The sequence below is a fragment of the Sphingopyxis fribergensis genome (assembly GCF_000803645.1).
GTDB lineage: Bacteria > Pseudomonadota > Alphaproteobacteria > Sphingomonadales > Sphingomonadaceae > Sphingopyxis > Sphingopyxis fribergensis.
On sequence record NZ_CP009122.1, the window covers coordinates 832,968 to 948,310 of the forward strand.

94 protein-coding genes and 1 tRNA gene (1 of these 95 only partly in view) are annotated in these 115,343 nt (G+C 65.0%); 57 read left to right on the forward strand and 38 right to left on the reverse strand.

Annotation, left to right across the window (positions count from 1 at the left end):
• The first annotated feature begins 170 nt into the window (after nucleotides 1-170).
• Nucleotides 171-1,895 (forward strand): arylsulfatase, encoded by a 1,725-nt coding sequence (locus SKP52_RS03960; protein ID WP_267128038.1) that lies wholly within the window; start codon nucleotides 171-173, stop codon nucleotides 1,893-1,895.
• Here the strand turns inward: SKP52_RS03960 and SKP52_RS03965 are convergent.
• Together SKP52_RS03965 and SKP52_RS03970 are read right to left on the reverse strand one after the other, a co-directional pair.
• Nucleotides 1,815-2,753, reverse strand: coding sequence for a formylglycine-generating enzyme family protein (locus SKP52_RS03965; RefSeq protein WP_039571990.1), 939 nt, complete (start codon nucleotides 2,751-2,753; stop codon nucleotides 1,815-1,817). The two genes, SKP52_RS03960 and SKP52_RS03965, sit on opposite strands and share 81 nt — an antisense overlap.
• On the reverse strand, nucleotides 2,753-3,379 hold the full coding sequence (locus SKP52_RS03970; protein ID WP_052207780.1) for a TetR/AcrR family transcriptional regulator: 627 nt from the start codon (nucleotides 3,377-3,379) through the stop codon (nucleotides 2,753-2,755). The genes SKP52_RS03965 and SKP52_RS03970 overlap by 1 nt, the downstream gene beginning before the upstream one ends.
• A 121-nt stretch (nucleotides 3,380-3,500) precedes the next feature.
• Here SKP52_RS03970 and SKP52_RS03975 point away from each other — a divergent pair, with 121 nt between their 5' ends.
• Together SKP52_RS03975 and SKP52_RS03980 are read left to right on the forward strand one after the other, a co-directional pair.
• Complete coding sequence (locus SKP52_RS03975) at nucleotides 3,501-5,147, forward strand: sulfatase-like hydrolase/transferase (protein WP_039571993.1); 1,647 nt, start codon at nucleotides 3,501-3,503, stop codon at nucleotides 5,145-5,147.
• Between the two features lie 107 nt (nucleotides 5,148-5,254).
• A complete protein-coding gene (locus SKP52_RS03980) occupies nucleotides 5,255-6,097 on the forward strand; it encodes an amidohydrolase family protein (protein WP_039571996.1) in 843 nt (280 codons plus the stop codon).
• On the opposite strand, the gene SKP52_RS03985 is transcribed toward SKP52_RS03980, so the two are convergent.
• Nucleotides 6,094-7,161 (reverse strand): YeiH family protein, encoded by a 1,068-nt coding sequence (locus tag SKP52_RS03985; protein ID WP_039579710.1) that lies wholly within the window; start codon nucleotides 7,159-7,161, stop codon nucleotides 6,094-6,096. The two genes, SKP52_RS03980 and SKP52_RS03985, sit on opposite strands and share 4 nt — an antisense overlap.
• 193 nt (nucleotides 7,162-7,354) lie before the next feature.
• Here SKP52_RS03985 and SKP52_RS03990 point away from each other — a divergent pair, with 193 nt between their 5' ends.
• From SKP52_RS03990 to SKP52_RS04005, 4 genes are all read left to right on the forward strand, one after another.
• Nucleotides 7,355-8,359 (forward strand): LacI family DNA-binding transcriptional regulator, encoded by a 1,005-nt coding sequence (locus tag SKP52_RS03990; protein WP_039571999.1) that lies wholly within the window; start codon nucleotides 7,355-7,357, stop codon nucleotides 8,357-8,359.
• Nucleotides 8,360-8,522: 163 nt separating this feature from the next.
• Nucleotides 8,523-9,773 (forward strand): MFS transporter, encoded by a 1,251-nt coding sequence (locus SKP52_RS03995; RefSeq protein WP_039572003.1) that lies wholly within the window; start codon nucleotides 8,523-8,525, stop codon nucleotides 9,771-9,773.
• Between the two features lie 175 nt (nucleotides 9,774-9,948).
• Complete coding sequence (locus SKP52_RS04000; RefSeq protein WP_228383816.1) at nucleotides 9,949-10,851, forward strand: aldo/keto reductase; 903 nt, start codon at nucleotides 9,949-9,951, stop codon at nucleotides 10,849-10,851.
• Nucleotides 10,848-11,915: an LLM class flavin-dependent oxidoreductase gene (locus SKP52_RS04005; protein ID WP_039572006.1), complete on the forward strand. Its 1,068-nt coding sequence runs from the start codon at nucleotides 10,848-10,850 to the stop codon at nucleotides 11,913-11,915. The genes SKP52_RS04000 and SKP52_RS04005 overlap by 4 nt, the downstream gene beginning before the upstream one ends.
• 195 nt (nucleotides 11,916-12,110) lie before the next feature.
• Here SKP52_RS04005 and SKP52_RS04010 read toward each other — a convergent pair whose 3' ends face one another.
• Nucleotides 12,111-13,277 (reverse strand): iron-containing alcohol dehydrogenase, encoded by a 1,167-nt coding sequence (locus SKP52_RS04010; RefSeq protein ID WP_081997195.1) that lies wholly within the window; start codon nucleotides 13,275-13,277, stop codon nucleotides 12,111-12,113.
• Nucleotides 13,274-14,608, reverse strand: coding sequence for a spinster family MFS transporter (locus tag SKP52_RS04015; protein WP_039572008.1), 1,335 nt, complete (start codon nucleotides 14,606-14,608; stop codon nucleotides 13,274-13,276). The genes SKP52_RS04010 and SKP52_RS04015 overlap by 4 nt, the downstream gene beginning before the upstream one ends.
• Nucleotides 14,609-14,772: 164 nt before the next feature.
• Between SKP52_RS04015 and SKP52_RS04020 the strand changes: the two genes are divergently transcribed.
• Nucleotides 14,773-15,609: a sugar phosphate isomerase/epimerase gene (locus SKP52_RS04020; RefSeq protein WP_039572011.1), complete on the forward strand. Its 837-nt coding sequence runs from the start codon at nucleotides 14,773-14,775 to the stop codon at nucleotides 15,607-15,609.
• Nucleotides 15,610-15,734: 125 nt separating this feature from the next.
• On the opposite strand, the gene SKP52_RS04025 is transcribed toward SKP52_RS04020, so the two are convergent.
• The 6 genes from SKP52_RS04025 to SKP52_RS04050 form a co-directional block, all read right to left on the reverse strand.
• Nucleotides 15,735-17,153, reverse strand: coding sequence for an FGGY family carbohydrate kinase (locus tag SKP52_RS04025; protein ID WP_039572014.1), 1,419 nt, complete (start codon nucleotides 17,151-17,153; stop codon nucleotides 15,735-15,737).
• Complete coding sequence (locus tag SKP52_RS04030; protein ID WP_052207782.1) at nucleotides 17,146-18,546, reverse strand: FAD-binding oxidoreductase; 1,401 nt, start codon at nucleotides 18,544-18,546, stop codon at nucleotides 17,146-17,148. Before SKP52_RS04030 ends, SKP52_RS04025 begins: the two co-directional genes overlap by 8 nt.
• Nucleotide 18,547: 1 nt before the next feature.
• A complete protein-coding gene (locus SKP52_RS04035; protein WP_039572017.1) occupies nucleotides 18,548-20,101 on the reverse strand; it encodes a glycerol-3-phosphate dehydrogenase/oxidase in 1,554 nt (517 codons plus the stop codon).
• Nucleotides 20,098-22,107 (reverse strand): alpha-glucosidase, encoded by a 2,010-nt coding sequence (locus SKP52_RS04040; protein ID WP_039572021.1) that lies wholly within the window; start codon nucleotides 22,105-22,107, stop codon nucleotides 20,098-20,100. Before SKP52_RS04040 ends, SKP52_RS04035 begins: the two co-directional genes overlap by 4 nt.
• A 172-nt stretch (nucleotides 22,108-22,279) precedes the next feature.
• Complete coding sequence (locus tag SKP52_RS04045; RefSeq protein ID WP_052207784.1) at nucleotides 22,280-24,598, reverse strand: TonB-dependent receptor; 2,319 nt, start codon at nucleotides 24,596-24,598, stop codon at nucleotides 22,280-22,282.
• Between the two features lie 399 nt (nucleotides 24,599-24,997).
• A complete protein-coding gene (locus SKP52_RS04050) occupies nucleotides 24,998-25,918 on the reverse strand; it encodes a LysR substrate-binding domain-containing protein (protein ID WP_081997200.1) in 921 nt (306 codons plus the stop codon).
• A 102-nt stretch (nucleotides 25,919-26,020) separates the two neighbouring features.
• On the opposite strand from SKP52_RS04050, the gene SKP52_RS04055 reads away from it, so the two are divergent.
• Together SKP52_RS04055 and SKP52_RS04060 are read left to right on the forward strand one after the other, a co-directional pair.
• A complete protein-coding gene (locus SKP52_RS04055; RefSeq protein ID WP_039572024.1) occupies nucleotides 26,021-26,785 on the forward strand; it encodes a phytanoyl-CoA dioxygenase family protein in 765 nt (254 codons plus the stop codon).
• An 11-nt stretch (nucleotides 26,786-26,796) separates the two neighbouring features.
• Nucleotides 26,797-27,393, forward strand: a complete 597-nt coding sequence (locus SKP52_RS04060) for an NADPH-dependent FMN reductase (protein WP_052207788.1) — start codon at nucleotides 26,797-26,799, stop codon at nucleotides 27,391-27,393.
• 53 nt (nucleotides 27,394-27,446) lie between these two features.
• Here the strand turns inward: SKP52_RS04060 and SKP52_RS04065 are convergent, their stop codons facing one another.
• Nucleotides 27,447-30,485, reverse strand: a complete 3,039-nt coding sequence (locus tag SKP52_RS04065; protein WP_228383817.1) for a TonB-dependent receptor — start codon at nucleotides 30,483-30,485, stop codon at nucleotides 27,447-27,449.
• Between the two features lie 144 nt (nucleotides 30,486-30,629).
• On the opposite strand from SKP52_RS04065, the gene SKP52_RS27540 reads away from it, so the two are divergent.
• From SKP52_RS27540 to SKP52_RS04115, 10 genes are all read left to right on the forward strand, one after another.
• Nucleotides 30,630-32,846, forward strand: coding sequence for a polysaccharide lyase 6 family protein (locus SKP52_RS27540; protein ID WP_039572027.1), 2,217 nt, complete (start codon nucleotides 30,630-30,632; stop codon nucleotides 32,844-32,846).
• Nucleotides 32,843-35,005 (forward strand): heparinase II/III domain-containing protein, encoded by a 2,163-nt coding sequence (locus tag SKP52_RS04075; protein ID WP_039572030.1) that lies wholly within the window; start codon nucleotides 32,843-32,845, stop codon nucleotides 35,003-35,005. Before SKP52_RS27540 ends, SKP52_RS04075 begins: the two co-directional genes overlap by 4 nt.
• The gene (locus tag SKP52_RS04080) at nucleotides 35,002-36,285 is read left to right on the forward strand and encodes an MFS transporter (RefSeq protein ID WP_039572033.1); all 1,284 of its coding nucleotides are present in this window, start codon (nucleotides 35,002-35,004) and stop codon (nucleotides 36,283-36,285) included. Before SKP52_RS04075 ends, SKP52_RS04080 begins: the two co-directional genes overlap by 4 nt.
• A gap of 12 nt (nucleotides 36,286-36,297) precedes the next feature.
• Nucleotides 36,298-37,050 carry an SDR family NAD(P)-dependent oxidoreductase gene (locus tag SKP52_RS04085; protein WP_039572036.1) on the forward strand — a complete coding sequence of 251 codons (753 nt, stop codon included), beginning with the start codon at nucleotides 36,298-36,300 and terminating at the stop codon, nucleotides 37,048-37,050.
• On the forward strand, nucleotides 37,050-37,889 hold the full coding sequence (locus SKP52_RS04090; protein ID WP_039572038.1) for a rhamnogalacturonan acetylesterase: 840 nt from the start codon (nucleotides 37,050-37,052) through the stop codon (nucleotides 37,887-37,889). Before SKP52_RS04085 ends, SKP52_RS04090 begins: the two co-directional genes overlap by 1 nt.
• A 112-nt stretch (nucleotides 37,890-38,001) precedes the next feature.
• Nucleotides 38,002-40,857, forward strand: coding sequence for a TonB-dependent receptor (locus SKP52_RS04095; RefSeq protein WP_052207791.1), 2,856 nt, complete (start codon nucleotides 38,002-38,004; stop codon nucleotides 40,855-40,857).
• 8 nt (nucleotides 40,858-40,865) lie between these two features.
• Nucleotides 40,866-41,753, forward strand: coding sequence for an alpha/beta hydrolase (locus SKP52_RS04100; protein WP_052207793.1), 888 nt, complete (start codon nucleotides 40,866-40,868; stop codon nucleotides 41,751-41,753).
• An 82-nt stretch (nucleotides 41,754-41,835) separates the two neighbouring features.
• Complete coding sequence (locus tag SKP52_RS04105; RefSeq protein ID WP_039572042.1) at nucleotides 41,836-42,582, forward strand: FadR/GntR family transcriptional regulator; 747 nt, start codon at nucleotides 41,836-41,838, stop codon at nucleotides 42,580-42,582.
• Between the two features lie 128 nt (nucleotides 42,583-42,710).
• Nucleotides 42,711-43,382: a hypothetical protein gene (locus SKP52_RS04110; RefSeq protein WP_052207795.1), complete on the forward strand. Its 672-nt coding sequence runs from the start codon at nucleotides 42,711-42,713 to the stop codon at nucleotides 43,380-43,382.
• A complete protein-coding gene (locus SKP52_RS04115) occupies nucleotides 43,379-44,398 on the forward strand; it encodes a sugar kinase (RefSeq protein ID WP_039572046.1) in 1,020 nt (339 codons plus the stop codon). Before SKP52_RS04110 ends, SKP52_RS04115 begins: the two co-directional genes overlap by 4 nt.
• 28 nt (nucleotides 44,399-44,426) lie before the next feature.
• Here SKP52_RS04115 and msrA read toward each other — a convergent pair whose 3' ends face one another.
• The 3 genes from msrA to SKP52_RS04130 form a co-directional block, all read right to left on the reverse strand.
• Nucleotides 44,427-44,948, reverse strand: a complete 522-nt coding sequence (gene msrA / locus SKP52_RS04120; RefSeq protein WP_039572049.1) for a peptide-methionine (S)-S-oxide reductase MsrA — start codon at nucleotides 44,946-44,948, stop codon at nucleotides 44,427-44,429.
• The gene (gene msrB / locus SKP52_RS04125; RefSeq protein ID WP_039572052.1) at nucleotides 44,945-45,394 is read right to left on the reverse strand and encodes a peptide-methionine (R)-S-oxide reductase MsrB; all 450 of its coding nucleotides are present in this window, start codon (nucleotides 45,392-45,394) and stop codon (nucleotides 44,945-44,947) included. Before msrB ends, msrA begins: the two co-directional genes overlap by 4 nt.
• A gap of 76 nt (nucleotides 45,395-45,470) precedes the next feature.
• Nucleotides 45,471-45,905, reverse strand: coding sequence for a cupin domain-containing protein (locus SKP52_RS04130; protein ID WP_052207797.1), 435 nt, complete (start codon nucleotides 45,903-45,905; stop codon nucleotides 45,471-45,473).
• 356 nt (nucleotides 45,906-46,261) lie between these two features.
• Between SKP52_RS04130 and SKP52_RS26725 the strand changes: the two genes are divergently transcribed.
• A complete protein-coding gene (locus SKP52_RS26725; protein WP_228383818.1) occupies nucleotides 46,262-46,420 on the forward strand; it encodes a hypothetical protein in 159 nt (52 codons plus the stop codon).
• A gap of 125 nt (nucleotides 46,421-46,545) precedes the next feature.
• Here SKP52_RS26725 and SKP52_RS04135 read toward each other — a convergent pair.
• Nucleotides 46,546-46,632 (reverse strand) — tRNA-Leu (locus SKP52_RS04135).
• A 309-nt stretch (nucleotides 46,633-46,941) separates the two neighbouring features.
• Between SKP52_RS04135 and SKP52_RS04140 the strand changes: the two genes are divergently transcribed.
• The 15 genes from SKP52_RS04140 to SKP52_RS04210 all read left to right on the forward strand — a co-directional run bounded on the left by SKP52_RS04140 (nucleotide 46,942) and on the right by SKP52_RS04210 (nucleotide 63,393).
• A complete protein-coding gene (locus SKP52_RS04140; RefSeq protein WP_039572055.1) occupies nucleotides 46,942-48,519 on the forward strand; it encodes a hypothetical protein in 1,578 nt (525 codons plus the stop codon).
• 84 nt (nucleotides 48,520-48,603) lie between these two features.
• A complete protein-coding gene (locus SKP52_RS04145) occupies nucleotides 48,604-51,297 on the forward strand; it encodes a TonB-dependent receptor domain-containing protein (RefSeq protein WP_039572059.1) in 2,694 nt (897 codons plus the stop codon).
• 270 nt (nucleotides 51,298-51,567) lie between these two features.
• On the forward strand, nucleotides 51,568-52,449 hold the full coding sequence (locus SKP52_RS04150) for a type II secretion system protein N (protein ID WP_039572062.1): 882 nt from the start codon (nucleotides 51,568-51,570) through the stop codon (nucleotides 52,447-52,449).
• 6 nt (nucleotides 52,450-52,455) lie between these two features.
• Entirely contained in the window at nucleotides 52,456-54,660 is a 2,205-nt protein-coding gene (gspD, locus tag SKP52_RS04155) for a type II secretion system secretin GspD (RefSeq protein ID WP_039572064.1), read from the forward strand.
• The gene (gene gspE, locus SKP52_RS04160; RefSeq protein WP_039572068.1) at nucleotides 54,657-56,150 is read left to right on the forward strand and encodes a type II secretion system ATPase GspE; all 1,494 of its coding nucleotides are present in this window, start codon (nucleotides 54,657-54,659) and stop codon (nucleotides 56,148-56,150) included. The genes gspD and gspE overlap by 4 nt, the downstream gene beginning before the upstream one ends.
• Nucleotides 56,143-57,357, forward strand: a complete 1,215-nt coding sequence (gspF, locus tag SKP52_RS04165; protein WP_039572071.1) for a type II secretion system inner membrane protein GspF — start codon at nucleotides 56,143-56,145, stop codon at nucleotides 57,355-57,357. The genes gspE and gspF overlap by 8 nt, the downstream gene beginning before the upstream one ends.
• Before the next feature lie 3 nt (nucleotides 57,358-57,360).
• A complete protein-coding gene (gene gspG / locus SKP52_RS04170) occupies nucleotides 57,361-57,840 on the forward strand; it encodes a type II secretion system major pseudopilin GspG (RefSeq protein ID WP_039572073.1) in 480 nt (159 codons plus the stop codon).
• Nucleotides 57,815-58,297, forward strand: coding sequence for a GspH/FimT family pseudopilin (locus SKP52_RS04175; RefSeq protein ID WP_039572076.1), 483 nt, complete (start codon nucleotides 57,815-57,817; stop codon nucleotides 58,295-58,297). Before gspG ends, SKP52_RS04175 begins: the two co-directional genes overlap by 26 nt.
• Nucleotides 58,287-58,673 (forward strand): type II secretion system minor pseudopilin GspI, encoded by a 387-nt coding sequence (gene gspI, locus SKP52_RS04180; protein ID WP_039572080.1) that lies wholly within the window; start codon nucleotides 58,287-58,289, stop codon nucleotides 58,671-58,673. The genes SKP52_RS04175 and gspI overlap by 11 nt, the downstream gene beginning before the upstream one ends.
• Nucleotides 58,670-59,281 (forward strand): type II secretion system minor pseudopilin GspJ, encoded by a 612-nt coding sequence (gene gspJ / locus SKP52_RS04185; protein WP_039572084.1) that lies wholly within the window; start codon nucleotides 58,670-58,672, stop codon nucleotides 59,279-59,281. The genes gspI and gspJ overlap by 4 nt, the downstream gene beginning before the upstream one ends.
• Nucleotides 59,278-60,285, forward strand: coding sequence for a type II secretion system minor pseudopilin GspK (gene gspK / locus SKP52_RS04190; protein WP_039572087.1), 1,008 nt, complete (start codon nucleotides 59,278-59,280; stop codon nucleotides 60,283-60,285). The genes gspJ and gspK overlap by 4 nt, the downstream gene beginning before the upstream one ends.
• A gap of 1 nt (nucleotide 60,286) precedes the next feature.
• On the forward strand, nucleotides 60,287-61,432 hold the full coding sequence (gene gspL, locus SKP52_RS04195) for a type II secretion system protein GspL (protein WP_039572090.1): 1,146 nt from the start codon (nucleotides 60,287-60,289) through the stop codon (nucleotides 61,430-61,432).
• Nucleotides 61,429-61,911 carry a type II secretion system protein GspM gene (gene gspM / locus SKP52_RS04200; RefSeq protein WP_039572093.1) on the forward strand — a complete coding sequence of 161 codons (483 nt, stop codon included), beginning with the start codon at nucleotides 61,429-61,431 and terminating at the stop codon, nucleotides 61,909-61,911. The genes gspL and gspM overlap by 4 nt, the downstream gene beginning before the upstream one ends.
• Nucleotides 61,908-62,624: a type II secretion system protein N gene (gspN, locus tag SKP52_RS04205; protein ID WP_039572095.1), complete on the forward strand. Its 717-nt coding sequence runs from the start codon at nucleotides 61,908-61,910 to the stop codon at nucleotides 62,622-62,624. The genes gspM and gspN overlap by 4 nt, the downstream gene beginning before the upstream one ends.
• A 1-nt stretch (nucleotide 62,625) precedes the next feature.
• Nucleotides 62,626-63,393, forward strand: coding sequence for a prepilin peptidase (locus SKP52_RS04210; protein WP_228383819.1), 768 nt, complete (start codon nucleotides 62,626-62,628; stop codon nucleotides 63,391-63,393).
• Here the strand turns inward: SKP52_RS04210 and pal are convergent.
• From pal to SKP52_RS04280, 15 genes are all read right to left on the reverse strand, one after another.
• Nucleotides 63,380-63,898: a peptidoglycan-associated lipoprotein Pal gene (pal, locus tag SKP52_RS04215; protein ID WP_187337280.1), complete on the reverse strand. Its 519-nt coding sequence runs from the start codon at nucleotides 63,896-63,898 to the stop codon at nucleotides 63,380-63,382. The genes SKP52_RS04210 and pal overlap by 14 nt on opposite strands.
• Nucleotides 63,899-63,998: 100 nt before the next feature.
• Nucleotides 63,999-65,363 (reverse strand): Tol-Pal system beta propeller repeat protein TolB, encoded by a 1,365-nt coding sequence (tolB, locus tag SKP52_RS04220; protein ID WP_052207798.1) that lies wholly within the window; start codon nucleotides 65,361-65,363, stop codon nucleotides 63,999-64,001.
• 5 nt (nucleotides 65,364-65,368) lie between these two features.
• Nucleotides 65,369-66,193: a hypothetical protein gene (locus SKP52_RS04225; protein ID WP_228383820.1), complete on the reverse strand. Its 825-nt coding sequence runs from the start codon at nucleotides 66,191-66,193 to the stop codon at nucleotides 65,369-65,371.
• Between the two features lie 6 nt (nucleotides 66,194-66,199).
• The gene (gene tolR / locus SKP52_RS04230) at nucleotides 66,200-66,709 is read right to left on the reverse strand and encodes a protein TolR (protein WP_039572100.1); all 510 of its coding nucleotides are present in this window, start codon (nucleotides 66,707-66,709) and stop codon (nucleotides 66,200-66,202) included.
• Nucleotides 66,709-67,407, reverse strand: coding sequence for a protein TolQ (gene tolQ, locus SKP52_RS04235; protein WP_039572102.1), 699 nt, complete (start codon nucleotides 67,405-67,407; stop codon nucleotides 66,709-66,711). Before tolQ ends, tolR begins: the two co-directional genes overlap by 1 nt.
• Nucleotides 67,401-67,895: a YbgC/FadM family acyl-CoA thioesterase gene (locus SKP52_RS04240; RefSeq protein WP_039572103.1), complete on the reverse strand. Its 495-nt coding sequence runs from the start codon at nucleotides 67,893-67,895 to the stop codon at nucleotides 67,401-67,403. Before SKP52_RS04240 ends, tolQ begins: the two co-directional genes overlap by 7 nt.
• 225 nt (nucleotides 67,896-68,120) lie before the next feature.
• The gene (gene ruvB / locus SKP52_RS04245) at nucleotides 68,121-69,143 is read right to left on the reverse strand and encodes a Holliday junction branch migration DNA helicase RuvB (RefSeq protein ID WP_039579751.1); all 1,023 of its coding nucleotides are present in this window, start codon (nucleotides 69,141-69,143) and stop codon (nucleotides 68,121-68,123) included.
• 25 nt (nucleotides 69,144-69,168) lie between these two features.
• The gene (locus tag SKP52_RS25945; RefSeq protein WP_148309025.1) at nucleotides 69,169-69,660 is read right to left on the reverse strand and encodes a hypothetical protein; all 492 of its coding nucleotides are present in this window, start codon (nucleotides 69,658-69,660) and stop codon (nucleotides 69,169-69,171) included.
• A gap of 137 nt (nucleotides 69,661-69,797) precedes the next feature.
• Nucleotides 69,798-70,202, reverse strand: coding sequence for a GFA family protein (locus SKP52_RS04250; RefSeq protein WP_039572106.1), 405 nt, complete (start codon nucleotides 70,200-70,202; stop codon nucleotides 69,798-69,800).
• Entirely contained in the window at nucleotides 70,199-70,801 is a 603-nt protein-coding gene (gene ruvA, locus SKP52_RS04255; protein ID WP_039572110.1) for a Holliday junction branch migration protein RuvA, read from the reverse strand. Before ruvA ends, SKP52_RS04250 begins: the two co-directional genes overlap by 4 nt.
• A gap of 139 nt (nucleotides 70,802-70,940) precedes the next feature.
• A complete protein-coding gene (gene ruvC / locus SKP52_RS04260) occupies nucleotides 70,941-71,414 on the reverse strand; it encodes a crossover junction endodeoxyribonuclease RuvC (RefSeq protein ID WP_039572114.1) in 474 nt (157 codons plus the stop codon).
• A gap of 166 nt (nucleotides 71,415-71,580) precedes the next feature.
• A complete protein-coding gene (locus tag SKP52_RS04265; RefSeq protein ID WP_039572117.1) occupies nucleotides 71,581-72,327 on the reverse strand; it encodes a YebC/PmpR family DNA-binding transcriptional regulator in 747 nt (248 codons plus the stop codon).
• Between the two features lie 94 nt (nucleotides 72,328-72,421).
• Entirely contained in the window at nucleotides 72,422-72,739 is a 318-nt protein-coding gene (locus SKP52_RS04270) for a heavy metal-binding domain-containing protein (protein WP_039572119.1), read from the reverse strand.
• A 35-nt stretch (nucleotides 72,740-72,774) separates the two neighbouring features.
• Nucleotides 72,775-73,017 (reverse strand): DUF2312 domain-containing protein, encoded by a 243-nt coding sequence (locus SKP52_RS04275; RefSeq protein ID WP_037514655.1) that lies wholly within the window; start codon nucleotides 73,015-73,017, stop codon nucleotides 72,775-72,777.
• A gap of 54 nt (nucleotides 73,018-73,071) precedes the next feature.
• Nucleotides 73,072-73,401, reverse strand: coding sequence for a DUF1244 domain-containing protein (locus SKP52_RS04280; protein ID WP_039572125.1), 330 nt, complete (start codon nucleotides 73,399-73,401; stop codon nucleotides 73,072-73,074).
• A gap of 110 nt (nucleotides 73,402-73,511) precedes the next feature.
• On the opposite strand from SKP52_RS04280, the gene pyk reads away from it, so the two are divergent.
• The 6 genes from pyk to SKP52_RS04310 all read left to right on the forward strand — a co-directional run bounded on the left by pyk (nucleotide 73,512) and on the right by SKP52_RS04310 (nucleotide 82,866).
• Complete coding sequence (pyk, locus tag SKP52_RS04285) at nucleotides 73,512-74,966, forward strand: pyruvate kinase (RefSeq protein ID WP_039572128.1); 1,455 nt, start codon at nucleotides 73,512-73,514, stop codon at nucleotides 74,964-74,966.
• A gap of 341 nt (nucleotides 74,967-75,307) precedes the next feature.
• Nucleotides 75,308-76,081: an arginyltransferase gene (locus SKP52_RS04290; RefSeq protein WP_039572131.1), complete on the forward strand. Its 774-nt coding sequence runs from the start codon at nucleotides 75,308-75,310 to the stop codon at nucleotides 76,079-76,081.
• Between the two features lie 607 nt (nucleotides 76,082-76,688).
• Nucleotides 76,689-79,139, forward strand: a complete 2,451-nt coding sequence (locus SKP52_RS04295) for an NAD(P)-binding domain-containing protein (protein WP_039572133.1) — start codon at nucleotides 76,689-76,691, stop codon at nucleotides 79,137-79,139.
• Nucleotides 79,139-80,020: a hypothetical protein gene (locus tag SKP52_RS04300; protein ID WP_039572135.1), complete on the forward strand. Its 882-nt coding sequence runs from the start codon at nucleotides 79,139-79,141 to the stop codon at nucleotides 80,018-80,020. Before SKP52_RS04295 ends, SKP52_RS04300 begins: the two co-directional genes overlap by 1 nt.
• A gap of 16 nt (nucleotides 80,021-80,036) precedes the next feature.
• Nucleotides 80,037-81,971 carry a cytochrome c3 family protein gene (locus SKP52_RS04305; RefSeq protein WP_039572138.1) on the forward strand — a complete coding sequence of 645 codons (1,935 nt, stop codon included), beginning with the start codon at nucleotides 80,037-80,039 and terminating at the stop codon, nucleotides 81,969-81,971.
• Between the two features lie 43 nt (nucleotides 81,972-82,014).
• Nucleotides 82,015-82,866 (forward strand): metallophosphoesterase, encoded by an 852-nt coding sequence (locus SKP52_RS04310; RefSeq protein ID WP_039572141.1) that lies wholly within the window; start codon nucleotides 82,015-82,017, stop codon nucleotides 82,864-82,866.
• Here the strand turns inward: SKP52_RS04310 and SKP52_RS04315 are convergent.
• The 7 genes from SKP52_RS04315 to SKP52_RS04345 form a co-directional block, all read right to left on the reverse strand.
• A complete protein-coding gene (locus tag SKP52_RS04315) occupies nucleotides 82,860-83,804 on the reverse strand; it encodes a D-2-hydroxyacid dehydrogenase (RefSeq protein WP_039572143.1) in 945 nt (314 codons plus the stop codon). The genes SKP52_RS04310 and SKP52_RS04315 overlap by 7 nt on opposite strands.
• 112 nt (nucleotides 83,805-83,916) lie before the next feature.
• On the reverse strand, nucleotides 83,917-85,458 hold the full coding sequence (locus tag SKP52_RS04320; RefSeq protein WP_039572146.1) for a cysteine--tRNA ligase: 1,542 nt from the start codon (nucleotides 85,456-85,458) through the stop codon (nucleotides 83,917-83,919).
• 49 nt (nucleotides 85,459-85,507) lie between these two features.
• On the reverse strand, nucleotides 85,508-91,801 hold the full coding sequence (locus SKP52_RS27195) for a hypothetical protein (protein ID WP_039572149.1): 6,294 nt from the start codon (nucleotides 91,799-91,801) through the stop codon (nucleotides 85,508-85,510).
• Nucleotides 91,802-91,829: 28 nt separating this feature from the next.
• Nucleotides 91,830-93,650, reverse strand: coding sequence for a ShlB/FhaC/HecB family hemolysin secretion/activation protein (locus SKP52_RS04330; RefSeq protein ID WP_052207800.1), 1,821 nt, complete (start codon nucleotides 93,648-93,650; stop codon nucleotides 91,830-91,832).
• A gap of 182 nt (nucleotides 93,651-93,832) precedes the next feature.
• A complete protein-coding gene (locus tag SKP52_RS04335) occupies nucleotides 93,833-94,591 on the reverse strand; it encodes a hypothetical protein (RefSeq protein ID WP_039572153.1) in 759 nt (252 codons plus the stop codon).
• Nucleotides 94,578-96,668 carry an adenylate/guanylate cyclase domain-containing protein gene (locus SKP52_RS04340; protein WP_039579759.1) on the reverse strand — a complete coding sequence of 697 codons (2,091 nt, stop codon included), beginning with the start codon at nucleotides 96,666-96,668 and terminating at the stop codon, nucleotides 94,578-94,580. Before SKP52_RS04340 ends, SKP52_RS04335 begins: the two co-directional genes overlap by 14 nt.
• A gap of 4 nt (nucleotides 96,669-96,672) precedes the next feature.
• On the reverse strand, nucleotides 96,673-99,762 hold the full coding sequence (locus SKP52_RS04345; protein WP_052207802.1) for a CHAT domain-containing protein: 3,090 nt from the start codon (nucleotides 99,760-99,762) through the stop codon (nucleotides 96,673-96,675).
• A gap of 207 nt (nucleotides 99,763-99,969) precedes the next feature.
• On the opposite strand from SKP52_RS04345, the gene SKP52_RS04350 reads away from it, so the two are divergent.
• The 15 genes from SKP52_RS04350 to SKP52_RS04420 form a co-directional block, all read left to right on the forward strand.
• Nucleotides 99,970-100,296 carry a DUF1476 domain-containing protein gene (locus tag SKP52_RS04350; RefSeq protein ID WP_039572156.1) on the forward strand — a complete coding sequence of 109 codons (327 nt, stop codon included), beginning with the start codon at nucleotides 99,970-99,972 and terminating at the stop codon, nucleotides 100,294-100,296.
• Between the two features lie 4 nt (nucleotides 100,297-100,300).
• Entirely contained in the window at nucleotides 100,301-100,534 is a 234-nt protein-coding gene (locus tag SKP52_RS04355) for a BolA/IbaG family iron-sulfur metabolism protein (protein WP_039572159.1), read from the forward strand.
• A 47-nt stretch (nucleotides 100,535-100,581) separates the two neighbouring features.
• Nucleotides 100,582-100,914, forward strand: coding sequence for a Grx4 family monothiol glutaredoxin (grxD, locus tag SKP52_RS04360; RefSeq protein ID WP_039572162.1), 333 nt, complete (start codon nucleotides 100,582-100,584; stop codon nucleotides 100,912-100,914).
• Between the two features lie 661 nt (nucleotides 100,915-101,575).
• A complete protein-coding gene (locus SKP52_RS04365; RefSeq protein WP_039572165.1) occupies nucleotides 101,576-101,944 on the forward strand; it encodes a BlaI/MecI/CopY family transcriptional regulator in 369 nt (122 codons plus the stop codon).
• Nucleotides 101,941-103,596: a M56 family metallopeptidase gene (locus SKP52_RS04370; protein WP_039572168.1), complete on the forward strand. Its 1,656-nt coding sequence runs from the start codon at nucleotides 101,941-101,943 to the stop codon at nucleotides 103,594-103,596. Before SKP52_RS04365 ends, SKP52_RS04370 begins: the two co-directional genes overlap by 4 nt.
• 167 nt (nucleotides 103,597-103,763) lie before the next feature.
• On the forward strand, nucleotides 103,764-104,684 hold the full coding sequence (locus SKP52_RS04375) for an MBL fold metallo-hydrolase (protein ID WP_052207804.1): 921 nt from the start codon (nucleotides 103,764-103,766) through the stop codon (nucleotides 104,682-104,684).
• Nucleotides 104,681-105,295, forward strand: a complete 615-nt coding sequence (locus tag SKP52_RS04380; RefSeq protein WP_039572174.1) for a DUF4230 domain-containing protein — start codon at nucleotides 104,681-104,683, stop codon at nucleotides 105,293-105,295. The genes SKP52_RS04375 and SKP52_RS04380 overlap by 4 nt, the downstream gene beginning before the upstream one ends.
• A gap of 65 nt (nucleotides 105,296-105,360) precedes the next feature.
• Entirely contained in the window at nucleotides 105,361-106,074 is a 714-nt protein-coding gene (locus tag SKP52_RS04385; protein ID WP_039572176.1) for an adenylate cyclase, read from the forward strand.
• Nucleotides 106,075-106,142: 68 nt separating this feature from the next.
• Nucleotides 106,143-107,132, forward strand: coding sequence for a quinolinate synthase NadA (nadA, locus tag SKP52_RS04390; protein WP_039572179.1), 990 nt, complete (start codon nucleotides 106,143-106,145; stop codon nucleotides 107,130-107,132).
• Nucleotides 107,133-107,261: 129 nt separating this feature from the next.
• On the forward strand, nucleotides 107,262-108,347 hold the full coding sequence (locus SKP52_RS26885; protein WP_081997206.1) for a DUF2853 family protein: 1,086 nt from the start codon (nucleotides 107,262-107,264) through the stop codon (nucleotides 108,345-108,347).
• Between the two features lie 1,012 nt (nucleotides 108,348-109,359).
• Nucleotides 109,360-109,623, forward strand: a complete 264-nt coding sequence (locus tag SKP52_RS04400) for a GlsB/YeaQ/YmgE family stress response membrane protein (RefSeq protein ID WP_039572182.1) — start codon at nucleotides 109,360-109,362, stop codon at nucleotides 109,621-109,623.
• Between the two features lie 119 nt (nucleotides 109,624-109,742).
• The gene (locus tag SKP52_RS04405) at nucleotides 109,743-110,012 is read left to right on the forward strand and encodes a GlsB/YeaQ/YmgE family stress response membrane protein (RefSeq protein WP_039572184.1); all 270 of its coding nucleotides are present in this window, start codon (nucleotides 109,743-109,745) and stop codon (nucleotides 110,010-110,012) included.
• Between the two features lie 315 nt (nucleotides 110,013-110,327).
• Entirely contained in the window at nucleotides 110,328-111,494 is a 1,167-nt protein-coding gene (locus SKP52_RS04410) for an efflux RND transporter periplasmic adaptor subunit (protein WP_081997207.1), read from the forward strand.
• Between the two features lie 48 nt (nucleotides 111,495-111,542).
• Nucleotides 111,543-114,959 (forward strand): efflux RND transporter permease subunit, encoded by a 3,417-nt coding sequence (locus SKP52_RS04415; RefSeq protein WP_039572186.1) that lies wholly within the window; start codon nucleotides 111,543-111,545, stop codon nucleotides 114,957-114,959.
• Between the two features lie 70 nt (nucleotides 114,960-115,029).
• Nucleotides 115,030-115,343, forward strand: partial view of a DUF445 domain-containing protein gene (locus SKP52_RS04420; protein WP_039572188.1) — the 5' end (the start) only. It continues 952 nt past the right edge of the window; the window shows 314 of its 1,266 coding nt (coding positions 1-314); the start codon lies at nucleotides 115,030-115,032; its stop codon lies beyond the right edge, outside the window.

The following is a 115,343-nucleotide window of genomic DNA, read 5'->3' on the forward strand; positions in this document are numbered from 1 at the left end:
GTGTCACATCCCGAGGGGGTGGGAGTGATGGCAGTGCGCAGGAGGACCACTAAATGCCGGGTCGCTTAGGCGGGTCCCGGCGTACTGCCATCATCCTAATCGGCGCCCTGATCGCGATGGGTCCTGTGCAGGCGCAACCTGCAAAAACGGCGCCAAAACAACCGAATATCGTGATCTTGCTCGCCGACGACTGGGGCTTTTCGGATGTCGGGTCCTTCGGTTCGGAGATTGCGACCCCGAATATCGACGCGCTCGCGCAGTCGGGCATGCGCTTCTCGAACTTCCATGTCGCGGGTTCTTGCTCGCCGACGCGCGCGATGCTGCAAACGGGGGTGATGAACCATCGCAACGGGCTCGGCAACATGCCCGAGACGATCCCCGACCAGCATCGCGGCAAGCCCGGATATGACACGGTGATGAACCTGCGCGTCGTGACGATCGCGCAGCTTCTGAAGGCCGCAGGCTATCGCACCTATCTCACCGGTAAATGGCACCTTGGTAGCGATGCCAAGCGACTGCCCCACGCTCGCGGATATGACCGCGCTTACAGCCTAGCCGATGCCGGCGCCGATAATTTCGAGCAGCGCCCGATCGAGGGCATGTACGACACTGCCGCGTGGACCGAGAATGGCAGGCCCGCGACCCTGCCCAAGGATTATTACTCCTCGCATTTCGTCGTCCGGCGGATGATCGATTATATCGAGGAGGGGCGCCAAAGCGGCAAACCCTTCCTCGCCTCGATCAACTTCCTCGCCAACCACATCCCGATACAGGCGCCCGACAGCGACATCGCGCGCTATTCGGCGATGTACAAGGATGGCTGGACCGCGCTCCGCGAAGCGCGGGCAAAGCGCGCCGCGATGCTGGGCATCATGCCCGCTGGCATACCGATCGTCACGATGGCGACGACGCCCGACTGGAAGAAACTCGACGCCGAAGAGCGCGCCGCCGCGATCCGCGTGATGCAGGCTTATGGCGGCATGGCGACCGCGATGGACCGCGAGGTCGGCCGCCTCGTCGCGCACCTCAAGGCTAAGGGCGATTATGAGAACACGATCTTCGTCTTCCTGTCGGACAATGGCTCCGAGCCGACCAATCCGTTTCACAGCCTGCGCAACCGGCTGTTTCTCGGCATGCAATATGATCTTGCGACGGCAAATATCGGCCGGCGCGGCAGTTTCGCCGCGATCGGTCCCGGCTGGGCGAGCGCCGCGGCATCGCCCTTGTCGGGGTATAAGTTCACCGCCGCCGAGGGCGGACTGCGCGTGCCGCTCATCATCGCCTGGCCGGGCAATGGGAATATCCGTGCGGGCGGTATCAGCAATGGCCTCGCGCATGTGACCGACATTCTGCCGACGCTGACCGACCTTGTCGGCGTGCAAGGCCACGGCGGGTCATGGCAAGGCAAGGCGGTCGAGCCCGTCACCGGGCGCAGCCTTGTCCCGATGCTGAAAGGCGGGGCGGGCAGCGTCCATGGCGATACGCCGCTCGGTTACGAACTGTCGGGCAATGCGGCGCTGTTCCGCGGCGATTACAAGCTGGTGCGCAACCTCGCGCCGACCGGCGACGGCAAATGGCGGCTCTATAATCTGAAAACCGACCCCGGCGAAACGCGCGACCTTGCTGGGGCGCAGCCCGACCGCTTCGCCGCGATGATCGCGGATTATCGCGCCTATGCCAAGGCGAATGGCGTGCTCGACATGCCCGCGGGCTACACCGCCGACGAACAGATCAACGCCTATGCCTTCGAACATCAGGGCAAGCCGCGCCTCATCCGCGTCGGCCTGTGGGTCGGCGGGATTGCCGTGCTGCTGTCAGTCCTCGCTTGGGACTGGCGCCGCCGGCGCCGGGCGCGCCGTATCGATCAGGCGAAACCCGATATGATCGGTGCCTAGGCCGCGTTCCTGGAACTGGCGCGCTGCGGGGCGGTAACGCGCACAATAATTGGCCGCGCACAAAAAGCTGCCGCCCTTGATCACATTGTTCTCGCCGCCCGCCTGGCTCGTCGTCCATTCCCACACATTGCCGATCAGGTCGTAAACGCCATGCCGGTCGGCGGGGAAGCAGGCGACCGGCGCGCGGCTGGTGAAGCCATCGGTGCCAAGGTCGCGCGCCGGAAAGGCGCCCTGATAATAATTGGCCTGCGGCTTGCCCGCCTTGTCGACCGGCACGTTACGGTCGGCGCCGCCGGTCGCCGCGGCGAGTTCCCACTGTTCCTCGCTCGGCAGCGTCTTGCCCTTCCATTTGGCATAGGCGAGCGCATCGTCATACCCGACCTGCACCACCGGATCGCGGCCGCGCCCGTCGATATTCGTTTGGGGCCCCGCCGGGTGCTGCCACTCGGCGCCGACCACCCAGCGCCACCAGTTCGGGTTGCCGTCGGTTGGCACCGTGAACACCGCGCCGCCGGGGATCAGCATCTCGGGCGGCGCGCCGGGCAGCTTCGGCGGGTCCAGTTCGGCGAGCGTCTTATACCCCGTCGCTTTCACGAATTCGGCGAACTCGGCGTTGGTGACCTCGTGCGTCGACATCCAGAAGCCAGCGACAGTCGCGTCGCGCGCTGGACCTTCCTCGGGCAAATGCGCATCGGCACCCATCGCAAAGGTCGCACCGGGGATCCACACATATTCCTCTGCCGGGATCGCCGCGCATTCGGGCGGTTTCGCTTCGGCAAGCGGCGCATGTTTCGCCTTGCCGCACGCCACGAGCGCGCCGAGCAGGGCCAGCGACAACAGGACGGAAGCCTCGCGCATCAATCCTGTTCGACGATCGTCGCCAGCACCGCCTCGACCATCTGCCCCATCACCGTCCCGGCCTCTTCGGCGGACAGGCTCTGGTCGTGGCGCAGCGTCCGCCAGGTGTGGAACGACAGCGTGGCGCACAACGCCTCGACACCAATCTGGTCGGCGCGGACCTGACCGGGAAGCAGGCAAAGGATCAACTCGCGCTCGAACATCACAACGCGGCTATATTGTGCCATCAGGAAGGGGGATTGGTAGCGCTTGATATTGGCGGCGAGGCGAAACGGCAAAGTCGTCTCGAACAGGCGAACGCGCCGGCGGACGAGTTCTCGGATATTCGCGCGCCACGGCTGGTCGGGATAGGGCGCCATGACGATCGGCGCGACGCGGTCGGTGATCGTTGCCGTGATCTCGGCATAGAGCGCGTCCATATCGTCGAAATGACGGAACACAGTGCGCAGACCGATGCCGGCCTCCTCAGCGACGCGCGCCGCGCTCGGCGACAAGTCGCCCGCAATGATCAACTCCATCATCGCCTGAACAATGCGCTTGTGACTCGACCGCCCGCGTTCGCGGCGACCATCGACCCGCTCGGGCTCGGTCCGTGGCGCGCTCAGTTTCTTCACCCCTGTCGTCATCGCCTCCCTGCTGGCCCGACTTGGCGCCGGGGTCAAACAATCTTGCGTATCGGCCGATATAATGACACATATAGTGTCAATAGTTTCAGAACAAGCCGGGAGCTTGGGATAGGGGCCGAAAATGAAGAAAATATGGGTGGCTCTATGCGTATTGGCCCTTGTGGGCGCGGGCGGATATTGGGCGTTCGAGGCGAACAAATATAAGCTTCCGGGCATCGTTCAGGACTGGAAGGATCCCGTGCAACCGAACCGCGCCGTCGCCTGGAAGCAGGGGCCGGCGGAGGCGCCCGCCAGCCCGCTTGAGGGCAACCGTCCGCCCAACATCATCCTGATCGTCGCCGACGATCTCGGCTATAACGACATCAGCCTAAATGGCGGCGGGGTTGCGGGCGGGCTGGTCAAGACGCCGAACATCGACGCGATCGCGCGCGAAGGGGTCAATTTCACCACCGCCTATGCCGCCAACGCAACCTGCTCGCCGTCGCGCGCGGCGATGATGACGGGGCGCTACCCGACGCGCTTCGGCTTCGAATTTACCGCGGTTCCGACCGCGTTTGCCGAAAGCGTGTCGCATGGGGCGGGGGTTGGGCCGCACAAGGCGATCTTCCACAAGGATCTGATCACGCCCGACATCCCCGACTATCCCGACATGGGCGTTCCCGCAAAGGAAGTGACGATCGCCGAGACGGTGAAGGCCGCGGGCTATCACACGCTCCACATCGGCAAATGGCACCTGGGCGAGGCGCCCGCGCTTCAGCCGCACGCGCAGGGTTTCGACGAAAGCCTTGCCGTGCTCGGCGGCGCGGCGATGTTCCTGCCCGAGGATGATCCCGATGCGGTGAATGCGAAGCTGCCGTGGGACCGCATCGACCATTTCATCTGGGCCAATCTGCGCCATGCGGTGAGCTTCAACGGCAGCAAGCGCTTTCATCCCAAGGGTCATATGACCGACTATTTCGCCGATGAAGCGATCTCGGCGATCGAGGCGAACCGCAATCGGCCCTTCTTCCTCTATCTCGCCTTTAACGCCCCGCACACACCGCTGCAGGCGACAACGGCCGATTATGCCCAGCTGCCGCAGATCAAGGATCACAAGACGCGCGTTTATGGCGCGATGATCGCGCAGCTCGACCGGCGTATCGGCGATGTGATGGCAAAGCTGAAAGAATTGGGGATCGACAACAATACGCTCGTCATCTTCACCAGCGACAATGGCGGTGCCTGGTACACCGGAATCGACCATCTCAACGCGCCCTATCGCGGGTGGAAAGCCACTTTCTTCGAAGGCGGCATCCGAACTCCCTTCTTCATGCGCTGGCCGGGGCATCTCGCGCCCGGATCGACGCGCGCCGACATCACGGGGCATATCGACCTGTTCTCGACCATCGCCGCCGCGGCGGGGGCAAAGATACCGGCCGACCGGATCGTCGACAGCGAGGATATATTGGCCGGCCCCGCAAAGCGCGCGGCGCTTTATTGGCGCTCGGGCGATTATCGCGCCGTGCGCGCGGGCGACTGGAAGCTGCAGGTAACGAAGCGTCCTGAAAAGGCGCGCCTCTATAATCTCGCGGTCGATCCGACCGAACAGCGCGATATATCAGCAAGCGAGCCGCAGCGCGTTACCGAACTTCGCGCGATGCTCGACGCGCAGAACCCGGGCATGGCAAAGCCGATCTGGCCGGGGCTGATCGAGGCGCCGGTGCGGATCGACGTGCCCCAGAATGCCCCGTGGAAAGACGGGCAAGACTATATCTACTGGACGAACTGACGCCGTCGTCCTGTCTCCGGCTTCTGTTTTGCGCGGGCTGGGGCGAACCGCTTGGTAAGGCGGCGATTTTGTGGCAGGCTGGGCATCCGACCCGCTTTGGAGCCGTCATGCGAAGCCTGCTGCTTTCCCTCGCCCTGCTGATCCCGCTCGCGCCCGCGTTCGGGCAAGACCAGCTCTTCGATACCCACGTCCACCTCTGGAATGGCGAGGCGTCGATCAAGGACTATCAGGCGCAGCTCAAGGCCGCGAACCGTTCGGTCGACGCCTTCGGCGCCATGTGGTTCGGCGGCCCCAATCAGGCGCTCGCCGGCAACCCCGCCGACATCCGCAAACGTAATGATCGGCTGATCGCGCTCGCCGCGAAGCACAAAGACATGATCCCCATCGCCACCGTCCACCCCTATGATGGCGACGCCGCGCTCGCCGAGGTCGACCGTGTCGCCGCGCGCGGGGTGAAACTGCTCAAGATCCACCCGCATACGCAGAAATTCGACGCCGCCGACCCGCGCGTGCTGACGCTGGTCAAGCGCGCGGGCGCGGCGGGGCTGATCGTCGTGATGGATAATGCGAACATCCTCCCCGGCGACAGTGAGAAGCTGTTCAACCTCGCGCTCGCGGCGCCGAAGACGAAATTCATCTTCGCGCATATGGGCGGGATGAACTTTCGCTTCTGGAACATCCTCGCGCTCGCGCGCACCGCCGAAAATCTGTTCGCCGAGAATATTTATTTCGACATTTCGGCGAGCGTCATCCTCGCCGCGAACTCGCCGATCGAGGCCGAATATGTCTGGACGATCCGCAACGTCGGCGTCGACCATGTGCTGCTCGCGTCGGACTTCCCGCAAATCTCGCTGCCCAAGACGCTCGAGGCCTTCGCCAAGCTCGACCTGACCGACGAAGAGCGCGCCAAGATCCGCTCGGGCAACGCGCGAAAGCTGCTGGGGCTTTAGACGATCGCGAGCGCGAACAGCAGCGACACGGCAAAGCTCGTCAGCGAGGCGAGCAACACCGGAACGCCCGCGCGCCACCCCATGTCGAGCAGCAGGTCCATCCGCGTCCGCATCGCGGTCGCGGTGACCGCGAGCAGCAGCAGCGCCTTCGACGCGGTCAGCGCGCCGCCGCGCACGGCTTCGGGGATCGGCGCAAAACTGTTCAGCGTGACCATCGCAAAGAAAGCGACGATGAACCAGGGCAGGGCGATGCGCCGCCAGATGCGCTGCTCGCTGCCGTCCTCGGGCTTGAGGAGCAGCCCGACGAGTGCGACCACCGGCGCGAGCAGCGCGACGCGTGCGAGCTTGACGATCGTCGCGCTCGCCCCCGCGGCATCGGAAAAGGCATAGCCGCCGCCGATCGCCTGCGCGACGTCGTGGATCGACGCACCGATCAGGAACCCCGCCTGCGCATCGCTCAGCCCGAAGCGCGCGGCGAGCAGGGGATAAATTGTCATCGCGAGCGCGCTCGCAAGCGAGACGCCGACCAGGGTCAATGCGAACTGCGCTTGCGGTAATCGTTGCCGTCCGATCACCCCGTAAAGCGCGAGCGCCGCGCTTGCGCCGCAGATCGCGGTCGCGCCGCCGGCGAGCAGCCCGGCATAGGGCGTCTGCCCCGACAATCGCGCGCCCAGAAATCCGGCGCCCATCGTCAATGTCATGATGACGATCAGCGCCGCGAACGGTACCGGGCCGAGAACCGCGATCTGCAGGAACGTGACCTGCAGGCCCAGCACGACGATGCCGATGCGCAGGAAGGTCCGCGAGGCGAAATCGAGCCCGCGGTGCGTCGCCACGTTCGCCGAGATGAAATTGAGCGCCAGCCCGACGAGGAGGCCGAGCAGGATGATCGGAAAACCATAATGGTCGGACAGCCATGCCGCCGCCGCCGCCGCCACCGCACAGGCGGCCAAGCCGGGGAACAGGCTGCCCTTGGGCGCCGTCCCGGCCATGGTCTGGGCAAGGTGCAATTCGCCGAACAGGTCGCCGCGGCTCTGCAGACCGTTCCAATGCGCGTGGCGCATCGATGTCAGGTCGTTTCTGTCCAGCGCTGTCATGGGAACGCGCCATATCGTGAAGCGAGCGAAGGGCGCAAGCCCTCTCTTGCCGAAGCGCCGATGAAGCGCCTAAGCAGACAACGATGGTCAGCAGAGGCCAGCAGGGGAGACGCCGAACCGTGAACGTCATTCGCATCGCCGCCGCGGAACGCAAGCGCGCATGACCCGTGCGACAATCAAGGATGTGTCGCGCGTTGCGGGCGTGTCGATCAAGACCGTGTCGCGCGTGCTCAACAAGGAACGCTATGTCAGCGACGACATGCGGCAAAAGGTCGAGGAAGCGGTCGCGCGCCTCAATTATCACCCCAGCCAGGCGGCGCGTACGCTCGCTGGAAAACGCTCGTTTCAGATCGGGCTGATCCACGACAATCCCAGCCCCTATTATATCTTCAACATGCAAGCCGGCGTCGGGCAGCGGTGCCGCGAGGCCGACTTTCGAATGATCGTCCAGCCGTGCGACATCAACTCGCCCGGCCTTGTCGACGACATCGGCGCGCTGATCGATCAGGCGCAGCTCGACGGCATCATCATGACCCCGCCGGTAACCGATGTCGGCACCGCGCTTGCCGAATTGTTCCGCCGCAAGATTCCCGTCGTGCGCGTCCAACCGGGCACCGATTTGACCGCAACCTCGGCGGTTTACATCGACAATGTGCAGGCGGCCGACGACATGACGGCCTATCTGATCTCGCTCGGACACCGCCGCATCGGCTTCGTCACCGGGCACGGCAATTATTTCGCCAGCGGCCAGCGATTGACCGGATACCGGCAGGCGCTTCAGCGTGCGGGCATCGGCTTCGACGCCGCGCTGGTCTTTCCGGGGCAGTTTGATTTCCAGTCGGGGACCGCTGCGGCCGAGGCGCTGCTGGCGCTCGACCAGCCGCCGACCGCGATTTTCGCGAGCAGCGACGATATGGCCGCGGGCGTGCTCGCCGCAGCGCACCGCATGGGCATTTCGGTGCCCGGACAACTCTCGGTCGCGGGCTTCGACGATACCGACCTTGCGCAGGTCGTGTGGCCCGCGCTCACCACGATCCACCAGCCGATCCGCGACCTCGGCTACGCCGCCGCCGACCTGCTGCTCGAATTTGGCGAGACGATCGAGCGACGCCAGCTGCCGCACAAGCTGGTCGTGCGCGGTTCGACGGCAGCGCCGTCCAATTAAACCGCCGTGTCTCCGCGAAGGCGGAGACCCATCGCCGGGTCGTTCAAACTTTCGCCGACCGGAGACAGGCCCCGGCCTACGCAGGGGCGCAGAAGAAAACTCTGTCCATTCACATATGACAACGCTATCTTATCCGCAGACATAAGGATTCGGGGAGAGACATGTGGCGCAAATTGCCGATAAACGCCGCTGGCTCGTCGTGGGACTCGTCTTCGTCGCGATCGTGCTCAACTATGTCGATCGCCAGATCCTCGCGCTGCTGAAACCGACGCTCCAGCTCGAATTCGACTGGACCGACCGCGATTACAGCCACATGGCGTCGGCCTTCCAGTTCGCCGCCGCGCTCGCTTTCCTCGGCACCGGCTGGTTCATCGATCGCGTCGGGCTCCGCTGGGGTTTCGCGATCGGGGTCGGCGTGTGGAGCCTTGCGGGCATGGCGCATGCCTTCGCGACCACGGTGTCGGGTTTCGTTGCCTCGCGCGCGGTGCTCGGCGCTGCCGAGTCGATCGGCACCCCTGCCGCGGTGAAGACCGCAGCGACCTATTTCAACGCAAAGGAGCGCAGTTTCGTCCTCGGCCTTGGCGGCATCGCGCCGAACGTCGGCGCCATCCTGACGCCTTTGCTCATCCCGCTGATGGCGCTGATGTGGGGCTGGCAGGCGACCTTCCTGATCGCGGGCGGCCTCGGTCTCGTCTGGGTCGTCGTCTGGCTGATGGTGCGTATCCCCGAACAGCCGAACGCCGAGCGCGATGCCGCGGCGCCAAAGATCGCTTGGAGCAGCCTGCTGCGCGATCGCCGCCAGTGGGCGGTGATCCTCGGCAAGGCGCTGACCGATCAGGTCTGGTGGTTCCTGCTCTTCTTCATGCCCGACCTGTTCCACCGCCTCTTCGGGCTGACGCAGGGCACGCTCGGCCTGCCCGTCGCCTTCGTCTATTTCATGGCCGCGCTCGGCGGCATCACCGGCGGTTATCTACCCTCCTATCTGATGGGTCGCCGCGGCTGGACCGTGAACGCCGCGCGCAAGACGACGATGCTCATCTACGCGCTGCTCATCCTGCCCGTGCCGCTGCTCGTCGGGGTCGACAGCGCATGGGTCGCGGCGATGATCCTCGGCCTCGCGCTCTTCGCGCACCAGGGTTTCTCGACCAATATCTTCGGGCTGACCACCGACGTCTTTCCGGCGCGTATCGTCGGCTCGGCGATCGGCATCGGCGCCTTCGCCGGAAACCTCTCGGGCATGGCGATGATCGAGTTCGCGGGTTGGTCGCTCGACACGGGCAGGGGGTATCTGCCGATGATGCTCGTCTGCGCTGGCACCTATCTCGTCGCGCTCGCCGCGATCCACCTCATCCTGCCGCGCATCGTTGCGGTCGATGAGGAGGAGGATGGCGAAGTGCAGGTGCTCGCGCATTGAAGATGCAAAACCCCACCACCCGTCATTCCCGCGAAAGCGGGAACCCAGGGTGGGGTATGCTGAATTACGCTCTGGGTCCCCGCTTTCGCGGGGATGACGACAGAAGAGCCATCCAATCTGAAATCGTCCAACAAACCCGCTTCCCTCGACCTCACTTATGGAGTATATGACAGCGATGTCAGATTTTCTTCCCGCTCTCGCCAATGTGACCTTCGCCGGTCATGAGGTTTCTCCCATCGCCTGGGGCATGTGGCGCTTCGCCGGTGCCGACCTCGCCAACGCGCGGGCGCGCATCGACGCCGCGTTCGAGGCTGGCGTCACGCTGTTCGACACCGCCGACATCTATGGCTGCGACACGCCCGGCGGTTTTGGTTCGGCCGAGGCCTTGCTCGGCGACGTATTCGCCGAGGCGCCCGGCCTTCGCGACAAGATGGTTTTAGCCACGAAGGGCGGCATCATCCTCGGCGTGCCCTATGACAGCAGCGCGCGCTATCTGACGTCGGCCATCGACATCTCGCTGAAACGCCTGCGCACCGATCATGTCGAGCTGTGGCAAATCCACCGTCCCGACCTGCTCAGCCATCCGCAGGAAATCGCGCGCACGCTCGAGGAAGCACATCGCGCCGGCAAGATCGGCGCGATCGGCGTCTCCAACTTCACGCCCGCGCAGACCGCGGCACTTGCCAAATTCCTGCCCGTCCCCGTGGTCAGCCACCAGAGCGAATTTTCGCCGCTCCATCTCGCACCGCTCTTCGACGGCATCTTCGACCAGTCGATGGCCGAGGGCATGAGCTTCCTCGCCTGGTCGCCGCTCGGCGGCGGCCGGCTCGGCGATCCGGCCGACGAGCACACCCGCGCCGTCGCTGCGCTGCTCGATGCGAAGGCCGCCGAGTACGGCGTCTCGCGCGCCGCCGCGACCTACAGCTGGGTGATGGCGCATCCCGCGCGCCCGATCCCGATCGTGGGGACCCAGAACCCCGACCGTATCAAGGAAATTCCGCAGGCATTCGCCCCGCGCTGGACGCGCGCCGAATGGTACGCGGTGCTGCAAACATCGATGGGGGAGAATCTGCCATGACCGATCGCTCGTGCGAAGTCAGCTGGTTTTCGGCGCTCTGCGACGACGACTATGAATTTCTCGGCGTGCCCGACCCGATGCTCAAATCGAGCTGGGAACATTGCCGCGACATTGTTGTGCAGGCCGACACCCTGGGGTTCGACAATATCCTGCTGCCGTCGGGCTATGCGCTCGGCATCGACACCACCGCCTTCGCCGCGGCGATTGCGACGATGGTCAAGAATATCCGCCTGCTGATGGCGGTGCGCATCGGCGAAAGCTGGCCGCCGCAGCTCGCGCGCCAGATTGCGACGATCGACCGCATCCTCGGCGGCCGCCTGACCGTTAACATCATCTCCTCGGACATGCCTGGCGAGACGATGGACTCCGAACCGCGCTACCGCCGCACGGTCGAGGCGATGCATATCCTCAAGACGCTGCTCAATGGTCAGGCGCTCGACCATGACGGCGAGTTCTGGAAGCTGAAAGTCGAACCCGCGCGCATCGGCACGGTGTCGGGCAAGGCGCCGCCGCTCTATTTCGGCGGGCTTTCTCCGGCTGCCCGCGACGCCGCCGCGAAGGGCTGCGACGTCTTCCTGATGTGGCCCGACCGCGAAGAGGTGGTGAAGGACATCATCGCCGACATGACCGCCCGCGCCGCCGCTTACGGCCGCACGCTCAAATTCGGCTACCGCGCCCACATGATCGTGCGCGACACCGAGGCCGAAGCGCGCACCGCCGCCGACCGCCTGCTCTCCAAACTCGACGCCGCTAAGGGCGCCGAAATCAAGGCGAAGTCGCTCGATTCGCAATCGTTCGGCGTCAACGCACAGGTCGCCCTGCGCGAAGCGGCGTCCGACGACGGCTATGTCGAGGACAATCTGTGGACCGGCGTCGGCCGCGCCCGCTCGGGCTGCGGCGCCGCGATTGTCGGCGACCCCGACCAGGTGCTGGCGAAGCTGAACCGCTATCAGGACATGGGCATCGAGGCCTTCATCCTCTCGGGCTACCCGCACGCCGCCGAAGCCGACCTCTTCGCGCGCCATGTGCTGCCGAAGATGAAGCACGGACCGCTGGAGCTCTAAATCTTCGTCACCCCGGACTTGATCCGGGGTCCACAAGGGCTAGCACCGCCCCAAGCGTCATGGATCCCGGATCAAGTCCGGGATGACGATGGCTGGAAAGGATGCCCCGCCCCCACGTTTGAGACGTAGGAGAGAAGGGGACGGGGCACGCGGGCTTAAGCAGGGTACATATTGCCAGTCGATTAACCGAAAGTGTTATCCGGCCCAAACTGCGGCATAAAGTGCCGCCATCTCTTCGGCATCGGGCACGCGCGGGTTGTTCGCGGGCGAGCCCGACGCCGCCGCCTGGGCGCACATCGTCGGAACCAGCGCGTCCCAGCGCGCTGCATCGATCCCCCACGCCGCCGGCCCCGGCACCTCGAGCTCGCGGTTGAGCGCCGCCAGTTCGTCGAGCAACCGCGCGACCGCCGCCTGATCGCCCTCGCGGTCGTCCGCCACCCCCATCGCGCGCGCACAATCGGCATAGCGATGCAGCGCCGCGGGCGCCGACCACGCCGTCACCGCGGGCAGCAGCATCGCGTTCGACAGCCCGTGTGGCACGTGGAAATGCGCGCCGATCGGCCGGCTCATCCCGTGGACCAGCGCGACCGAACTGTTCGAAAAGGCGATCCCCGCCTGCGTCGCCCCCAGCATCATCGCCTCGCGCGCCGCCGCGTCCATCGGGTCGCTGAACACGCGCCGCAAATTCGGCGCCAGCGCGCGCATCGCGAGCAAGGCCATGCCGTCGCTGAACGGATTGGCGCGCTTCGATACATAGGCCTCGATCGCGTGCGTCAGTGAATCGATCCCCGTATCGGCGGTCAACCGCACCGGCTTGGTGAAGGTCAGTTCGTAATCGACGAGCGCCGCGACCGGCAGATAGGCGAGCCCCGGACACAGCATCTTCTCGTCGCTCGCTTCGTCGGTGATGATCGTGAAGCGCGTCGCCTCCGACCCCGTGCCTGCGGTCGTCGGGATCGCGATGATCGGCAGTCCCGGTTCGTCCTGCACATGCGGCGCCTTGTAATCGGCCATCGCGCCGCCGAATTTGCCGAGCAGCGCAATCGCCTTCGCGCTGTCGAGCGGGCTTCCGCCGCCGAAGCCGACGACGCAGTCGTGATCGCCTTCGAGGAGGAACGCCACCCCGGCATTGACCGACGCCACCGTCGGATCGGGCACCGTATCGGTGAACACCCGCGACGCGATCCCCGCCGCCGCCAGCCCATCGACCAGCTCTGCCACGCGCCCGCTGCTCACCAGCCAGCCATCGGTCACGATCAACGGCCGCGCCAGCCCCAGCGTCGCCAGCACCTCGGGTAGGTCTTTCGATGCCCCGCCGCCGATGCGCAGGATACGGGGCAGGGCGATACTCGCGATACTCAACTCACCATCTCCTCGCGGATCGAGCTCCGCGCCAGCCAGAACAGTCCCGACGCCACCGCGCCGAACAGGATGAAGATCATCAGCGACCAGCGCACGCCTTCCGCCGACCCTAGCCCCATCGGACCGCTCAGAAAATCGCTAACCGCCCCGACCCCCAGCGGCCCGAGGCCAAGCCCGATCAAATTGATGATGAACAGCAGCACCGCCGTCGCGGTCGCCCGCGTCTGCGGCCGCACCAGCCCCTGCACCGCGGCATAGCCGGGCCCATACCAAAGCGTGTTGAGGATCGGCGGAAAGGCGAAGAGGATCAACGCTGCGACCGCCGAATCGGCGAGCAGCCCCGCGATATAGAAGGGGATACCGAGCAAGGTCGAAATCGCCGGGATCGACACATAGGCGCGCAAGTCGCGCGCGCCATATTTGTCGGCCAGATAGCCGCCCATCCATGTCCCCACCGCGCCGGTCAGCCCCAGCACGATGCCGAGCGCGACGCCGAGGAAGCCTGTCACGCCGAGCCCGAAGCCGCCTGCGATCTCGGCCAGCTCGGCGCCATGGTTGCGAAAGAAGAAGGGCGCGAGAAAGGCCGCGGCGCCATAGCCGATGAACGCCTTGATCGCCGCAGCAAAGGCGATCAGCCAGAAGGTTCGCTTGCCGCGGATTTCGGCCATCGCGGTCTGGAAATCGGGGCGCGATGCCTTCAGCGCGGCCATGTCGGTATGAAGCTGGCGGCGCGGCTCGCGCAGCGTCGTCCACGCGACGAGCGCCATCAACAGCCCGGGCAAGCCCGCAAACAGGAACGCCGTGCGCCAACCATAAGCGTCGGCGATCAGGCCCCCGAGGGCGAGCCCGAGCAGCCCGCCGAGCGGCGTTCCGAGCGCGTAAAAGGCGAGCGCCGACGCGCGCTTCTCGCGCGGCGTATAGTCGGTGATCAGCGAATGCGCGGGCGGGGTGCAGCCCGCTTCGCCGATCCCGACACCGATGCGGCACGCGACGAGCTGAACGAAATTTTGCGCAAAGCCGCACGCGATGGTGAACAGGCTCCACAGCCCCGCTGCGACGGCAATAATCCGCGGCCGATGTCCCGTTTCGGCATAGCGCGCGATCGGGATGCCGAGCACGGTATAAAAGAGCGCGAAGGCGAGCCCCGTCATCACCCCCAGCTGCCAGTCAGCCAGATGCAGCTCATTCTTGATCGGCTCGGCCAGAATCGCGACGATCTGCCGGTCGAGGAAGTTGAGGATATAGATGATGAGAAGCACCGACAGCGCATAGCGGCGGTAGGCCGGCGATACGGGCGATAGGACGGGCGGGGCGGGGGCTTCGTTGGTCATCTCATCCTCTCACTCTTCTTCTTTTTTCGTCACCCCGGACTGGACCCGGGGTCTAGCTGCCCTCGCCACGTCTCCATGGATGCCGGATCAAGGTCGGCATGACGATAGGGGCGTTGACTCCGTCTCTCACCACGATATGACAGCGTTGTCTGAAAGGGAAGCCATTGTCCCAATTGCTCGTTCTTCAATCGGTCTGGGGCCTCGACCAATGCCCCGGTTTCGACATCGAAAACCGCCTCGATGAAGCGCTCGGCCAGGTCGTCGCCGCGGGCTTCGACGGTGTCGGCGTCAACCTCGCGCGCGCCGCGCGCACCGACGGCGTCGCGCGCGTGATGAATCCGCTCGGCCTCGCATGGGAGGGGCAGGTGCTCGTCCATGACGCCGACCAGCTTCGCCACTGGATCGCTGAGGCAGAGCAGCTCGGCGCGCATCATCTCAACGTCCAGATCGCCGGTCCGACCGCAGACTTTCGCGCCGCGCTCCGCCTGATCGACAGCCTTGTCGCGACGGCGAAGGACGCGCCGCTCCCCGTCTGGTTCGAAACCCACCGCGGTCGCCTTACCAACGACCTGCTTTTCACGCTGCAATTGCTCGCCGAACGCCCCGGCCTGCCGCTCACCGCCGACCTGTCGCATTATCCCGTCGCGGGCGAGATGGAGCTGCCGCTTCGCGATGACCAGCTCGCCGCGATCGAAACGATCCTCCAGGGCAGCCATAATTTCCACGGCCGCGTGTCGACGACGCATCAAGTACAGGTCGCGCTCGATGCGCCGCAGCACGCGGGCTGGCGCGACCAGCATATCGCCTGGTGGCGCCGCGGCTTCGAACTCTGGCTCGAACAGGCCCGCGCGGGCGATGCGCTGACCTTCATGTGCGAACTCGGCCCGCCGCCCTATGCGATCACTGCGCCCGACGGCAAAGAGCTGACGAACCGCTGGGACGAGGCGCAAAGGATGCGCGATATCGTGCGCGGGCTGTGGCGCGAGGTAGCGGGAACCTGACCCCGTGCCCCTGCGAAGGCAGGGGCCCATCACCGGACCTATCTTTTCTCCGCCGCCGGCTGCTTGGCGACGAAAGGTTTGAAGATGGGCCCCTGCCTTCGCAGGGGCACGGTAAAGAAACCAAATCACACCGCCACCGCATCCCGCCAGCGCGCAAACGCCGCATCGGCCTCATCGCGCCTGACCTTGGGCACGAACTCCGCGTCATACCGCGCCAGCCGTTTCAGGTGGTCCTCGCCGAACAACCCCGCGCCCATCCCCGCCGCCAGCGCCGCGCCATAGGCGCTCGCCTCGCGCACCGCATGGCGCCGCACCGGCCGCTGCAACGCGTCGGCCTGCAACTGCATCAGCGTATCGCTCGCCGACAGGCCGCCCGCGACGGGCAGCGCCTCGGGCACCGGCAGCGCGCCGGCAATCACGTCGGCAATTTCGCGAAAGCGAAACGCGATTCCCTGCAACGCCGCGCGCGCGACCTGCCCCGGCCCGTCGGCAAAGCTCAATCCCGCGATCAGCCCGCGCGCCTCGAACTTGCCATGCGGCGCGCCCATTCCCGCGAGCGAGGGCCGCACCACCACCTTTCCCGCGTCGCTCACCAAAGCCGCCGCCGCTTCCATCGCCGCGGGCGACGCGAACAGCCCCAGCCCGCCGCACAGCCATTCGATCAGCGACCCGGTGGTAATCACCATCCCCTCGACGCAGAAACGCGGCTTCCCGCCCGCAAAGGCCAGCGCCTCGGCGGGCATGGTCTTGTGGATCGTCTCGGGCACCTCGCCGGTCCCCGTCATCAGCACGCCCGACGTGCCATAGGTCGCCTTCCAGTCGCCGCGCGCCAGCGCGCCATGCGCGACCATCGCGGCCGCCTGATCGGCGACCAGCGCGGTGATTGGCACCGCCGCACCGAGCACCGCCGGATCGCTTTCCGCAATCGGACCCCAGCTTTCGACCTGGGCCGGAAACATGGTCGCGGGCAGGCGCTGGTGCGCGAGCAACGCCGCGTCCCAGCCGCTGCCCGCCGCATAATCATAATAGCCGGTCAGCCACGCCGCCGAGGCATCGGTGACATGCGCGCCGCTCAGCTTGTAAATCAGCCAGCTGTCGAGCGTCCCCCATTGCAGGTCGGCGGGATCGCGCCCCGACAGCGCAATCGCCGCGGGCAGCTTCGCCGAAGGAACCTGCGGCCAGCTGGTGAATCCCGCCGCGCGCAGCGCCTTAAATTGCTCCATCCCGCGCAGGTCGCTCCACACGAGCATGGGGGCAACCGGTTCGCCGCTGGCACGGTCCCACAGGACGATGCTCGCGCGCTGCGTCGTCACCCCGATCGCGGCGACATCGGTGATGCTGCGCCCCGCCGCAACCAGCGCGCCGTCCAGCACCGCTCGGCAGATATTCCAGACCTGGGCGGCATCCTGCTCGACCCGGCCGGGGGCGGGGAAGTAGCTCGCGATCGGCCTTTTGTCGACCCCCAGCACCGTGCCCGCCGGATCGACGAGCATAGCGCGCGCGCCCGTCGTGCCCGCATCCAGTGCGAGCAAAAGCTCAGGCATCGGGTATCAGATTGCCCGGATTCATGATCCCTTCCGGATCGAGAGCTTGTTTCACGCGCCGCAGCAACGCCACACCGCTGTCACCCAGATCATGGTGCAGATACGGCTTGCGCAGTCGCCCCGCGCCATGATGATGCGCGACTCCGCCGCCATTCTTCGCGGTCGCTTCCATGATCGCGCGCCAGCCGGCGAAATAGGCGGGCTCCATCTTCGCGCTATCCTCGAACGTCGCGGCGAAGCTGAAATAAAGGTTGATCCCCGATCGATAGACATGGCTGCTATGCGCCGACGCGTTGATCACGCCCGGAATCTCGTTGAGCGCCGCGATGCTCGCGTCATAGATCGCGCCGATCTCGCTCCACCGCCCCGAAATCTCGACCGTGTCGGCGACATATCCGCGCTGGAACATATCGCGCCAGCTTGGCACATGGTTGCGCTTTTCGATCCACTGCTTGGCCGCCATGGGATCACCCGCTTCAAGACCCGCCGCGCCGCAAATCTCGTGCATCGCCGCCAACTCGGCTTCAACGCGCGCCTTCGGCCCTTCGTGGACCATCAACAGCATCGCCTTGCCATCGCGCTCATGATCGCGGAAAAGCCGCCGCACCTCGCGCCCGTCGTACTGGCGCATCACGGGCGGGCGCCAGTCGGCGCGCACGATCCGCCGCTGCACCTCGAACCCGGCGCGCATGTCGTCGGCGTAAAAGATGCTGTAATCGCGATGCGGCGCTTTCTCCCGCAGCGAGAAGGTCACGCCGGTAATCACCCCCATCGTTCCCTCGGCGCCCATCAGCAAATGGCGCAGGTCCGGCCCCGCCGCCGCGCGCACCGCCTTGCCCAGCGTCACCAGCTCGCCGTTGGGCAGCACCGCCTCGATCGAATGGATGATGTCTTCGATATTGCCATAAGCGGTCGAGAACTGCCCCGACGCGCGCGTCGCGACCCAGCCGCCGACGCTGCTGATCGCGATCGACTGCGGCCAGTGCCCGATCGTCAGCCCGTGCGCCGCGACCGCCTCCTCGGCCTCCATGCCATTCAGCCCCGCATCGAAGCCCGCGAGCAGATCGCCTTCATCGATATAGCGCACCCGATTCATCGAACTCATGTCGAGCAGGATTGCATCCGGCGTCGGCTCGATCCCGCCGCATACCCCGCTGCCCAGGCCGAAGGGAATCAGCGGCACGCGCTTCTCGGCGGCGAGCTTCACGACCTTCTGCACATCCAAGGCCGACTGCGGCCGCACGACGCATCCCGGTGCGGGCACATCTTCACCGCGCCAGTCGCGCAGATGCTTGACCGCCCACTGGTCGTAACGCCGCGCATTCAGCGCATCGGCATCGCGCGCGACGCGATCGGCGCCGATCGTGCTGGCAAGGGCTTCGGCTATGCTCATCTCACTCTCCCAAAAGCCTGCGGCTCGCATCGTTGATCTGGCGGCAATGTGCGATCTCAGCCGCCTTCATGGCGTCATCCCAGCCGAGCAGCGCACCCATCGCTTCGGCGGCGGGGGCGAGTGCGGCCAGCCCGGCGCCCTCGTCGAACCAGGCGCGCGCGCTGCGGCGCACCCAATAATCTTCGAGCGTCGCGGCGCCTTCATGCGTTACCGCGCGGACGGCCTCGGCCGCCACATCGCCGCCCGCGAGCAAAATCTCGTTGGCCTCGTCGCCATAGAGCCCCGCGAGCCTCTCGGCGGCCAGACGATCGAGCCCGTCCAGCGGCAGCGTCCGCGATCCCCCGGGCAACGACACATCGGCGGTCGAACAGGGCAGGGCGCTCACGTCCAGCCGCTCCACGACCAGATCGACCACCCGCTCGGCCATCGCGCGATAGGCGCTGAGTTTCCCGCCCGCGATCGACACCATCCCGCCCGGCGAGGTCCATATCTCGTCCTTGCGCGATACTTCGTTGGCCTTCTTCCCCGGCTGAGCGATCAACGGCCGCACCCCCGACCACAAAGACACGATCTCGGCGTCCTCGATCGGTGCAATGTTGAGCGCCGCCTCGGTCGCGCGCAGCAGATAATCAATGTCCGCGCGCTCCGGCGCGGGCCAGTAATCGGCGCCGTCATGGAACACATCGGTCGTCCCGACATAGGTGAACGGCCCGCGCGGCACCGCGAAAATGCTGCGCTTGTCGGGTGCGCGGATGATCAGCGTGGCATTGATCGGCAACCGCTCGCGCGGCAGCACCAGATGGATGCCGCGGCTCAGCGACAGCCGCGTATCGTTCTCGCCGCCCTCCAGCCCGCGCACCCTATCGACCCAAGCACCCGCGGCGTTCACCACCAGCTTCGCCTTGATCCGCGCGCCCAGCCCATCGTCCAGCGTCGACGTCGCGACCAGCCCGCCCTCCGTCAGTTCCGACGCCGCGGCATGGTTCACGACGACCGCCCCCGCTCCCTGCGCGCTGCGGATATTCGCCAGCACCAGCCGCGCATCGTCGGTCAGAAACTCGGGATAGATCACCGCGCCATTCAACCCGCCGGTCCGCATCAACGGTTCGCGCCGCTGCAACTCGGCCAGCCCGATCACCTCATGCTTTTCGGCCTCGGGCACTCCGCCCAATTTCTCGAACGTCCACAGCCCCGTGCGCAGCTTCGCGGTCATCGCCATGTTGGTCGTCGGGATCAGGAAGGGCGACAATCGCGTCAGGTGCGGCGCGATCCGCCGCAAGATCTGCCGCTCCGACGCCGCTTCCTTCACCAGCGCGATGTCGCCCTGCGCCAGGTAACGCAGGCCGCCGTGGATCATCTTCGAGCTTCGGCTGCTCGTCCCGCTCGCATAATCGCGCGCCTCGACCAGCGCGACCGCCAGCCCGCGCATCGCCGCGTCGCGCGCGATCCCCGCGCCGGTAATCCCGCCGCCGATCACGACAAGATCGAACGTCCGCGACTCCAGTTCGGCAAAGACCTCGGCGCGCCGCCGCGCATCGAGCGCGGTTTCCTTCACGCCGAAACGATCCCTTCGAACAGCGCCGCGTCCGCCGATCCCGCGCGGTAAAACACTGGCGGCTGTCCGAACGGCGCCGCCACCGTCACATCGCCGCCACCCGCGTAAGCCTGCCCCGACCAGACATGCACCCACTCGACCCCCGCGGGCAGGTAGGCCGTCCACTCGGTCTTCCCCGCCGCGATCACCGGCGCGACGAGCAAATCGGGCCCGAGCAGATAGCTCGTCTGGATCGCATAGGTTTCGGCATCGTCCTCGAAGTGCAGGAAGAGCGGCCGCTGCACCGGCAATCCCGTCTCCGAAGCCTGCTGCGACAGCCGCCGCAGATAGGGCGCCAGATGCGCATAGATCCGCGTCATCTTCGCAAAATGCGCGAGCAGGTCGGGGTCGTCGTCATATTGCATATTCTGCCGCGGCCGATTGCCCTCATGCGTCCGCATCATTGACGTAAACGCGGACATCTCCGCCCAGCGCATCGCTAGTTCGGCATCGCGCGTCGTATCGAACAGGCTGGTATAGCCGCCGCAATCGCTATGATGATGCGCGTTGCCCAGCATCCCAGCCGACAGCGCGGCGCAGATCACCGTGCCGATCCCGTCGTGGCGCGAAAAATCGACCGCCTGGTCGCCCGCCCACAGCATCGGGCAATGGCCTTGGACGCCGGCCCCGCCCGAGCGCATGAACACCATCATCTCGCCCGTCTGCCCGCGTCCCTCGATGCCCTTCGCATTGACCTCGCCCCACAAGGCCGGCCAGCGATTATGCGCGGTCATACCGCTCTCGCCGTTGGCGAGCCGCACGTCGACCGGCAAATATTCGCCGAAATCGGCCATCCAGCCCGACAGCCCGAAATCAATCATCTTCTCGCCGATGATCGTGTCGGCGAACCACGCCGCGGCGGCGGGATTGGTGAAATCGACATGCCCGCAATCGAACTCGCCGAAATCGATAATATAGGGCTCGTCCTTTTCGGGGTGCATCACCATGAAGCCCTGTGTAGCGGCTTCGGCATAGAGCGGCCCGTCGACCGCCAGATAGGGATTCACATAGCCGAGAAACCGGATCCCGCGCTCGCGCAACTCCGCAATCCGCGCAGGTAATTCGGGGTAACGCTCGGCATTCCACTGCCAGTCCCAGAACAGCCGGTTCCCGAAGCTGGTGATGCGCAGCCCCACCCAATCCTCACACCACAGCCCCGAAACCGCGACTCCGGCGTCCTCATAGGCCTTCAATCGCGCAAAGCTGTTGTCGCCATCCTTTAGCCCGATCACTGCGCCCTTCAGCAGCCATTCGGGCAGCGGCGGCTGGCGCCCGAAGCGATCCGACAGCGCCGACACCAGCTCGGCAAAGCGCGGCCGCGCCCGCAGTTCGATCCGGGCCGGGATCTCCCACACCTCGACCTCGTGATAATCCCGCTCACGGAAATCGAACGCGGCATAAGCGAAGCTGTCGACGTGCAGCGCATAGCGCCGCGAGCTAACGAAGGTCGGCTGCGGATAATTGGTGTGGGCATAGCTGCCGCCGCCGCCCTTGCGGTGCGCCTCGACCTGCCGGAACAAAGGCGACGCCGGATCGCGGCCAACGCCGGGCTCGCTCGACCACAAAGGAAAATGCCGTCCGCGCAGGTCGAAATAGGAGAATTGCTCGCCGCCACCCCAAACATGCTCGCCGGCATCGGCTGGCACGCGCAGCCACAGCCGGTTGAGCGCTGGGTCGATCGCTTTCAGCGCGATCACCGCATCATCGCCATCGCCCGCAACCGCAGCTTCGAGAAGCCAGGGCGAACCCGGCGCCGCAGCAAAGCGCACGACCTTATCCGCGACCTCGACATGCCCCAGCGCGATCCGCTCGACCACCTCCTGCGCCACTTCGAAATGCCCGAGCTTCGAATGGACATGCGGCACACCGCGCCCGACGAAGAAACAGGGCGCGCCTTCACCATGCGTCAGGATCGTCTGCCCGCCGAGGCGGAGCGCAAAGCCGGTATCGAGCGCGTCGAGCGCCATGGCGAGATCCTTTCGTGCTTCTTCTAATATCCTCCCTGTGGCGAAGCCATGGGGAGGGGGACCATCCGAAGGATGGTGGAGGGGCCGCGACGGTTGCGCCAAAGCCCCTCCGTAAGCGGCTTCGCCGCTGCCACCTCTCCACCGCTACGCGGCAGGGAGGATAATTCTTTCGTCAGAAATTCACCCGCGCCGTCACCCCGAAATACCGTTCGGCATCGCGCGGGGTGATCTGGCGCATGAAGCTGGTCCCGTTCGGGATGCGCTGGATGACGAACTGCTTGTCGGTCAGATTCTTGACGATGAACGACAGGCTGTATTTGTCGTCGTCGGTGCTCACCTTGATCCCGGCATCCCAGATCGCATAGGCGTTCTGGAAGGCATTGGGGTTCTGGTTGATGTCGAAATTGGTCTTGCTCTGATAGACGAGCGAGCTGTTCAGATCGACGTTAAATCCGTCGATATCCAGCGGCAGGCGCCAATCCATCGTCACCGTGCCCTTATATTTGGGGGCAAAGGGCAGAGGCTTGCCGTTGATCGCGGCGGCGCAAGTGACGGCGGCGCCCGGCGGGCAGATGAATTCGTTGATATGCGCGTCGGTGTAGTTGAACCCGCCCGACAGCGAGAAATCATCGGTGATCGCGGCGTTGAAATCCATTTCGATTCCGCGCGTCGACACCGTCCCGGCGTTGGTCAGGCGCGTGACGACCTGCCCCGCAACGATGTCGAGGAAATTCGCCTGGTAATTGTCGTACTTGGCATAAAAGCCCGCGATATTCAGCGTCAGGCGGCGATCGAACAGCCGCGTCTTGAGGCCAACTTCATAGGCGTCCGACTTTTCGGGATCGATACGGCCGGTGTCGCGCGCCAGCATGTTGAAGAAGATGTTGAGCGCCGGCCCCTTATAGCCGCGGGTATAGGTGGTGTAGGCGACGATATCGTCGGTCAGGTCATATTGCAGCCCGACATTGCCCGACCAGCCATTGTCCTTGATCGACCCCGCCGAAGCGAAGGCGGGGTTCACACCGCTGAACGCGGTTAGCGAGGTCGAGCGGCGCGCGAAGTCATAGCTCACCTTGTCCTCGGTATAGCGCAGGCCCAATATGCCGCGGAACGCGTCAGTAAAGTTGAGCGTGCCCTGGCCGAACGCCGAATAGCTGGTCAGCTTGGTGGTGAAATCGGCGTTGCCTTCGTTGGTCGTATAGGTCGACGATCCGGTCGCGCACGGCGTCAGCCCGCCCACGGTCGGTAGCGTCGACGCGGTGCAAGCAGTCACCGTCCGGTTGAAGAAATCGACTTCCTTCGTGTGATAATAATAAAGCCCCGCAACATATTCGAAAAACTGCGGATTGGCCGACGCGATGCGCAATTCCTGCGTAAACTGGTCGAACTTCAAATCGCCGCGATCGTGCGAGCGGACGTCGCCCGCTGCGGTCCCGGTGTTGACATAAGATGGCGCATCCGACCGGAAATCGCCGTCGCGAACCTGGAAATTATACCAATGGCGATATGCCGTGATCGAGGTCAGCGTGACCCCGCCCAAGTCGAGGTCGATCTGCCCCGACACGCCGCTGTTCTTGTCCTTGGTATAGGGGTCAAGGTCGTTGTCGATGTCCTTGTTCTTGCCATCGAGCGTCAGCGGCGCGAGGCTCGGGATGAACACCGCATTGTTGAACGCCGATGAAAAGACGGTGCCGATGCTGTCGGCGAAACCATTGTCGCTGTTCTTCGAATAATCGGCGATCAATGTGATCTTCAGATTGTCGGTGGGCTCGGCAATCACTTTGCCGCGCACGCCCCAATGTTCGTATCCGTTGACCTTGTGGTTGTTGAAGACGTTGCGCGCGTTGCCGTCGTACTGTGACCAGAAACCGGTGAGCGAGGCGCGGATGCCATCGCCGAGCGGGCCGCCGATGCTACCGCGGATGCGATATTCATTGCCTTCGTACCAGGCGGCATCGACATAACCGCCCAGCTCGTTACCGGGCTCGCGGCTGATGATGTTGATCACGCCGGCGCTGGCATTCTTGCCGAACAGGCTGCCCTGCGGGCCGCGCAGCACTTCGATGCGCTCGACATCCAGAAAGTCCGACGTCTGCTGGCCGGTGCGCGCATAGACGACGCCGTCGATGACGGTCGACACCGACGGCTCGACGCCCGACGAGAAGCTGATCGTGCCGACGCCGCGGATCGACAACGCCGAATCCTTGTTGGTGTTGCCCTTGCGAAAGGTCAGCGTCGGGACGCGCTGGAACAATTGCTCGGCCGAATTGACGTTCGAGCGTTCGAGCTGGTCGCCCGAAACGACCGAGATCGCGACCGGCACATCCTGCAAATTCTGCTCGCGCTTCTGCGCGGTGACGATGATGTCGGTGCTGGCAAAGGGCGCATCGGCTTCGGCAGGCGTTTGTTGCGCTGCTACAGGGGCGGCGATCAGCGCCATCGCCATCGTCGTCGAAAGCGCCAGAGCCAGCTTGAATCCTGTTGTCGTCATCGAAAACCTCCCCACTCGCGTCCGGCGGATCATCTGCCCGCCTGGACTTTTGGACCTGTGACGCGGCCGCGTCTGCGGCCGAGAATCATCCGGTCGGCCCAGGGGCCAACCCGCCACGCATAGGGATGCGCGTCGAAACTATATCAGTCCAATCGAGAAATATCGATCTATTATGTCCAAATGCTATGACTTGGGCGGCTTTCGACCAGGAGCGGCCATAAAGCCCTCTCCCTTTGGGAGAGGGTGTCTGACGTTTGTTTTCGTCTTCGAGTGCCGATCCCTCACCCAACTTCGGCTATGTTGCTGCGCAACAAGCCTGCGTATCCCTCTCCCGACGGGAGAGGGGGAACGTCCGCTCACCACCCCAAAGCAGACATTTGCATGCCTCATCGCGTCCGCTTACTTCGAAGCTACCACCCGCTTCACATGCGCCAGACACGCCGCGGTCTCGCGCGCTACATCGGCGTTCAGCCACGCGACAATCTCTGGCGTCGGCCCGATATCGGGCTCCAGCAACGCGAAATCCAGATATACCGGCGGCGAGATCGGCCGCACCGCGACCCCCAGCCGGTGAAAGCGCGGCGCGCTGAACGGTTCGGCGATCGTCACGCCCAGCCCGGCTTCGACAAAGGCATATAGGATTTGCGAATGCTGCGTCTCCAGCCGCCGCGATACGCTGATGCCCGACTCTTCGAGCGCGGTGTCGATCCCGTTCCATAGCGCATCGGCCTCGTGCATCGGGCCGACGAACTCCTCGCCCGCCAGATCGGCGATCGCCAGCCGGTCGCGCGCCGCGAGCGGATGGTTCGCGGGCAGGATGCACACATATTCGGCGCGCGCGAGCGGTGTCGACCTTATGCCCTCGCGCCCTTGCATATCGACCCCGACGCCAAGGTCGGCCTGCCCCAGAAAGACGCGTTCCTCGATCGCGCGCTGCCCGAGCGATTCGACGATGATCTTGATGTCGGGATACAGGATACGAAAGCGCGCGATCACCGCGGGCAATATCGCCATCGCGATAGCCGCGAGCGCCGCGATCCGCACCGTGCCGACCGGATGCGCGCGAATACGCCGCGCCGCTTGGTCGAGCAGGTCGAGCCCCGCATAACTCCGCCGCACCGCCTCATACAGCGCTTGCGCCTGCGCCGTCGGATGCACGCGCGCGCCGCGCCGGTCGAACAGCCTGAACCCCACCGCGCGCTCCATGTCGGCGATCAGCCGGCTGACCGACGGCTGGCTGATGTTCAGCATCGTTGCGGCGGCCGTAATGCCCCCGCTCATCATCACGGCGCGAAACGCCTCGACCTGTCTCATTCGCATCGGCCATAGTATAGACGCATGACTGCGGGATGCAATTCGATTGGATGCGATGGACGAATCAGGCGTATCAGATCGTCGTTGGATAGATCCGGGAGAGACGAAATGGATTATGCGGCCCAGCGCGAACAGTTCGCGACCGAAGGCTATGCCGTGTTCGAACGCATACTCGAAGGCCCGCTGCTAGACCTGCTGCGCGAAGAATGCGGCCGCGTGATCGACCGCGAGGACGCCCGCCTCGATAGCCTCGGCGTCGAAGTCGACGGCATCAGCCACAAGGGCAAACGCTACTTCGCCGGCGAATGCCAGCGCCAGCAGCCCGACCTCCGCAACATGCTGTTCAGCGAAACGATGGCGGACATCTGCCGCGCGACACTCGGCGACGACGCCTATTTCTTTTACGACCAATATGTCGTGAAGGGCGCCAGCGAAGGCATGCCGTTCAGCTGGCACCAGGATTCGGGCTATGTCGTCGGCAACGGCGGCCCCGCCGATCACAAACCGTACCTCACATGCTGGTGCACGCTCGACGATACCACGGTCGCCAACGGGACCGTGCGCATCATGCCCTTCTCGCAGGCGCCCGAAACGCGGGGTGGCATCGTCCCGCACATCCGCCAGCCGGGCAGCAACGACCTCGTCGGCTACACCGGCGACAAGGAAGGCGTGACGCTCGAAGTTCCGGCGGGCAGCGTCGTCGCTTTCTCCAGCCTCGCGCTCCACGCGACCGGATCGAATTCGACCCCGAACATGCGCCGCGTCTATCTCGCGCAATATTCGCCCGAACCGATCTTGAACCCCGGCACCAACCACCTCCGCCGCAACGCTATCGCCTTCCTGCGCGGCGGCAACCAGGTGACCTTCAACTGACGGAGGATATCATGACCGCGCGCCCCGTTATCGTCGCACTCGGCGGGAACGCCACCGTCGGCGGCTCGGCCGAACACCTGCTCCGCCACGCGCTCATGCGATGCGAAGCGCTGGGCGCGGACACGGCGCTGTTCGCGGGTGAGGCGATCGACCTACCGATGTACGCGCCGCACCGTAGTGAGCGTTGTTCGAAGGCGCAGGCGCTGATGGCCGCGCTGCGCGATGCCGACGGCATCATCGTCGCATCGCCTGCCTATCACGGGACGGTGTCGGGCGTAGTCAAGAACGCGCTCGACTATGCGCAGGATCTCGTCTCCGATGCCCAGCCCTATTTCGATGGCCGCGCCGTCGGGTTGGTCGCGGTTGCGGGCGGGTGGCAGGCGGCGGGCAGCACGCTCGCGACGCTGCGCTCGATCACGCACGCGCTCCGCGGCTGGCCCACCCCGATGGCGGTCACGGCGAATAGCAGCCAGCCGCTCTTCGACCCCGACGGGATGCTGACAGATCAGGGTATCGCGTCACAACTCGATATCATGACCGGGCAGGTCGTGACTTTCGCGCGGATGAAGCGCGCCTATACGGACCAAGGGACTGCGTTGCCGGCCTGATGCAAGCTTGCCGGTAGGCATGGCTCGATGCCTTCCGGTCCTTCCAACGGCGTCTAGAATTTTACGCTCAGTCCGGCGGTGATCCGGCGATCGGTGAGGCCCTGAAAGCAGAGCAGCGCCTTGTTGTTCACGCAATATTGGTTCTGATCGCCGCGAAGCAGGTTGATGCCCTCGACGCCGACGTTGATATTTTCGGTGATGTCATAGTTGATGCTGGCATTGAGCTGCCCGCGCGCGCCGTTGATTAGAGGCAGTCCAAAGAAGAAGGGGTCGTTCGACACATAGCTGGAGCGCCACGTGTAGCGCAGTCGCGCGTTGAGCCCATATTTATCGTAGAACAGCGTGGTGTTGTAGGCATATTTCGACAGATTTGTCAGCGAGATGAGATCCTGAGAATCCGGATATCCGAGCTGCGTAAAGACCGTGCGGGGACCATCGGCGGTGCGATATTCGCGGGCTGAACCTCCGGCCTTCTGATAGGTGAAGTTGCCGATGAAGCCGAAGCCCGAGGCAAAGCCGAGCACATCTTCCCATGCTGACAGATCATGCTGGAAGGCGACCTCGACCCCGGTTTGCGTCGTCGTGCCGGGAACATTGAACGTCGAACTGCGCGGCACGCAGATGCCGACCCCCTGGATCGGGTTATTGATATTGCGATTGGCGATCGGATTATAGATGCCGCCGCCCGGGCAGGCCGGATCGATCGAGATGTTGAGATTGCCGTTCGCGTCGAGATTGGGCGCCGGATCTTCCTGACGCTGCGCGAACAGATTCGTGCGGCTCTTGTGGAAGAAGCCGATGCTGATCAGGCTCGACGGCGCGAAATAATATTCACCCGACAAGTCGAACGACCAGACCGCTTCGGGCACGAGGTCGGGGTTGCCCACCGCGACGGGCGTGTTCGCCCCGGTGCCGAAGGAAAAGGACGTCGACAGCGTGTCGAAATTCGGGCGGCGAATGTCGCGCGCGATCCCGGCGCGGACGAGGAACTTGTCGGCGGGCTCGATCACTAGGTTGAAGCGCGGCAGCAGGAAGTTGTACGAGCTTTTGGCAACCGTCTGTCCCGTGACCGCGCCGTTCGCGATATTGTTGCCGGTCGAGGACAGGCTGGTGTGCAGCCAGCGCACGCCCGCATTGCCGCGGACCGGCATACCGGCGATTTCACCCTCCATATTTGCCTGGAAATAGGCGGCGTTTGTCGTTTCCTTGATTTTGAAGAAACCCGAAAAGGATTCGGTCGGCGTCGTTAGCGGGGCGACCGGCGGCCCCTGCGTCGCGGCGGCGTTGCTCGCGTCGATCGCGGCGTTGAGCGATTCGAGAACTTTCGCGGGATCGTCGAAGGCCCGCCCGCCGTCGATCAGCAGGAAGTCGGAGAAATAGAGGCGGCGCCCGTCGGCGGCGTTGAAGTTGCTGGGCCCCGGGATCAATATGTCCGAAAACAGGTCGCCCGATGGCCGGTTCCAGGCGGTGGTCGTATTGGTCAGGCTGACATTTCGGGAAAATTCGTTGTTTTCCGCCGACGTCCGGTTCCACCGATAGCCAAAGTCGATCGAGGTCACGAAGGGGTTGAGGTCCGTCGTGTCGTAGGAAAAGTCGAGCCGTGCGGCCCGTTCCTGATTGTCGGTCGAATTGGCGCCCTGCGCGACCTGTTGCAGCTGATAGTTGGCGGGATCGAGCAATTGTGCCGTCGTCGGGGCAAAGGGGCTCGCCTGGTCGATGCCGAACTGCAGCGTGCCATTCCTCAGGTCGAATTCGAGCGGCACGCCATTGTCGATGCTGCGACCGATAGCCGGCTGCGGCCCGTTCGGATTGATGAAATCGAGTGTCGTGGAGAAGTTGGGGAAGTCCGATTTCGAGGTCGAGAGCGACACTTCCGCACGCATCCTTAGCTTGTCGGTGACTTGCCAGTCGCTGCCAAGGTCGAACACCCGGCTCTTGGTGACGCGCGCGCCGGTATCGCTCGATGTCCGCATGTTGGGGTCGATCACCGTGCCGGTCGTGCCGCCGATGCCGATGGTCCCAGCAACGGTGGCGTCGACGCTGCCGAGGTCGATCGGGCCATCGGGACCGTCGAGCGTACCCCAATCGATCGTCTCGAACGCGGTGTTGTCGGTCGCATCGACGACGGAGGGCGTCGCGGTGCCCGAAATCTGGACGCGGTGACTCTCTTGCCCGCGCGTCTGGTTGTTCAGCGTCGCGTCGAAATAGAATTTCAGGTCGTCGTTCGGCTTCCACTCGAGCGCCGCGGTGCCGTTGTAGGTTTCATATTCGTAATTTTCGAGCCCCTGTTGGAAGAACTGGATGCGCAGGAAGGGAAAGGCCTCGGCGCTTGGGCCCGAGCCCGGCAGGACGACGGCGTCGCGGTCGACGCGCGGCTTGAACGCCGCCACATCCTGCCGCGCATAACTGCCGCTTACGACGATCCCGATCTCGCCGATCCCGGTGTCCCACCTGTTGCCGAGCGTCGCCGACAGCCGCGGCAGGGTGGATTTCGCGAGGTCGCTGTTTTCCATCTGCGCGCGCGCAGCAATTAGCGGGTCGTCGAGGTCGAGCGGGCGGATCGTCCGCAAATTGATCGTGCCGCCGACCGACCCCTCGATCGTCTGAGCGGTCGGAACCTTGGTGACCTCGACCGAGGCGATCAGCGCCGCGGGCAGATCTTCGAAGCTGATGCCCGAGCGCCCGGCGCCCGATCCCACGGTCGACACGCCATTGATTTCGGTGCGGTTGGCGTCGGTGCCGCGGATCTGCACCGCATTGCCGACGCCGGCCTGCCGCGTGATCTGGACCCCGGTGACATTTTCCAGCACTTCGGCAAGGTTCTGGTCGGGCAGCTTGCCGATATCCTCGGCCTGGATGACCTCGACGATATTGTCGGAGGAGCGCTTTTCGCCCAGCGCGGTGGCAAGGGAGCTGCGGATGCCGGTGACGACGATCGCATCATCGCCCACGTCTTCGGCGGCGTTCGCATCCTGTGTCGCCGTATCCTGCGCAAAGGCCGGGACTGCGAGCACCGCCATCGCCGTCGTGCTCAGCAGCGCCGCGAAATTGATGTTGCCGCGCGTTACGCGCACGAGGCTGCCCCGAATCATCCCACTCTCCCTCATTGCCTTATGTTTGGAGAGATGCTCGTCATGTCAGACCAATATGTCAACCCAGATTCAGACCGAATACGGGTTGATCTTGTCCTACCTCTTGTATAGTCCAGCGATCAAGAATCATAAAAAGGGCGAGGCATGGCGCAGATAAGGGCGGTTCTAACGGTGGCGATACTGGCTTCGGCGGCGCATCCGGCGCTCGCGCGCGACATGCTGGTATCGGATCAGGCCCAGTTCAAATCGGCGGTCACAAAGGCGCAGCCGGGCGACGCGATTATCCTCGCCGATGGCGAATGGCGCGATTTCCAGATGGTCTTCACCGGGACGGGTACCGCCGAGAAACCGATTGCGCTGACCGCGCAGACCAAGGGCAAGGTGCTGCTCACCGGCCAGTCGAATCTGCGCATCGGCGGCCGCCACCTGCTCGTCTCTGGCCTTGTGTTCAAGAATGGCGCGAGCCCGACCCGCGAAGTCATCAGTTTCCGCCGCGATTCGAAAACGCTCGCCACCGACAGCCGCGTGACCGAAGTGGTCATCGACGGTTTCAGCAAGACCGACCGGCGCGCCGAGGATATCTGGGTTGCGCTTTACGGCACCGGCAACCGTGTCGATCATTCGCATTTCGGGGGCAAGACCAACGCGGGCGTAACGCTTGCGGTAATCCGCCGCGCGGGCGATCCGCTCGATAACCGCCACCGCATCGATCATAATTATTTCGGCCCGCGCCCGCCGCTTGGCTCGAACGGCGGCGAGACGATCCGTATCGGCACCAGCGAGGAATCGCTGTCCGACAGCCATACGATCGTCGAGCGCAACATCTTCGACCGGACGAGCGGCGAGGTCGAGATCGTCTCGGTCAAATCGGGCGGCAATATCGTCCGCGAAAACCTCGTGCTCGAAGCGCAGGGCGCCTTCGTGCTGCGCCACGGCAACGGCAATTTGATCGAGCGCAACATCTTCCTCGGCAAGGGCGTGCCCGACACCGGCGGGGTGCGGGTGATCAACCGCGACCAGGTGGTGCGCGACAATTATTTCGAGGGGCTCGCCGGCACCTCATTCAAGAGCGCGGTCAGCGTGATGAACGGCGTCCCCAATTCGGTGACCAACCGCTATCATCAGGTCGCGAACGCGCGGATCGAGGGCAACAGCATCATCGACAGCGCCCGCATCACGCTCGCGGCCGGCGCCGACGCCGAACGCTCGGCGGCGCCGACAGGCAGCAAGTTCGAGCGCAACCTGATCGTCGGGGCAAAGGGGCAGGATCCGTTCCGCGCCGAAGGCGAGATCGGCGGCATCGCCTTTGCGGGCAATGTCGAGGCAAGGGTTGCAAAACCGCTGTTGACCGCCGGTATCGAGCAACGCGAGATCAAACTCGAACGGGCCGCCAATGGGCTGCTCTACCCCACCGATCCGGCGTTTGCGGCGGTCGGCGCGCCGCGCGACCTGAAGCCCGTTACGCGCGAAGAGGTTGGCGCCGGCTGGTATCGCGGCGACGCCCGCGAAGCGGCGTTCGGCACGGGAAGCACCGTGTCGCTCGCAGCGGGCGCGTCGCTCGCCGAGGCGGTCGCCGAAGCGAAGGCCGGCGACACGCTGGCGCTCGCCACCGGCACCTATGACATCGCTGCGCCGCTGACCGTGCAACGCCGGTTGACCATCGCCAGCGCCAAGGATGCGCAGCCGGTGCTGCGCGTCGCGTCGCGCCTCGCGCGGATCGCGGGCGGCGGCGGACTGCGGCTAGCAAATCTGGCGATCGATGCCAGCGCCGCGCCCGGCGACGGCGCACTGGTCGCTGTCGAAGCGGGCGTTGCGCCCAACTACAGTATCGCGTTCGATGGCGTGGCGGTACGCGGTCCCGGCAAGGGGCGGATCGACGGGATCGCGATGGCGCCGGGCACCTTCGCCGACGATGTCACGATCACGAACAGCGATTTCGCCGCGATGGGCGTCGTCGTCGCCGCGACTGGCGAGCAGGAACCGAAGGGCTGGTATCCGATGGAAAGGCTGACGATCGGCGGCAGCCGCTTCGCGGGCGTCGCGATGGTCGCCGACCTCTTGCGCAAGGGCAGTGACGAAAGCACCTTCGGCCCCTGGTTCGCGATGACCGGATCGAGCGTCGCCAATAGCGGCGCAGGCGGCGCGTCGCTGCGTATCTCGGGCGCCCAGCACACGGACATCGCTCAGAACAGCTTCGCCAAGTCGGACGGCATCGTCGTCATCCATTCGGTCGGCGCGCCCGAGACGCGGATCGCGTCGAACGCCTTTGCCGCGACCCCCGCGCCCCGCATCGAGGAACTGATGTGGAAAGGGCCGCCGCGTGGGCGGCTGATCGGCAATGTCGTGGAGGCGCGCCCGTGACTCGTACGCTCGCGCTCCTGCTCGCCGCGGCCACGCTCCCGGCCATCCCCGCCGCCGCGCAGACCCCGCCCGCCGCTTCGGCGCAGGCCTATGCGCCGTTCTTCGCGTCCGAGGTCGAGCGTGCGCGGCGTGACGTCGACGCGGCTATCCGGGCGGGCATCAACGTGCCCGTCCCCAAGGATCCGGGCGGCGGCTTCACGCACGAACAGCACAAGCGCAATTACCGCGTCATCTTCGAGGGCGGCCAGCTCTTTCGCCTGACCGGCGAGGCGCGATACCGCGACCATGTTCGCGACCTTTTGCTCGCCTATGCCGATCTCTATCCGGGGCTGGGGCCGCACCCCGCGGCGTCGAACCAGGTGCCGGGACGCCTGTTCTGGCAGAGCCTGAACGACAGCGTCTTTCTGGTGAACGCGGTGCAGGGCTATGCCGAGATTCGCGGCGCGCTTTCCGCCGCCGACCGCAAGCGGATCGACGATCAAGTGATCCGCCCGATGGCGCGCTTCCTGTCCGACGAGTCGCCTGAGGTCATCAACCGTATCCACAATCACGCGACCTGGGCTGCGGCGGGTGTTGGTCTGTCGGGTTATCTGCTCGGCGACCGCGACCTTGTCGACAAGGCGCTGCTCGGGCTCGACAAGAGCGGCAAGGCGGGCTTCCTGCGCCAGCTCGACCTGCTCTTCTCGCCCGACGGCTATTATGCCGAAGGGCCCTATTATCAGCGCTATGCGCTCCAGCCTTTCGTCGTCTTCGCGGCGGCAATCGCGGCGAACGATCCCCAGCGGAAGATTTTCGAGTATCGGGGCGGCATCGTGCTGAAAGCGATCCGTACCGCGATCGACCTGACCCACGACGGATATTTCCTGCCGATCAACGATGCGATGCCCGACAAGAGCCTGCGCACCGAGGAACTCTATCACGCCGTCGCGATCGCCTATGGCGCCACGAAAGATCCGGCTTTCCTGTCGATCGCCGACTGGCAGGGGCGCACCGTGCTGACCCCGGCGGGGCAGGCGATGGCGGCCGACCTCGCCGCGGGCAAGGCGAAGCCATGGCCCTATGGCTCGCGGCTGCTCTCCGACGGTCCCGACGGCAAGGGCGGCGCGCTCGTCCTGCTGCGGACCAAAGCCGACCCGACGGGACCGCTGCTCGTGGCCAAGAACACGGTGCAGGGCATGGGGCACGGCCATTTCGACCGGCTCGGCTGGCTTTATTATGACGAGACCGGCGCGGTTGTCACCGATTATGGCGCGGCGCGCTTCCTGAATGTCGAGGCGAAGCAGGGCGGACGTTATCTGCCCGAAAACGACAGCTGGGCGAGCGCGACGATCGCGCACAATACGCTAGTCGTCGATGAGCAAAGCCACTTCGCAGGCGATTGGAAAGCTGGCGAAAAATTTGGCACCCGCCAGCTCGCCGCCGCGCTCGAAGGGCCCACTCGCTACGCGATCGGCGAAATCCACAGCGCGTATAAGGATGTCAAAATCCGCCGCGCCTTGCTGCTCCTCGAAGTCGATGGTCTCTCAAATCCCCTCACGCTCGATATCCTCCACGGGACTGGCAGCGGCAGGCATGTCTATGACCTGCCGCTGCATTTTTCGGGACATATCATCGACAGCGACATCGCTCTCGACCGCAATCTCGCCGAGCGCCCGGTGCTCGGCAAGGCGAACGGTTACCAGCATCTGTGGGTCGACGGCGTGGGGACCAAGGCCGGCAAGGCGCGGCTGACATGGATGCAGGGCAGCCGTTTCTACTCATACCATATGCTGCCGCCCGCGGGCGCCAACTTCATCGTCGCAGAGAGCGGGGCGAACGATCCCGAGTTCAACCTGCGCCGCGAACCCGCGCTGATCCAGCGCGTCGCGGGCGCCGCCGATGCAACATTCGTCAGCCTGCTCGAACCGCATGGCGCCTATGACGCGTCGGCGGAGACCGTCGTCGCCAGCAGTTCGCGCGTGACGGGGCTCGACCATCGCCGCGAAAAGGGCGCCGATCTGGTCATCGTCACGCTGGTCGACGGGCGCCGCATCGCGGTCGCGGTCGCCGACGATGTCGCGCCCGCCGCGCGGCACAGCGTTACCATCGATGGCCGCACACTCGCCTGGACTGGCCCCGTCGGCCGCCTCGACCTCGCCAAGACCGGAGCGAAGAAATGAGCAATATCAAGGGTCGCTTCCGCTGGTGCGTGATCGCATTGATCGCGCTCGCCACCGTCATCAACTATATCGACCGCAACGCGCTCGCGGTGATGTGGCCCGAAGTGTCGAAGGAAATCGGCGCATCGAAGGAAGATTATGCGCTGCTCGTGACGATCTTCATGATCTTCTACGCCTTTGGCCAGTCGCTGTTCGGGCGCATCTTCGACGCGATCGGCACGCGGATGGGTTTCACCATCTCGATTGTAATCTGGTCGCTGTCGATCGCGGCGCACGCGCTCGTGCGCTCGATGCCGCTGCTGATGGTGCTGCGCGCGACGCTCGGCGTCAGTGAGGCGGGCAACTGGCCCGGCGCGGCGAAGGCGAACGCGCTCTGGTTCCCCTCGCGCGAGCGGGCGCTGGCGCAGGGGATTTTCAACGCGGGCGCGTCGCTGGGCGGCATCATCTCGGCGCCGCTCATCGCGCTGCTTTTCGTCCAGTTTGGGTGGCACGGCACCTTCCTGCTCATCGGCGTGCTCGGCTTCATCTGGCTCGTGCCGTGGCTCTGGTTTTACAAGGCTGACCCCGAAAGGCATCCGGGGCTGAGCGAAGAAGAGCGCGCCTATATTCTGACCGGCCGCACCGAGGCGGGCCGCGACGACAGCCGCCGCGTGCCCTTGGGCGAACTGCTGCGCTATCGGCAGAGCTGGGGCGTGATCCTGTCGCGCTTCTTCCTTGACCCCGTCTGGTGGCTTTTCGTGTCGTGGTTGCCGATCTATCTCGCCGAAACCTTTGGCTTTGACGTCAAGCAGATCGGCCTCTTTGCCTGGGTGCCGTTCGTCGGCGCGATGCTCGGCAGCCTGTTCGGGGGCTGGCTCGCGGGCCAGATCATCGGCGGCGGCGGGAGCGTGCACCGCGCGCGCATGACGACGATCGGCATCGGCTGCGCGATCATGCTGCCGTCGCTGCTCTTCACGATCGGCGCGAGCGAACCGCTCAACGCCGTGCTGCTGATCGCGTGCATCCTGTTCGGTTTCCAGATGGCGATCGGCAATATCCAGACGCTGCCGAGCGACTATTTCGGCGGCGGCGCAGTCGGCAGCCTCGCGGGGATCAGCGGCACCGCCGCGGTCGCGGGCACGCTGATCACCACCTGGCTCGTCCCTTCGCTCACCGAGACGAGCTATGCGCCGATCTTCGCGCTCAGCGCGGCGATCGTGCCCATTTCCTTCCTGTGCTTCTGGCTGGTTGGCGGACGCGTCGCACCAGTCGCCACCCGACCCACCCGCAACCAAGATTAAGGATTGAACTGCATGACTCTCCAGGGGAAAACCGCGCTCGTCACCGGCGGCGGCCGCGATATCGGCCGATCGGTGTCGATCGCGCTCGCGCGCGCCGGCGTGCGCGTCGCGATCAACTACAACAGCGGCCGCGACGCCGCCGAGGACACGCTGAAGACGATATTGGACGCGGGCGGCGATGCCTTCCTCATCCAGGCCGACGTCACCGACAGCGCCGCGGTCAAGGCGATGCTCGAAGAGGTCGGGGTCGCGTTCAGCGGCCGGCTCGACATCCTCGTTAACCTTGCGGGCGGCATGGTCGCGCGCAAGACGCTTGGCGAGATGGACGAGGATTTCTTCGACCATGTCATGACGCTCAACCTCAAATCGGCCTTCCTCGTGCTCCAGGCATCGCAGCCCTTCCTCGGCGAAGGCTCGGCGGTGGTGAACGTCTCGTCGCTCGCGGGGCGTGACGGCGGCGGCCCCGGCGCGTCGGTCTATGCGACCGCGAAAGGCGCGCTGATGACCTATACCCGCGCGATGGCCAAGGAACTCGGGCCGCAGGGCATCCGGGTCAACGCCGTCTGTCCCGGCCTGATCGGCACCAGCTTCCACGACCTCTTCTCAAAACCGGAAGGCCGCGCCGCAACCGCGAACAATACGCCGCTGCGCCGCGAAGGCCATCCCGACGAGGTCGCCGACACGATCGTCTATCTGGCGTCGCCGGCGGCGAGCTTCCTCGCGGGCGTGTGCCTCGACATCAACGGCGGGCTGGGCTTCTCGTGATGTGCCGGATCGTCACAACCGCCGCCTGCGTGCTGCTCGCAAGCGGGGCGCAGGCGCAGACGCGCGAGCGGACCGACGCCCCGCCGCTCGAGCCGTACAAGATCATCCTCGTCGGCGATTCCACCATGGCGCCGCACAGCGGCTGGGGCGGGGCGTTCTGCGCGCATCATGTCAAATCGTCGGTCGCGTGCCTCAACACGGGGCGCGGCGGGCGCTCGACGCGCAGCTACCGGCAGGAAGGCAGCTGGGACATCGCGCTCGCCGAGGCGAAGGTGCCGGGCTATCGCGGCACCTGGGTGCTGATCCAGTTTGCGCACAACGACCAGTCGTCGAAATCCGAACGCTGGACCGACGAGACGACCGAGTTTCCCGCGAACCTTCGCCGCTTTGTCGAGGAGGTACGGGCGGCGGGCGCCACCCCGGTGCTTGTGACCCCGCTGACGCGGCGCGAGTTTCGCGAGGGCAAGCTCCGCAATACGCTCGCGAGCTGGTCCGACCAGATCCGCGGCGTCGCGAAGGCAATGGACGTTCCGCTTGTCGATCTGAACGCGCTCAGCGCCGCACAGGCGCAGGATATGGGCGCCGAGATGGCGACCAAGCTCGCGCAGGAGCCGCCGACGGCCGAGGAACTCGCCGCCGCAAAAGCCGGAACGACGCTGACCGCACGCCCCGCGCCGCCTCCGCCCCCGCCGATCCCCGGCGACGGAGCGCGCGGGCAGGTGACGCGCAAGTTCGACTATACGCATCTCGGCAATGTCGGCGCCGAAGTCACCGCCAAGCTGGTGACCCAGGCACTTGCGCGTGCCGTCCCTGCGCTTCGGAGCCAGCTTGTGCGCTAAAAGCATGTATGGCAATTTGGACTAACCAATTTGCCATACATAATGGTTGACAAAATTGCAGCCATGATTGACGGTATTGGTCAGAACAAAATCATATACAGGGAGAGACGACGTGAATTCTCGCAATCCGATTCGCGCGCGCATTCTGCGTGCCGCCTTGCTGGCTGGCGCCGGTTCGACGCTGCTGATCGCTGTGACGCCCGCGATGGCGCAAGATGCGCCCCCGCCGCAGGCTGAAAGCGAAGAGGACGCGATTATCGTCACCGGCATCCGCGAGACGATCCAGAATTCGATCAACACCAAGCGCGAGGAAACCGCGATCGTCGATGCTTTGTCGGCCGACGATATCGGCGACCTTCCGGCGCTGTCGGTCGGGCAGGCGATTCAGACGATCACCGGCGCGACGACGCACCGCGAAAAGGGCGACGCGTCCGAAATCGCGCTGCGCGGCCTCGGTCCCTTCCTCTCGAACGCGACCTTCAACGGCCGCGACGCGACCAACGGCAGCGGCGACCGCTCGGTGAATTTCAACCAGTTCCCCTCGGAACTCGTCAACAATATCAAGATCTACAAGACGCAGCAGGCGAGCCTTGTCGAAGGCGGCGTCGCGGGCACGATCGAGATCGGCACCCTGCGTCCGCTTGATTTCGGCAAGCGCCGCATCCAGGGCGAGGTCAAGGCGCAGTATAATCCCTATGGCGACCGCATCGTGGGCGAGGGCGGCATCGGCTGGCGCGGGACGCTGAGCTATGTCGACCAGTTCGCGAACGACACGATCGGCATCGCGATCGGCGTCCAGCGCAACGACACCAATAATCCCGAAGAAACCTATGCCGCGTCGACAACCTGGACGGCGTGCCGCGCCGACCTTGTCGTCACCAACAATAATTGTACCGAATATGGCCGCGACGATTATGGCGAGGGTCATCCCTTCTACCTCGTCCCCAACGCCTATACCTTCCGCCAGATCAGCGAGACCGACAAGCGCGATGCGATCTTCGGCGCGATCCAGTGGCGGCCGTCGGACCAGTTCAACATCAACCTCGACGTCCAATATTCGGATCGCACCTTCGTCGAGAGCCGCCGCGACCTCAACATCTCCGAAGCGCGGCGCAGCCTGACCGACGTCGTCTATGACGAAAACGGCATCGTCCAGAGCCTGAGCGGGCAGAGCGCGATCGAATCGAACGGGTCCGAACTGTCGCGCGCCGAGGAATATCTGGGCGGCGGCCTGTCGGTCGAATGGCAACCGAGCGACCGGCTGACGCTGACGGTCGACGGCAGCTATTCACGCACGATTCGCGTGGAGGACGAACGCAATGTCCGCCTGCGCACCGATCCGCGCGATCTCAACGGCGACACGACCGTCTTTAACAACATGCGTATCCCCTATACCTACGAGATCACGCCGGGCAGCTTCGTGCCGACGATCACGATCGATCCGCGCTTCGACCTCAATGATCACGACCTGTTCTGGGACGATGCGCGCTTTCGTCGCGACCAGAGCCGCCGGCATAACGAGATTATCGCCGGCCGCTTCGATGCCGGATATGAAATGGACGGTTTTTTCAGCAAGCTGTCCGCCGGGGTCCGCTGGTCGGAAATGACCTTCCGCGACTATGATGTGCGCAATGAGGGTTTCGACCTCACCACCGACCTCGACGAAGAGCGCCGGATCAACAATCTATGTCGCAACCCGGCCTTCCCGCAGACCGGCTTCCTGTCGGACGCCAGCGGCAACAGCATCAACAGCTGGGCGACCTTCGACGTCGACTGCCTGTTCCGCGAATATACGGGCAGCGAAGACCCCGGCGCGCTCGCGGACAAACGCTCCCCCGCGAACCGCGACGTCACCGAACGAACCTACGCGGGCTATGTCATGGCCGATTACGACGCCGACCTTGGCAACATGCCGGTGCGCGGCAATATCGGCGTGCGCGTCGTCAAGACCGACGTGACCTCGAACGGTTTGCGCAGCGACCTCACCATCATCGACAATGGCGACGGCACGATCCGCCTCGACACCACCGGCGATTTCGAAACGGTGACGATCAAGAGCAGCAACACGCGCATCCTGCCCAGCATCAACGCGATCTTCGAAGTCGCGCCGAACACGCTGCTGCGCGTCGCGGGTTATCGCGCCATGTCGCGCCCCGCGCCGAGCGCGCTTGGCGCCGGCCGCACCTTCCAGATTGACGCCGACAACTTCACCTCGGTCGAGGAAGCGATCGGCAATGTTCGCGCCAACGGCAGCCCGCGCCTGAAACCGCTGATGTCGTGGAACGCCGACGCCGCGATCGAATGGTATCCGAACAAGGACAGCCTCCTGTCGGCGACGCTCTATTACAAGCAGTTCAACGGCGGATTCCAGCCGGTGGTGTTCGACGAGGAGTTTGTCATCGACGGCCAGACGGTGACCGCGCCGGTGACGCAGACGCGCAACAGCCCCGACAAATCGCGCATCTATGGCCTCGAACTCACCGCTGCGACGCGCTTCAGCTTCCTGCCCAAGCCGCTCGACGGGCTGGGCGCGAAGGTCAGCTATAATTATGCCGATTCCAATTTCACCAATCAGGACGTCCGGCTTGGCGACCAATATGATCCCGAAACCGAAACCGTCTCGCCGGGGATCATCCCTGCGGCGGGCCTGTCGGGCTATTCGAAGCATGTGCTGTCGGCGCAGGCCTATTATGAGATCGGCCCGGTGTCGCTCCAGGCAATCTACAATTACCGGAGCAAATATTATCAGGATTTCGTAGGTGGCAACAGCCAGCTGCGTTACGTCGGGCCCAGCGAGACGGTCGATTTCCGCGCGTCGCTCGACCTGATGAAGGGCGTGTCGCTGCGGTTCGAGGCGCTCAATCTCTTCAACGAGCCCAAGGCGACCTATATGCCCGTCTATGGCAGCAGCCGCCAATATCATTATTATGGCTCCAAATATTTCATCGGCCTGCGGGCGCGGATCTAGGCGAAAGCATGCACGGTCCGATCGCCTTGCTGTTGGCCGCGGCGGCGCCGCCCGCCGCTGCGTCCGAAGCGGTCGAGCCGGCGAAGATCGAGCGCGACGTCGTTTACCGCACGGTCGCGGGCAGGGCGCTGCATCTCGACGTCTATCGCCATGCCGATACGGCGACGGCGCCCGGTCCGGTGCTGATCCATTTCCACGGCGGCGGCTGGGCGCGCGGCGCGCAGCCCGCCGACTGGACGGGGTTTCGCCCTTATATGGCGGCGGGCCTTTCGCTGGTGACGGTGCAATATCGTCTTGCGGGTGTGGCGCGCGCACCGGCCGCCGTGCAGGATGCGCGCTGCGCGCTCCACTGGGTTGCCGCCAACGCGGCGCGGCTGGGCTTCGATCCCGACCGCATCATCGTGACCGGAACCTCGGCCGGCGGGCATTTGGCGCTTATGGCGGGTCTGCTACCTGCGGCGAACGATATCGACAGCGCCGAATGCCGCGGCGGTCCTGCCGTAGCCGCGATCCTCGATTTCTATGGACCGACCGACCTGACCGGCATCGCGTCGCGGTCGGGGGCGCGGCATCCTACGGTGGCGAACTGGATCGGCGATGGGGCGCAAGCGGCCGCGACCGAGCGGGCGATGTCGCCGGTCGCCTGGATCGCCGGGGACAGCCCGCCGGTTTTCATCGCCCATGGCGATGCCGACCCGGTGGTGCCCATCGCCCAGTCGATCGAGCTCAAGCGCCGTCTCGATGCGCGCGCGGTGCCGTCCGAATTGTTCGTCGTGCGCGGCGGCGGGCACGGCAAGTTCGCGCCCGAGCCCCGGGCCGAAGTGTCGCGGCGGGCGATCGCCTTCCTGTGCGGACGCGCCCTGTTGGTCGCATCGGCTTGTGAAACGAAAAACTGATGGCCGGCGCGATGCGGCTCTTCAAACTTGTCATACCAAATTGTATGACCGTACCCGCAATCCTGCGGGGAGACGATTGATCATGGCCGAACGCCGCCTTTTTGAAGATATTTCAGACGCGATCCGGCGCCTGATTCTCGACGGAACCTTTCCGCCGGGAACGCGGCTGCCCGGCGAGCGCGAGCTGTCCGAACGGTTCGAGGTCAGCCGCGTGACGATCCGCGAGGCCGAGATCGCGTTGCAGGCGACGGGGTGGATCCATATCCGCACCGGCGCGGGTGCCTATGTCGAGGCGATCCTGCCCGGCGACAATGCCATCCTGCCCAAGGTCAGCGCGTTCGAGCTCACCGAAGCGCGCTCGCTGTTCGAGGCCGAAGCCGCGGCACTTGCTGCGCCGACCATCTCGTCCGAAACGCTGGCAAAGCTCGATGAATTGCTCGTCGCGATGGCCGACGACAGCAAGAGCGAGGAAGAGATCAGCGCGATCGACCGCGAGTTTCACATGACGATCGCCGCGGCGTCGAGCAACAAGGCGATCATCCACGTGATCGAGAGCCTGTGGCGGATGCGGATGGAGTTGCCCGAGGTTCGGAGCAGCCATTCGCTCGTCTGCCGCAAGGACGGTGCCGCACGACAGGCCGAACATGCCGATGTCGTCGCGGCGCTGCGCAAGCGCGACGCGACCGGGGCGCGGCTGGCGATGCGGCGCCACTTCAACCGCCTGATCGAATCGATGCTCGACGAGACCGAGGAACGGGCGATCGTCGAACTGCGGCGCCAATCCGCCGAAAGCCGGGAACGTTATCTGCTGAGCGCCAAGCTGGCGTGACGTCCGGCCCTTCGCCTTCGCCGGTTGCACCGGATCCGGTGGCGGCTTTACTCGAATCACGCCGTTCGGGGCGCGCACTCCCGGCCTTTCCTTCTCCGGTGCCCGCAACGCTGGCAGATGCTTACGCCATGCAACAGCGCTTGACCGCCGAGCTGGGCGCGCCTGTCCTCGGCTGGAAGGTCGGTCGCATCCCGTCGGCGTTGATCGACGTCCTGGGCGCCGCTCGCCTCGCCGGGCCCGTGTTGGGCGTGGCTGAACTCGACGGCGACACGCCCGGCAAAGCGGCGGTGTTCGCCAGCGGGGCGGGGGCCATTGAGGCCGAGGTGATGCTGCGCCTTCGCGCGGTGCCCGATGGGCGCATCATCGGCATCGACGATGGCGCAGTATATGTCGAAGAGATCCGCGCCGGATTCGAGGTCGCAAGCTCGCCCGCGCCCGACGTCCACGCCCATGCGCCCTATGGCATCATCGCCGATATCGGCATCAACAATGGCCTGCTGCTTGGGCCGCGGCTTGACCATGACGAATTCACAACGCTGATCGTCGAAACGCAAATCGATGGCGCGACGGTCGGGACCGGGCGCGCGATTGACGTGCTCGACGGCCCATGGGGATCGCTCAACTTCCTCGTCGAACTTCATCGGCGCGGCGTCATCGAACTCGAAGCAGGGCAGTGGATTTCGGCCGGAGCCATCACCGGCGTTCACCCGATCGATATCGGTCAAACCGCGACCGCGCGCTTCGGCGCGGGGGCCCGCATTGCCTGCATCGCTGTCCAGGAAACCGGATTCACATCATGATCGCACCCCGCGGACCCATCGCCTGTTTTGGCGAGGTCGTCATGCGCGTCTCGGTTCCGCACGGCGAACTGCCGCTGCAATCGGCGCGATTCGACGCGCATGTCGGCGGCGCCGAGGCGAATGTTGCGGTCGCGCTTGCGGCGCTTGGGCACCAGACCGCGATGATCAGCGCCGTCGCCGAAGGGCCGCTCGGCGACGGCGTGCTCCGCGAAATGCGCCGGCACGGCGTCGATGTCGCGCCCATACGCCGTCCCGCGGGTCGCATCGGGCTCTATTATCATCTGCCCGGCGGCCCGATGCGCCCGGCGGAGGTCATTTATGACCGTGCCGGCTCGGCTTTTGCGGAGGCGAGGCCGGACGACTGGAATTGGGACCATTTGCTCGACGGCGTTGGCTGGCTGCACGTATCGGGTGTCACCCCCGCGCTGGGGCCGGACAGCGCCGCCGCCGTACTCGAAGCGGTGACGCGCGCGCGGGCGGCCGGGATCGGCGTGTCGTTCGACGGCAATTGGCGCGGACGCCTGTGGAATCGCTGGCAGCCCGATCCGGCCGCCATATTGAAACCGATCGTCGCACAGGCCACGCTATTGTTCGGTAATCATCGCGACGCGGGGCTGCTTTCGGGCCGCGAATTTTCGGGCGATGGCGAAGATCGGCGGCGCGAGGGGGCGCTCGCGTTGTTCGATCATTTCCCCTCGCTCGAATATGTCGCCTCCACGGCGCGCGAGATTATGCGGCCGGACGCGCACCGGCTGACGGCACGGATCGACACCCGCGACAAAAGCGGGGCGAGCGATGCCATGGTCATCACGCCGGTGATCGACCGGATCGGAACCGGCGATGCATTTGCCGCCGGTGTCCTCGACGGATTGTGGTCCGGGAAAAGCCTGGCGGAGGCGGCCGGGCACGGCTTGGCGCTGTCTGCGCTGAAACATGGTCTCCATGGCGACTTTGCGCCATTTTCGCGGACGGCGATGAGCCGCATGACATCGGTCGCGCAGGACGTTTCGCGCTAGGGAGAGAGCCCCGTGCCTGGTCATCGACCTATTCGGCCGAAAGCGAGGCGCCGGCACGATGCGGGAGCGTCCATCCCGGGCGCACGAAATGGCAGGTATAGCCGTTCGGGATGCGCTCCAGATAATCCTGATGCTCGGGCTCGGCTTCCCAGAAGGCGCCCGCCGGGCTGACTTCGGTGACGACCTTCCCGGGCCAGAGTCCCGAGGCGTCGACATCGGCGATCGTGTCCTCGGCCACCGCCTTCTGCTCATCGCTGGTGTAGAAGATCGCCGAGCGATAGCTGGCGCCGACGTCGTTGCCCTGGCGATTCTTCGTCGTCGGATCGTGGATCTGAAAAAAGAATTCTAACAGGGCACGATAGCTTGTCAGCGCCGGATCGAAAAGGATCTCGATCGCTTCGGCATGATTGCCATGGTTGCGGTAGGTGGCATTCTCCACCTCGCCGCCCGAATATCCGACGCGGGTCGAAATCACGCCGGGCTGCCGGCGCACCAGGTCCTGCACGCCCCAGAAGCAGCCGCCGGCAAGAATTGCGCGCTCGATGCTCATGCGATGTCCTCCACCTGGTCCAGATAGGCGCCATAACCCTGCGCTACCATATCGTCGCGGTGGACAAAGCGCAGCGAAGCCGAGTTGATGCAGTAACGCAAGCCGCCGCGGTCGCGGGGGCCGTCGGTGAACACATGCCCCAGATGGCTGTCGCCATGTGTCGATCGCACTTCGGTGCGGATCATGCCATGGGTCGTGTCGTTGAGCTCGGCGACATTCGCCGGCTCGATCGGCTTGGTGAAGCTCGGCCAGCCGCAACCCGATTCATATTTGTCGGACGACGCAAACAGCGGCTCGCCCGAGACGATATCCACATAGATGCCGGGATCCTTGTTGTTCAGATATTCGCCCGTGCCGGGCCGTTCGGTGCCGCTCTGCTGCGTCACGCGATATTGCTCGGGGGATAAGGCCGCGACGGCTTCGGATGTTTTGCGATATTCGGTCATTTGAATCTCCATTTCACTCGGGAATATGGTGTTTCCATTTGGATAAACCATGGCCCGACAGATGGTCAGCACCGGATTATGGCGCGATGTCGTTGGCGGGGACAAGCAGCGGCTTGCCCTTTTCGACGATATAGGTTGCGAGCTCGGCGCCGTTGGCGGCCGTGCGATTGCGCGCCATATGCGCGACCCCGGCGGGGACGAACAAAACCTCGCCGGTCTTCACCGTCACGGGCGCCTGGCCCTCGAGCTGATATTCGAGCGTGCCCTCGACGACATAGATAAGCTCTTCGCCGGGATGACGATGCCAGGACGCCACGGCGCCGGGCGCGATGTCGATGCGCGCCTGCACCGTCTCATGGCCGGCGATCGACAGGTCGTGCCGCTGCAGGTCGGTGCGGGTGATGCCGGCAGGGACGGGAACCGGCGTCGATCGCGTTGCCGCTGGCGCGTCGAGGCTTTCCGCGGCCAAAGCGGGCGCTGCCTGCACGCCGAGCGCAAGCGCCGTTGACATCAAGGCCTGGAGAAATTGTCTTGCCATCTCTGGTGTCTTTCTCATTTCGCGGATCGTTCATACGCCATGTGCCGACGAGCCGGTTCAAACTTGTTGCTGCGGGTTTCGTTGTGAAGGCCATGATGGTTACAAAATATGGCGCGATCAGGTCCGCCGCGCGGTGTCGCTGGTCTGGGGCAGTCGAATCCCGTGCAAAGCGGCGCGCAGCCGCGGGGTCGCCCGGTCGATGAAGGCGCGGACCTTGAGCGGAAGCAGACCCTGGCGCGGATAAACGAAATGGCGGGCTATGTTCGTCGACCATAGGGACAATGCGGTCGGATATGATCAGGTCCAAGGTGACGTCCGGATATTCTTCCATGAAGAACAGCGCGATCGGCGATGATCCGCCGCGCCGCGTCGACATAATCGCGCCCGGCGTTGGTCAATTGGATGTTGCGGCTGGTCCGGATGAGAAGGTTGGTGCCAAGGAAGCGCTCCAGTTCCCACCTGCAACTCGGTTCGCCGGCTCGCATTAGGGCAACCGCCGGGCTATTTCAAAGGTCGGGACAGATGCTGGCGCTTCGAATCCGCGAACCGATGGGTGGCGGGCTATTTGCCATTTCCGCCCGATCACTGAAAATGAGCCAGAAACTGGCTATGATGGTGCGGTCGAGAAGACTCGAACTTCCACGGCCTTTCGGCCACAACGACCTCAACGTTGCGCGTCTACCAGTTCCGCCACGACCGCACATCATGATGGTCCGGACGGGTCCGGCACCAGGTAGGAGCGGGCGCCTAGCAAAGCTTTTCGGGCGATGCAAGCGAGCTTCGCGGGTTTTATTTTTGCAGGTGCGAGCTAGCCGCCCCTAGCGGCGCCACCTTTGTCATCCAACCGACTCCAAAGCGTCACGTAACTGTCACTGCTCTGGCGTCAGACCGTCATCGAATCACCCTAGTGGCGACGTCACCGGGGGCGAGTCAGCATATCTCTTCTCGTTCGCCGGTGATTTTTCATCAGGGGCGTCCCGCAGGGCGCGAACCGGGAACGGAGATTTTCATGGCGGCTTTCGCACGCATTCGTTTGGTCATGCTTAGCGGCGTGGCGTGTTCCATTCTGGCCGCATGTGGCGCCGACGGCGTTGCCTCTCCCGGCGAAGGCGTGATCGTCGTCCCCGCGCCGACGCCGACGCCGACGCCGACGCCCACCCCGACGCCCACTCCGACCCCGACGGCGGTGACGCCGGCAGCAAGCTGCCCGACGATTGGCGGTGCCGATCAGCTGACCGACCTGGGTACGATCACGGGCAACGAAGGCACGTGGCGCAACTGCGGCTTCCCCGCGCGCTTCAATTCGACCACGGCGATCCCCAAGGTCGCCGGCGTGATCTATTCGCTTCCTGGCCGTGTCGATGTCGGCACCGACCAGGGCGCGACCGAAGAGGCGGGCGATCCCGCCGACGTCACGCTGACGATCGATCCGGGCGTCACCATTTTCGGCGGCACCGGCGTGTCCTTCCTTGCCGTCAACCGCGGCAACAAGATCGACGCGGTCGGCACCCCGACGCAGCCGATCGTCTTTACCGGCCGCGGCAATGTCGTCGGTAGCGCGACCGACAGCACGTCGCAGCTGTGGGGCGGCGTCGTCCTGCTCGGCCGCGCGCCGATCACCGACTGCCTTGCGCCTGCTGCGACCCCCGGCACCGCTGCTTGCGAACGCAACACCGAAGGCGCGTCGGGCGCGCTCTATGGCGGCGCCACCGCGGACGACAATTCGGGCCGCATGTCCTATGTCCAGATCCGCTATTCGGGCTTTGTCCTGTCGGCCAACAGCGAACTTCAGGGCCTGACGCCGTCGGGCGTCGGTTCGGGCACGCAGATCGACCATATCCAGATCCACAACAGCTCGGACGACGGCGCCGAAGTGTTCGGCGGCCGCGTGAACATGAAGCATCTGGTCGTCACGGGCGCCGAGGACGACGGCCTCGACACCGACGTCGGGTATCAGGGCAATATCCAATATGTCATCAGCGTCCAGCGCGCCGGCGGCACGATCGGCGACTCGATGATGGAAATCGACTCGGACGGCAACGAAGACACGACGCCGCGCCAGCGCGTCGCCCTGTCGAACTTCACCTATATCCAGCGCAACAATGCGGCAGGTAACGGTGCGGCGATCCGTCTTCGTGGCGGCGCCGACTATACGTTCGCGAACGGCCTGATCATTGCGCCGGGGCTCAGCTGCCTGCGTATTGATAGCGCCACGTCGACGCAGACGACCGGTCCCGACGAACAGGGTCCGCCGCGCTTCGAATCGATGTCGCTCCAGTGCAACGCAACCCCGTTCCGCGGCTCGAACGGTGTCACCAATGCCGAAGTGCAGGCGATCTTCGAAGCTGGCACGAACAACCGTTCGAACTATGTTCCCAGCCTGACGAACCTGTTCGTCAATGGGGCGACCGAAACCGGCTTCACGCCGTTTGATGCGAAGACGATCGCCTCCTTCTTCGACACAACGGCCTATGTCGGCGCCGTCCGCGATGCGAACGACACCTGGTACCAGGGTTGGACCTGTAACTCGGCGACCGCGGATTTCGGCACGTCGAGCGGCAGCTGCACCGCCATCCCGACGACCTGATCGCTCGCGATCCAATTTGGGGAGCGGGCTGCCAGCAACGGTCGGCCCGCTCCCTTCTTGACAATATCCCTGGGGACATATTCCATGACCAAGCGGCCGATCTTCGCCAGCCTGCTCCTCCTTAGCTCCGCTCTTGTCGCTCCTGCTGCGCTTGCGCAGGACAGCAGCGCCGATCCGGCGCCGGTCACGGCCGAAGAGCCTGTGGCCGACGATGCCGCGCAGGACGAGGAAGCCGATGTTTCGATTCCGGGCGGCGCCGACGCCGAAATCGTCGTCACCGGCCGTTTCACCCCCAATGTCGTGCGTGCGACGCCCGAAGTCGTTTCGGTGCTGTCGTCGGCCGACATTGCGCGGACGGGCGAGGGCGATATTGCCGGTTCGCTCCAGCGCGTGACCGGCCTGTCGGTCGTCGGCGGGGGCTTCGTCTATGTCCGCGGCCTTGGCGATCGCTATTCTCTCGCGCTCCTCAATGGCTCGCCGCTGCCCAGCCCCGAACCGCTGAAGCGCGTCGTTCCTCTCGACATCTTTCCGTCGAACGTGATCGATTCGACGCTCGTTCAGAAAAGCTATTCGGCGAACTTCCCCGGCGAATTCGGCGGCGGCGTGATCAACCTGACGACCAAATCGACCCCGCGCGAAACCTTCCTGACCTTCTCGGGCGGCATCGGCTGGGACAGCGAGACGACGAACGAGCTTGGCTATACCTATTATGGCAGCGACACCGACTGGACGGGCTTTGACGATGGCACGCGCGATGTCCCGCCGCTGTTGAAGGCGGCCTTTGCCAGCGGCAAGCCGATCCTCGAGGGCGCCGATTTCTCGCAGGACGACCTCGAAGCGATCCAGATGGAGCTGGTCAACGCCGAGACGAGCCTGCTTCAGCAGAACGATCATATCCCGATCAACTGGTCGGCGGGCATCACCGGCGGCACGACGATCACGCTGCCCAACGGCGAGCTGGGTATCATCGCGACGATGGGGATCAGCAACAAGTGGCGCACGCGCGACACGCTGCAACAGACGTCGCTGAACCAGGATCTGTCGGGCGAACCGCAGACGAGCTATAACCGTGTCATCACCGACAATCGTATCGTCGTGAACGGCTTGCTTGGTTTCGGGCTTGAGCTGGGCGATCACAAGTTCCGCTGGACCAATTTGTTCATCCGCGACACGCTCAAGCAGGCGCGTCTTGGCCTCGGCCGCGACCGCAACCAGACCGAGCGCGACATTCTGAAGCAGGACACGGCGTGGTACGAACGCCAGCTCATCAACACGCAGCTTGTCGCCGAGTTCGATTTCGACCGGTTCCAGCTCGACCTGCGCGGTGCTTATGCCAATTCGCAGCGCGAGGCGCCCTATGAGCGTGGATTTACCTATGTGCGCACCAACCTTCCCACCGACGTTGATCCGGTCGGCGACAAGTTCGTCAACGACCTTGGCGGCAACCGCGGCGATGCGACGATCGCCTTTTCGGACCTGAACGAAGATCTGTGGTCGGGCGGCGTCGACCTGTCATACGAACTGGCGCCGCGCATCACCGCGACGGTCGGCTATGCTTATAGCGATACCAGCCGCACCGCGGTGCGCCGGGCTTTCCAGTTCCGCGGGTCGAACCTGCCGATTGCGGTCCAGCAGCTGCGCCCCGATTACCTGCTCTCCGACGCGACGATCCAGCTTTACGACATCTCGCTGCTCGAAACATCGGCGCAGGACGGCACCGCCGCTTTCGATGCGGCGCTGACGACGCACGCGGGTTATGGCCAGGTGCAGGCAGAGATCATTCCGGGCGTCAACATCAATGCCGGTGTCCGTTACGAGGAAGCCAAGCAGACGGTGACCCCGATCGACCTGTTCAACACGGGCGGCAGCGCGATCGTCACGACGAACCTGAACAATGATTATTGGCTCCCTGCGGTCACGCTGACCTGGGAAGTCGCGCCCGATATGCAGTTGCGCGTCAACGGGTCGAAAACGATTGCGCGTCCGCAGTTCCGCGAACTGATCGCGCAAGTTTATCAGGACCCCGAATCGAACCGCGAGTTCCGCGGCAACCCGTCGCTGACCGACAGCGAGCTGTGGAACGCCGAAGTGCGTTACGAATGGTATTTCGCCAAGGACCAGCGCTTCACGCTGGCGGGTTTCTATAAGTCGATCGACCGGCCCATCGAAACCTTCACCTCGATCAGCACCGATTCAGTCGCCAACTCAAGTTTTGCCAACGCGCCGAAAGCAACGCTTTATGGCGCCGAGGTCGAGGTGCAGAAATATTTCTCGCTCGACACCATGTCGGATGCGCCCTTCTGGCAAAGCCGCCGCCTCGTGCTGATCGGCAACTACACCTATACCAAGTCGGAAATTAAGGTCGGCGACGGCGATACGACGGTGATCAACGGCGTGACGCTGAACGCCGCCGACTTCTTCTTCGATGGTTCGCCGCTCACCGGTCAGTCCGACCATATCGTCAATTTCCAGATTGGGCTCGAGGATCAGGACAAGCTGTCGCAGCAGACGATCCTCGTCACCTATGCCAGCCCGCGCGTCACCAGCCGCGGTCCGTCGCAGCAGCCCGACATTCGCGAAAAGCCCGGAATCTCGGTCGATTTCGTGGCTCGGCAGGGCTTCAACCTGCTGAACAAGGAAATCGAACTGAAGTTCGAGGCGCGCAACCTGACCGGCCGGACTTACAAGGAGGTGCAGGAATTCGGCGACAACCGCATTTTCCTCAACCGCTACAAGCTGGGCCGGACCTTCTCGCTCAGCGCGTCGTTGAAGTTTTGAGGCGCCATTCCTCCCCGCCGAAAAGCGGCGGGGAGGGGGCCGCCCGCGAAGCGGGTGGTGGAGGGGCCGACAGCGCCAATAGCCCCTCCGTCAGTCCCCTCGAGACTGCCGCTTCCCCATGCCACTGGCACAGGGAGGAGATTGATCGGGTCACTACCGGACTCGCCCGAATGTCAAAAAACTGTAATCTCCTAGTCAACTGATTGTCACCAATCGCCCGTAGGCGATTCGCGAGACGTTTTTTTCAGCCTGGGGGACAGGGACAATTTCATGGCGACGCTGATGTCCGGATCGGCCGTTCGGCTGCCGCGCGGATTGCCCGCGTGGCTGCGGGGCGGCAGGCGGTCGCCCCGCGAGATTTGGCCGATGCTGTTGATCGGCCTGCTCGGCGCGTTGCTCATCTGGCAATGCGTCCGTTTGCTCTGGACGCTGCTCACCCCGCTGTCGCCGCTCGGCGCCTGGGAACCGCAGGCGGCGGTCATCGCTTCGCCCGCCGAACGCCGCGCGCTCTTCACCAGCCTCGATCCCTTCTTTCGCGGCAACGCGCAGGGGCCCGCCGCGGCGACGGTCACTTCGGCGGGGCTCACGCTCTTCGGCATCAACCTCAACGAGGCGACGGGTGGCGGCTCGGCGATCATCGCGGGTGAGGACGGGATCCAGACCAGCTACGCTGTCGGCGACGAGATCGCCCCCGGATTGAAGCTCGCTGGCGTCGCTTTCGACCATGTGCTGCTCGACCGTGGCGGCGCGCGCGAAAGCCTGTTCCTCGACCAGAGCGGCGAGGCGCCCGTTGCGAACGCTGCAAGCCCGCTGCCTCCGCCGACGCCCGAGATCGGTGCAGCGCCCGGCGGTGCGAGCGCGAGCGGCGAAATGACCCCTGCAGCGATCAAGGCCGGCGTCGGCTTTGCGCCGCGTACCGAAGAGGGTCGCGTCACCGGAATCGTCGTCCAGCCGCAGGGCGACGGCGCGGCGTTTCGCGCCGCGGGCCTGCGCCCCGGCGACGTTATCCGCTCGGTCGGCGGCCGGCCTATCGGCTCGGCGAGCGACGCCGCCGCGCTCGCCAACCAGCTTACGCCGGGCGCGCGTATCGCGCTCGAAGTCGAGCGCGGCGCCAGCGTCGTGCCCGTCGCCATTTTCCTTTCGAAACAATAGAGACCCATGCGCCTCAAACTTTCCCTGATGCTCGCCGCCGCGTTGGTTTCCGCCATGCCGGGACCGGCGCTCGCCCAGTACACGCTCAACGTCCGCGATGCCGACATCCGCGCCTTCATCCAGGATGCGGCGCGCATCACCGGGCGCACCTTCGTCATCGACGGGCGTGTCAATGGCAAGGTGTCAGTCGTCACCGACCGGCCGTTGTCGCGCAGCGAATATTTCGAGATATTCCTTGCGACCTTGCGTTCGAACGGGCTCGTCGCGGTCCCCGGACCCAACGGCAGCTACCGCGTCCAGCCGATCGACGGCGCCGCGGCACAGCCCGGCCGGATCGGCAGCAGCGGTGCGGCGCAGAATCAGTTCGTCACCGAAATCATCCGCCTGCGGTATATCGATGCGGTCTCGGCCGTCGAAACGTTGCGCCCGCTGGTCAGCGCGCAGGGCTCGCTGACCGCGAACCGCAATGCCAACAGCCTAGTGGTCGCCGATTTTGCGGACAATATCCGCCGTATCCGCGCGCTTGCGTCGAGCATCGACCGCGACAGCTCGACCAGCCAGATCGTCACGCTGAAAAACGCCGGTGCGCGCGAAATCGCAGCGGCACTGCAGGCGCTGGTGCCGACCGCGGGCGAGGGCGCGCAAAAGCCCGTCGCGATCGTGCCGATCGACAGCAGCAATGCGATCGCCCTCAGGGGTGATCAGGCGATGGTCGCGCGCTTCGTATCGATGGCGAACGACCTCGACGCGAAAGCAGCAGGTGGGACCGAACTCCGCGTCTATTGGCTCGAACATGCCAATGCTGAAACTTTGTTGCCGACACTGCAGCAGCTGATCGGCGGCGGCAGTGATCCGGTGCAAAAGGCGGGCCTGCCGCCCGCTTCTTCGTCGTCGAACGGCGAGAGCAACTCTGCCCCGGTCGCGGCGGCGACCACTGCGCCGACGTCGACCGGGGGCGGCGGCACCGGCAGCATCTCGACCCGCGGCCCCGCGATCATCACGCGCTACGAGGGCGCCAACGCAATCATCGTCGCCGCGAATAGCGAAGTGCAGCGCATGCTCGGCGAACTGATCCGCCAGCTCGACAGCCGCCGCCAGCAGGTGCTGGTTGAGGCGATTGTTGTCGAGATCGGTGACGATGCCGCGAAACGCCTCGGCGTTCAGTTCCTGCTCGGCGGCAAGAATATTCCGTTCGTTGCGACGAGCTACAGCAATGCCTCGCCGAATATCCTGACGCTTGGTGGCGCCTATGCGGCAAATCAGCTGGGGCAGCAGACGACGACGGTGAACGGCACCACGACGGTGACCCAGACGAACAGCTCGCTCGGCAACAGCTTGCAGGAAGCGGCGGCGGCCTCGCTCCTGACCGCTACGGGTGGCTTTGCGGGTTTCGCGGGCGACATCGGCAAGAACACGATCTTCGGCGCAATCATCAACGCCGTGAAGTCGGACACGACCTCGAACCTGCTCGCAACGCCGCATATCGTGACGCTGGACAATCAGGCGGCGAAATTCCTCGTCGGCCAGGACGTTCCGATCACCACGGGCGAGCAGCTGGGCGACAATTTCGAAAACGCCTTCCGCACCGTCCAGCGCGAAGAGGTCGGGATCAAGCTGGAAGTGACCCCGCAGGTCAATGGTGCGGGCGAAGTGAAGATGTTCCTGCGTCAGGAGGTCTCGAGCGTTGCCGGGCCCGTGTCGTCGCGCAACAGCGACCTCATCCTCAACAAGCGCTCGTTCGAAACCGTGCTGACCGTCGACGACGGCGAAATCCTCGCGATCGGCGGCCTGCTCAACGACGATGAGCGCAAGACGATAGAGCGGATCCCGCTATTGAGCGACATTCCGCTGCTCGGCGAATTGTTCAAATCGCGCAGCCGCACGCGCTCGAAAACGAACCTCATGGTCTTCATCCGCCCGACGATCCTGCGCAATCGCGAGGATAACGCCGCGCTCACCGCGCGCCGTTATGGCTATATTCGCGACTTCCAGCTCCAGCGGAACCCTGATGTCGAACCCGCGATCGATACGCTCGTCCGCGATTATCTGGGTGCGGTGCCGCCGGTGCCGACCCCCGCGACCCCCACTGACATCACCGTCGGTCCGGTCAACCTGCCCGAATTGCGCGGACCCGACGGCAGCGTGACGACGACCGACGTTCCGCCCTCGATTTCACAGGCGCCCGCACCCCCGACCGGAGACTATCCGTGACCGATCCCGAACCGATCGCCGTCTCCCCGGCGCCGGTCGATATTCCCTACGGCTTTGCCCGCGCGCATGGCGTTGTCATCGCGCGGGGTGAAGGCGGCGCTTGGCTCGCCACATTGCGCGAGGATGCCGATCCTGCGGTGCTGATCGAAGTGAAGCGCTATCTCGCGCAGCCGCTGCGCGTCGCGACCGCGAGCATCGCCGATTTCGACCGGCTGCTGTCCGACCATTATGCCGTCGACAGCTCGGCGGCCGCGATGGCGGGGTCGCTCGACGGAAGCGATATCGACTTTACGCTGCCGAGCGCCGAGGATCTGCTCGACAGTGCCGACGATGCGCCCGCGATCCGCCTGATCAACGCGATCATCGCCGAAGCGGTGCGGCAAGGGGTCAGCGATATTCATATCGAACCCTATGAAAGCGGGCTCGTTGTGCGGATGCGCACCGATGGCGTGCTGCGCGAGCATTTGCGCATGCCGCCGCATGTCGCCCCCGTCGTCGTCAGCCGCATCAAGGTGATGGCGCGGCTCGACATCGCCGAGCGCCGCGTGCCGCAGGACGGCCGCATCGGGCTGACGCTCGCGGGGAAAGCCGTCGACGTTCGCGTCTCGACGCTCCCCAGCCGCGCGGGTGAACGCGTCGTGATGCGTATTCTCGACAAGGATGCGGCGGGGATCGATTTCGACGTCCTCGGCCTGTCCGGCGCCGCCGACCAGATATTGCGCGAGGCGCTGGCCGAGCCCAATGGAATCATTCTGGTCACCGGTCCGACCGGCTCGGGCAAGACGACGACGCTTTACGCCGCGCTAAAGCAATTGAACGACGGCCAGCGCAATATCCTGACGGTCGAGGATCCGGTCGAATATGCCGTCGACGGCGTCGGCCAGACGCAGGTTAACAGCAAGGTCGGGCTCGATTTCGCCGCGGGCCTCCGCGCCATCCTGCGCCAGGATCCCGACGTCGTGATGGTCGGCGAAATCCGCGACCGCGAAACCGCCGACATCGCGGTGCAGGCCTCGCTGACGGGACATCTCGTGCTCTCGACGGTCCACACGAACGACGCCGTTGGCGCGATCACGCGCCTCAAGGATCTGAAGGTTGAACCCTTCCTTCTGGCCTCGACGCTGCGCGCTGTTCTAGCTCAGCGGCTTGTCCGCAAGCTTTGCGACCATTGCCGCGAGCCGGTGCAGGCCGATAACAGCGTCGCCGCAATCCTAGGGCTCGACATCGGCACCGTCATCTGGCGACCCAAGGGCTGCGAGCAGTGCAATGGCACCGGATACAAGGGTCGCATCGGCGTATTCGAGGCGATCAAGGTCGACGAGACCGTCCGTCGCTACATCTACAACGGCGGCGACGAGGCGATGATCACGCGCCACGCCTTTCTGAAATCGCCGACGCTCGCTTCGGCCGCACGCGCGATGGTCGCGAAGGGGCTGACGACCGCCGAGGAGGCGATCCGCATCGCGCGGCGCGAGGAAATCGATGCCTGATTATCGCTATGTGGCGATCGATCCCCAGGGCCGCGAGCGCAAGGGGCGGCTGACCGCCGCTAACGACGATGCCGCGCGCGCCGACCTGATGCGGCGGAAATTCCATATCGTTGCGGTCGAGGCGGCGGGCGCGAAACCCGCCAGCCGTTCGTTGCTCGCTTTCCGCAAGAATAAATTGAGCAGCAAGGAACTCGCGCTGTTCACCCGCCAGCTCGCGACGCTGGCCGAGGTCGCGCCGCTCGAAGAGGCGCTGCGCACGCTCTCCCGCCAGAGTGAGGCCGAAAGCGCGCGCAATATCGTTGGCGACGTCCACGCCGGCTTGCTTGAGGGCCGCCGCCTCGCCGACGCGATGGGGCGCCAGCCGGGCAGCTTTCCGCCGCTTTATCGCGCGATGGTTGCAGCGGGCGAAACGACAGGCAGCCTGACGACGATCCTCGCGCGCCTCGCCGACCTGCTCGAACGCCAAGCCGAGGTGCGCGGCAAGCTGATCGCCGCGCTCGCCTACCCGATCGTGCTCGCCGTCGTCGCGATCGGCGTCGTTGCCGCGTTGATGATCTTCGTCGTCCCGCGCGTCGTCGAGCAGTTCACCGACGTCGGCCAGCAGCTTCCCTTCCTGACCCGCGCTGTGATTGCGATCTCCAGCTTTGCCGCCAGCTGGTGGTGGCTGGTCGCTTTGTTGATTGCTGCGGCAAGCTTTGGCTGGGTCACCGCGATGCGCCGCCCGGCGTTCAAGGCGCGCGTCGATGCGCGGCTGCTGCGCTTGCCGCTCTTCGGCCGCCTGCTGCGCGATCTTTATGCGGCGCGATTTGCCCGAACCCTGTCGACGATGGTGTCTAGCCGTCTGCCGCTTGTCGATGGCCTGCGACTCACGCTGCCGACGATTCGAAACGCGGCGCTCGCCGGCGCAACCGCGACGATCGTGGATCAGGTGCGCGCTGGCGGCAGCCTGTCGGCGGCGCTCCGCGATGCGGGGGTCTTCCCGCCTTTGCTCGTTTACATGACCGCGAGCGGCGAAAGCGCGGGCCGGCTCGAACAAATGCTCGAACGCGCCGCCGATTATCTCGAGCGCGAATTCGACCGCTTTACGGCCGCTTCGATGGCGCTTCTCGAACCTGTCATAATTGTCGTTATGGGGTCGTGCGTGGCCCTTATCATCCTCGCCATTCTGCTTCCGATCCTTCAGTTGCAGAACCTTGCAGGTCTATAATAAATGTCCCTCATGCAGCTCTTCATCCGCCTGATGCTCGACCCGGCCCGTCCGCCCCGCAAGAAGGACGAGCGCGGCTTCACGCTCACCGAACTGATGGTCGTCATCTTCATCATCGGGCTGCTCGCCACCGTCGTGATGATCAACGTCCTGCCGAGCCAGGACCGGGCGATGGTCACCAAGGCGAAGGCCGATATCGCGACGCTCGAAAGTGCGCTCGAGCAATATCGCCTCGACAATCTGACCTATCCCGCATCCACCGACGGGCTGAATGCGCTGACCGTGGCGCCGGCCGCGCTTGCGCAGCCCGAACGTTATCGCCGCGGCGGCTATATCAAGAAGCTGCCCGCCGATCCGTGGGGCCGCCCCTATAATTATCAGGCGCCCGGGCCGAACGGAAAGGCGTTCGACGTCTGGTCGCTCGGTGCCGACGGTGCCCCCGGCGGGACCGACGACAATGCGGATATTCGCAGCGACGGTTAAGGCGCGGACGCGTCGCGAGCAGGGCGGCTTCACGCTCGTCGAACTGATGGTCGTGCTGGCGATCATGGCGCTTGCCGCGACGGCCGTCGTGCTCACTATTCCCGGCGAAGAACGCACCGTGCGCAGCGAGGCCGACCGCCTCGCCGCACGCCTCGCCGCCGCGCGCGATGTCGCGGTGATCGAGGGGCGCAGTGTCGCGGTCAATTTTGCGCCGTCGGGCTATGGGTTCGAACGGCGAATTTCGGGCGAATGGCAGCCGCTGCCGGGACGCGCCTTCGAACAGCGCAACTGGCCGGGCGATGTGCGCTTTTCGGCGGGCAACGGGCAAGGCGCGGCGCGCATCCTGTTCGACCGCGTGGGTATCAGCCCGACCCCGCAAGCAATGGTGCTGACCGGCGGTGACGCGCGCGAGATCGTGCGTGTCTCGGCGACCGGGGAGGTCAGCCGTGGGCAATGACGGCGTTAGTTTTTCGCCGTCCGGCGAAGGGGGCTTCACCCTACTCGAAATGCTCGTCGCGCTCAGCGTCATCAGCATCGCCGCGCTCGCGCTCGTCCGCTTGGACGCCTATGCCGTGCGCACCGCAGGCGATCTCGACGAAAGCACGATGGCGGGCATCGTAGCGCAAAACCGTGCGGTCGAACTCTGGACCGACCCCGCGCCGCCGACGATCGGCAATAGCGCGATCGGGGTCGCGAACGCCGGACGCAACTGGCGTGTCGAACAGCGCGTCTCAAAAACCGCCGACGACAGCTTGCTACGCATCGACCTGCTCGTTCGTCCCGAAAGCGGGCGCGGTCAGGCGGTGCTGACAATCATCCGGCCGTCGCGATGAGGGACGAACGCGGCTTCACCCTTGTCGAGATGCTTGTCGCCCTTTCCATCTTCGCGGCGATCGCGGCGATGGGGGTCGGCCTCCTTCGCAGCAGCGTCGATACGCAAGATGCGGTGCAGGAACGGTTGAAGGCGATGGGCGGGATCAACCGGCTGCGCGCCGTGATGGCGAACGATCTGGCGCAGGCGGTGCAGCGTTCGACGCGCGGGCCGGCGGGCGAGGCGGTTCCGGCCTTCATCGGATCGTCGACCGGCTTTGCCTTTGTCCATGGCGGGGCGGGTTCGCAAGACGGCGGCCCGCGCCCCAATATCGAGCGCGTTGCCTATGCGCGCGTCGGCAACGAGTGGCGGCGCGCGACGCAGCCGATGCTCGACGGCACGGCGCTCGGCGAGGGCGACAGGCTGATTGCCGACGTCGCCAGCGTCGCGGTGCGATACCGCGACGAGCGCGGCAACTGGGGCGAGGTCTGGAGTTCGGAGCCGGGCGACCGCCTGCCGCGCGCCGTCGAGGTGCGAATGGCGCGCACCGGCCGCGAGGCGCTGACGATGCTTTTCTTAACGGCGCCCACGCCGCCGCTTTCGCCGGTCCAAGGGGTGCCGACACCGTGAGGCGCCGCGCGAAAGACGAACGCGGCGCGGCGCTGCTTACCGTATTGCTGCTCGTCGCGGTGATGGCGGTGATCGCGGCGACCGCGCTCGACCGGCTGACCCTCGCGACGCGCATCGCGGGCAGCGCGGCGACGGTCGATCAGGGCCGGGCCTTTGCCTTTGCCGCCGAACAGATCGCGCTGCGCCGCGTCGCCGACCTCGTCGGACGCGATCCCGCGAAGCTGACGCTCGCCGGAAACTGGCTCGGGCGCGATTTTACGCTGCCGCTTCCCGGCGGCGAGGGGCGCGCGAAGCTGACCGACGCGAACAATTGCTTCAATCTCAACAGCCTGGTCGCCGAGACGGTGCCGGGGCGGTTCAGCCAGCGGTCGGGCTCGATGCGCCAGTTCGGCGAATTGATGACCCTGCTCGGGATCGAGCCGGGGCAGGCGCAGGCAATAGCGGGCGCGGCCGCCGACTGGATCGACAGCGATAGCAACGAGGGGCCGCTCGGCGCCGAGGACAATGCCTATCGCGGGATGCAGGGCGCCTATCTGCCCGCGAACCGCAAGATGGCCGATGTCAGCGAACTGCGCGCGGTGCGCGGCGTAACGCCGAAAATCTATGCGCGGCTGAAGCCCTGGATTTGCGTGCTGCCGGTGACCGATCCGGTGAAGCTCAACGTCAATACGCTCGCGCCCGAACAGGCGCCGCTGGTCGCGATGCTGGTGCCCGGCGAGATCGGTGTGGCGAAAGCGCGGGCGGTGCTAGCGGCGCGCCCTGCTGGCGGCTATGGCAGCAGCGTACGATTCTGGGAGGCGGGGCCGTTCGAAGGACGGAAACCGCCGACCGATGTGGCCGAACAGGCTGGCGTGAACAGCCGTTGGCTCACGCTGATGACGAATGTGACGATGGGGGACGGTTTCTTGACCGCAGTTTCGCTGATCGATGCCAATGGCGGGGCGCCGTCCGCTGGCGTAACGCCGCCAGTGATCGTGCGCCGCGATTGGGGCGAGAGCGACTGACATGACGCGCACGCTAGTTCTCTGGCTGCCTCCGGTGGCTACGCTTGGCGAAGGCGATGGTCGCGATGCCGCCTGGCTGCGCATTGACGACGGCGTGGTTGTCGATAGCGGACAAGACGATGGATGGGTCGATGCGTGGGAAAAACCGCGCGACGACAGCCCCGACGACCGGTTGATCGCATTGGCGCCGGCGGCCGACGTCCCGCTGCGCTGGCTCCATTATCCCGACGCCGCGCCCGCACAGGCCGCCGCCGCGGCGCGCATCGACGCGCTGAAGAACAGTCTGGGCGATGCAGCGGCGCTGCATGTCGTCGCCGGCCAGCCCGCAGGCGAGGGGCAGGCGGTCCCGGTTGCGGTGACGACCCACGCCGCCATGACCGCGTGGACCGACTGGATGAAGGCGCGCGGCCTGACGCCGGCGGCGATCATCCCGTCGGCAGCGGCGGTGCCCCCGCCAGAACCCGATACGCTGTGGATGGCCGAGGTTGGCAGCGAGCGGATCGTCCGCACGGCGGACCGCGCCTATGTTTCCGATCCCGAACTCGATCCGCTGATCGCGGGTGGGCACGCCGCGCTGCCGCTCGATGCCGACCGGATGCGCGAGTCGTTGTTGCTGACGCTCGCAGCGCCGCCGCTCGACCTGCTGAGCGGTGGGTGGAAACCCAAACGTCGCTGGTCGGTCGACCCGGCGATGCTCCGGCTGGCGAAGCGCCTTGCCATCGCACTTGTCGCCGTCAGCCTGCTCATTCCGATCATCTATGCAGTGCGCCTGTCGTCCGACACCGGCCGCGCCGACGAGGCGGTCGTCGCGATGGCGAAGAAGGCCGGCGTGACCGCGACCGATGCGACCGCAGCCGAAGCCGAACTCGACCGCCGCTTGGCCGCTGCCGGCGGCGGGCCGCTCGCCTTCTCGGTTCCAGCATCGGCTCTGTACGACGCGATGGGCGACGCGCCGGGCGTAACGCTCAAGACGCTGTCGCACCGCACTGACGGTACGCTGACGACGACGCTCGCCGCGCCGCGCGTCGAGGACATCAACCAGGTGCTGCTGGCGCTGCAGGCGCGCGGCTATCGCGTCACCGCGCAGCCGATGGCGGGCAGCGACGGCCAGCAGATGGCCAATATCACGATCCGGGCGGTGCCATGACCGAGAGATTGCAAAATTGGTGGATCGCTCTGTCGCTGCGCGAACGCTGGCTCGTCGGCATCGCCGGCGTGCTCGCGCTGGGGGTGGTCCTGTGGGGACTTGGCCGCCCCATGGCCGCGGCATTTATCGATCTCGAAAGCCAGCACCGCGCCGCGATCGAACGCGAGGGCCGCGTCTCCTCGAAAGTGCAATTGCTCGCACAGCGTCCGGCCAAATCGGTCGCCGCGACGGTTGATGCGGCCCAGATCGACCAATATCTTGCGCAATCGGCGGGCGAGATCGGACTGACGCTCGACCGCAACGAAGCACGCGGCGCGGGGCAGGCAACGATCGCGATCGCCACCGCGCGCGCGACGGTGCTCACCGACTGGCTCGCCTCGCTCGAGGGGCAGGGTTTCATCATCGACCAGTTGACGATCACCCCCGCCGCCGACGGCACCGTTGGGCTGACTGCCGAGCTTCGAAAGGGCGGTCAATGAGCGCGCGGCGACGCTGGGGGCTTGCCGCGCTGTTGTTTGCGCTGATCCTGATCATCGCGACCTTTCCGATGCGGCTCGCGCTGAACCTTTCGGGCGCGACCGATGCGGGTATCAGCGCACGCGACGTGCGTGGGTCGGTCTGGTCGGGCGAACTGGTCGACCCGCGGCTCGGCGCCTTGCCGCTCGGCACGGTGCGCGCCAGCCTGTCGCCGCTCGCGCTGCTTGGCGGTGGTGTCGACCTCGCTTTCTCGCGCGCCGACGACCGGCTCGGGGCGCTCGCCGGACGGCTGCATGGCAGCAATCCGCGCGGGATATCGGATGTCAGCGGCACCACGTCGATATCGGGCGGGCTCGGCATGATCCCCATCGACACGATCCGCTTCGAAGGGGCGACGGTGCGGTTCGACGGCGCGGGCAAATGCGCCAGCGCCGCGGGCCGCATCCAGCTCGCGGTTACTGCGCCGATCGCCGGGCTCGATCTGTCGCGCGGCCTGTCGGGGCCGCTGACGTGCGCGAAGGGACGTGCACAGGCGGCGCTCGCCAGCCAATCGGGTATGGAGCGACTGACCCTGTTGTTCGACGGTGACGGCGCGTATCGCGCTCAGTTCGCGATCAATGTCGACAGCGACCCGGCAATGGCTGGCGCACTTGCGGTGCTGGGCTTCAAGCCCGGGCCCGGCGGATTCGTCCTGGCGACCTCGGGCCGCTTCTGACGTGACCTTTCTCGATGCCTTGCCCTTCGGCATGGCCGTCGCCTTTGCCGCGATGATCGGGCTGGTCCTCGGCAGCTTCATTGCGACGCTGGTGCTGCGCTGGCCCGCGGGGCGCTCGGTGCTGGGGCGATCACAATGTGACGGTTGTGGTCGACCGCTTACCGCCCTGGATCTTGTCCCTTTGTTATCGAACTTCGCGTCGCGCGGGCGGTGCCGGACGTGCAACGCGGCGATCGATCCCTTTCACTGGCGCGTCGAACTGGGCTCAACACTGATTGGGATTGTAGCCCTCGCACTTTCACCGGGAACCGCGGGTTGGCTCTGGGCCCTGTTCGGCTGGCTACTCCTGCCGCTCGCCCTCCTCGATGCGCGCCATTTCTGGCTCCCCGACTGCCTCAACCTGCTGCTTGGCATCGTCGGTCTGCTGATAGCCGGTCCGATGCTGGAAACATCGCTGATGGACCGCTGGGTTGGCGCGGTCGTGTGCGGCCTGACGCTCGCCGTCATTGCCGAATTTTACCGCCGCGTGCGGCTGAAAGACGCAATGGGCGGCGGCGATCCCAAACTCGTCGCAGCAATCGGCGCGTGGCTCGGATGGCAGGCGCTGCCGTTGATGCTGCTCCTAGCCAGCTTCGGCGGCATCGTCTGGGCACTCGTTGCGCAACGAAAAGGGGACCAGCCGCTTTCTCAGCGACCGGTCCCCTTCGGATTATTTGCGTGCACCGCGGCATGGGCCGCGGTGCCGCTGTGGCCGCTTATTGCCCAATGACGACGGTCACCGCGCGACGGTTCTTCGCATAGGCTTCCTCGGTCGAGCCGAGCTCTGCCGGACGTTCCTTGCCATAGCTGATGACGTTGATCCGCGACGGGTCGACGCCGAGCGAGGCGAGATAGTTTTTCGCGGCGTTCGCGCGGCGTTCGCCGAGCGCGATGTTATAGTCGCGGGTGCCGCGTTCGTCGGCATGGCCTTCGAGCGTGACGCGGACGGCAGGGTTACGCTGCAGCCACTGCGACTGCGTCTGGAGCGTCGCCTGATCCTGCGCATCGACATTATACTGGTCATAGTCGAAGAAAACGCGGTCGCCCATGGCGCCAACGCTGGCGAGGAAATCTTCCTGCGATCCGGGGACAACGCCCGTGCCGGTGCCGGCGCCCGTATCGGTGCCCGTGCCTTCGGGGGCGGGGGGGAGCGTGTCAGGGGCCTTTTTCGCGCAGGCGCCAACAGCAAGCATGGTGATCGCCGCGATCATAGCGGTGCTTTTGCGTATCGTCATGTCTCTGTCCTCTTGTTGTTGAAAATATTCGTGCGGCCGAATTGGCCCGTTCAGGACGCGATAGTTGAACCCGATCGCGCCTTTTTGGTTCCGGTTTTCCTCAGGGGAGTACCGGACCCCAGCTCGGATCCGATCCGTCTTGCGGAGTTGGAAGGCGCCGCATGTTCACCCCGGTCAGGTCGACCTGCCAAAGGCTCGACTTGCCTTCGCGGCCCGGCGTGGTGCGGAAGAACTGGATGACGCGGCCGTTCGGCGACCAGGTCGGCGCCTCGTCCTGCCAGCTGTTCGTCAGCATCCGCGCGCCGCCGCCGGACGGGGTCATGACGCCGATGCGGAATTCGCCACCGCCCATACGGGTAAAGGCGATCAGGTCGCCGCGCGGCGACCATTCGGGGGTCGCCGCGCGGCCGCCGCCAAAACTGATCCGCTGCTGGTTCGACCCGTCGATGTTCATCGTATAGATTTGCTGACCGCCCGACCGGTCGCTTTCGAACACGATCTTCTTGCCGTCGGGCGAGAAGCTGCCGCCGACATCGATGCCGGGGGTGTTGGTCAGGCGTACCGGGGTGCCGCCATTGGCCGAAATGCGATAAATGTCGGTGTTACCGTTCACCGCCATTGAATAGAGGATCTGCGTGCCGTCGGGTGACCAGCGCGGCGCGAAGGTCGCGTTGCCGCTTTCGGTAACCAATTTCTGCGAGCCCGCCGCGACGTCGTAGATGAAGACGCGGACGCGGTTGTTCAAATAGCTGACGTAGACGATCTTTTTGTAATCGGGCGAGAAACGCGGGCTGATCGCGAGCGCCTGGCCATTGGTGATGAAGCGGTGGTTGCCGCCGTCGCTGTCCATGATCGCGAGGCGCTTGATGCGGTTCCCCTTCGGGCCGCTCTCGGCGATATAAGCGACGCGGCTGTCAAAAAAGGGCGCTTCGCCCGACAGGCGCGAATAGATGGCGTCGGCGCATTTATGCGCGGCGCGGCGCCAGTCACCGGGCTGGATCTCGAACCCCTTGCGGACAAGCTCGCTGCCGAGTGCAGTGTCGTAGAGATAGCATCCAACGACGAGGCTGCCGTTCGATCCGGCATCGACAAAACCGTGGACGACATTTTCTGCGTTACGCGCCTGCCATTCGGCAAAGCGCGGCGCCTGCACCTCGGCGCGGCTGATCGCGGGAATGCCGCTGGGGCCCATCGGATCGTAAAGCCCGCTGCGCTCAAGGTCGGCGGCGATGACTTCGGCGATCTGGCGGCCAAGGCTGTCGGTGCGCAGCCCGGCGACGTTTTGGACCGAGGCGGTTGCCAGCGCAGGGATCGCGATAATAGTACGGTCCTGGGACAGCGTGCCCTCGATCGTCTCGCGCGGTTCGGTCTGGGTGACAGCCGGGGGCGTCGGGGCGGTCTGCGCGAGCACTGGGGCGGTGGTCAGCAGCAGGGCGAGCGACAAGCTGATCGGACGGAGGAACATTTCTCTTACCTCTTGATGAAATCGAGGGTGTAATTCTGCCAGAAGCTGTAATTTTCCTCGGGCAGGTCGAAGGGTGCGGCGAGTTCCACCGCGCGTTTGGCGCATTCCTGATGGCGCTGTATCTGGAATTTGTTGCTGTCGTTTTCGCCCGACGTCGTGACGCTGGTGAAACCCGCGAGCGCGCCCGACTGGGTCAGGCGGAATTTTACGACGGTCTTGAGCTGGTCGACGTCGACCCCCGAAATGCGGCAGCCGTTCCACCGCGGCGCGACCGCCGACTTGATGCTGACGTCGATCGAGCGGCGGACTTCGGCGGCGGTTGCTGCAGCGGGGGCGCCTTTGCTCGCGGGTGATTTGGGCTGCGACTTCGAGAGCCCCTCGGCGATGCCGTCGAGGCGCCCGGTCGGGCGGGCGGGGCGGTTTTTTGCGGGCGGGGCTTTAGGCGCAGCTTTGGGCTGCGCCTTTTGCGCGGCAGGTGGCTGCTTCGCCGGCGCGGGCTTCGGCCGCGCGACCTGCTTGGGCGTTGGGGCGGGTGTCGGCCGCACGACGGGTTCGGGCAGCGGCGGTGCCGGCATTGGCTCGGGCGCTGCAATGTCGACAGCTTCCTCTTCACCCAGCCGCGCGGCGGGCGGGGTTTCGCTGATCACCGGCGCGGTCGATTGCACCGCGGTTTCGGCGATCAGGTCGACTTCCATCGGGGGATTGTCGAAGCGCCGGTCGCCCGCGGTCCACTGGACCGAGAGCAGGCCGATGATAACGACATGCGCCGCCACCGCGATGGCGATGCCGCGTCCTTCATTCCCCCCAACTGCCCGTGTTTCGGCCATCATCTCAACCTAGGGCCGCGTTTCTGAACCGTCGGTGACCGCAGCGGGTGCGCTGTCGGCGGCGCCCTCCGACCCCGTTGTCACCAGCGAAATTCGGGTCAGGCCGGCGCGGTTGAGTTCGCCCATCACGCGCATCACGCGGCCATAGTCGAGCCCCTTGTCGGCGCGCAGCATGATCTGGCGGGGCTTATCGCCGCCCTCCTTCTCGCGCGCGATCGCGTCGAGCCGCGCCGGAAGCTCGGCCTCGGGCACGACCTCTTCGCCGATATAGAGCGTGTCGTCGGCGTTGATCGACAGCTGCACGGGTTCCTTGTCCTCGGTCTCAACCGGTTTCGCGCGGCTTTCGGGGAGGTCAATCGGTACGGCCGATGCCAGCAACGGCGCGGTGATCATGAAGATGATCAGCAGCACGAGCATCACGTCGACGAGCGGGGTGACGTTGATTTCGGCCATCGGCGCGCGGCGCGTGCCGCGGCCGCGCCGTCCGCCGATGCCGCCGGAGGGGCCGCTCATCGCCATCAGGCTTCGACCTCGAGTTCCCGGCTGAAGGTCGCGTGCAGCCCGTCGGCGAAGCGACCAAGCCGCGATTCAAGCCGATTCAAGCGCTGCGAAAAGGCATTATAGGCGATGACTGCGGGAATGGCGGCGAACAGGCCGATCGCGGTCGCGAACAGCGCTTCCGCGATGCCCGGTGCGACAACTGCGAGGCTGCTGTTATTCTCCGCCGCGATCGCGGTGAAGCTGCGCATGATACCCCACACGGTGCCAAACAGGCCGACGAAGGGCGCGACCGAGCCGATCGTCGCCAGCGTGCCGATCTTTTCGGCGAGGCGGTCGACTTCGCCCGCGACCGCGCTGTTCATCGCGATACCGAGCCGTTCGCGCGTGCCGTCGCGGTCGACATTCTTGGTCTTGGTCGACCGGCGCCATTCGCTGATCCCGGCGCCGAGCACCTTGGCGCTCGGCAATTCTTCGCTGCCGTTCTTGTCGAAGAATTTGTCGATATTGTCGGCGCGCCAGAAATCGCGCTCGAAGCGTTCGGACGCGCTCATCAATTTGCTGACGCTGCGGCCATGGGTGAAAATCACCGCCCAGACATAGATCGAGGCCAGCAGCAGCCCGATCATTACCGCCTTCACGATGATGTCGGCCTGCAGGAACAGCGCGACGGGGGACAAGGTCGCCGCGTCGGCGGCCAGCGAGATATTGTCTAGCAAGGGAAAGTCTCTCCATTCATGATGGCGGTAAATCGGTCGGCCCACCCTGCGGGCTGGCGGCGCGGCCGGCCCTCGGGCGACAGGAAGGCTGCGGTGACTTGCGCGTCCGTCAATATCGCTGGCGTCAACGTCTCGCCGCTTAACGTGTCAGTTCCGCGAAAGATGCGCTGTGCAATGATCACGCTCGCGCCGCGCACGGCTTGAACCGTGCTGACGACGAGAAGGTCGTCGTCGAGCCGCGCGGGGCTACGATATTTGATCGTGAGGTCGGTGACCGCCCAGCTGCCTTCACCCGCTTCCATTGCCGCGCGCTGGTCGATACCCGCGAGCCGCAGCATGTCCGAGCGCGCGCGCTCCATATAGCGCAGGTAATTGGCGTGATAGACGATGCCCGACAGGTCGGTGTCCTCGAAATAGACGCGCGCCCGGAAATGATGTTCGGCCCCGAGGAAGGCGCCGGGAATGAAGGGAGGCGGGGCAATTACCATTGTCCTGACCGATAGCGGGGCTTCGACTCGTCGCAAAGCCCTCATAAACGGCTCGTCGCAGATGAGGGCCGTTTGGTGGAGGAAAGCGGCGGATTTTCGCCCGTTTCGATTTTGGCCCGTTCCCCTGCGAAGGCAGGGGCCCATCACCTGCCGTTGCGGATTCCCCAATCGTTCGCGCAAGGATGCGACATCCGGTGATGGGCCCCTGCTTTCGCAGGGGAACGGCTACTTGCCGTTATCGAACAAGCCGTCCTGCGATCCGGCGGGCGGGTTGAGCCCCAGATGCTTCCACGCGCTTGCGTTGAGCATGCGTCCGCGCGCGGTCCGCGCGATCAGCCCGACCTGCAGCAGATAGGGCTCGATCACATCTTCGATCGTGTCGCGCGGTTCGGACAGTCCTGCCGCCATCGTCTCGACCCCGACCGGCCCGCCGCGATAGATATCGGCGATCATCGTCAGGTAACGCCGGTCCATCGCGTCGAGCCCGAGCGCGTCGACTTCCAGCCGGTTGAGCGCGGCATCGGCAGCCTTCGCATCGACGATAGGATGCCCCGCGACCGTCGCGAAATCGCGCACGCGGCGCAGCAGGCGTCCGGCAATACGCGGCGTCCCGCGCGATCGTTTCGCAATCTCCAGCGCGCCGTCGGATGCGATCGGCAGGGCGAGCAGGCGCGCAGCGCGCGTGATGACCTGTTCGAGTTCGCCATGCGTGTAGAAATTGAGCCGCACCGGGATACCGAAGCGGTCGCGGAGCGGCGTCGTAAGCAGGCCTTGCCGCGTCGTCGCGCCGACGAGCGTGAATTTGGGCAAATCGATCCGCACCGAGCGCGCCGACGGTCCTTCGCCGATCATGATGTCGAGCGCGCGGTCCTCCATCGCGGGATAGAGGATCTCCTCGACCGCGGGCGACAGGCGGTGGATCTCGTCGATGAACAGGACGTCGCCATCCTCGAGATTGGTGAGCAGCGCGGCGAGGTCGCCCGCCTTGGCGATCACCGGGCCGCTGGTCGACCGGAACCCGACGCCCAGTTCGCGCGCGACGATCTGCGCCAGCGTCGTCTTGCCGAGCCCGGGCGGGCCATAAAAGAGCACATGGTCGAGCGCGTCCGAGCGCGCCTTTGCTGCCTCGATGAAAATGCGCAAATTCTCGCGCGCTGCCGCCTGCCCGACGAATTCGGCAAGCGACTTCGGCCGCAGTGCGGCGTCGGCGTCCTCGGGAGTGCGGATGGGGGTGGTGAGGTCGGTCACGACGCCATCCGCAATCGCGCCGGGTTTACCTATCCCGCTGAATACTTTTGACATCTAACGCTTCTCGTTCTTGGGCGATAAGGCCATTACCCATTACCATAATTCCGGCCAAAAATATCAGAGCTGAAACCCAGCCAGTCGCAGGTACGGTCCAAGCCCATTTGGTGGCTGACTTAACTTCTGCAGCTATGGCGGCCTCGAGTTCTTCCGATCGTTCACCGTCATCGGCGACAGTCATCCAATAACCGATTTGCCGCTGCACGATTGGTAACAATTTTCGTTTTTGTTGCTGGCTTAATACACCGATCAGCAATGCGACGAGAATTCCGACACCGAAAAATGCGCCGCTTACGATTTTTGAATGCGCCGACAAGAATTCGGTATTTAATGCCGCTACTGCGGCACCCGCATTAATTGCTAACAGCGAAGCAGTCAGCCACCGGAACGCGTGAGAGTGTTCATCGAACAGCAGGGTGCGTGATTCAGTAAGCGATTTTATTTCTTCCAGCGCCGCCATTCTCAGAAGTGGTAAATCCTCTGGATCACACGTCATTTTGCGGCATCCCAAAGCAACGACCGAGGGCGAAAAGAGAGTTCGTGCGTTGCCGCGGACCCTGCAACAAGTTCAGGGTGACGAAAAAAGAAAGTCGGCGCCTAGTCATAATGTTCGATCCCTTCGCCGGCGATCGAAACCCAAGGCTCCTTGCGGTCTTCGTACGCCGAATAGTCGGGCACGAAACCGTGGCCGGGTTCGAAATTGCCGAGCGGTATTGCATAAGCGTCATGATAGGGACGCGCCCTGTACCAGACGCCCGAACCGCAGATGGCGCAGAAGAAGAAGTCGGCGGTGTTGCCGCTCTCGCCGGTATATTGCCACATCTTCGGCTCGCCTTCGGTGCGGACTTGCTCGGCGGGGAAACGAACCTGCGCGGCAAAAGCACTACCGCTCCGCGCCTTGCACTCGCGGCAATGGCAGACCGACACGCGGATCGGTTCGCCGGTGCAGGCGATGCGGACCTGACCGCAGCGGCAGGATGCGTTGCGGATGCGGTCCGTCACTTGCCCGTTTTCTTGAGCGCCACGCGAACCAGCGCATCGAGACTGGCGTCCGCGCCCAATTCCTCGCTCGCCGCCGCCACCGCGCTGCTCGCTTCACCCGGCTTGAAACCAAGGCCGGTGAGGGCGGTGACGGCGTCGGCGAGCGGGCCGGGGGTAGCGGCGGCGTAATGGGCCCCGCTGCCCGCGATGCCGCCGAGCGCGCCGGCCTTGTCCTTCAGTTCATGCGTAATCCGCTGCGCCAGCTTCGGCCCGACGCCATTGGCGCGTGCGATCATCGCGCTGTCGCTGCTGGCGAGCGCGCGTTGCAGGTCGCCGATCTCAAGCGCCGAGAGGATCGCGAGCGCGACCTTGGCACCGACGCCCTGGACGCTGGTGAGCAGGCGGAACCAGTCGCGTTCCTCGGCCTTGGCAAAGCCGAGCAGGCGGAGGAAATCTTCGCCGACGAGCATTTCGGTATGGATGGTGACGTCGCCGCCGACCGGGCCCAATGCGTCGAGCGTGCGCGCCGACGCCTCGACCAGATAACCGACGCCGCCGACGTCGATCACGGCATGGCCTGCGGTGCTGCTATCCAGCCGTCCTGACAGTTTCGCGATCATGCCCCGTGCCTAACGCGGGGAGAACGAAAAGGGAATCAATTTCCCTTCGTCATCAAGCCCACTTTCTCTTTCGTCATGCCGGACTTGATCCGGCATCCATCGCCGCATGGGCCCCGGATCAAGTCCGGGGTGACGACGTTCAATGTCGCGGGCGATGGTTCGCGTGGCAGATCGCGACCGCGAGCGCGTCGGCCGCATCTGCCCCCACGACCTTGGCGCCGGGCAACAGCACCCGCAGCATCGCCTGCACCTGTTCCTTTGCTGCGCCGCCGGTGCCGACGATCGCCTTCTTGACCAGCCGCGGCGCATATTCGCCGACCGGAAGCCCGGCGCGCGCGCAGCCGAGCAGCACGACCCCGCGCGCATGCGCGAGCTTCAGCGTCGATTGCGGATTGTCGTTGACGAAGATTTCCTCGACCGCGGCGCAGACCGGCGCATGCTCGGCGATCACCGCGGCGAGCGCGGTATCGAGATGCGCAAGCCGGTCGGGCAGGGGCGCCTTTGCGTCGGTCTTCACCTGCCCGTTGGCGATATGGCTGATCCGGCTGCCCTCGACGCGGATGACGCCCCAGCCGGTGCAACTGAGCGAGGGATCGAGACCCAAGATGATCATGAGTTTTCCTCTCCCCTTGGGGGAGAGGATAGAGAGGCTTGCCAGCTTGTCTGGCTAGCCGGACTTGGAGAGGGACTGGGGCGTGGCCATACCCTCACCCAGCTGCCACTAGCGGGCAGAGCCCGCAAGTCTGCGCAACCCTCTCCCCCAAGGGGAGAGGAAGAGATCAACCCAGCTTCTCCATCACCGCGTCGGGGATTTCGTAATTGCCCCACACGGTCTGGACGTCGTCGTCGTCGTCGAGCGTGTCGATCAGCTTGAACAGGCTCTGCGCGACGCTCTCTTCGGTGACTTCGCTCTTCAGCGTCGGGCGCCACGCGAGTTTCACGCCTTCGGCTTCACCGAGCTTGGCTTCGAGCGCTTTCGCGACTTCGTGCAAGCTGTCGACGCTGGTCCAGATGTCGTGGCCGTCCTCGGACGATTCGACATCGTCGGCGCCGGCATCGAGCGCGGCTTCGAAGATGGTGTCGGCGTCGCCTGCCTTCGCGGCATAGCTGATCATGCCCAGCCGGTCGAAGCCGTGGCTGACGCTGCCGCTGGTGCCGAGGTTGCCGCCATTCTTGCTGAACGCAGTGCGGACGTTGGTCGCCGTGCGGTTGCGGTTGTCGGTCAGCGCCTCGACGATCAGCGATACGCCCCCGGGGCCATAGCCTTCGTAGCGGATTTCTTCGTAATTCTCGCCTTCGCCGCCCGCGGCCTTGTCGATCGCACGCTGGATATTGTCCTTGGGCATCGACTGCGCCTTGGCGGCGTTGACCGCCGCGCGCAGGCGCGCGTTCGCGTCGGGATCGGGCAGGCCCATCTTCGCCGCAACGGTGACTTCGCGAGCGAGCTTCGAGAAAAGCGTGCTGCGTTTTTTGTCCTGCGCACCCTTGCGGTGCATGATGTTCTTGAATTTACTATGGCCGGCCACGGCCTACCTCCATCGAAACGGGAAATGTGACGCCGCCCCTAGCGCGTAGCGCGGTTCCAGACAACCACGCGGCGCCCGCAAAGTGACGACCGCGTCACAGAGTAACGACGGTTCCCGACGCGCTGACCATCAGCATCGAGCCATTCTGGCCGAGCACCTCATAGTCGAGGTCGACGCCGACCACGGCATTGCCGCCAAGGCGCGTCGCCTCGGCTTCCATCTCGGCGATCGCTTCCTTGCGCGCACGGGCGAGGACATCCTCATATTTGCCCGAGCGGCCGCCGACGATGTCGGTGATGCTGGCGAACAGGTCGCGGAACAGATTGGCGCCGACGATCACTTCGCCGGTGACGATACCCAGATATTCGCGGACCGGACGGCCCTCGATAGTGTTGGTGGTGGTGCTGAACATATCGTCACTCTCCCCGATCTGTTGGTGGTTGGCTTTTAGTCGATTCCGAGCGCCGATTTATAGACGTCGAGAATCGCTTCCATTTCCTTGCGGTCGTGCACCGGCAATTTGCGCAGACGGACGATCTGGCGCATGATTTTCGGATCGTAACCCTGCGATTTCGATTCATTATAGGTGTCGCGGATATCGTCGGCGATGCCCTTTTTCTCTTCTTCCAGACGCTCGATGCGCTCGATGAAAAGGCGCAGTTGTTCGTCGGATACAGTGGCTTCGCTCATTTTTGGCTCCGGTAATGTGGATGGTCCAGCGCAAGAATCGCGCTTGGCGCGTCCCTAATGGCCCGAAGGATTTTTGGCCATGCTTTCTTCCATCCGGACGAGCTGTTCGGGGGTCGCGGCGGTGTGGTGGAGTGCTTTCCACTCGGCGGTCGGCATGCCGTGGACGATGGCGCGGCCGGTTTCCTTGTCCATGTCCCCCGCCTCGGCAATCCAGTCGCCGAGGCAGTTGCGACAGAAACCGGCGAGGCCCATCAGGTCGATGTTCGCGGCGTCGCTGCGATGCCGGAGCAGGCGGGCGAGGCGGCGGAACGCCGCGGCGGCGACGGCATCGTCAAGCTCGTCAAGTGTATCCCTACCGGCCGTCTGATCGTCGCTGCAGGACATGGTTCCTCCGTTGAATGATTGAATAGCTATACGGCGGTTGCCTTCCTATCATCAAGGCGGCATTGCCCTAGCGTCCCCGACCCTCACCTACCCACGTCATCGGAGCATTTGTGGTTCAGACCTTTATCCCCCGCCAGCGCAAGGTTCGCATCCTGGCGACCCTCGGTCCCGCAAGCGCCAATCCCGCGATGATTGCCGAACTGCACCGCGCCGGTGCCGACGCCTTCCGCGTCAATATGAGTCATGGCGACCATGCCGGTCATGCGCAGGTGATCGCCGCGATCCGGGCGCTGGAAAAGGAAACCGGGCGCCCGACGACGATCCTCGTCGACCTGCAGGGACCGAAATTGCGTGTCGGCACCTTCAAGGACGGCCCGGCCGAACTGGTGAACGGTAAGAGTTTCGTCCTCGATACCGACAAGACGCCGGGCGACGCGACGCGCGTTTATCTGCCGCACCCCGAATTGTTCGCGGCGCTCGAAGCCGGCACGCGCCTGCTGATCGACGACGGCAAGCTGGTGCTGCGCGTCAAAAGCGTCGCCCCGGACAAGATCGAAACGGTGGTCGAGGTCGGCGGCAAGATTTCGGACCGCAAGGGCGTCAACGTCCCCGACGTCGTCGTCCCGCTCGCGGCGCTGACCGAAAAGGACCGCAAGGACCTGACCTTCGCGCTCGAACAGCATGTCGACTGGATCGCGCTGTCGTTCGTGCAGCGGCCCGAGGACGTCGCCGAGGCGCGCACGCTGATCGGCGGCAAGGCTGCTTTGCTCGTCAAATTCGAAAAGCCGTCGGGGGTGCAGCGGATCGAGGAAATCCTCGAACTCGCCGACGCGGCGATGGTTGCGCGCGGCGATCTGGGCGTCGAGCTGCCGCCCGAGGCGGTGCCGCCGCTTCAGAAAAAGATCGTTGCTACCGCGCGGCGCATGGGCAAGCCCGTCGTCGTCGCGACGCAGATGCTGGAATCGATGATCACCTCGCCGTCGCCGACGCGCGCCGAAGTGTCCGACGTCGCGACCGCGATCTATGACGGCGCCGACGCGATCATGCTGTCGGCCGAAACCGCGGCGGGCGCCTTTCCGGTCGAGGCGGTGACGATGATGGATTCGATCGCGCGCTCGGTCGAAAGCGATCCCGATTATTTCCGCCGTCTGCACTTCACCGAAACGCATCCCGATGCCACGACCGCCGACGCGCTCGCCGAGGCGGCCGGCAGCATCATCGCAACGATCGCCGCCGACGCGATCATCTGCTTCACCGCATCGGGATCGACCGCGCGCCGTGTTGCGCGCGAGCGGCCGAACGCCCCGTTGCTCGTGCTGACGCCAAAGCGCGAGGCTGCGCGGCGCATGGGACTGCTATGGGGTGCGCATGCCGTGCCGACCAAGGACATCGGCAGTTTCGAAGAGATGATCGCCAAGGGCAAGCGCATGGCGCTGCGCCACGGCATCTGCAAGGCCGGCGCGAAGCTCGTGATGATGGCGGGGGTTCCGTTCGGCACCCCGGGGTCGACCAACGTGCTGCATGTGGCGACGCTGACCGGCGACGAACTGCGCGGGTATAGTTGACGATCAGATACTCCCTGCCGCGAAGCGGTGGGGAGGTGGCAGCGGCGTAGCCGCTGACGGAGGGGCTATAGCGCTAGGTCGCGGCGCCTCCACCACCGTATCGCGGCGGTCCCCCTCCCCATGGCTTCGCCACAGGGGGGATCGATTGTGGGCCCAATCGATTCAATTCGGCACATAAGTTACCGGCTGATTCATAAAAATTTCGGGTTGATTCAGATCGGGACGTTTAAAAATGGTAAACGGGCTTTGCACCATTGACGCCGCGCGGCATAGTTGGTGCAAGTAGCGCGTCGGACCCGCGTTGGGGGGCTCCGCATCGCCAGTCCGGAGGTCTTTTCCGCGTGTCCGCACCGTTTCGTTTTCCGCGCTTTTTCGTCACCAGCCCGGCGCCGTGCCCCTATCTGGCGGGCAAGACCGAGCGCAAGGTTTTCACCGAACTCAGCGGCAATAGCGCGAACGAACTGAACGACGCGCTCGGCCGTATCGGGTTCCGCCGCAGCCAGTCGGTCGCCTATCGTCCGAGCTGCGCCGATTGCTCGGCGTGCGTATCGGTGCGCGTCTGCGCGAGCGAATTCACGCCGAGCAGCTCGCAAAAGCGCAACATGCGCCGCAACGGCGACTTGGTGGCGACGGCGTGCAAGCCGTGGGCGACCGAAGAACAATATACGCTGCTCCGTTCCTATCTGGGCTCGCGCCATCCCAATGGCGGCATGGCCGACATGGACGAGCAGGATTTCGCCGACATGGTCGAACAGACCCCCGTCGACTCCTATATGGTCGAATATCGCGAGCCGACGCTCGACGGCCGCAAGGGTCGCCTTGTCGGTTGCTGCCTGACCGACCGCCAGGGCGATGGGCTGTCGATGATCTACAGTTTCTTCGACGCGGCGCATCCGATGCGCGAGGGGCTGGGCACCTATATCATCGCGGACCATGTTCAGCGCGCCGCGCGCGCGGGGTTGCCCTATGTCTATCTCGGTTACTGGATCGAAGGGTCGGCGCGCATGGGGTACAAGGCCCGTTTCCGCCCGCTCGAAAAACTGGGTCCCGATGGATGGTCGCGTTTCGAGCCGTCGCAGCCCGAGCGCATCGCGGCGATGTTCGAACTGGCGTGATCGACGCCGCCGTGGGGGTGTTCGCCGCCACCCCGGTGACACTGTCCAAAGGTCAGTAAAGGTCAGCCTTGTGCGCCGTCCGATTTGACGCCGCAGGGATGCGGGACGCGTCCAGCCGCGACCGCCTGCACAAACCGGCCGACGACCGCTTTTATCTACTGGATCAAAGAGCCGGGAGGAAGGCTGGCATAGCCGAATATTGTAGGAAAGGCCTTTTTTGCAGGCGTCAGCTTAGGTGGTGAGCTAACATTCTCAATTTCGTCATTCCCGCGAAAGCGGGAACCCAGTTTCGACGGCATCTCGCTGGGTCCCCGCTTTCGCGGGGATGACGAAGTAAGAAATAGAACGACTCCTTCCGGTCGTTTCCCGCCATTCCATCTTAGCCCTCCCGGCAATCAGTTGCGAACGTCTCGCAGCTTTGCGTCGCCGGTTGACCTTTTCCCGCTATCAAGGGCATAGCTCGACAACAGGACATAAGTCCGGGTCGCATCCAGAGTAGGGATCGCTTAGGGGTAGGCGATAGGGGGAATGGGATGCCCGTGCACGCGTTCGTCAGCATCACGGCCAGCGACAAAGTTAACGGCCTTTGTCGTAGGGTGGTGCGCGCATGAGCGAGGTGGTCCCCATTGATCGCGTGAAGGTCGCGATCATCGGGTCGGGCCCCGCGGGGCTGAGCGCCGCATCGCGCGCCGCGCAGCTCGGGCTCAGCCATATATTGCTCGAAAAGACCGACCATCTGTCGGACACCATCTTCAAATATCAAAAGGGCAAGCGCGTGCTCGCGACGCCGGAGCGGCTCGACCTGCGCTCCGACTGCCGCTTTGCCGAGGGCGCGCGCGAATATATCCTCGGCAATTGGGACGAGGATGCCGCGAACAACAAGGTGAATGTGGCGTATCACGCCGAGGTTGCCGAGGTGACCGGCGAGAAGGGCGCGTTCGCGATTCTGACCGCCAAGGGCGACGTCTATCACGCCGAAAATATCGTCCTCGCGATCGGTACGCAGGGCAATCCGAACCGGATGCGCTGCGAGGGCGCCGACCTGCCGCACATCATCTATCAGGTCGACGATCCCGAGGATTTCAAGGACAAGCATATCACCGTCGTCGGATCGGGCGATGCGGGGATCGAAAATGCGCTGGGGGTCGCCGAGGAGGCGCTGGAAAACACCGTCACGATCTTGAACCGATCAAAGGATTTTGCGCGCGCCAAGGCAAAAAATGTCGCCGATATGACCGAGGCGGGCGAGAATGGTTTCATGTCGATCCGCACCGAGACGCAGCCGAAGAAGGTCGAGCCGGGCTGGCTGACGCTCGAAACCCCGACGGGCGAAGAACGGATCGAATGCGACGTGATCGTCGCGCGGCTGGGCTCGGTCGCGCCGCGCGGGTTCGTCGAATCGATGGGGATCGAGTTCACCGGCCCCGACCGCGAGGCCTTTCCGAAACTGTCGCCGACGTTCGAGACGACGGTGCCGGGGCTTTATGTCATTGGCGCGCTCGCGGGCTATCCGCTGATCAAGCATTGCATGAACCAGGGCTATGACGTCGTCGAGTTCATCAACGGCAACAGCGCCTTGACCCCCGCCGACGAAAAGGATCTGGCGGCGATTTTTGCCAACCTGCCGCACAAGAAGTCGGTCAGCGAGTGGCTGGAATATCTGCGATCGCGGGTCAGCATCTTTGCCGATGTGTCGCCGCTCCAGATGCGCGAGTTCATGCTCGATTCGAAGGTCGCTTTCTATTCCAAGGGCGAGGCGGTTTTCGAGAAGGGCGATCCGGGATCGTCGCTGTTCGCAATTGCCGACGGCTTTGCAGAGGTCGAGGTCGGCCCCGATTTCACCGTGCCGATCGAACAGGGGTCGATCTTTGGTGAGGTCGGCTTGATTTCGGGGCGCAAGCGCGGCGCGACGATCCGCGCGGGCGAGGACAGCATCTTTGTCGAGGTGTCGCGCACCGCAGCACTGAAGCTGATGGCGGCGGTGCCAGGCGCCAAGCGCGTCATCAACCGAATCTCGCTCGAACGCCAATTGCTCCAGATTTTCAAGGGGGGGCTGACCGTCGAAGATCTGGCGGACGTGGTCGATACCGCCGAGGTCGAGCGCGTGTCCGCGGGCAAGGTCGTGCTGACCGAGGGCGAGCAGGGCGACGATGTTTATGTGATCCGGTCGGGATCGATGGTGGTCGAGAAGGACATCGGCGGCAAGCCGATCTTCCTGCGCTACCTGCCCGCGGGCAGCTTCTTCGGCGAAATGGGGGTGCTCAGCGGCCAACCGCGCAACGCCACAGTGAAGGCGGCGGTCGGCGCCGAGCTAATCAAGCTGACCGGCGAAAGTTTCCGCAAGATGCTGAGCGCGCGGCCGCAGGTGCGCGAAGCGACCGAGGCCGCCGTTGCCGAACGCGCGCAAATGAACAGCTTCATCGAATCGCGCAAGGCGAGCTATTCGAGCGCGGTCGACCTTTATTCGGACACCGCGAGCTTCATCATGAAGGAGGGGCTGGGCGAGGCTACCGACGCGCTGTTGATCGACGAGAATCTGTGCGTCGGCTGCGACAATTGCGAAAAGGCATGCGCCGACAGTCACGAAGGCCTGTCGCGGCTCGACCGCGAGGCGGGCAAGACCTTTGCGCATCTGCATGTGCCGACGAGCTGCCGCCACTGCGAGCATCCGCACTGCATGGCCGATTGTCCGCCGAATGTGATCCACCGCGGCCCCGATGGCGAGGTGTTCATGGAGCCGGGCTGCATCGGCTGCGGCAATTGCATGCGCAACTGCCCCTATGGCGTGATCCGCATGGAGGCGGCGCCGCCCGAAAAGCCGAGCCTGCTGCGCTGGCTGCTCACCGGGTTCGGTCCGGGCCCTGGCGAGCCGTCGCCCAAATGGACCAAGAAGCAATTGGGTGACGAGAAACCCAAGAAGATCGCGGTCAAATGCGACATGTGCAAAGGCATTTCGGGCGGTCCGGCGTGCGTGCGGGCGTGCCCGACCGGCGCCGCGATCCGCGTCTCGCCCGAAGAATTTTTGTCGATCGCGCGGCTTGAAGAGGACGCCGGCTGATGGCGAGCCTTTTTCAGCGTCGCCGGTCGAAGGCCACCCAAACCGAGCGCGTCCGCGAGCGCAAGCATGAGGGTTTCCTACGCTACGCCGGTTTTCGCTGGGCGAAGATTTCGGGTGGGCTCTGCCTGCTGATCATCGTGAGCTACGCGCTGGTCGATGTGACGCCGCGGCATAATGGCGGTAGCTGGTACGGCTATACGCTCGGCACGATCGGCGCGGGGCTGATCCTGTGGCTCACCGCGCTCGGCTATCGCAAGCGCAAGATGACGAGCAGCGCTTGGTCGTTGAAGGCGTGGACGTCGGCGCATGTCTATCTCGGGCTCAGCCTGATCGTCATCGGCACCTGGCACACGGGGTTCCAGCTTGGCTGGAATGTCCATACGCTCGCGTGGGCGTTGATGATGCTGGTCATCCTGTCGGGGCTTTATGGTGTCATCGTCTATGCGACCTTGCCCGCGGCGCTGTCGAACAACCGCGACGAAATGACGCAGATGCAGATGCTCGAGGCGATCCGCGCCTTCGATCGGCAGCTGCACAGCGCGGCGCAGCCGCTGACGCCCGCCGATACCGCGCCGGTGCTGGCGGCGCTCGACGAGGATCCGTTCGCGGGCGGCGTCATGGCGCGGTTGTCGGGACGCTATCCCAATTGCGCGACCGCCGCGGCGCTGCGCACGCTGTCGGGCTCCAATGGCAGCGATCGCGAGGCGCGCGAAAAGGTCGTCGGGCTGCTCAAGCAGAAGCAGGCGGCGCTGACGCGTCTGCGTCGGCATCTCAAGATCCGCGCGCTGCTCGAAATTTGGCTTTACGTGCATGTGCCGCTGACCTTTGCGCTGATTGCGGCGCTGTCGGCGCACATCATCAGCGTCTTCTTTTACTGGTAAGGCGGGGAGGGGGACCATGAGCTTCATCCTGCGCCGTATTTCGACGACGAAGACCGGCAAACAGATCATCCGCGACACGCCGCTGCCCGGCGACACGATCACCCTCGGGCGTGAGGGCAGCAACGTCATCCACATCGCCGACCTGGCGGTGAATCCGCACCATGCGACGATCAGCAGCGCCGATGGCCGCCACGTCCGCGTTGCGGCGAGCGAGGGGCTGGGCTTCGATTTTAATGGTCGCTCGGTCGATGCGGCAGAGGTCGACAGCGCAGCAGGCGCCGAACTGCGCTTCGGTGGCCACCGGCTGACTATCGCGCGCGAGGGCGAGAATATCATCCTGCTCGTCGAGCGCATCGACGAGTTGTCGCAATCGTCGAAGGACGTCGACGAGGCCAAGGCCTTCTCGCTCCAAGGCGTCATGCTCGGCAAGCGCTTGGGGGCGTGGGTGTTCGGCGTGCTGATGCTGCTCGCCTTCCTGATCGGGCCAATCTGGGCGTGGTACAGCTACAAGAGTGTGAATGAACGCCCCGACGGCTATCATGCCGACAGCGCGTGGCTATCGGGCCCATTGTCGAGCGCGCACGCGAGCCTGAAGAACGACTGCCAGTCGTGCCATGTCGAACCCTTTGTGGCAGTGACCGACAAGGCGTGCGTCGGCTGCCACACGGGTGAGCACAAGACGATGAGCATGGCACACGCCAATGCGCCGACCGCGATGCTGCTCGCGGCGCGGCATCCGCCAGGGATCGGTGAAAAGGTACTGGCGGGCTTTGCCAAGACCTTCAACAAACCGCAGGGGCGCTGCGTCGAGTGCCACACCGAGCATGAGGGTTCGGGGCCGATGCCCGCGACGCCGCAGAAATTCTGCGCCGATTGCCATAACGGCATGTCGGCGCGGCTGAAGACGGCGGGGCATCCGACGATGCTGGCCGATGCCGCCGATTTCGGCACCGGCCACCCCGAATTCCGCCCGCTTATCCGCGCGGCGCCCGGAGCGAAGCTGGCGCGCGCCGCGCCGGGCAAGGGGACGGTCGATTATAATGGCCTGAAATTCCCGCATGACGTGCATCTGCAGGCGACCGGCGGGGTCGCGCGCATGGCGGCGAGTTTCCGCGGCCGTTATGACTTCGGTAAGAAGCTGGAGTGCCAGAATTGCCACCGCGTCGAGGCCGACGGGGTGCGCGTCAAGCCGGTCGAAATGGAGCGCGACTGCGCGATGTGCCACAGCCTCGCGTTCGAGACCGTCGGCGGGGTGACACGCACGCTGCGCCATGGTGAGCCCGACCAAGTGGTCGCCGACCTCACGGCTTATTATCGCTCGGCGCCGCCGGCGCGGCCGCTCCAGCTCGGCGGGATGCAGCGACGGCGGCCGGGCGCCTATGCCGAAGGCCAGGTGTATAATATCTATTTCAACGAAGTCGCGACACGGCCCAGCCGCGCGCAGGATGCGGTGCGTGCGGTCTTCTCGAAGGGCGGCGCCTGTTACGACTGTCACACGATCTTTGCGCCGCAGGCAGGCACCAACTGGCGCGTCGCCGCGGTCAACCAGACCCCGCGCTACTTGCAAAAAGGCTGGTTCGACCATGACGCGCACCGGGAGACCGATTGCGCCGACTGCCACACCGCCGCACCCGCTTCGAAAACGTCGACCGACCTGCTCGTTCCGGGGCTGCGCCAATGCCGCGACTGTCATGTCGGCGAAGGCGGCGCGCGCGTCGTGAAGGTCGAAACCGCGACCGAATCGCCGTGCGCGATGTGCCATGAATATCATTCGGACGGAGGCAAGCCATGGATGCCGCCGCGTCAACGCAAGAAAAACACCGCCGCAATTACAAATAAACCTCTACGCAGTACCTTTGGTGTGAGCGTGATCACAGGAACCGGCGGGCGGGGCCTTTACGAAGTGACGTGGCGCACACCTTCCTTGCATACGGCAAGGCGGGGCGGGTAGGTTTTGGAGGGCCGGGGCGAACTGGCCGGAGCAGGGGACGGATATGCTGATCGCACAGATCACAGATATCCATATCGGGTTCGATCCGGACAATCCGGCCGAATATAACCGCAAGCGCCTCGACGAGGTGCTCGACGTGCTGATTGAGGGTCCGAACCGGCCCGATTTGTTGCTCGCCACCGGCGACCTGACCGACCGCGGTGACGAGGACAGTTATCGCCGCCTAGCAAACGCCTTTTCACGCTGCCCCTTTCCGGTGTGGCCGAGCGTCGGCAACCATGATCTGCGCGACAATTTTCACGCCCGCTTTCCGGGTTTCGACGACGGCAACGGCTTTGTCCAATATGCGATCGAACTGCCCGAGATGCGGCTGGTGACGATCGACACTCTGGAGGAAGGGCGTCATGGCGGCGCTTATTGCGAGCAGCGCGCGACGTGGCTCGACGCCGAACTGGCGAAGGATCCGGCCAAGCCGACGTACATCGTGATGCACCACCCGCCGGTGGAAAGCGGGATCGAGTGGATGAACACCGATCCCGACGAACCTTGGGTCGGCATGTTCACCGACGTCGTGCGCCGGCATTCGCAGGTTCGCGGGCTGATTTGCGGGCATCTGCACCGCAGCGTCACCGTCGCGTGGGAAGGCCGCACCGTCGCAATCTGCTCGTCGACCGCGCCGCAGGTGTCACTCGACCTTCGGCCCATCGACGAGAACAAGCCCGACGACCGCCCGATGATCGTCGCCGAAGATCCCGCCTATGCGCTCCACCGCTGGAACGGGCGCGAGCTCGTCAGCTTTTACGATCATGCCGGGGCGCACACGATGCTTGCCAAATATGACGAGCGGCTGCAGCCGCTGGTGCGCGAGTTGAAGGCCGAGCGGCCGGGTCAGTAACCCAGCGTCAGGTCCACGCGCGGATCGACGGCTTCGCCCTTTTTCCAGCGATCGAGGTTTTCGAGAAAGCGCTGCGCCGAACGGACGAACATCTGGTCCTGTGCGCGGCCCGACAGGTGCATGGTGATATGCGCGTTGTCGAGGCTCCACAACGGGTCGTCGGCGGGGAGCGGTTCGGGGGTCGTGACGTCGAGGAAGGCCGAGGCGATCTGCTGTTCATTCAACGCGGTGACGAGCGCGTCCTGATCGACGACGCTGCCGCGCGCGATGTTGATCAGCGTCGCAGTCGGCTTCATCGCCGCGAGTTCGGTGGCGCCGATCATGCCGTCGGTTTCGGGGGTCGCGGGGACCGCGAGGATCACCCAGTCGAAATCGCTTAAGCTGGCGCGCCACTGGTCAGGGGTCAGCGTGTTCGGCCCCGGCGAGCGCCGCACCACGGTGACGTCGACCGCGAACGCCTTCAGCCTTTCCTCGATCAGCTTGCCGATCGCGCCATAGCCGAGCAGCAGCGCCTTCGACCCGAACAGCTCGATCTTGCCCGGCGAATCCATCAGCCATTCGCGGCGCTCCTGCGCGCGGACGACGTCGCGATAGCCTTTGGCGACGGTCAGCATGCCCATCACGACATATTCGGCGATGGTGATCGCGTTGATCCCGGCGCCATTGGTCACGATCGTGCCGCGCTGGTGGAGCAGGTCGAGCGGCATGCCGTCGACCCCGGCATAGATCGAGTTCAGCCATTTGAGGTTCGTCGCGGCGGTGATGATCGCCGACATGTCGCGCTTGTCGTACATGTCGAACCAGCCAATTTCGGCGTAGGGCGCGAGTTCGAGCGCCTCTTCCTTCGACGCGAAGAAGCGCGGTTCGATCCAGTCGGGAAGGCTGTTTTCGAGGAGCGGACGGATGAGGCCCGAAAGGACGGTGACTGTTTTTGGCATTGGTTATGCTCTCCCTTTCCCGTTCGCATCGAGCGAAGTCGAGATGCCGATCAGTTGCGCCCGCCGTCGGGGTGTCTCGACTACGCTCGACACGAACGGAATGCGAGGAGCTTTATCCCTCCAGCCGCCAGTCCCAGCCGAGCGGGTCGCCATCCATCACCTCGACGCCTGCGGCGGTAAGGGTGTCGCGGAGTTTGTCCGAGGCGGCAAAGTCCTTTGCGTCGCGCGCGTCCTTGCGGCGGCGGATGAGCATGTCGATCTCTTCAACGGTGATAGTTGCTGCCTTAGGACGAACACGTAGGCTTTTTTGCGAACGTCGAAGGATGTCGAGTCCCAAGACTTGATCGAGCGTTGCGACGATGTGCCAACGTAGACCGTTATCAATAGACGGATCCTGCAGGACAGTGTCGAGCGTCAAAAGTGCTTTCGGGGTGTTCAGGTCATCCGACATGGCGACGTCAAAGTCTTGAAGATACCCCAGTATCTCTGTTTCGTGCCATTTGTCACGGGGAATAGGCTCGAAAAGGGCTGGGTCATCAACCGGCGTGCCCGTAAGCTCGAATTGTTCTGACTTTCTCTTTTCGACGGTTTTGTACATCCGCTTCAGTCGAGTAAATGCCGCGCCAAGACCTTCCCACGAAAACTCCAGCTCGCTGCGATAATGCGCCTGCAGGCACATCAGGCGATAGGCGAGGGGATGGTAGCCGCGATCGACGAGCAGTTGCAGCCGCAAAAATTCGCCGGTGGACTTTGACATCTTGCCGCCGCGATCGATCAGGAAATTATTGTGCATCCACATCCGGGCGCCCGAATGTTCAGCGCAATCGAGCCCGCCACAACCGCGATACGCCTGGTTCTGCGCGATCTCGTTTGGGTGATGGATCTCGCGATGGTCGATCCCGCCGGTGTGGATGTCGAACGGCATGCCGAGTTCGGCCTCGCCCATCACCGAACATTCGAGGTGCCAGCCGGGCGCGCCGCGACCCCAGGGGGAATCCCATTCCATCTGGCGCGTCTCGCCGACCGGTGTCTTGCGCCAGATGGCGAAGTCGGCGGCGTGGCGCTTGCCTTCGACTTCGTCGATTCGGCCTTCGCCATCATCGGTGACGGCGCGGGCCAGCCGCCCATAGTCGGCCACCGTCGATACGTCGAAATACAGTCCGCTATCGAGTTCGTAGCAATGCGTGTCGGCGATGCGTTTCGCGAACTCGATCATCCGGGCGACATAGTCAGTCGCGACGGTCCATTTTGCGGGATCGCGGACGTTCAGCCAATTGAGGTCGCGCTTGAATTCGGCGGTGTAAAAGGCGGCTACGTCCCATGCAGTCTTGCCTTGCTGCGCCGCCGCCTTCTCCATCTTGTCGTCGCCGACATCGGCATCCGAGGTCAGGTGCCCGACGTCGGTGATGTTGATGATGTGGCGCAGCTTATAGTCCTTGAACTTTAGCGTGCGACCCAGTGTGTCGGCAAAGACATAGGCGCGCATATTGCCGATGTGTTGGAAATTATACACCGTCGGTCCGCACGAATAGACGCGCGCCTCCGGCGGGTTCGCCGGATCACCGGGAACGCCGGGATGGACGGGCTCGAATGTTTCGAGGCTGCGCGTCAGGCTGTTGAACAGCATGAGCGGGGAGGCAGAGGCGTCGATCATAACCCCGCCAATGCCTTGCCCCGATGCGATACGTCAACCAAAAGGCGGTTTACTGCGCCGGCGGCGTCCACAGATCGTCGTTGCCTGCCCCGGTCACCGGATCGTCGAGCAGCGGCTCGCCGGTCAGCGGATCGAGATCGCGCATCGTGATCAGCGCCTGCGGCAGGTTGTTGCCGTCGCCATTACCGTCATCGTCGCCTTCGACCTCTTCCTGGATCACATCCTGGACAGGGAAGTTGTTTTCAAAGTCGATGGTCACGGTGGTGCAGGCGGTCGGGCTGGCGATGAAGCAGCCGTTGAACGTCGACCGCGGATCGAAACTGCCAGTGACCGGTGCCGCGCCGCCGATGGTCAGGGCCGGGATGACGTCGATCCCGGTGAGCTGGCCGTTCGCGCCCAACTGGACGCCGTTGATGACGATGCGCGATGGCCCGGCGGTGACCACATCGAGCCCGCCGGCGCCGAACGTCAGACCACGGCGCTGGTCGAAATCGGTGCCCGCGCCGCTGTTCTGGACATAAAAGCCGCCCGCGACTTCGGCGCGGATCCCGCGCGCGAAAAGCGCACCTTCGTCGAGCACGACGCCGTCATTATCGCCGAGGCGGGCGTTGATAGCGTTGGTCGTCGTCGCTGCGCCGACGGCGGTGATCGCCGCCTCGGTCGCGACGATGATGTCGTCGGAGACCATGTTGAGTCGGCCCGCCGCGTTGGCACCGTTGACCAGCCGCACCGTGCCGCGGCCGAGGATGACCTCGATCGCTTCGCCGGCGAGGAGGTTGAGCGCGTTGGCATCGGTGAGGTCGGTGAGTTGGACATTGCCAATCACGCGCATCTTGCCCGGGGTGCGGATCGTCAGCGCGCCATTGGCGCCGAGGTTCGATCCCGCGGCGCCGCCGGTCATCGCGAAGCTATCGACAATGACGTCGGGCGGCGCGGTCGATCCGACCGAACCGCCGCTTGCAGCCTGCACTTCGGGCGCGAAGATTTCGATCTGGGTGCCATAGAGGCGTGTCAGTTCGCTGGCGTCGATATGATAGCCATTGGGCCCGTTGGGGCCGGCGGTGCCGCCAACGAAGGTCTGGTTGTCGGGGTTGTTGTTGGCGACCGACAATTGCTGGGTCACACCCGCGGTCCCGACGCGGCCGGTGGCCGCGATGTCGATCCCGCCCGAGGCGAGCGAGATCGCCTGGCCGGTGACGACGCCGTTGATCCCCAGCGACGCAAGCGCCGAGGCATTCAGATCGCCCGCGACGGTGACCGTGTCGAGATTCAGGAAGCCGCCGGTATTTGCAATGATCGCGTTGGCGGCAGTGAGGTTGCCGATGGTCATCGCTTCGCCCTGCGTGGCGAGGTCGGCAGTCCCGGCGACATTGCCTTCGGCGACGGAGAAGTCGCCGCCCCCGCGGACATAGGCATCCCCGACATCGGTGGTCAGCGTGGCAAACTGCATATTGCCGCCGCCTTCGATGCGGATTGCATTGGCGCTGGCATTGATCGGACCCGAGGCGAGGAGGCTGCCGAGTTGGATAGCGCCGTCGCTGCTGTCGAGGTTGGTGGTGCCGAGGACATTGGCGGCGTCCACCGCGATGCCCGCCGCGGCGGTGAGCGTGACGTCCTGCCCCTCGATCGAGGTGATGTCGATCGCATTCGCCGCGGTCAGCGTCGCGTCGCCGAGCGCGCGGACGCCGCCGCCGGTGATGTCCGCCGCGGAATTGACGACGACGTCGCCGTCGGCGCTCAGCGGTGGGACGGCGGTGCCGCCGGTGTCGGTCAGGGCCGCGAGCGTCACATCCTGTGCAGTGATCGTCGCGTTGCGTCCCGCGGCAACCGCGCCTGTCAGGTTGGCGAGGCCAGCGGCATTGACGACGACGTCGCTGAAAGAATCGAGCCCCGCAAGTGTCGTCGCGCCGCCCTGTGTACGGATGCTGCTGTCGCCGTCGGTCGTACCGAAGCCCAGCGTGGTCGCGCCGTTAAGCACAATGCTGTTCGCGGCATTGAGCAGGATGTCGTCGCCCGCCGACAGCGCTGCGGCGTCGATCGCGCCGACGGTAGACGCCATCACGATGTCGGCGCCGTCGATGCCCTGCGATCCTTCGCCCGTGCCGATGGTGAAGGTCGGGCTGCCCGAGGCAGACGAAAAATCGAGGATATGCGTGTCAGCCCCGGCGCCGGTCGTGCGGACATTAAGCGCATCGATGTTGCCCGTGGCACGTACGGTCACGTCGTCGCCGCCCGTGACGTCGGTCAGGCTTGCCGTCGTTCCCGCTATGACCAGGACGTCCTCGCCGGCCGTCCCGCCATCGATCGACGCGGCGCCGCCGGCACTGACGCCGAACATGCGCGCGGCCGAACTGTCGGTCAGCGCGGCATCGCCCGCGGCGATGACGAACAAATTGCCCTGCGCCGCGTTGCCGTTGCCGTCCACATAGCCGCCATTGGCCTGTGCCGATGCATTGATATTGGCGTTTGAGTTCAGGAAGATATCGCCGCCCGCGACATAGGTTCCGGATAGGTCGGCGGCCGAGAAGATCGAGATGGTACCGTCGACGTCGGCGTTATTCATCGAAACCGCCCCGCCGGTGCCAAAGGCGAAGAAGGAGGCGTCGCCGGTGACATTGCCGGTAAGCGCGATGCTGTTGGCGAACAGGTTGATGTCGCCGCCCGCGGCGATCGATCCGCCGCTGATGCCCTCGGCGCCGGCGGTCGTCCCGTCCGCCGAAAGCCCGACGGTCAGTCCGGCGGTAATCGCGTTGAAGGCGATCGACTGGCCCTGAATTTGCACAAAGCCGCCCGCGGTCGAATTGCCGAGATCGACCGCGCCTGGAGAGGTGATCGAAATATCGCCGCCGGTGATGATCGAATTGAGCCCGGTGCGGAAGCTGCCCGCGGTCGCGGTAAAATCATTCACCGCCTCGGCATGTTCGACGCTGGTGGCGCCAAGGCTATTGAGAAGGATGTCGTTGCCATCGAGGCGGTCGACGCCGATCGTTCCGGTGGCCCCCGAAACGGTCAGCGAAAGCACGTCGCCGGCACCGAGCAGACTGCCCGGCGCGGCGCTGATGCTGGTCAGCGCGGTCGCGATCAGGCTGTCGCTGGCGCGGATAGTCGGCGCTATGCCCTCGCGGAACTCATGCCGAATGTCGATCTGGTCGCCGGCGGCGATCGTCAGGATGCCATCGACGTCGAAGATGCCGTTCGCCTCCGCATAGATGCCGACCGAGCCGTCGGTGATCAGCGTGACGTCGCCCTGGCTCGAAATCGTGCCGCCAGTTGGCGCGATGAATATGCCTGCGAGCGCCTCTTCGGTGTCATTGTTCGTCGGCGCGGCAACGCCCAGCGCTTGAGCGTCGAGTCCCGCGAAGCTGATATTGCCGCCTGCGCGCAATTCGATGCGGCCGGCAATATCGCCGTTCGCGGTTATGCTGGTCGGGCCAAGGTCGATCTGGCCTGACCCGGACGCGCCGGGCGCCGTTTCGATCACGATGCGGCCGCCCACGGTGCCGCTGGGGGCTCCGTTTGCGCCGTTCGCGCCGCCGCCCTGACCGAGTCCGCCGATGCCGACCTCGCCCGAGATTCCGTTCGCAGTGATGTCGATGGCTTCGGCATTTGAACTGATCGTGCCGCCCGTGGCGATCAGGCGTACGGTTCCGCCGGTTCCGCCACCGCCATTCCCGCCATTGCCCGCCTGATTGTCGGTGACATCGACGGCGTTGCTTCCCGCGCCGCCGATCCCGCCGCGTCCGACACTGCCGAGGACGACGCTGTCGCCGGCGACGAGGCCGAGTGTCACGACGGCACCCTCGTTGGCGGCAACTTCGATAGCGCCCCCCTGGCCGTTGCCGCCGTTGCCGCCGTCCGGCGCGATAGTGGGGAAGGAGCCGAAGCTCAGACCGCCGGCGCCGCCATTGCCACCGACCCCACCGTTGATGAAATTGGTTTCGAGAACCGTCAGGCTCGCGCCCGCGCCATCGGCGAGCATGCGCGACGTTCCGCCTGCGCCGTTGCCGCCATTGCCGCCCGCGCCGTCGTAGCCGCCCGCGCCATTGCCGCCGGTGCCCGTCGAATCGAGCGTGACGGCGAGTTCACCGGCTTCGAAACCGGTGACGATCGCCTGCGCGGTGCCGCCGAAGCCGTCGCCGCCCAGGCCGCCGACATTGTGGTCGCCGCCTGCGCCGCCGGTTCCGCGCGCGATGCTGTTTGCGATGCTGACACTGTCGATCGGTGCCTGAAGCGCGATCGTCGCGATGCCGCCGCGCCCGACGCCGCCGGTTCCGCCGACGCCCACGCCAGTTGCGCCGCCGCTGCTGCTCGAGAAAAAGCTGCGGCCGCCTTCGCCGCCGATGCCCGATGCGTTGGCGATCATGCTGCTGGCGGTCGTCGTGCCGCCGCGGAGGTTCACCGTCGCGTCGCCACCGACCCCGTCACCGCCCGCGCCCGGTGTGCCAGGCATACCGCCGAAGCTCGAGAAATTTTGGAATTCGCCGCCGACACCGCCGGTGCCGATCGCGCTCGCCTGGATCAGGGGCGCGCCGACGATCGCGGTCCCTTCGATATTGATCGTCGCGCTGCCGCCGCGGCCAATACCGCCAATACCGCCCGGAATGATGTTCAGCGGGTCGTCGTCCGTGCCGAGCGATCCCACGCCGCCCAAGCCGTCGGCGGTTGCCATGATGTCGGCGGCGTTGATCGAGCCGCCGAGCAGGTTGATCGTTGCTGTGCCGCCAGCGCCCAGGCCAGACTGGCCCTGAACGACACCGCCGAAGCCATCGGCGCTGACTCGCAGAGAATCGACGTCCACTGCGCCACCGGTCTGGATGAAGGTCGCGGTGCCGCCGACGCTGAGACTGTTGTCACTGGTCGCGCCGCTCGGTTCCTCGTCAGAGATGCCGTTCGCTTCGACGGTGACGCCCGCCGTGGTCACGCTGCCGCCAGAGATCGTCAGGCTGGCGGTACCGCCCTGGCTGTTGCCGGTCACCGCGTCGGGGACTCCCGATGCCCGGATCGTCAGGCCGCCGGACGCCGAGAGCGCGCCGCCCGAAACATTGATCGCGGCGCTCCCCGGCGCGCCGCCCCGTCCGCCCGACTCGACGGTGAATGCGCCCGTCGCGCCACCCTGCTGGCCCGCGCCGATGTTGATCGTCGCGCTGGCGTCGCCGATGAAGGTCCCGCTGCCCTCGACGGAAAAGCGGCCCGCCGACGACAAGGGCGGGGGGGCACCCGGTACCGTCTGCGTCGGGGTGGCGACAAAGGCGCCGCTGGCGCGTGCGACCGTGTTGCTGCGGAACAGCGTGTCGCCGGCGGTGATGTTTGCGGCGGTCGCATTGACGGGCGCGGTCGCCAGTTCGCCGCCGACGATATTATAGCCCGCCGACAGGCGCACCGCGCCGTCGGGATCGATCTGCGCCGACAGCGCATCGTCATATCCGATGGCTCCCGACACCAGCATCGTGACGGCGTCATTCTTGGGAATGGCGACCATATAGATGAGGCTCTGATTGCCATTGCCATCCAGATGCGCGGGGCCCGTCGTCGTGCCGGTGTGCGTAATTGCGTTGCCGCCCTCTGCCCCCGTAGTGACGTTGATGTCGAAGAGGCCGCCGTTGATCCGGATATCCGCCTGTTCCGCCGCGACATAGGCGGCCGATCCGTCGACGCGCACGGCGCCCGCCTGCACGACGCGCGGGGCGACCAGTGCGACATAGGCACTGCCGGGGCTGACCGCATTGTTCGCGTTGATGGCGCCGTTCACGGTGATGGCCGAGGTGCTGCCCGAGGCGCCGTTGAAACGGATCGTGCCGCCCGGACCGAACAGGCCGCCGGCGGTGATGATGTCGTTCGTGGTCAGCACGAGGCTGCCGACATTGATCACGCCCGTCGCTCCGATCAGGATGCCGCCCGCGTTGTAGAACCAGATATTGCCGCCGCGCTGCCCCGATGTCGCGGTATCGATGCTGTTGACCGTTCCGTTAAGCGCGATCTGGCGGCTCAGCGCGCCGCCGCCGCCATCGACGAAGCGATTGAGTACGGTGTAGTCGCCGCTGCCGTTAAAGGTCAGCGAGTTGCCCGCGGGCAAGAAATCGATTGCGCCGCCGGCCGGTGCCGTGTCGGTCGGGGTCCAGTTGATGATCGTCTGGTTGCCCGTCGTATCGACGGTCGTGGCGCCGGGCCCCGGCGGTGAAATCGTCGGGATGCTGAGCCCGGGACCGGTAACCGCCTGACCCGTTCCGGCGACCTGCGCCCGCGCCGGCCCGCCGTAGGCGAGGGCGGCGAGCCCGGCCATGATCGCACAGCTTTCGAGCAGATGGCGCCTGTCGTTGCGGAGCGGTGTGGCGGTGGCACGCATGGCGGTTGTCCTCGATGCAAATGTCATGTCAGCGTGCCCAGACGCCGAATTGGGTGGTCAGCGACACGAGCAGCCGCGGATCGGGCTTTTCGGCCAGAAAGCCGCCGCGATTGAGAGGGACCGCCAGCGTCATGTCGAGCCGTCCCAAATCGCCATAGGCGACACGCACGCCGCCCCCGGCCGAATAGAGTTTCTGCGGGTCGAGCCCGTCGAACGCGGTATCCTTGTTCCACACCCACGCGGCGTCGAAAAAGACGAAGGGCTGGAAGGCAAGGCTTTTCGTGTTCGCGGGAACGAATGATCCGTAGCGCGCTTCCAGCGCCACCGCGACGCCGCTGTCGCCGATGATCGTGCCCGGGTCGAACCCGCGTCCGACGGTGAAATTGCCGCCCGAAAACTCCTCATAGGCGAGCAAGGGATCGTTCGCCCATTGCGCGCGCGGCGCCGCCGACAGCGTGAACAGTTTGGCCGGGCGCCATTCTGCAAGCGCATTGGCGCGGACAAGGAAGGCGTCGGGTTGGCCCTCGACGCGGGTGAGCGGCACCGCGCCAGGCAGGAAACAGGCTGTGCCGCCGGGGCCGCAATCGTCGCTGGCGCCGAGGAAGGAGGTGCCCTTGCGCGCTTCGAGCGAGGTCGAAAGCGACCAGCGCGGTTCGCTGGGGCTGTAACCGCTGCGCCCGGCGATCGAGCCGGGGTCGATCCAGCTCGCGTCGGCGCGGAGGTTGAAGACGCGGAGCCGGTCCCGGTTGATCGGAATGCCGGTCAGGCTGATGTCCTGGTCGATGATATCGAGCCCGCCGCCGACCGTCACACGCCGCGCCTGCGCAAGCACGAGCGGATAGGCGGCGAACAGGCTGACGATCTGGGTGTTCGATTTGACCGGGAAGCCGGTGATGTCGGGGCGCGTCCACGCATAAGTATAGTTGGCACCAAAGCGCAGACCTTCGCCGCCGACCCGGAATTCATGGCCGACCTGGACGACCTTCTGTTCGTCGAAATCGGGGGTCGAATAAAAGCTGACCGTGGTGAGGTCGCCCATGCCGGTGAGTCCCGCGAAGCGTGCGCGCGCGATGCCGCCCCAGCGGCCGACGTCGCGCGACCCGAAATTCTGGGCGTTGAAGTCGAACGTGAAGGGCGTGCGCGTCACGATGACCTCGCCGACGACTTCGCCGGGGACCGCGCCGGGGCGCAGCGTCAGGCGCGCGTCCATCCCCGGGATATCGCGCGCGAGCAGCAGGTAGCGTTCGGCGTCGACAATATTGAACACCGGCGCATCGTCGAGCCGCGACAGATAGCGCTGGAGCAGCCTTTCGTTGGCACCGGCATCGCCGCGTACCTCGATCCGCGCCATGCGTGCGGTCAGAATGTCGAGCCGGACGACGCCATCGCCGATCGTTTGCGGCGGGACGCGGACCGCCGCCAGATAGCCTTGCGACCGCAACATTGTCGCGGCGCGGTCGCGAATGTCGCACACGGCCGAAATCGGCAGTTCCTGCCCGACGCGGTCGGACCAGCTTGGCGCAAGCGTCGCGGCGTCGATGCCCTCGGCGCCTGAAAATTCGACCCCGCGCAGCGTGAAGCGGACGTTGGCGAATTCGGGATTGGCGAGCGGGCAGGGCGCGCGCTCGATGCCGTCGTCGACCGCGACGACCTGTTCGCTCGGCGGTGCGGCGGGGGCGATCGTCGGGCGTTGGATTTCCTCGCGCGTCGGGATTTGCGGGGTTGCCTGTGCCAGCGCGGCGACGGGCAGGGCGGCAACGATCAACCCCGTCGAACCAGCCAGAACCCGGCGGATCTTGGCCCGCTTGGGCCGTGCGACCCCGATATCAAAATCCCCCGAAACGCTCATCACCACCCCTTGCGCGCAGACGCCGCCGCGAGAATCGCGGTGCGCCAATTTCACTGGCTCCACCGGAAACCGGCAGGGCGAATTGCGACCCAAGGAAAGGCTCCGCCGATTGGATGGCGGAATTTCCTCAGAAGATTATCAGACGGACAGGGCGGCGACAATGGCCGCCCCGTCCGTTCGCCTCATCCCGCCTCGGCTTCCGACATCGTGTCGACAAGGCGGTTTAGCTGTGGCGAGCAGCCCTTGGTCATCAGCATGTCGATCGATCCCTCGACCGTGTCTGGCGCATTTTCCACCGCCGAGAAACGCACCGTTACAGGCTTGGCGAGACCGCCGCCCGACAGGCGATAATCGGTGCCATATTGCACCGGCAGCACATCGGTCGGCCATTTGCGGAAATTCGCGCCATCGACGATTGCGACGGTCGTCTTCTTACCGCCGCTTTCGATCTCGAGCGCGGTGTCGCCTTCCATGTTCGGGCGCCACAGCATCAGTACGGCGGGATCGAGGACGCAAAAGGTTCCGGCTTCGCGATAGTCGAGAAGCCACAGGTTCGGCGCACGGATATCGGCGGGCGTTTCGTCGCCCGGGCCCCGCGAAAACCCGCCGCGCGACCGCATCGTCGGGCCCTTCGCAAGCATGCGCGTCACATTGCCGCCGAGCGACTGGCTGGCCTGCACCGTGCCCGTCGCCCCGAAAGTGCCGGGCCCCGACAGCGTGCGCGTCTTGCCCGCCTGCATCAGCACAACCTTGTCGCCTGCGACAAGGGTGAGCTTGTCGGCGGATTTCAGCTTCGCGCCGGTCGGATATTTGCTTGCCGACGGGCCGGTCGAGCGGACCACCATCGATTGGGCGGCTGCGGTGCCGACCATGGCGATGGCGACCACTGCAGCGGCGGCGGAGAGGCCGAGGCGGCGCATCCGGAAATCAGGAAAGGACATAGCTTTCTCCCTCTTTTGTCTCGTTCAGGCGTTCTATCAGAAACATGATGGATGGATCCTGACCGAAATCCGCCTGTATTGCTGTGGCACAGGTCACATAGGTTTTTTTGTCGTCCGCGGTGTGCGCGGCGACCAGTGCGGTGATGCGCGCGCGCTGATCCGGGGCGAGGTCGGGGCGCGGGGTGAAGACATCGACGGGCTGCGCCCGGCCGCGCAGCGTGACGCGGCCCATCGGCACCAGATCGTCGCGGCCCGATCGCGCCGCCGCCTCGGCCGAAATCAGCACTCCGGTTTTTAGGCCCTTGTTCGCCGCCTCGAGCCGCGACGCGGTGTTCATGCTGTCGCCGAGCGCGGTGTACTGGATGCGGCCCTCGCCGCCGAAATTGCCGACGATCGCATCGCCGACGTGGAGCCCGACGCGAGTCATCCCGATCGGCGGGACGTCCGCGCCCGCCAGGTCGACGCGATATTTTTCGCCCGCCTGATACATCGCCAGCGCGGCCGCCGCCGCGCGGGGGCCGTCGTCGGGACGGCTGAGCGGCGCGCCCCAGAAGGCGACGACCGCGTCGCCGACGAATTTGTCGATCGTCCCGCCATGTTCGAGCACGATGTCGGAGAGGCGGTCGAGATATTCGTTGAGCAGCCGCGCGACGGTTTCCGGGGTCACGGCATGGCTGAGCTTCGTAAAGCCTTCGAGGTCGGTGAAGACGCAGAAGATATTCCGCCGCTCGCCGTGGAGCGACAGCTGGTCGGGGTCGCGCAGGATCTGTGCCGCGACGTCGGCGGGCAGATATTTCCCGAGCGCCGACTGCGCAAAGGCGCGCTGGCGCGACCCGACGGTGCGTGCCGCGGTGCCGACGGCCGCATAGCCGAACAGCCAGCCGATCGCCCAGCCAAAGGTCGGGAGCGTCGTCGTGTCGACGCCGCGCCCTTGCAGCCAGAAGGGGAAGGCGATGAAGAAAGCCATCTGGCCGAGGAAGGCGAGTGCGACCCAGCGCGCGCGCAGGTCGATCAGGCTGGTCAGCCCGCCCGCGAAGACGATCAGGATCGCGAGTGCCCACAGGGCGGGCCGAGAGATCGGTTTGGTCCACGCCTTGTCGAGCTGCTGCGCCAGCATATGCGCATGAACTTCCAGCCCGATCATCGTTTCATGCTGCCCGGTGATCGCGTCGGGAAAGCGGCTGAGTGGCGTATTGAACTGGTCATTGTCGATGATGTCGCCGCCGATCAGCACGTAGCGACCCTTGACCAGCTCCGAAAAACCGGCGCGCATTTCGGCATCCATCGGCATCGCGAAGGAGTCGATCGGAATATTGGCGAAGACAGGCTCTTCCTGGCCCGCGGCGGCGCGCGCGGGGACGAGGAAGCGGATATTGCCCTGGAAATTCGCATGCGCCGCGTCGACCGGCGCGAGCGCGTTCGCCATCAAAGGCGGCAAATTCTTCGGCCGGTCGGGCCAATTGCGGATCACGCTGTCGTCGTCGGTGCGGAACAATACGCTTGTCGGCTTGGTCTTAGCGGTCGTCACGTCGGCGATATAAGCTTCGAGATATTTCTGTTGTTCGTAGAAGATCGTGTTCGGGTTGCTCGCCTGTTCGGCATAGGCGAGCCACGTCGGGGTCTTCATCGCGCGCAATTGCGCCTTTAGCACATCGTCGTCGGGGCGCGGCGAGTCGAATGCGATATCGATACCGATCGCTTTCGCGCCCATCTGGTCGAGATTGCCGAGTGCGTTCGCGAGGAGGGTGCGGTCGAGCGGCGAGCGGATGCCGGTGTTGAACAGCGTTTCGTCATTATATGTGACGAGGGTGATGCGCTTGTCCTGCTCGACATGCGGCGCCATCAAGGTCGCGCGCGCGTCGTAAAGCGCGCGTTCGGCGGCGTCGATCAACGGCATTTGCCAGCTGAAGCGCGCGATCAGGATCGCGATCAGCAGGAAGGCGATCGTTGCCGCCATCCGCGACGGGCCAAGCTGCATGACCAGCCGGCGCACGCGCTTGCGCAGCGGAACCGCGGCCTGCCGACCGTCCTGCGCGGGCGTGTCCGCCGCGGGTGTAAGAACTTCGGGCGCGTTCATCGGATCAGCGGGCGGCGCGGCCGGCGGCCTCTCCATTGCGGGCGGTTGCCGTGCCGCTGTGGAGCAGCGCCTGGCCGCCGTCGCCGATGATCGCAAAGCCCGCCCAATAATAGGGGTGCGACGTTTGCTGGTCGTCCATCAGGTGCAACTGGGTTCCCCACAGGGCGTCGGCGACGCTCGTGCCCTGATCAGCGGCGAACAGCCCGCCGATCAGCCGCTTGGTCGCGTTGAAATCGTCGGGTGCGGGCCAATGGCTTGCGATCACCGAGCGGCCGCCGGCGCCGATGAAGCTGCGCACCAGCCCGTCGAGCGCATTACCGCCGCCCGAAAGCCCGGCTTCGCGCGTCGCCGCGACGCTCGCCGCGCCGGCGGTGTCGCACGCCGACAGGATGACGAGATCGGCGTCGATCTTGAGGTCGAAGATTTCCTGGAAGGTCAGCAGACCGTCCGAATCCGCTCCGCCGAACGAGGTAATCAGGGCTGGCCGCGCGGGGCAGGCGGGTCGCGGCGCGGTGACAAGGCCGTGCGTCGCGAAATGGATGATGCGATAGTCGCCAAGGTCGGTGCGGCTTTTTACCGCACTGTCGGTGAAGGCACCGCCGGTGAGCAGGGTGCCGGCCTCGCGGCCCATAGCGTTGCGCGCGGTCACCAGTTCGTCGGCCGAGATCGGACGCGACCATTGCGCAACATCCCACAGGCAATCGCCATCGACGCCGCCCGCCGCGCCGCCCCGCGTCCCGAGCGAGGGCAGCCGTGCACCGACGGGCAGATTCTCGCCGAGCCCAAAATATTGATTGCTCGCCTTCGACGGCGCCGCCTGCCGCGCGTTACGGAAGCCGAGGGTGGAGACCGCCGTGCTTGGGCGCGAGGTCCGACCCAGCCATGCGATCTGGCGCATGTCGAACGGATCGGCGTCGGGATCGAGCAGGCGCTGCTCATAGGCAGCAAGCCCGGTGTCGGCCGTGACGAGGAGGTTTATCGGCAGCCGCAGCATCGCGCCGTCGGGTTCGAAGATCAGATGTGCGATGGTGGGTAGCCGCGCTGCAACGGGAGCGAACAACTGGCCATAGAGTTTGTATGAGGTCGCGGCGTCGAACGGATAGGTGACGCGGCGGCCATTTTCGACGATCGAGATGGTCGAACGGATCGTGTCGACCGCGGTGTCGAGCCCCGACGCGCTGATATCCGATTTCCAGAGCTGCGCGCGGGTCGGCTCGATCAGCATCGCATAAACGCCATCGCCGACGACGAGCATCTTCAGATAGGCTTCGTCGGGGCGCAACACCTGCTGCAATTCGGCGAGGTCGAGCTTGCCCGACGCGACGACGCGATATTGCGGGAAAGCCGAAAGCGCGACGACGGTTTCTGCCTGCTGGAACGACAGATTGTTGAGCTGTGCCTTGATGTCGGCGCGCAGAGCGTTGGTTTCGGGTGATTCCGGAAGCTGCGAAAGCCGCGCGTCCTCGATCCGCGCGCGTTCGAGGTCGCGGCCCAGCGTCGTTGCCTGACGGAACAGGCGCGCACCGTCGCTGCTGCCGCCCGACAATTCGCGCGCGAGCACCGCCTGCGTATCGGCGACGCCCGGGCGGATCTGGAGCTGGCTGGCAACGAAGAAATCATCGATCGCTTTGGGGTCGGTCGCCGAACGTGCGGCGAGCAGGCGGTAATAGGGCGCCATCATGTTCGCCATGCCTGCGGTCGAGCGCTGTGTGCTGGCGAGCGCGGTGACGACGTCGCGATAGATGCCCATCGCCTTGTCGTCCTGTCCTTCGCGGGTCAGGAAGGCGGCATAGCGCGCGCGCGCCGAAGCAAGCGCGTTGGTTTCGGGATATTCGACAGCGAGCAGATTCACCGATTCGAGGAAACGTGCATCGGCGGCGGCCTTGTTGCCGGTCGCCTCTTCGGCCAGCGCGAGTTCGCCGAGCATTTGCGAGCGGAGGCGGATGATCGAGGTCACGCGCCCCTCGCGCACTGCGGTCGCGTCGGTCAGTCCTTTGCGCTGTGCGGTCTTCGCCGCCTCGGCATTGCCGCGCAGCCGTTCGACCGTACCGAGCAGGTGGATCGCCTGCGCATCGATGATCTGCGCGCGTTCGAGCGGCGACAGGCGCTCGCGATCGCCCGCCTGGCGGATCACGCGGGCGTTGTCGCCGCTGTTGACCCCCGCGACGATCTGCGGCGTCAGCGTCACCGCGCCGCCCGACACCGTCACACCGGTCGTGAGCGGCGGGAGAGGCGTCTGCAGCCGCGCGGCGGCCCCGTCATAATCGCGCTGGTTGAGCGCGTTGATCGCCCGGAAATTGCGGCGAAGACGCAGCTGGACCGGATCGCCGGTCGGGATCGCCTCGACCTCAGCGAACAGGCGTTCGGCTTCGGCGAATTCGCCGAGGTTCGAGCGTTGCAGCGCGCGGTTCAGCGTGACTTCGGTCGGGTCGATGTCGGCGGCCGATTGTTCTTCGGCGGCGCGGCGCGACAATGCTTCGAAAAATTCAGCCGCCTCGGCATAATCGCCGCTGTGGTTGCGGCGGTATCCCTCGGCCAGTGCCTTGTCGACGTCGATCGTCCCGGCGATCGTCCTCGCGAAACCGTCGTTGCCGCCGACCGATGTCGTGGCGACCTTGATCACGCCCGGCATGACCCTGTGCTGGCGCACCGATTCGAGCGCGAGGTCGAGGGCGTCGGAATAGGCGGCAAAGCCTTCGACGCTATAGGTGACATGGCCCTTGTTCTCGACGCGCGTCTGCCATGCGATATTGCTGCCCTTGAGGGTGCAGGCGCCGTCGGCGGCACAGATGATCGTGTCGGCGCGGGCCTGTTCGATCCGGGCGAGCGCCTCGGCCGAACTCGCGCGGAGCTCGCGAACGGTGCCAACGGGCTGGCTCGCATCGCGGCAGACGATCGTCCAGGCGCGGTCGAACATGCCTTTGACGACGCCGTCGCGCACGGTCGCCTGCACTTCGCAGAGCGAACCGCCCTGATCGCCGATCGAAAAACTGTCGCGCAGCGTGGGGTCGGTGCCCTGCGCCAGTGCGGTTCCGGGTGCGGCAAAAGCCAGCAGCGCCAGAATCGACACTATATGCGGACGTCGAGCGGTCATCACAAATCCCCCAAACACAGACGTAGCGGCGCCGTGCCGACGTGCGGGCAAGGCGGAAACTATATAGCTGCGGTGCGACCCATTCCCTTGGGCCGAAACCCTAAACCCTTCGTAAGCGAAAGGGAAGTGATCTGCAGCACAGGCCGCTTGCGCCGCGGGGGCGCGCCACCTATCTGCAAAGCGACATTTCATTCGGATGAGGACAAAATGAGCGGATTCGACGATCGTGAACGCGCCTTTGAGGCCGAATTTGCCCGCGACCAAGAGGTGCAGTTCCGCATCACTGCGCGGCGGAACCGGCTTGTTGGCGAATGGGCCGCCGAACGCATGGGCCTGACCCCCGAGGAAACCGACGCCTATGCCAAGGCGGTCGTGCAGGCCGATTTCGAGGAAGCGGGCGACGAAGACGTCATCCGCAAACTCGCGGGCGATCTGACCGCGGCGCACGTCGAGATCAGCGACGCCGAAATCCGTGCTGCGCTGAACGAAAAGGCGGTCGAGGCGCGGCGCCAGTTCATGGACAAGCAGGGCTGACCCCATGGGTATGCGCGAGGATGATTTGCGGGCGATGATCGTCGCGGCGTTCCCCGATGCCGAGGTCACGATCACCGACCTTGCCGGCGACAACGACCATTATGCGGCACATGTCGTCAGCGCCACCTTTCGGGGCATGACCCGCGTCGCGCAGCACAAGGCGGTCTATGCTGCGCTTGGCGGGCGCATGGGCGGCGAACTTCATGCCTTGCAATTGACGACCGCCATCCCCTCATAAGGGGCTGACACGAAATTCTCGGCGCCTGGCGCCCCCGGAGACTGATTATGACCGACCCTACGACCCACGACCGCATCTCCAAGCTGGTCGCCGACAATCCCGTCCTGCTCTTCATGAAGGGCACGCCGCTGTTTCCGCAGTGCGGTTTTTCCTCGCGCGCGATCGCGATGCTCGACCGCCTCGGCGTCGAATATGAGACGGTCGACGTGCTGCAGGACATGGAAGTCCGCCAGGGCATCAAGGAATTTTCGGACTGGCCGACGATCCCCCAGCTTTATGTGAAGGGCGAATTCGTCGGCGGATCGGATATCATGATGGAAATGTGGGAAGCGGGCGAGCTTCACACGCTGATGACGGGGATTCCGGCGCGCGCTGAATAAGCCCTATATTTGGCAGATGGCAAAAGCCCGCCCGCGCTTAGGCTCCGGCGGGCTTTCTATTTCCGGCTTTTGGGCTGGTGAGCAGCCATCCCCTACATTCGTCATCTCCGCGAAAGCGGGGACCCAGAGCGTCCGTCGGCTGGCCTGGCGCTGGGTTCCTCCCGCTTTCGCGGAAATGACGAAGCAACAAGTAGAATGGCTGCGTCAGGTCGAAACCGCGCCTTTCGTTTCAGGCTGCGATGAGAATGTCGGCTAGCATCCAATCACGCAAATTTCGCCGTGCTCTTCGGCGCTCCGTGCATGTCATATGGCTGCAAAAGCTTTCGGGGGGCGGGGCCTTTCGGCCGCTCCGCCCCCCGTCTGCATCGGGGGCAAGTGGGGTTTTCCCGGGTGGGGGCAGGGGACATCAGGGACCAGACTGATATCCCCCACCGCTCCATTTGAGCGGAACACTCGGGAACATCTCATACTATACAATTGCCGTGCCAATTTCCGGCCTGCATGGTTTTCGGCGCGAGACGCTGGTTAGCGATTCCTTACCGACATCGCGCGGTGTCAAAAATCCCGACACTTCGCCGTTCAGCTTTGTTCAGGAAGCGTTCAGCCCATTGACTACATTTGTAGTCGCATCGGGATGATGACGCCAATGGGAGGGGTCCGCATGGCAGAACGAGCAAGCGATTCGGAGATGCAGGTGTTGTCGGCGCTGTGGGATGAGGCCCCGCAGACCGCCGCCGACCTGACCTCGCGCATCGGTAAGATCAATGGCTGGACGCAGGCGACGGTGAAGACCTTGCTTGCGCGGCTGGTGCAGAAGGGCGCGGTGACGGCCGAGGCCGATGGCCGGCGCTATCTCTACAGTCCCGCAATCGAACGGGCCGATGCCGTCGGCGAGGAATCGCAGCGCTTCGTCGACCGCCTGTTCGGTGGCCGTGTCAGCCCGCTGATCGCGCATCTCGCCGACCGCGAGGCGCTGACCGACATCGACATCGCCGAGATCGAGGCCTTGTTGAAGAGGCTGAAGTCATGAGCGCCGCGATGCTGCTCCAGGCGTGGGTCGATACGCTCGTCACCACGGGTATCCTGGTCCTTTTGATCCTGATCGTGCGCAAGCCCTTCGCACGCCATTTCGGCCCGCGGCTGACCTATGCTTTGTGGGCGGTGCCCGCGCTGCGGCTGGTGCTGCCGCCCTTGCCCTTTGCCGATCCGGTGGTGATCGTGCCTGAGCCCGCCAGCGAAATGGCGGTGATGGTGCCGGTAGGCCTGCCGGTGGCGGCGCCCGCGGCGGCCGAACCGCTCTGGTCGTTCGCCGAGCTGGTGCCATATTTTTTCGCGCTTTGGGCGGCTGGCATGGTCGCCGTGGTGGTGACCGCCATGATATCGCACCGGCGGTTTCGCCGCGCGGTGCTGGATGAGGCCGTCGAGCTCGAGCCGATCGGCAAGATCCGGCTGGTGATGTCCGATGCGGTCGATGGCCCCGTCGCCTTCGGCCTGTGGCAGCGCTACGTCGCCGTCCCGCACGATTTCTTTGCGCGTTACGTCGCCGAGGAACGCGCACTGGCGATCGATCATGAGCTGTCGCACCACCGCCACGGCGACCTGTGGGCGAACAGCGCGGCGCTCCTTTTGCTCGCCGCGCAGTGGTTCAATCCCTTCGCGTGGCGTGCGATCCGCGCCTTTCGTTTCGATCAGGAGGCGGCGTGCGACGCGCGGGTGCTGACGATGGCCAACTGTGAAGAACGGGCCGAGCGAACCGCGCGCTATGCCACCGCGATCGTCAAGGCCGCGGTCGGCCCGCGCCTGTCGCTCGCCGCGCCGATGGCGGTCCACGATAATCTGCAGGAGAGGCTGACGATGTTGACGCAAGAGGATATTTCAAAAAAGCGCGGACTTGTCGGCCGGTTGCTCATCGGTAGCGCGACGCTGGCCGTGCTCGGCGCGACCGCGACACTCGTCCCCGCTGGGATCGTAGTGGCAAAGGCGCAAACGACCGACCTGGGCGAACCGCCCGCACCCCCCGAACCGCCGCTGCCGCCCAAGGCGCCCGACGCGCCGGGGGTGATGGTCTTTACCGAGCATAGCGACGATACGGCAACCGACGACGGCAAGAAGAAGCGCGAAGTGCACCGCATCGTCATCCGCCGCGACGGCGAAAGCGAGGGCAAGGCACCGGCCGTGATGTTCGCCCCGGCCGATGGCAAGGACAAGATGCGCCGCATCGAAATCCGGTCCCCCGGCGGCCTGTCGCGCGACGATGTCATCGCGACGCTGAAGGAACAGGGCGTCACCGGCGAGCGTGCCGACGCGATCGCCGACAAGCTCGAGGCGAAGCGCAAGGAGCGTATCCGCACCGTCATGGCACCGATGCCGCCGTTGCCCCCGACGCCCCTCCGCACGTGGACGATGGACGGCAAGACGGTGGTCATGGGTAAATGCCGCGACGGCAAGGCGGCGCCGATCGTCAACCGCGACGAAAGCGACGGCAACAAGCGCAGTCACGTCATGATGTTCGCGTGCAGTGATACGGGCGAAGGCAAGGCGGCACGGTTGTCGGCGCTGAAGAAGGCTCGCGAGGCCTTTGCCGAAGGCGAACGCGCGCGCGGCCTGTCCGAAGACATGCGCGCCAAAGTCGCCGCCGACCTCGACAAAGCGATCACCGAAATCGAGAAATCGGGCAACTGAGCCCGAGCAGCTTCACCGCCGGCTTTTGCTCCCCGGTGGGGCCGGCGGCAGGGGCGGGGAAAAGGGGGCGGCCCATGTCGCTCCCTTTTTCGCGTCGCTCCCTTTTTGGGTGCGCTTTTTCGAGGCCATCTCTTTTCCTTCGCGGCGCGCGATGCCACATGGGTGGGATGAGCGAAGAAAAGCCATGGCCCGACAGCATCCAAGCCGGCGAGTGCGAGCAGCATGAGCCGCTGGTGCGCCGCGTCCTCGCGCCCAACCCATCGCCCTATACCTACACCGGCACCCAGACGTGGATCGTCGGGGCGGGGAGCGACGTCGCGGTGATCGATCCGGGTCCGACCGGATCAGGGCTGAGCATCGGCGATCCCTCCGACATCAACGGCATCGGCCATGTCGACGCGATCTTGCGCGCGGTAGAAGGCCAGCGCGTCGCCGCGATCCTTTGCACCCACACCCACCGTGATCATTCGCCCGCTGCGGCGCCGCTGAAGGAAGCGACCGGGGCGCCCATCATCGGCTGCGCGCCGCTGGCGCTCAGCGACGACGGCCCACGCGCCGATTCTGCGTTCGACCCCGATTATGCGCCCGACCGCGTGCTCACCGACGGCGAGCGGATTTCGGGCGACGGCTGGACGCTCGAGGCGGTTGCGACCCCCGGGCATACCTCGAACCATCTCTGCTTCGGGCTGGTCGAGAGTGGCGCATTGTTCACCGGCGACCATGTCATGGCCTGGTCGACCAGCGTGGTCAGTCCGCCCGACGGCGACATGGCGGCTTATATGGCCAGTCTCTCGAAACTCTATGACCGCGACGATCGCGTCTATTATCCGGCGCACGGCGCCGCGGTGACCAAGCCGCGGCAGCTTGTCCGCGGGATGCTCGGCCACCGCAAGCAGCGCGAGCGGCAGATTTTGCGGGAACTCGAAAAGGGCACAAGCGTCATCCCCGAGATGGTGAAACATATGTACAAGGGGCTCGACCCGCGGCTGACCGGTGCCGCCGGCCGATCGGTGCTCGCGCATCTGATCGACCTGGAAAATCGCGGCCGCGTCGCGCGCGATGCCGAACGGTGGAGGCTGGTGGCATGAGCAAGGGCCTGTTCCGCGCCGCGCTCGTCGCTATACTGGGGCTCGCGCTGTTTTTCGGCTGGCGTGCATGGCAAGATTGGCAGCGCGGCTATGATCCCGAAACCGTCGTCGCGGCGAGCCTGCAGGGATTGCAGGAACAGAATGTGCTCGTGCCCTTCACCGCGCGCTATGTTGCGGTGGTGACGTCGACGCAAAGCCGGTTAGGGCTGAGCGCCCAGAAGACTATGATTATGCCCGGCACCGTTCGCTACGAACTCGACCTCGGCAAGCTGAAGCAGTCCGATCTCGACTGGGATGCGTCGACCAATGCGCTGACCGTTACCTTGCCGCCGCTGCGGCTCGCGGGCCCCGAAATCGATATCGACGCGATCAGCGAATATCGCGACGGCGAGATATTGCTGACCTTGACCGACGCCGAGCGCACGCTCGACGCCGCGAACCGCAAGCGCGCGCAGGAGGAACTGATCGCGCAGGCGATGGGTGCGACGCCGATGCGGCTCGCGCAGGGCGCGGCGCGCACCGCGGTTGAGCAGAGCTTTGCGATGCCGCTGAAGGCTGCGGGGATCGATGCCAAAGTGACCGCGCGCTTCGCCGACGCGCCGACTGGGTAATTCCCGGCTTTCGGCGCTTTCGCCGTCAGGCTATCCTCCGCGCCGGTCGGGCAGGGGGAACAGGCATGGCTAGCACCGCAGGGGGCGCCGAGCGCGCCGAACTTTTCTGGCATCGCATGGCGATTGGCCTCGCGATCTTCATCGTCTTCGCTTTTCTGCAATTCGCGCTTAGGGGCTTTGTCGACCCGGTCGCGGCGCCCTTCTGGGTGCATCTGCACGGCGTTGCGATGCTGGCGTGGCTGGCGCTGCTGATCGTTCAGCCAACGCTCGTCGCGCGCGACAATCTGGCATTGCATCGCAAACTCGGTTGGGCCGGGGGCGCGCTTGCGATATTCATCACCTGTCTGGGTATTTTTACCGGCGTCGCATCGCTGGTGCTGGGCCGCTTCCCCCCTTTCTTCGCGCCGTCCTATTTTCTCGCGCTCATCACCGTCGAGTCGCTAGTCTTCGGGCTGATGGTCTGGGCGGCGGTGCGCCGTCGCCATACGACCGCGTGGCACCGGCGGCTGATGATCGGCGCGACGATCGTCATCCTCGAACCCGCGCTCGGCCGTGTCCTGCCGTTGCCGCTGATGGTCGGCTGGTCCGACATTCCGATCGGACTGGTCCAGCTTGGCGTCGTCGGGATCATCGCGCTTTATGACCGCCGCACGCTCGGCCGCGTTCATCCCGCGACAAGGGCGATCGCGGCGATTGTCATCGCGGTGCGCATCACCATCTATCTTCTGTCGATGACGCCCCCCGTCATCGCGCTCGCGGAGCGGCTGGTCGGCGCATAGCCGAATTGCCCTGCCGCGGGCGGCGGTGTAGGGGGATCGCCAAGGCTAAAGCCATATAAGGAAAAGCGATGACTGCTCCCATTCGCGAGAATCTCTCGGGCCTCGACCTGCGCGCCGAAATCGAGCGCCTTCGCAAGGAACGCAATGCCGTCATTCTCGCGCATTATTACCAGAAACCCGAGATTCAGGATCTCGCCGATTTCGTCGGCGACTCGCTCGAACTGTCGCGCAAGGCGGCCGAGACCGATGCCGATGTCATAGCGTTCTGCGGCGTCAAGTTCATGGCCGAGACCGCGAAGATCCTCAGTCCCGAAAAAATCGTCATCCTGCCCGATATGGATGCGGGATGCAGCCTTGAGGACAGCTGCCCGCCCGAACAGTTCAAGCGCTTCCGCGAAAAGCACCCCGATCATATTGCGCTGACCTACATCAACTGTTCGGCGGCCGTGAAGGCGCTCTCGGACATCATCGTCACCTCTTCGAGCGCCGAGACGATCATTAGCCAGATCCCCGAAAGCCAGCCGATCATCTTTGGCCCCGACCGCCACCTTGGCGGCTATCTCAACCGCAAGTTCGGGCGCGAGATGCTGCTGTGGCCGGGCGTGTGCATCGTGCATGAGGCGTTCAGCGAGACCGAGCTGATCAAATTGAAGGCGCAGCATCCGGGGGCTCCCGTCGCGGCGCACCCCGAATGCCCGGCGCATATCGTCGATCATGCCGATTATGTCGGGTCGACCAGCGGCATCCTGCAATTCGCCAAGACCTTCCCCGGCGACACGCTGATCGTCGCGACCGAGCCGCACATCATCCACCAGATGGAGCTCGCGCTGCCCGAAAAGACCTTCATCGGCGCGCCGGGGGCCGACGGCAACTGCAACTGCAACATCTGCCCCTATATGGCGCTCAACACGATGGAGAAGCTCTACATCGCGCTGCGCGATCTGAAGCCGCAGATCGAGATGGAGGAGGGCCTGCGGCTGGCCGCGCGCAAGAGCCTCGACCGCATGCTCGAGATGGCGTCGGGCACCGTGGGCAAGGGCGATCTCGGCACGCGATAAGGCCGTTATCCTGCCCGAGATGTTGCATTTGCGGAAAATGATATAAGTTCCGCCTCCTAAGGCGTGAGTCTCGCCCCCCGTGCGAGCGTCTGACGGCGAACCCTTGCGTCTGGGCAGGAGGAAAATCGCATGGCAGAAGATTGGCTGGCGGATGTCAGGAAATATGTCGCGGACGCCGATGAAGCGGTGGTGTCGAAAATCGTCGCATATCTCGGCATCGCCCTCAGAAACCGCGATTCCTCGCTCGTTTCCTTTTCCGATCCAACGGAAACCGACCGCGTTCGCGAGAATTTCCTCAAAAAGAAATTGGGGCTGACCGACGATGACGCGACGCTCGATGCGGCGATCGCAGGCGTCGGCGAGCGAATGAAGGGCGACACGACCAAGAACCGCGTCACCGTCTATTATCTCCTCGCGCAGCATTTCGGCCTGCTCTCGCTCTTTGGCGGTGCCGCGGGTGCTGCTGCGGGCCTAGCCGCCGTCGGCGGGCTGAGCGGCGACGCTGGCAAGGACGATGATGCGGCCTCGGCCGTTCCGCTGGCGGCGGCGGGCCTGGCTGGCGCGTCGGCTATCCCCGCCGCCGTGCCGCCGACGGCCGCCTCACCGGCTCCCGCGCATACCCCGGCTCCGTCGGCGGCAAGTCCGCAAACCGCTTATTCGAGCGACGAAGGCGAAAAGGGCGGCGGCATGGGCTGGTTACCCTGGTTGCTGCTTTTGCTGGTGCTCGCGGCGCTGCTCTTCTTCGGGCTGCGTTATTGTTCGAAACAGGAGGCGGCCGTCGCGCCAGCCTCGGACGAGACGGCGATCAGCGAGACGGTCGCGCCCGCCGATACGGGCACGGCGCCTGTCGCCGCCATCCCGGAAGGCGCCGGGGTCGTCGCGGTGGACCGCGAGGGCAAGCCGATGCTGACGGTCTATTTCGACACGGGCAAATCGGAGGTGTCGAACGATCTGACGGCTGCGGCGGCGTCGGTGAAGGCGTATCTCGATGGCAACCCGGCCGCGACCTTGTCGGTGTCGGGTTATAACGACCCGACGGGCGATGCGGCTGCCAATGCCGAATTGTCCAAGAACCGCGCGCAGAGCGTGAAGGCGGCGCTCGAGACGCTTGGCTTTTCTGCCGACAAGGTCGTGCTCGAAAAGCCGGCCGAGGCGACGGCCACCGGCACCGACAATTCGGCGGCGCGCCGGGTCGAGGTGACCGTGAAGGGCTGATCGTCCTTCGGGCGTCAAAAGAAAGCGGGGCCTGACGGCCTCGCTTTTTTTGATACCGAGTCGCGGCTCGTGGCCGAAAAATCGACTCGATGGATCGCCTCTTGGCCGAGTCGGGGTGAATTCCGAATCCGAAAATGCTGCACAGTTGTTACAAAAATGCTGCGGTGAATCCGCTTGTTGCTAATACCGGACTTATCCACAAGCGCGGACCATCAAGAGCGCCTTTTCGCCGATTTTTTGTTGGCGACCCGAACGCTTCATGTCAGCTTCAAATCATCGGAAGACAGAGACGACAGACCACCGGGACATCAAGGGTAGTTGCAAGACTAGCCAGAAGAGAACGGACGGATTGGCGAGGAACTCTACCGATAGCCTGGTCACGGAACGTAGCGATTCCCACGAGTTGATACGGACCCGATCGGGTACAGGAAATGCAGTCCATCGCTTGGACAGCGACTGCTTCGGCGGACGCAAGAAGAGATGATGAAGGGCTTTCCAGGTGCGGCCGGCCCCCGAAAGGGGGCCGACCAAACCGTCGCCGGATTGTTCCGGCGTGCGTCGCAACGCATCGTTTTGCGGGCTGCTGATCGCAAGAGAAGCGGACCGGGATGAAGTGAGGCGGAGTGCGTGGGGCAAAGCCGGATAGTGGGGGTTGGCAGCGATGCCGGCCCCCATTTCGCATGCGCGGATCGCGTGCATCACGTTGTCGCGTGCATCACATTGTCGACGCGCCCGGCGCCTTCAGCTGCCTCCGATATATATATTTTCGCGCGAGTGACTTTCGTCACATCAGCGTCAAACGCGACTGCTTAATCCCCCTTTGCGACCCGGAGACGTTCCCGATCAGGAACCGATCCCACTTTCCCGGCCGAGCCCACGCGGGCCGGCCGGGAACCTTTCGCGCCCCAGCCGCATTGTTTGGGCATCGTTGAAACGATGTCCGGGCGCGACCGGACGTTCATATGATCGCCGGGTGTCGGCGTTTGCCCGGCGGCTCAGGGAAGGGAAAATCATGGGTCTTATCATTACATTGATCGTCGGCGGCATCATCGGCTGGCTCGCCAGCATCGTCATGCGTACGGATGCGCAGCAGGGTATTATCCTGAATGTCGTTGTGGGTATCGTCGGGGCGTTCCTCGGCAATTTCCTCGGCAGCTTCTTCGGCATGGGCGCCAGCCTCGACACCTTCAGTCCGATCGGGCTGCTCTGGGCCTTCATCGGTGCGGTGGTGCTGCTCGGCATCATCAATCTGATCCGGCGCGGCAGCGTTCGCTAAACGGCGCGGCGGCGGGGCGTTGGCCCCGCCGCCATTCCGCTAGGCGATATCAAATATTTGAGTTACCAATATGATGCCTGCAATGTCAGGCGCCAACATCGATCGTAGGGGGTCATCATATGACTTGGATTATCGCTATCATCATGGGCGGCGTTATCGGCTGGCTTGCCAGCATCGTGATGCGTACCGACGCCCAGCAAGGCATCTTCCTCAACATCATCGTCGGTTGTATCGGATCGATCCTCGGCCGCTTCCTGTTCGGCAGCTTCCTGGGGGGCGGGCATCTTCGCGGGGACGCGTTCGACCCGATGACCTTGCTTACCGCCTTTATCGGCGCGGTGATCCTGCTCGGAATCGTTAACCTCGTGCGGCGCGGCCGCGTGCGCTGACCGCAGGTAATTAGCGGCCGAACATTGGGATCGGCCGGAAGAAAAGGGTGGCCGCCGCAGGGCGCGCCGCCCTTTTTCATGCCCGTAACCACTGGAAATTGCGCGAACATAGGCCTAAGAGCCGCGGTCCGGGGCGCAGGGGGGACGGCGAAGTTTCGCCTCTTGCCAGTGGTGATTTAATTAGGTAATACACCTCGCAGAGGATTGATCCTGTCGTGCGGGGTCGAGGGGGCAGGCGCTTGCGTCTGTCGCAGCATGATGCCGCGCAAGGCGGGGAGGGTTTTCGGCGTGAACTACGAGCGGAAAGTGGATGTGATGGACAGCCTGGCGGGCACGCAGAGCTTTTATGAGGACGCCGACAACAGCCGGCGCAAGCGGACGTTTCTGATCGTCGCGCTGGTGCTGATCGCGCTCGCGCTGGTCGCCACATGGTACGCGTTCACGCAGAGCAAGGGCGCTGCCGATGTCGAAGGGCAGGGCGCCGCGGCGATGCCGAACGTCACGGTGGTCATTCCCGGCCGCGTGTCGGTCGAGGCCGCGATTTCCGCGAACGGCACGATTGCGGCGCGACGCGAAATGCCGGTCGGCGTTGCGGGCGAGGGCGGGCAGGTCGTGCGCGTCCTCGTCGAGCCCGGCCAGTGGGTCGGCGCGGGGCAGACGCTCGCGGTCATCGATCGATCGGTCCAGGCGCAGCAAGCCGCGAGTCTTGCGGCATCGATCCGTGTTGCACAGGCCGATGCCAATCTGGCGCAGGCCGAACTGGAACGCGCGCAGGCGCTTGTCGGGCGCGGCTTCATCTCCAAGGCCGACATGGATCGCAAGCGCGCCACGCGCGATGCCGCCAACGCGCGCGTACGCGTCGCGCAGGCGCAATATGGCGAGGCCACCGCGCGCAACAATCGCCTTAACATCGTTGCACCCGCCGCGGGTCTCATTCTCACGCGGCAGGTCGAGCCCGGCCAGATCGTCGGCGCGGGCAGCGGAATCCTGTTCCGGATGGCGCGTGGCGGCGAGATGGAAATGCTCGCGCAAATGGCGGAAGCCGATCTGGCGCGCGTCCAGATCGGCACGCGCGCGACGGTGACGCCGGTCGGTACCACGACGCAGATCGCGGGACAGGTCTGGCAGAAGTCGCCGGTCATCAACATGGATACGCGTCAGGGCACGGTCCGCATCGCGGTTCCGTACAGCGACGCGCTGCGTCCGGGCGGCTTTGCCGATGCGCGATTGATCGCGGGCACCGCCGAAGCGCCGCTGCTTCCCGAAAGCGCGGTGCAGAGCGGTCCCGAGGGCAATTATGTGCTGATCGTCGATGGTAAGAACATGATCAAGCGCCAGCCGGTGAAGGTCGGCGAGGTCACCGACAATGGCGTGTCGATCGCGTCGGGGCTGACGGGCAACGAGCGGGTCGTCGCGCTGGCGGGCGCCTTCCTCAACCCCGGCGACAAGGTGAAGCCGGTCGTCCAGAAATCGTCGCAATAACCGGCCAAACGGCACGCGTAGAGATTTAGTGCACAAGGGCGTTTGATCATGAGCTTTCGCAACATTTCCGCCTGGTGCATCCGTAATCCGGTGCCGCCGATCGTGTTGTTCATCCTGCTGTTGCTGGCGGGCGTCGTCAGCTTCAACCGGATGGACGTCAACGACAATCCCGACGTCGAATTCCCGCTTGTCCAGGTCATCGTCGTCCAGCCCGGCGCGGCCCCGTCCGAGCTGGAAACGCAGGTCACGCAGCGCGTCGAGGCTGCGGTGCGCAGCGTCAGCGGCGTTGACGAGCTATCCTCCTATGTCTCCGAGGGAAACAGCCGTACGATGGTGCAGTTCGCGATCGGCACCCCGATCGACCGCGCCTATAATGACGTCAACCAGGCGGTGCAGCAGATCCGCAGCGACCTGCCCGAAGGCATTCTCGAACCGCAGGTCGTGCGCGTCGATGCCGCCGGCGGTCCGATCACCTATTTTGCGGTCGAGACGTCGGACATGACGCTCGAACAACTGAGCTGGTTCGTCGACAATACGGTCGCCAAGGATTTGCTGTCGATCCCCGGCATGGCGAAAGTCAGCCGCTCGGGTGGTGTGAGCCGCGAGATTCGCGTCATCCTCGATCCCGCGCGGATGCAAAGCTATGGCCTCACCGCGAGCCAGGTTAACCAGCAACTGCGCCAGACGAACGTCAACGCCGCGGGCGGCCGCACCGAAATCGCGGGCTCCGAACAGGCGGTGCGCGTGCTGGGCAATGCCGAAAACGCCTTCCAGCTCGGCGAAACGACGATCTCGGTCGGCAATGGGCGGACGATCCGCCTTTCCGACGTCGCCAAAGTAACCGACGGCTACGCCGAACAGCGCAACCTAGCGAAGATCAATGGGCGGCAGGTGCTTAGTTTCTCGATCGAGAAGGCCAAGGGCTCGTCGGACGTCACCGTCCATGACGAGGCGATGAAGAAGCTCGCCGAGATCAAGAAGGCGAACCCGCAGGTCGAATTCAAGATCCTCTTCACCAAGACCGAATATGTGAAGGAGCAGTATCGCAGCTCGATGCTCGCGATGATCGAGGGTGCGATCCTCGCCGTCGTCGTCGTGTTCCTCTTCCTGCGCGACTGGCGCGCGACGTTGATCAGCGCGCTCGCGATCCCGCTCTCGGCGATCCCGACCTTCTGGTTCATGGACATGATGGGCTTTTCGCTGAACGGCCTGTCGCTGCTCGCGCTTAGCCTTGTCGCCGGGGTGCTCGTCGACGATGCGATCGTGGAGATCGAGAATATCGTCCGGCACATGCGCATGGGCAAGACGGCGTATCAGGCGTCGATCGACGCTGCCGACGAAATCGGCCTCGCGGTCGTCGCGACGACAATGTCGATCGTTGCGGTCTTCCTGCCCGTCGCACTGATGCCCGGCATTTCGGGGCAATTCTTCATCCAGTTCGGCATGACCGTCGTGTTCGCCGTGCTCGTCAGCCTCGCGGTAGCGCGCATGATCACGCCGATGATCGCCGCCTATTTCCTGTCGGCGCAGGGCGAGCAGGACCATGCCTCGGGCCCGTGGGTCGACCGCTACGAACGCATCCTCGCGTGGACGCTCGACAACCGCAAGCATCACGCGATCCGCGCGCGTTATGAAGCGCATTCGACGAAGCTCGCCTATCTGGCGGTGCCGCTGATCCTTGCCGGTCTGTCGGTGCTCTATGCGATCTATGCCTATTTCCAGCCCGTTCCGATCGGGCAGGACAAGCCCAATACGGCGATGTACTTCATGCTGAAGACGCCGGTCGATGCGATCCTCACCTATCTGGGCGTTGCGTTGCTGATCATTTTGCTCGGCGCGCTCGCGTGGCTGATCGGCGTGCGCCAGCCGGGCTTTACCAACTGGGCCAGGTTCATGGTCCAGCGCGCCTGGGCACGCCTGTTCGACCATCGCGTCTGGATCGTCGGGATCGGGGCAGCGTCGCTTGCGATGAGCGTCGTCCTGCTGATGGTTCTGCCGCAGCAGTTCCAGCCGACGATCAACAGCGACTATAGCCAGATCCGCTACGAACTGCCGCCGGGCTCGACGCTCGCGCAGAGCGAAACGATCTCGGACCAGATCGCCGCCATCCTGTCGAAAGACAAGAATGTCGAAAACGCCTTCTATGAGGTGAATGTCAATGACGGCGGCGTTTATATCACGCTGAAGAAAAGCCGTGAGGTCAGCAGTGTCGATTGGGAACGCAGCCTGCAGCCGCAAATGGCGGCGATCCCCGACGCGCGCGTGACGTTCCAGAGCCAGTCTGGCGGCTTTTCGGGCCGCGACATGACGATGGTCATCGGCGGCGACGATCCGGTCGCGCTCGAAAACCACGCGCGCCTGATCGTGTCGCAGATGGAAAAGTTGAAGGAAGTGCGCGCGCCGCGGATCGAGGGCGACATTCCGCGCCCCGAGATCATCGTGACGCCGCGCCTCGACCTTGCCGCCGAACTCGGCGTGACGACGGCGGCGCTCAGCCAGACGATCCGTATCGCGACGCTGGGCGACATCGACCAGAATGCGGCGAAATTCTCGCTGTCGGATCGCCAGATCCCGATCCGCGTGCTCCTGTCCGAAGATTCGCGCCGCAGCCTTGCGACGATCGAGAATCTGCCGGTGCCGACCTCGCGCGGGACGACGGTGCCGCTGAAATCGATCGCTTCGATCGGCTTTGGCTCGGGCCCCACGGAACTTCGCCGGTACAACCAGACGCGGCGCATCGTGATCGGCGCCGACCTGGCGCCGGGGCTGGTGACGGGCGATGCGCAGAAGAAAATCGACGCGCTGCCCGCGGTCAAGAATATGCCGCAGGGCGTTCGCAAGGTCATTCAGGGCGACGCCAAATGGCAGGCCGAACTGATCACCAACTTCATGATCGCGGTCGTCTCGGGCCTCCTGCTCGTCTTCTCGACGCTGGTGCTGCTCTATCGCCGCTTCCTGTCGCCGCTGGTCAATATGTCGTCATTGCTGCTCGCGCCTTTGGGCGGGCTACTCGGCCTCTGGATCACGGGCATGGAAGTTTCGATGCCCGTCTATATCGGCCTCCTTATGTTGCTCGGCATCGTTGCGAAAAACTCGATCCTGCTCGTCGATTTCGCGATCGAGGAGATGGATCATGGCGTCGAGAAAAACGCCGCGCTGCTCGATGCCGGGCGCAAGCGTGCGCAGCCGATCGTCATGACGACGGTGGCGATGGTCGCGGGCATGGTGCCGACGGCGTTGTCGCTGTCGGGCGACGGCGCGTGGCGCCAGCCGATGGGCATCGTCGTGATCGGCGGCCTGATCCTGTCGACGCTGCTGACGCTGTTGATCGTCCCCGCGGGCTTCAGCCTGGCCGACAGCATGGAAAAACGGCTCGGCCGCTTCTTCTCGGGCAATTTGCTGACCTATCGCAAGGGCGACGATACGAAGCCGCACGGCAAGCCCGCGCCCGAGCCGGCGGAATAATGGGCGCGCTCCGGCGCGGCAAGCGACTGCGCCGGTTGCAACCTTTGCGGCATTTCGCCATTTGGTTGGTATGACCGATCATATGCTTTCCCGGCCGATTGGCGTCGCCATTCCCGCGAGAGGATCGAACATCCGCGTCGTCGCGACGGGCTTGCTGATCGTCATGGCGTTCGTCTTCCTCGGCGCCAAATATTATCAGGACGTCCATCCCGCGATCGGCTTTGTCCGTGCCTTTGCCGAGGCGGCGATGGTCGGCGGGCTGGCCGACTGGTTTGCGGTCACCGCGCTGTTCCGCCACCCGATGGGGCTTCCGATCCCGCACACCGCGATCATCCCGCGCAACAAGAACCGCATCGGCGACACGCTGGCGCGCTTCCTGCTCAC

Excerpts from the sequence above, each read along its gene's own strand:
- SKP52_RS04240 (WP_039572103.1), bottom strand. The coding sequence starts at position 67,895 with ATGGTAATTGCCCCGCCTCCCTTCATTCCCGGCGCCTTCCTCGGGGCC.
- SKP52_RS04315 (WP_039572143.1), bottom strand. The coding sequence starts at position 83,804 with ATGCCAAAAACAGTCACCGTCCTTTCGGGCCTCATCCGTCCGCTCCTC.
- SKP52_RS27195 (WP_039572149.1), bottom strand. The coding sequence starts at position 91,801 with ATGCGTGCCACCGCCACACCGCTCCGCAACGACAGGCGCCATCTGCTC.
- gspD (WP_039572064.1), top strand. The coding sequence starts at position 52,456 with ATGCGCCTCAAACTTTCCCTGATGCTCGCCGCCGCGTTGGTTTCCGCC.
- msrA (WP_039572049.1), bottom strand. The coding sequence starts at position 44,948 with ATGAGCATCGAGCGCGCAATTCTTGCCGGCGGCTGCTTCTGGGGCGTG.
- SKP52_RS04380 (WP_039572174.1), top strand. The coding sequence starts at position 104,681 with ATGAGCAAGGGCCTGTTCCGCGCCGCGCTCGTCGCTATACTGGGGCTC.
- SKP52_RS04280 (WP_039572125.1), bottom strand. The coding sequence starts at position 73,401 with ATGTCCTGCAGCGACGATCAGACGGCCGGTAGGGATACACTTGACGAG.
- SKP52_RS26885 (WP_081997206.1), top strand. The coding sequence starts at position 107,262 with ATGGCAGAAGATTGGCTGGCGGATGTCAGGAAATATGTCGCGGACGCC.
- SKP52_RS04415 (WP_039572186.1), top strand. The coding sequence starts at position 111,543 with ATGAGCTTTCGCAACATTTCCGCCTGGTGCATCCGTAATCCGGTGCCG.
- SKP52_RS04175 (WP_039572076.1), top strand. The coding sequence starts at position 57,815 with ATGCGGATATTCGCAGCGACGGTTAAGGCGCGGACGCGTCGCGAGCAG.
- SKP52_RS04030 (WP_052207782.1), bottom strand. The coding sequence starts at position 18,546 with ATGAGCATAGCCGAAGCCCTTGCCAGCACGATCGGCGCCGATCGCGTC.
- SKP52_RS04130 (WP_052207797.1), bottom strand. The coding sequence starts at position 45,905 with ATGTCAACGGCGCTTGCGCTCGGCGTGCAGGCAGCGCCCGCTTTGGCC.
- SKP52_RS04005 (WP_039572006.1), top strand. The coding sequence starts at position 10,848 with ATGACCGATCGCTCGTGCGAAGTCAGCTGGTTTTCGGCGCTCTGCGAC.
- SKP52_RS04000 (WP_228383816.1), top strand. The coding sequence starts at position 9,949 with ATGTCAGATTTTCTTCCCGCTCTCGCCAATGTGACCTTCGCCGGTCAT.
- SKP52_RS04270 (WP_039572119.1), bottom strand. The coding sequence starts at position 72,739 with ATGTTCAGCACCACCACCAACACTATCGAGGGCCGTCCGGTCCGCGAA.
- SKP52_RS04335 (WP_039572153.1), bottom strand. The coding sequence starts at position 94,591 with ATGTCCTTTCCTGATTTCCGGATGCGCCGCCTCGGCCTCTCCGCCGCC.
- SKP52_RS03980 (WP_039571996.1), top strand. The coding sequence starts at position 5,255 with ATGCGAAGCCTGCTGCTTTCCCTCGCCCTGCTGATCCCGCTCGCGCCC.
- SKP52_RS03975 (WP_039571993.1), top strand. The coding sequence starts at position 3,501 with ATGAAGAAAATATGGGTGGCTCTATGCGTATTGGCCCTTGTGGGCGCG.
- SKP52_RS04375 (WP_052207804.1), top strand. The coding sequence starts at position 103,764 with ATGAGCGAAGAAAAGCCATGGCCCGACAGCATCCAAGCCGGCGAGTGC.
- SKP52_RS04110 (WP_052207795.1), top strand. The coding sequence starts at position 42,711 with ATGCAACAGCGCTTGACCGCCGAGCTGGGCGCGCCTGTCCTCGGCTGG.
- SKP52_RS04050 (WP_081997200.1), bottom strand. The coding sequence starts at position 25,918 with ATGCGAATGAGACAGGTCGAGGCGTTTCGCGCCGTGATGATGAGCGGG.
- SKP52_RS04090 (WP_039572038.1), top strand. The coding sequence starts at position 37,050 with ATGTGCCGGATCGTCACAACCGCCGCCTGCGTGCTGCTCGCAAGCGGG.
- SKP52_RS04060 (WP_052207788.1), top strand. The coding sequence starts at position 26,797 with ATGACCGCGCGCCCCGTTATCGTCGCACTCGGCGGGAACGCCACCGTC.
- pal (WP_187337280.1), bottom strand. The coding sequence starts at position 63,898 with ATGACGATACGCAAAAGCACCGCTATGATCGCGGCGATCACCATGCTT.
- ruvA (WP_039572110.1), bottom strand. The coding sequence starts at position 70,801 with ATGATCGCGAAACTGTCAGGACGGCTGGATAGCAGCACCGCAGGCCAT.
- SKP52_RS04320 (WP_039572146.1), bottom strand. The coding sequence starts at position 85,458 with ATGATCGACGCCTCTGCCTCCCCGCTCATGCTGTTCAACAGCCTGACG.
- SKP52_RS04300 (WP_039572135.1), top strand. The coding sequence starts at position 79,139 with ATGGCGAGCCTTTTTCAGCGTCGCCGGTCGAAGGCCACCCAAACCGAG.
- SKP52_RS04040 (WP_039572021.1), bottom strand. The coding sequence starts at position 22,107 with ATGGCGCTCGACGCGCTCGATACCGGCTTTGCGCTCCGCCTCGGCGGG.
- tolR (WP_039572100.1), bottom strand. The coding sequence starts at position 66,709 with ATGGCGATGAGCGGCCCCTCCGGCGGCATCGGCGGACGGCGCGGCCGC.
- SKP52_RS04085 (WP_039572036.1), top strand. The coding sequence starts at position 36,298 with ATGACTCTCCAGGGGAAAACCGCGCTCGTCACCGGCGGCGGCCGCGAT.
- ruvC (WP_039572114.1), bottom strand. The coding sequence starts at position 71,414 with ATGATCATCTTGGGTCTCGATCCCTCGCTCAGTTGCACCGGCTGGGGC.
- gspM (WP_039572093.1), top strand. The coding sequence starts at position 61,429 with ATGACCGAGAGATTGCAAAATTGGTGGATCGCTCTGTCGCTGCGCGAA.
- gspG (WP_039572073.1), top strand. The coding sequence starts at position 57,361 with ATGTCCCTCATGCAGCTCTTCATCCGCCTGATGCTCGACCCGGCCCGT.
- SKP52_RS04080 (WP_039572033.1), top strand. The coding sequence starts at position 35,002 with ATGAGCAATATCAAGGGTCGCTTCCGCTGGTGCGTGATCGCATTGATC.
- SKP52_RS03990 (WP_039571999.1), top strand. The coding sequence starts at position 7,355 with ATGACCCGTGCGACAATCAAGGATGTGTCGCGCGTTGCGGGCGTGTCG.
- SKP52_RS04015 (WP_039572008.1), bottom strand. The coding sequence starts at position 14,608 with ATGACCAACGAAGCCCCCGCCCCGCCCGTCCTATCGCCCGTATCGCCG.
- grxD (WP_039572162.1), top strand. The coding sequence starts at position 100,582 with ATGACCGACCCTACGACCCACGACCGCATCTCCAAGCTGGTCGCCGAC.
- SKP52_RS27540 (WP_039572027.1), top strand. The coding sequence starts at position 30,630 with ATGGCGCAGATAAGGGCGGTTCTAACGGTGGCGATACTGGCTTCGGCG.
- nadA (WP_039572179.1), top strand. The coding sequence starts at position 106,143 with ATGACTGCTCCCATTCGCGAGAATCTCTCGGGCCTCGACCTGCGCGCC.
- SKP52_RS04340 (WP_039579759.1), bottom strand. The coding sequence starts at position 96,668 with ATGAACGCGCCCGAAGTTCTTACACCCGCGGCGGACACGCCCGCGCAG.
- SKP52_RS03970 (WP_052207780.1), bottom strand. The coding sequence starts at position 3,379 with ATGACGACAGGGGTGAAGAAACTGAGCGCGCCACGGACCGAGCCCGAG.
- SKP52_RS04400 (WP_039572182.1), top strand. The coding sequence starts at position 109,360 with ATGGGTCTTATCATTACATTGATCGTCGGCGGCATCATCGGCTGGCTC.
- SKP52_RS04275 (WP_037514655.1), bottom strand. The coding sequence starts at position 73,017 with ATGAGCGAAGCCACTGTATCCGACGAACAACTGCGCCTTTTCATCGAG.
- SKP52_RS04100 (WP_052207793.1), top strand. The coding sequence starts at position 40,866 with ATGCACGGTCCGATCGCCTTGCTGTTGGCCGCGGCGGCGCCGCCCGCC.
- tolB (WP_052207798.1), bottom strand. The coding sequence starts at position 65,363 with ATGTTCCTCCGTCCGATCAGCTTGTCGCTCGCCCTGCTGCTGACCACC.
- gspL (WP_039572090.1), top strand. The coding sequence starts at position 60,287 with ATGACGCGCACGCTAGTTCTCTGGCTGCCTCCGGTGGCTACGCTTGGC.
- SKP52_RS04025 (WP_039572014.1), bottom strand. The coding sequence starts at position 17,153 with ATGCCTGAGCTTTTGCTCGCACTGGATGCGGGCACGACGGGCGCGCGC.
- SKP52_RS04370 (WP_039572168.1), top strand. The coding sequence starts at position 101,941 with ATGAGCGCCGCGATGCTGCTCCAGGCGTGGGTCGATACGCTCGTCACC.
- SKP52_RS04330 (WP_052207800.1), bottom strand. The coding sequence starts at position 93,650 with ATGAGCGTTTCGGGGGATTTTGATATCGGGGTCGCACGGCCCAAGCGG.
- SKP52_RS04410 (WP_081997207.1), top strand. The coding sequence starts at position 110,328 with ATGGACAGCCTGGCGGGCACGCAGAGCTTTTATGAGGACGCCGACAAC.
- SKP52_RS04385 (WP_039572176.1), top strand. The coding sequence starts at position 105,361 with ATGGCTAGCACCGCAGGGGGCGCCGAGCGCGCCGAACTTTTCTGGCAT.
- SKP52_RS04405 (WP_039572184.1), top strand. The coding sequence starts at position 109,743 with ATGACTTGGATTATCGCTATCATCATGGGCGGCGTTATCGGCTGGCTT.
- SKP52_RS03965 (WP_039571990.1), bottom strand. The coding sequence starts at position 2,753 with ATGCGCGAGGCTTCCGTCCTGTTGTCGCTGGCCCTGCTCGGCGCGCTC.
- SKP52_RS04140 (WP_039572055.1), top strand. The coding sequence starts at position 46,942 with ATGGCGGCTTTCGCACGCATTCGTTTGGTCATGCTTAGCGGCGTGGCG.
- SKP52_RS04295 (WP_039572133.1), top strand. The coding sequence starts at position 76,689 with ATGAGCGAGGTGGTCCCCATTGATCGCGTGAAGGTCGCGATCATCGGG.
- SKP52_RS04350 (WP_039572156.1), top strand. The coding sequence starts at position 99,970 with ATGAGCGGATTCGACGATCGTGAACGCGCCTTTGAGGCCGAATTTGCC.
- SKP52_RS04150 (WP_039572062.1), top strand. The coding sequence starts at position 51,568 with ATGGCGACGCTGATGTCCGGATCGGCCGTTCGGCTGCCGCGCGGATTG.
- SKP52_RS04310 (WP_039572141.1), top strand. The coding sequence starts at position 82,015 with ATGCTGATCGCACAGATCACAGATATCCATATCGGGTTCGATCCGGAC.
- gspN (WP_039572095.1), top strand. The coding sequence starts at position 61,908 with ATGAGCGCGCGGCGACGCTGGGGGCTTGCCGCGCTGTTGTTTGCGCTG.
- SKP52_RS04345 (WP_052207802.1), bottom strand. The coding sequence starts at position 99,762 with ATGACCGCTCGACGTCCGCATATAGTGTCGATTCTGGCGCTGCTGGCT.
- SKP52_RS03985 (WP_039579710.1), bottom strand. The coding sequence starts at position 7,161 with ATGCGCCACGCGCATTGGAACGGTCTGCAGAGCCGCGGCGACCTGTTC.
- SKP52_RS04045 (WP_052207784.1), bottom strand. The coding sequence starts at position 24,598 with ATGACGACAACAGGATTCAAGCTGGCTCTGGCGCTTTCGACGACGATG.
- gspJ (WP_039572084.1), top strand. The coding sequence starts at position 58,670 with ATGAGGGACGAACGCGGCTTCACCCTTGTCGAGATGCTTGTCGCCCTT.
- SKP52_RS04145 (WP_039572059.1), top strand. The coding sequence starts at position 48,604 with ATGACCAAGCGGCCGATCTTCGCCAGCCTGCTCCTCCTTAGCTCCGCT.
- SKP52_RS04365 (WP_039572165.1), top strand. The coding sequence starts at position 101,576 with ATGGCAGAACGAGCAAGCGATTCGGAGATGCAGGTGTTGTCGGCGCTG.
- SKP52_RS04105 (WP_039572042.1), top strand. The coding sequence starts at position 41,836 with ATGGCCGAACGCCGCCTTTTTGAAGATATTTCAGACGCGATCCGGCGC.
- gspF (WP_039572071.1), top strand. The coding sequence starts at position 56,143 with ATGCCTGATTATCGCTATGTGGCGATCGATCCCCAGGGCCGCGAGCGC.
- SKP52_RS04055 (WP_039572024.1), top strand. The coding sequence starts at position 26,021 with ATGGATTATGCGGCCCAGCGCGAACAGTTCGCGACCGAAGGCTATGCC.
- SKP52_RS04225 (WP_228383820.1), bottom strand. The coding sequence starts at position 66,193 with ATGATGGCCGAAACACGGGCAGTTGGGGGGAATGAAGGACGCGGCATC.
- SKP52_RS04355 (WP_039572159.1), top strand. The coding sequence starts at position 100,301 with ATGGGTATGCGCGAGGATGATTTGCGGGCGATGATCGTCGCGGCGTTC.
- SKP52_RS04115 (WP_039572046.1), top strand. The coding sequence starts at position 43,379 with ATGATCGCACCCCGCGGACCCATCGCCTGTTTTGGCGAGGTCGTCATG.
- msrB (WP_039572052.1), bottom strand. The coding sequence starts at position 45,394 with ATGACCGAATATCGCAAAACATCCGAAGCCGTCGCGGCCTTATCCCCC.
- SKP52_RS26725 (WP_228383818.1), top strand. The coding sequence starts at position 46,262 with ATGAAGAACAGCGCGATCGGCGATGATCCGCCGCGCCGCGTCGACATA.
- SKP52_RS04065 (WP_228383817.1), bottom strand. The coding sequence starts at position 30,485 with ATGATTCGGGGCAGCCTCGTGCGCGTAACGCGCGGCAACATCAATTTC.
- SKP52_RS04305 (WP_039572138.1), top strand. The coding sequence starts at position 80,037 with ATGAGCTTCATCCTGCGCCGTATTTCGACGACGAAGACCGGCAAACAG.
- SKP52_RS25945 (WP_148309025.1), bottom strand. The coding sequence starts at position 69,660 with ATGGCGGCGCTGGAAGAAATAAAATCGCTTACTGAATCACGCACCCTG.